Below are 115343 nucleotides of genomic sequence, written 5' to 3'. Positions count from 1 at the left end.
GCGCGTTCGACGGGCAGCAGGCGCAGCTTGTAGTCGACCACGAGGATGTCGCTGCCGCGTTCGATCAGGCGATCGATGCGCAACAGCGCGCCGTCGGGGCCGAAGAGTTCGATCTCGTTATGCGCGGCGTCGAAGTGCGCGGGGTCGAAGACATGCGCCAACGCTTGGGCGGAAAGCATCCGGCGCACGGCATCGGCGGCGCGTGTGGCATCGGCTTGCGTGATGCCGGTCGCGGCGAACCAGCGCGCGATCGTCTCGGCGTCGGGCGCCTGCTCGGGCAATCCCCGGCGCGTCAAGCGTTCGAGCACCGCATGCAGCAGTTCGCCCTGCGCCACGGCCCCTTGGTCGAAGACGATATCGGCGGGACCTTCGGCGGATGCGCCCGCCGCACCGACACGCACCGTCACCGTCAGCGGCGCGCGGAAGTCGTGGTAAGAAACAGCCTCCGCCGCGGCAGCATTGACGGCCGAATCGGTTGCGCCATCAAGCCTCGGCGCGGGTGACGCAACCCCGGCCGTAGCGAGCAGCGTGTACCAACTGGCCGTGCCGTCCACTTCGGGCGCATCGCCCTCATCGACAGATTGGGCCGCCGTGGCATCACGCTTGTTGGCGACGCCGGAAACGATCAGCGCTTGCCGCGCGCGCGTCATCGCCACGTAGAGCAGGTTCCAGTTCTCGCGCTCCGCAAGCTCGTTTTCCTGCTTGAAGAGAGGCCCGCGCGCCAAGCCACGCTCGGATGTCTTGCCAAACGCCGAGAAATGCGCGGGTGCCGGCGCGCCGGGCGGCCAGTCGATCAAGATCCCGGCGGTGTCGACGCGCGCGTCGCTGTGGTGGCTGTCGAGCAGCACGACGAACGGCGCTTCGAGCCCCTTCGACGCATGTACGGTCAATATCTGTACAGCGTCGAGCCCTTCGCTGGCGACTTCGGCGTCGATGGCATCCGGCGCTTCCGTGTCGCCCTGCATGCCTTCGTCGGGGCTTTCGTCCTCGTCGCCTTGGCGGATGGCGCGCAGCTCCGCCATGAATTTCGGCAGGCTCGGATACCGGCCACCGTCCAGGTCAAGCGCAAGCTTCAGAAACGCATCCACGTTGGCGAGCACCTGGTCGCGATTGGCGGCGGGTGCGCGCTCAGCGTAGCGGCGCTTGAGTTCGCCGGTGTAGACGATGTGATCCAGCAGATCGTGCACCGGCAGTGTGGGCGCCACCGCCAGCCAACGCGACAGCATGCGATGCGCGTGGCGAAACGTGGGCGGCGCGTCGGTCTGTCCGGCCAACGCGGTCAGCCGCTCCCACCATGTCAGTGCGACCGCGCCTTCGCCAAACTGCGCCAGCGCGATGAGATCATCGTCCGAGGCGGCAAAGACCGGGCTGCGCAGCACATGCGCGAGCGACAAATCGGCCTGCGGCGTCATGAGGAAATCGAGCAACGCGCACAAATCGAGCGCTTCGAGCGTCGCCAGCAGACCGCCGCGGCGCGGGCTCAAATACGGCACACCCGCGTCGCGCAGCGCGCGTTCGTAATCGGCGAGATAGCGCTTGCGGCGGACGAGCAGCTGGAAATCGCTCCAGCGCACAGGGCGCTCGACACCGCCTTCGCGAATGCGCTCGCTGACGTGCAACGCGCGCAGGCAGGCGGCCACTTGGCGGCCCTCTGCATATCGCTGCGAATCGCCGGCCTCTTCGCGCGGTTCGGTCAGCGTATCGCGGGGTGCAGCTTCGTCGGCCTGCTCGACTTCAGGCACGGGCACCAGCGGCAACAGCAGCGCTTGGCCCACAGGCGCATCCACGGCGGTGCTTTGCTCAGCGTAGATGGGATAGTCGCCGCGCGCCCGCGCCTGCAGGAATACGGCGTTGACCCACTCCAGCACGGCCGGCGCATTGCGACGCGTGCGGTTGGTGCGCAGCACGGTCGCGTTGAATTCGGCGACCAGCATTTCACGCGCAGCATCGAACAACCGCGCATCCGCGCGGCGGAAACGGTAGATCGATTGCTTCGGATCGCCCACCAGAAACACGCTCGGCTGCATGCCGGTGCCTGCATAGCCGGCCAGCCAGCCTTGCAGGATGCGCCACTGCATCGGGTTCGTATCCTGAAACTCGTCGAGCAGCAGATGCTTGTAGCGCGCGTCGAGCCGCACCTGCAGGTAGGCGGCGGTATCGTCTTGCTGCATCAGGCGCGCCGCTTCCCATTCGAGATCGGTGAAGTCCATCGCCCGCGCCTGGCGCTTATACGCCTGATAGCGATCGATGAGTGCGTCGCCCAGCGCAAACAATGCAGCGTTGACGGCGCGCACGCGGGCTTCCTGGCGGCGGGCCTGGATGGTCGTCAGCGTCTCGCAGAGCGTGGTGTGCAAGGTCACCAGCGTTTGGGCGTGCTCGTCGCCGACGGCTTTGATGAGCGCCTTGGTCGGCTTGCAAGCGCGCGCCTTGCCGGCCTGCGTGTGGAAAGCGGCAAACAGCACGTCAAAGGCCTGCGCGCGGGCGGCCTCATCCGACAGGTCCATTCCGCGCGCCGCGGTGACCGCAGATTCAATGGCCACCGCACGCTTGCCCTCGGCCGCACCGCCCTGCCCGAGCCAGCCGGATACGCGCAGCATGTCGGCGAGCAACGCCGCATCCTGCAGCGCTTCGATCAGCGGATCGACCGTCGCATCGTCGCCGAGCAGCTCATCCAGCGCATCCAGCGGACGACCGCTCGCCTGCGTCTTGTAGGCCCACCAATCGCTGCGCTGATGGAACATGGCGTCGAGCAGGCGACCGGCCTGGAAATCGCCGACCAAATCGGCAAGCGTTTCATACGCGGCGCGCAATTCAGCGTGATCTTCGGCCAGCAAGCCGCGCCAGAAAGGCGCCCAAGCTTCACGCCGCAGCCGCCCGGCGTCTTCACGCAACGACGCGCCCTGCTGCACGCCGGACGACAACGGCGCCCCCCGCAGCAGCGAACCAAACCAACCGTGGAACGTGTCGATCGCCATGCGCGACGGCGATTCCAGCACGCGCGCATACAGCCCGCGCGCGGTTTCAATCAGCGCCGGCGCATCACGCTCATCCACCGTGCGGGCGATGAGCTCTCGCACGACGCCTTCATCGTCGGCGCTGGCCAGCTGCGCGAGGATGTCGAGCAAACGCTGGCGCATCTCTTCGGCCGCCTTGCGCGTGAACGTGATGGCGAGAATGTCGGACGGTGCCGCACCTGCCAGCAGCAAACGCAACATGCGCGTGACCAGCAGCCACGTCTTGCCGCTGCCCGCACACGCTTCCACCACGACCGAGCGCTGCGGATCGCACGCCGCGCGCGAAAAAGCCTCGGGCGAGACGGCCGCGCCGTCGCGTTCGTAAGCGTGATCGCTCATGCCGCCCCCTCCGGCTCGCGGGGCGCGCCGTCGGTCCAATACCCCTTGCGGCACAAGCCACGCGCCGCGCAATAGCGGCACGCCGATTCATCACCGAACGCCGGCAGCGGCGCACCGGCTGCGAGGGCCGTCATGTCCTTTTGCATCTGTTCGATCAACCAGTCGACAACTTGCGTGAAGTCGGGCAATGCAACGTCGCGCTTGTCCCCGCGCGCCTCGCCGTCCAGCGAAACCCAGCCGCCGGAATCCGCGCGCGCGTCGAGCACGCCGTAAAACGGCAGCTGGCAATCCTCAAACGGCGTCTTGGCGCGACGCACGAGCACCATTTGCGATTGCGTCTTGTAATCGAGCACCGCCACGCCGTTTTCGTCGTGCACGTCAATGCGGTCGATGCGACCGCGCAGGCGCAGCGGGCGCTCGTCCGGCAACGTGATGGACGTATCGACATCGACCTCGCCCGCCTCAAAGCGCCAGCCATCGGCCTCGCGCGCGGCCTGCCATGCCAAGTACGAGGGCATCACGCCGAGCCAGCGCCGATAGAAGCGCAGCGCGTTGCCATCCTCGGCCAGGAGCGGGCCGAACTGCTCGTCGGTGATCGTTTGCAGCAGTGCTTGGCGATCCGCCGGATCGTGCATCGGCGCTTCCAGCAGCTGCCGGTGAAAGCGATGCAGGATCGCGTGCAAAATCTCGCCGATGTCGCGTTTCTCCAGCTCATCGGACACCTCTTCCAACTCGCCCAGGCGCAGCATGCGGCCGACGAAAAACTGGTAAGGACAGCGGCGCAGGCTGTTGTAAGCAGCCGCACTGAGCTTGGACGGCACCAGCGTCGGCGCGGAGGGCGCAGGCATGTCGGTCGGCTGGCTCGTGGTCTGCAGGCTGGGCAACGTGACCGACGTATCGATACGCACACCGCTCACCGCCAACCGGCGTTGCAGACGTTCTAGCCAGCCGGAAAGCCGATGCGGCTCGCCGCGTCCGCCGTGGCGTTGCCAAGTCAACACCACCTCGGGCTGATTGAGCAGCACTTCGGCCAGGTCCCGCGCCTGCTGCGCAAAGCGCTGGGCGCGGTCGGGCAAGCCCAATTCCCGGCGCACATCGTTGGAGAAAAACAGCCACTCCGGCTGTGCCGAGGGCAACTGCGCATCGTCGCAGCCGACCACCACCACGCCATCGAAGCGCCGCATGCGCGCGCCATTCAGGGGCAGGATGACAACGCGCCGGTCCGCCGGCGGTGAAGGCTCGCTGAAGACCGCAGATTCGAGCAGCATCGACAGCAAGGCACGCCACTCGGTGAGCGAGAATCGCGCGCCCGCATCGGTGCTGCCGTGTATCGATGTGCGCAGACGATCAATCCAGTCCAGCAACTGGCGGCCTGCATCGTCGTTCTGCAAGCCGGTGCGCATATGCAGGCGATCGAGCGTGCCTGCCAGCAGCGTTACCCAGGCGTCAAGCGTCGCGCTGCCTGCCCGGCGCCACAGCGCGGCTTCGTCGGCCAACACGCCGAGGCGATCGGCCAGGCGGCTGACCTTCGCTTCGCCATCGGCTTCATTGGCGGAGCGGTCGGCCACCAGTCGGCGCAATCGCCCCCAACCGCCCGAAACGTTGTGCCGGCGCACCCGGCGCTCCAGCTCTGCGACCCATGCGGGCGTGGCCGTACCGGCATCTGCATCGCGCAAACAGAATGGGCTTTTGACGAGATCGAGGAGCGCCGCGGTATCGCCGTCGCCCTGCACCACGTCGACCCAGCGCATGAGCGCCGCAGCGGCGCGCGTCGTCGAAAGTTTCCAGCCGGTCTCGTCGCGCACCGGCACGTTCACGCGCGCCAGCAACGCGCGAACACGCCGCGCCACGATGCGATCCTGCGCCACCAACGCCAACGAGCGGCGCCCGGCGTTCAGCCAATCGACCAGCGTATGCGCGGCGAAGGCCGCTTCGTCCTCAAAACGCGCGGCGCCGGCAATGCGCAGGATTGGCGCCGGCATCTGCGCATCGGCGCCATCGTCCGCAGCCTGTGCGGCCGTCGCGCACTCGGGCCAGGCGTGCAGCAGCAAGTCGCGAAAATCCGCATGCGTGGAAGGCGCCGCAGATGTGCCGGTCTCGGGCGCATTCCAGTCGTAGCCGATGCTCAGCACCGGCACGCGCTCGGCGGCACGCTGCAGAAAATCGAGGTCGACCGCCTCGGCGTCCGTCGGGCTCATCCAGACGATGGGGCCGTGCAGTTCGTCAAGCAGACGCCGCATAGCGCGCAACCGCATTGGAATCGGGTCCGTCGCGCCCGACAGCAAGCGCCAGAACGTCAGCACAATGCGCGATTCGGTACCAAGAAAGCGTTCAGATAATTGTGCGTAGGTGCGTTCCAACGCCTCGGCCAACGCGGACTCCAGCTCATCGGGCCGTCCATCTGCGCCGCTGTGCGCCGCGTCTAGCGTCAGCCAGCGTTGCGACAGCTCATCCGACACCGTCACGAGCACCTGCGCGACGCCCCAGAGGGCGGCATCGTCCTGTGCGCCGAGCGCTTCACGCAGCCAAGCCTGCGTCTTGAGGGCCTGCTGCACCGCAAGCAATCGGGATAGCGGCGTGCGTGCGGCGGGCAAGCCTGCTTCCGGTGGCAAATCGAGCAGCCAATGCCCCAAGGTCAGAATGCGCGGCAGCAAACGCGGCGTGCCGGCCGCCTGCGCGCTGGCATGCAGGGCACTGCGCACGCCCGGTATCTGAGCGGCGGTCGGCACGACGATCGTGGCGCTGCCGGCGGTTTGCGCGTGCGCATCCAGAAAGCGCCATGCAGCGTCGGCGGCACGGGAAAGGAATGCTGGGCCGGGCGCGAAGGCAAGCGTCTGCATGCGTGGAATATGGCGATATACCGGAAAGCGAAGACCTGCAGCTATCGATGCGATAGCCACAATCAACGGTCAAATCGGTTGAAAATGGGGGCCTCGGTACTATATCAGCAGCACCCGCGCCGACAGTGGTCCCAATACACGCTGGTTCGTGTAATCGTGTAATGTATGGGTTCGGCGCACGTCGCCAGCTTTTACGAAATAACAGAGGTTCCCGCCATGAGCGAACAGATCAAGTATGTGAGCGACGCGTCCTTCGAGGCAGACGTGCTCAAGTCCGACAAACCCGTGCTGGTCGATTTCTGGGCCGAATGGTGCGGTCCCTGCAAAATGATCGCCCCGATCCTGGACGAAGTTTCCAAGGACTACGGCGAGAAAGTGCAGATCGCCAAGATCAACGTCGATGAGAACCAGGGCGTGCCGGCCAAGTTCGGCATTCGCGGCATCCCGACGCTGATTCTGTTCAAGAATGGCGCTGTGGCCGCTCAGAAGGTCGGCGCGCTGTCCAAGTCGCAACTGACCGCATTCCTGGACAGCCACCTGTAAGCCGCTTTCGGCTGCGGGCGACCCTTCGCGTTGCCCCCCACACACGCTGGCGCACTTCCGCCTGGAAGCTCGCCAGCGTTGTGCTAAGATGGCAGCCAATCTGTTTCCCCGAGCGTTCGCTCGACCTTTCCCCCCTCCCCCGTTTCTCGTTTCGCCGCCCGTTCGGGCCCTTCCCTCATCTTTCGTCTATGCATCTGACAGAACTGAAATCCTTGCACGTGTCCCAATTGCTGGAAATGGCGGGACAGCTGGAGATCGATAACGCGCAGCGCATGCGCAAACAGGAATTGATGTTTGCCATCCTGAAAAAGAAGGCGAAACAGGGCGAAACGATTTTCGGTGATGGCACGCTTGAAGTCCTGCCCGACGGCTTCGGTTTTCTGCGCTCGCCCGAGACTTCGTATCTGGCCAGCACCGACGACATCTACATCAGCCCGTCGCAGATCCGCCGATTCAATCTGCACACCGGTGACACGATCGAAGGCGAAGTCCGCACGCCCAAGGACGGCGAACGCTACTTCGCGCTGGTGAAGGTCGACAAGGTCAACGCGCAGCCTCCCGAAGCGGTCAAGAACCGCATCATGTTCGAGAACCTGACGCCGCTGCACCCCAACAAGCCGCTCACGCTCGAACGCGACATCAAGGCCGAAGAAAACATCACCGGCCGCATCATCGACATGATTGCCCCGATCGGCCGCGGCCAACGCGCGCTGCTGGTGGCAAGCCCGAAGTCGGGCAAGACCGTGATGCTGCAGCACATTGCGCACGCCATCGCGACGAACCATCCGGAAGCCGAGCTGTTCGTGCTGCTGATCGACGAGCGCCCGGAAGAAGTGACCGAAATGCAGCGCACCGTGCGCGGCGAAGTGGTGGCATCGACGTTCGATGAGCCTGCCGTGCGTCACGTGCAAGTGGCTGAAATGGTCATCGAAAAGGCCAAGCGCCTGGTCGAGCTGAAGAAGGACGTGGTGATCGTGCTGGACTCGATCACGCGTCTGGCCCGTGCCTACAACACCGTGGTGCCGACCTCGGGCAAGGTGCTGACCGGCGGTGTCGACGCCAACGCGCTGCAGCGCCCGAAGCGTTTCTTCGGTGCGGCGCGTAACCTGGAAGAAGGCGGTTCGCTGACCATCATCGGCACGGCGCTGATCGAAACCGGCAGCCGCATGGACGACGTGATCTACGAAGAATTCAAGGGCACCGGCAACATGGAAGTGCACCTCGAACGCCGCCTGGCCGAGAAGCGCGTCTACCCGGCCATCAACCTGAACAAGTCGGGCACGCGCCGCGAAGAACTGCTGATCAAGCCGGACATCCTGCAGAAGGTGTGGATTCTGCGTAAGTTCATCCACGACATGGATGAAGTCGAGGCGATGGAATTCCTGCTCGACAAACTCAAGACGACGAAGAACAACGCCGAGTTCTTCGACATGATGCGACGCGGCGGCTAAGTCTCCTGCCTGCATAGCGAAAAGCGCACCCGTTGTGGTGCGCTTTTTTATTGCTGGGTCAACTGCCTGTTTTTACAGGGGATTCTCGCGTCAAAGTTGTGAAATTCGCTAGTTCATTTGCATTACGAAGCCGCTGCGCAAGCGTTTGCCACCATCGTCCTTAAACTTCATCGCAAAACAGAAACGCGGCAACCATACTGCAAGCCTGCCCTGGCCGAGCCGCCTCGGCAACGAACAAACCACACGAAAAATCGAACGGGGGAAACCATGCGCGAAGAGTCGCTGGAATGTACTGCTGCGTGCCGAACCGTCGTAGTGGCGTCACGCGCGGGGATGGGGGAGATCGACGAAACGATTCTGGGTGCGGACTGGCAGGTGCGACGCGTGACCTCGATGCGTGAGCTGGGCTGTGCCATTCGTGACGGCGTTCCCAAGGCGGGGTTGGTGGATTTCGGCAGTGCGTTCTCGGCTGCGGAGCTGGATCTGCTCGAGCGATGCATGCAGGTGCCGCATGTGGGCTGGGTGGCCGCGCTGCCGCCGGCCATGCTCAATCACGAACGCGTGCGCCAGCTTGTGCGCGATTACTGCGTGGACTACGTGCAGATGCCGCTGCGCACGGACGAGGCAGCGTATTCGCTGCGTCACGCCTGGGGCATGGCATCGCTCGCGCAGGAAGTCACGCCCACGCCGAAGGCCAATCATGCGCGCATGCTGGGCGAGTGCCCCGCCATGCACGGTCTGTTTCGCGCGATCCGCAAGGTCGCTCAAAACAACGCACCGGCCTTCATCGCCGGCGAATCGGGCACCGGCAAGGAGCTGACCGCGCAGGCCATTCACGAGGCGTCCTCGCGCGCAGGCGGCCCGTTCATCGCCATCAATTGCGGGGCGATTCCGCCGCATCTGATCCAGTCCGAATTGTTCGGCTATGAAAAAGGCGCCTTTACCGGCGCGCACCAGCGTCATATCGGCTGGGTGGAGCACGCCAACGGCGGCACGCTGTTCCTCGATGAAATCGGCGACCTGCCGCTGGAGAGCCAAGTCAGCCTGCTGCGCTTCCTGCAGCAAGGCACGATCACGCGTCTGGGCGGACACCAGGCGATTCCGCTGGACATCCGCATCATCTCGGCAACGCACGTGGACTTGGAAGCGGCCCAACACCACGGCGGATTCCGTACCGACCTGTTTCATCGACTGTGCGTGCTGACCTTGTCGGTGCCACCGCTTCGCGAACGCGGCAGTGACATCGTGCTGCTGGCCGAACACATCCTGGCTCAGCACGCGAGCGAAGCCTCGCACCGCATCCGCGGGTTCACGCCCTGCGCGCTCCACGCGATGATGCATTACCCCTGGCCGGGCAACGTGCGCGAGCTCATCAACCGCGTGCGTCGCGCTCTGGTGATGACCGACAACCGCAAGATCTCGGCCGCCGACCTGCATCTCGAAGGCTATGCCTCCGTGTCGGGCCAGACGCTGGAAGAAGCACGCGAAGGCGCCGAATCGGATGCCATTCGCACGGCCATCGCCCGCAACGGCTTCCATATGGGCATGACGGCGCGCGAACTGGCAGTGTCGCGCGTCACGCTGTATCGGTTGATGCAGAAGCACGGCATTCGGGCAGAGCATCCGCTGCATCCGGCCTAGGCTTGGTCGCATCGCTTTCATTCCGATCGTCGGGGCGTAGCGCTGATGCTGCGTCCCGGATGCGCTTTGGAGAAGGAGAAGCGGCGAGACCGAATTGGCCGCGCGAGCTCCTCATCCGGTCCATCCAATAGTTGGTTCAACGGACTGAATCCGGCAGCCGGCACCAGACGAAACGGAGGCCGCCAGCGCAGCAAACGCGGTCAGGTTGGCTTGCATCGGGATCCCATGCGAAGGATGACTAGTAAGAAAAGAGTGCCCGCCGGGGGACGGAGCACGAAACCGTTGAACGGGTACGATGCCACCCCGTCCGTTGCACGTTGCGAACGCGCCACATTTTGGTGCGCCTTCGCGAGCATCAACAATGACGCCCGCCGCCGAGAGACTGACGCGGCGCCTGTAATCCGGCGCGGTAGCTGCACATGCCTCGATACACCCCACTTCCGGGGGGATTGCGCAAGCCCCGTCGCCGTTGGATTGTTAAGCCACGCATGCGACGTACTCAGTTCGCCGTCCGTGAGCGCGGACACGACAGAACCGGTGGATGGATCGAATGCGCGGGTGGGAATAGGACCGAATGCGAGTCGCGCCGGCAACGTATCGGCGAGAACGCTTCGAAGGGCGACCAGCAGCGTGATGACACGCCGCATAACGAGATCGCCGTCTACTGCGAGCGCCGGCTTCATGACGACCATGGCCGCGCGATTTGCGACCACTCCGGTCTTCTCGACCATCCACCCGAACGGCAAACGTCGAGCACAGCGCTGCGCGATTGTCGGCATGGCTCGCTCCTCCCCGAAGGGTATAGAGCGACATCCATGCCATGACGGCTAACGCCTTGTTTTAACGGGATATTTTTCACACGGAGAACCACCCAACCCGGCATGGCATGCGTTTTTTGTGTCGCGACTGAAACAGCGGTCGCCATAAAAACCGCGGTAGTCAGGTGGAGGCTCTCCGGTGGCCGAATTGCGCGCCCTGGCAAACGCTGGGCTACAGTACCCAGGACGCAGCAACGAGGGTCCCGAGGCATGGCCGTGGCGCCTGTCATTTTTGACTTCCGCCACTAAAATGATTCGGAACGGGGGTCTGCTCCGGCCTGTATCTCGCCTGGGCGACAAGGATGTTCGCAAGATCGGTAACAGGTCGAGAACAACGATGAACACTGTTTTGATCGAAGCCCATCCGTTGGTGCGTACAGGCATTGCGCACCTGCTACGGACGCTCAAGGGCGTCACTGGCGTCACTGTCGTCGAACCGGACGAAGGGATGTTCGACGCCATCGAAACCAATGCCGATGCAGGTCTTCTTGTGATCGGCCTGCCGCTGCCACATCTCGACGAGTTGTCGGCCATCGGCGAGATCATGCACCGCCCGCACGCGCGCCACGTGGTCGTGCTGGCTGAATCCGAATCGCCCGACATTATCCGTACGCTCATGCAGATGGGCTTGTCGGGGTACACGCTCAAGCATTCGCCGGGCGAAGTCATCGCGGCTTCGCTTGAGCTGGTGCTCGTGGGCGGTCAATACATTCCGGCCAGCGCGCTGCTGCCGGAATCGCGTCTGGACGGCGCGCCCAACCCGGCGCTCGCAGGCGACCCGCAAACCGATCCAAAGCTGCTCGGCATTACGCCGCGGCAGTACGAGATTCTGGTGCTGCTCTCGCGCGGGCATCCGGTCAAGACGATCAGCCGCATGCTGAACATCTCCGAGGCCACAGCCAAGGCGCATATCAGCACGCTGTATCGGCGCCTGAAGGTCCGCAGCCGCACCGAGGCGGTATACGTCGCCAATCAGCGCGGGGCGCGCCTGCTCTCGGTCGCCTGACTCCATCCAAAGCGAGAGCGCACGTCGCAAAGTCGCACGCGACGGCCGATATACTGGCCGCATGCTTTCGTCCGTTTTCCGCTGGTTCTCAGGCCGCGCACGCACGCGGCGCCTGACCCGTTACGCCATCTCCGACGCGCTGTGGTCACGCGCGCTCGACGGCCTGCCCTTTCTGCTCGATTGGCCTGACGCGGACCTCGCACGCCTGCGTGAAACGGCCACGCTCTTCATCGCCGAAAAGGAGTTCACCACCGCGCACGATTTGCTGCTCACCGACGAGATGGTGGTCAGCATTGCCGTGCAGGCAAGTGTGCCGATCCTGGAATTGGGCATCTCGTGGTACGGGGGATGGCACGGTGTGGTGATCTACCCCGGCGAGTTCATCATCCGCAAGGAAGTCATGGACGAAGACGGCGTCGTGCACCACGTGCGCGAAGAAGCCGCCGGCGAAGCATGGGAGCACGGCCCGGTCATCCTGTCGTGGCAGGACATCGAACTCGGAGGCGCACTGGCCGAGCCCGGCGCGCAGCCGTACAACGTGGTCATGCATGAGTTCGCGCACAAGCTGGACATGCTCAACGGCGAATCGGACGGCATCCCGGCGTTTTCATCGCGCCTGCATGGCAGCGTCGACCGCGAGCAATGGGCCGATGACCTCTACGCCGAGTACGACGCCTTTGCCCATCGTTGCGAGCAGATTCCGGAGCGCCGGTGGAGCGACGATCCGATCCTGTCGTTGCTCGACCCTTATGGCGCAGAGCATCCGGCTGAGTTCTTTGCGGTGGCGTCGGAGGTGTTCTTCGTCGAACCGGTGGCCATGCTAGAGACGCTGCCGTCGTTGTACGCGCTCCTGCAGGCCTTCTACCTGCAGGATCCGGCACGGCGCGTGCTGGAATCTGAACAACGCCAGGAGGGCTTCCTGCCATGACGATTCGCCAAGCGCTTCGTGCAACGCTGCTCGCTAGCTGCCTCGCTGCCGGTACGGTGTTGGCACAACCCACCGTGCCCGTGGTCCTCAGCGTCACCGCGCAATTCGATGGGCAATCCGAAACCAAACGCGTCACGCTTGCGACGGACACGTCCACCACGGGGCAGCACGTTGCCTTGCTCGAACGTACGCATACGTACGACGTGGGCGGTTCGATGCCGCGCAAAGAATGGGAGACGCGCTTCGCCGCCGGCCTGCCCGACGACACGATCCCGCAGGGCTGCGACACCACCACGTGCCAATTCATACGTCACCGCTGGGCCAAGACCGGCGTCGACGTCACCCTGCGGCCGATGGTCGTGTCGGGCGAGTTTCAGACACTCTCCATCGGCGTAACGCTCCATCGGTTCCAGCCCTCCCCTGACGCGGAGGCCCCTGCCCGGGTCGATACCTGGACACGCAACCTCGACACCTCGTTGCGCATCGGCGACACCAAAACGATGGACCTGGACGGCCACGGCGTGCTGACGATCGAACGCTTGGCCGCGCCGTGATCGAAATAGGCTTGATTAGTCACTTTTCGATGCGCCGGCACGACGGATTTTGCGGCAAGCGCGTTGCTCAAGCCTTTGTTTCTCTGGCATAATTCTCGTTTCTCCACCCGGCAAGTGATTCGAGGGCTGGTCGCACGGTGGCTCCTACCCTGTGAGCACCTGAAGCGCGCCGCGAATTGGCTACCTCTACCCCAGGGCCCATCATGAAAGAAGGCATTCACCCGAATTACCGCGAAGTCGTGTTCCAGGACATGTCCAGCGACTTCAAGTTCATCACCCGCTCGACCATCCAGACCAAGGAAATGATCACGCTGGACGGCAAGGAATATCCGCTGGCCAAGATCGAAGTCTCGTCCGAATCGCACCCGTTCTACACGGGCCAGCAAAAGGTTCTGGACACGGCCGGCCGCGTCGAAAAGTTCCGCAACAAGTTCGGCAGCAAGATCGGCAAGGCTGCCAAGTAATATCGGCGCCGGAGACGGCTCAGCGCATGATCCGCTCAGTGCAGACCGTCTTAGTGGTCAGAAAAAGGCAGCTCCGGCTGCCTTTTTTGTTTCTCGGCACATGGTAGGCCGTTGATTCGGCCCCTCTTTACGATCCGCACGTCGCTGTGCAACCCCGGCTGGGCTCGCCTGGTCTGACACTCGATGAACACCACCCGCGTCTCGCGCATCCGCCTGACTGCCGCCGCCACCCGCGAGTTGCCGCGTTGGCTGCTGCTCGCCATCTGCGTCATCTACGGCCTGTCGGGGCTGTTCTCGCGCGACCCGTGGAAGAACGAAGACGCCGCCGGCTTCGGCGCGATGTGGACGCTGGCCACCGGCAACGCGCTGGACTGGCTGATGCCGAACATCGTCGGCCGCCCGGTCGTGCAATCGGGGCCGCTGGTGTTCTGGATCGGCGGGGCGTTCATTCGCCTCTTCGGACAATGGCTGGGGCCGGCAGATGCGTCGCGCCTGGCCACCGCTCTCTTCTTCTTCGTCACCTGCGCGTGCATCTGGTATGGCGCCTATCTGCTGGGGCGCCGTGCGGAGGTCCAACCGTTTGAATTCGTCTTCGGTGGCCAGCCCAACACGCGCGACTACGGCCGTACGCTTGCGGATGGTGCGCTGCTGATCTTCCTCGCCTGCGTAGGCCTGGCGCAGCGCGGTCACGAGACGACGCCGCTCGTTGGGGCGCTGTGCTTCGTTGCGGTCGCGGTATATGGCTTGATCCGCGCGCTCGACAAGCCGGTGCACGGCAGCCTCATCTACGGCGTCGGCATCGGTTGCCTGTCGCTGGCGGGCGGCCCAATCCTGCCATTGGCAATCACGGTGGCCGTATTGATCGCCGCACACGCCACGCGCGTGGTGCCGCTGCGCCCGCTGCTGACAGTGGCGCTGCCCGTGTCGCTCGTTATCGGCTGCTCATGGCCGGCGATGGCGTACTTGCTGGCAAATAATCCGACTGACGCTGTGACGTACGTTCGAGAATGGGCGCGCTTCGATCGCCATCAGTATGCTGGCCCCACGGCCCATTCGCTTGGCTTTGTCGCGCGCAACCTGCCGCTGTTCGCATGGCCGGTCTGGCCGCTGGCTGCATGGGCATGGAAGAGCTGGGGCGGCATGCGTACCGCTCCGCATATCACGCTGCCGCTGGCTGTCTTCCTGCCGCAATTTGTATTGCTGCTCATGCAGCCTCACCCGGGCGACGACGGTTTCCTCTTGCTGATTCCGCCGATGGCCGTGATGGCGACGTTCGCGCTGCCAACGCTCAAGCGCGGTGCCATCAGCGCAATCGACTGGTTTGCGCTGCTGGCCTTCACCATCCTGGGCGGCACGCTCTGGCTGCTGTGGATCGCCAAGATGACGGGTTTCCCGCCTCAGCTTGCGCGCAACGTGTACCGCATCGTGCCCGGCTATCGACCCGAGTTCAGCTGGACCGCACTGGTATGCGCGCTGCTCGTGACTGCCGCGTGGGTGCTGATCGTCGTCTGGCGCACATCGCGCGCGCCCAAGGCCATCTGGCGTGCCGTGGTGATCTCGGCCGCCGGCACCACACTGATGTGGGTGCTGATGATGACGCTGTGGCTGCCCACCATCAACTACGCCAAGACCTACCGCGATGTCGCGCAGTCAGCCGCCCTGGCGCTGCCGCGCACCTACACGTGTGTGCAGCCGATCCGCATGGGCGATGCGCAGCTCGCGTCGTTCGCGTACTTCGGCCACATCCGTTTTGGCAATGCGGAAGACAACTGCGACATCCTGCTGCGCCACGACCCATACGACTACGGCGCACCAACGAGCGTCTCCAACTTCGAGTGGCGCCTGATCTGGGAAGGCCGCCGCCCCGCCGACCGCGATGAGCACTTCCGTATGTACCGCCTGACCGAGGCCGCGGCGGCCACGCATCCGCCGCCGAACCCGGCAACCACACGCCGACGCAAACTGCGCCAGTAACGCTTCCGCAGCACCTCCATGTTTGTCGCCGACGTCCGCCGCATTACCGCACTGGCTTGGCCGGTACTGATCGGCCAGTTGGCAGTCATCGCCTTTGGCGTCCTCGATACGGCGATGGCCGGCCGCGCCTCTGCGGCAGACCTCGCTGCCATCGGGCTCGGCGGATCGATCTACGTGACGATCTACATCAGCCTGATGGGCGTACTGCAAGCGCTCTCGCCCATCGCCGGACAACTGTACGGCGCGCAACGGCACAGCGAGATCGGCCAAGAAGTGCGCCAGGCCGTTTGGCTCGGACTGGTGCTCGCGGCGATCGGCATGCTGATCCTCTGGTTCCCCGCCCCACTCCTGCAACTGGCGGACGCCACGCCGGAACTCACGGAGAAAGCCACCGCCTATCTGCGGTATGAAGCGCTCGCGTTGCCCGCAGCGCTCGGCTTCCGGATCTACTCTGCGCTGAACAACGCACTGTCGCGCCCCGTGATGGTGACGGTGCTGCAGCTGGCAGGTCTTGCCATCAAGTTGCCGCTGAACGCGCTCTTCCTGTATGGCGGCGTGGGCCTCCCGGCGATGGGCGGCCCGGGATGCGCACTCGCCTCGATGATCATCAGTTGGCTATGGTTTGCCGCAGCGATTGCCATCCTGACGCGCAATCCGGCTTACAGGCCGTTCGCGATTTTCACGCGCTACTCGCCGCCCAACCGTGCACGGCTGTGGGCGCTGGTACGCCTGGGTGTGCCGATGGGCTTCACCTATCTGATCGAGATCACGTCGTTCACATTGATGGCGATCTTCATCGCCCGCCTCGGCACGGTTGTGCTGGCCGGACACCAAATTGCAGCCAACCTGGGGGCGGTTGCCTATATGGTGCCGCTGTCACTGTCGATCGCGACGTCTACGCTGGCGGCGCAATCGATCGGCGCGCGCGATCGCGTGGCGGCCCGGCGCATCTCGTTGAACGGCATCAGGTTGGCGGTGATGTGTGCGGTCATCGTTGGCGCGGCGGTGTTGTTCCTGCGGCGGGAGTTGGTGGGCCTCTACACGCACGATGCCGCTGTCCTGGCGATTGCGGTGCCCCTGCTGCCCTTCATCGCCTTCTACCAGATGTTTGACGCGCTACAGGTCATGACGGCGTTTATCCTGCGCGCATACAAGATCGCGCTCATCCCAACCGTTATCTACGCGCTCTCACTGTGGGGCGTAGGCCTGGGCGGCGGCTATGTGCTCGGATTTGGACTGCTAGGGGACGTTGCGACGGCACTGCGTGGCGCAGCGGGCTTTTGGGCGGCCAATGCGCTCAGTTTGATGGTGGCCGGTGCATTGCTGCTCAGCTATTTCAATCGCGTCAGCCGCACCGCCGATTAAAGCAAGCCATTCGCGGCCGCTTTAAAACGACATCAATCCGGATCGACTGGAATTGAATAGAAAGCGCAAAAGAAAAAACCCGCTGCAAGCAGCGGGTTTTGATTTGGCGGAGCGGACGGGACTCGAACCCGCGACCCCCGGCGTGACAGGCCGGTATTCTAACCGACTGAACTACCGCTCCGTGTCGGTTGCAAAATCAGCTAGAGACTGATTTTGCTAATGAGCTTCTGGTTAAGCTCTTGTTTTGGCGTCCCCTAGGGGATTCGAACCCCTGTACTCACCGTGAAAGGGTGATGTCCTAGGCCTCTAGACGAAGGGGACAGAAACTGTTTTGCAACGCTTTCTGTCTTACGCAGCGAAGTCCGCTACTATAACGAACTTTTTTGCGTTTTGGAAGCCTCTTTTCAAAATTTATTTTTGAATCGAATCTTCCGGCATTTTGGTGGAGCTAAGCGGGATCGAACCGCTGACCTCTTGCATGCCATGCAAGCGCTCTCCCAGCTGAGCTATAGCCCCAAGGTACTGCCTTTTACTGCTTGCTTCTTACTGCATTTCGCTTCGTGTTGCAGCGAAAACAAGAGTATAGGGGAAGTGTTTAGCGCTTGGCAATACCCTTTCGCAAAAATTTTTGAGCCGCATTGATCACGCCGCCAAGCGACGCAGAACGACGTCGCGACCGAACAGTTCCAGCACGGCATCAATCGACGGCGTTTGCAGTTGGCCCGCCACCAACAGGCGCACCGGCATTGCCAGCTTCGGCATCTTCCAGCCCTGTGCGGCCAACACTTCCTTGAAGGCGGCGCCAATGGCCTCGCGTTTCCACTCGGGCAATGCGCCCAGCTTCTCGGCCAGCGCGGCAATGCCAGGGCGTACGTCGTCGGTGAGGTGTTGCGCAGCCAGTTCCGGCTCGACCGTGATATCCGTGCGATAGAACAGCAGCGCCGTCTGGGCGACTTCACGGAGCGTGTTGGCGCGATCCTTCACCAGCGCGATCACGTCGGCCAGCACAGGGCCGCCATCGACCTTGCCACCCAGCTCCTCAATGAACGGCTTCACCAGATCGGCCAGGCGCGCGTTATCGGCCTGCTTGATGTAGTGGTTGTTCAGCCAGGCAAGCTTTTCAGGGTTGTATTGCGCGGGCGACTTGCCCAAATGCTCAAGGTCGAACCACTCGATGAACTGCTCGCGCGAGAAGATCTCGGCATCACCGTGGGCCCAGCCCAGGCGGGCAAGGTAGTTGACGATGGCTTCGGGCAGATAGCCCGCATCACGGTAGCCGGTGACGGCCATGGCGCCGTGGCGCTTGCTCATCTTCTCGCCCTGCTCGTTGAGCACGGTCGGCAAGTGAGCATAGACCGGCGGCGTACCGCCAAGCGCGCGCAGGATGTTGATCTGGCGGGGGGTGTTGTTGACGTGGTCGTCTCCGCGGATCACATGGGTGATCTGCATATCCATGTCGTCAACGACCACGCAGAAGTTGTACGTGGGCGTACCGTCGGGGCGCGCGATCACCAGGTCGTCGAGTTCGTCGTTGGAGATTTCGATGCGGCCCTTCACTGCGTCGTCCCACACGACGCTCCCGCCAATGGGGTTCTTGAAACGGATCACAGGCTGCACGCCGGCCGGCGGCGTCGGCAACACCTTGCCAGGCATAGGGCGCCAGGTGCCGTCGTAGCGGGGCTTCTCGCCGCGCTCGCGTTGCGCCTCGCGCAGGGCATCCAGCTCTTCGGTGCTCATGTAGCACGGGTAAGCCAGATCCTGCTGAACCATCTGCGCGACCACGGCGCGGTAACGGTCCATGCGCTGCATCTGGTAGAAGGGGCCTTCGTCGATATCCATGTCCAGCCAGGCCATCGCTTCCAGGATCACGTCGACGGCTTCCTGGCTGGAGCGCTCCACATCGGTGTCTTCAATGCGCAGGATGAAATCGCCCTTCATCTTGCGTGCGAAGGCCCACGGATAAAGTGCCGAGCGGATGTTGCCCAGGTGGATGAAACCAGTGGGGCTTGGAGCGAAACGAGTGCGGACGCGCTGTGTCATAGGAATGGCTGAACGAATAAGGCCGCGCGATCGAATCCTGAGCGCGGATTCTGGGCGGCCTCTATCAAAACCGAAATTATAGCAACCGAGCTGCGCCAGTCTGACCGATCCGTCGCCGAACTTTGGCACAATGGCGGCCGGCCGCAGCGCGCTCGAGTACGACCGAACATCACTGCGCGACATACCCAACCGCCCTAACCTCCTCATGCAACGCCGCCTCTTCCTGGGCGCCGCCGGCGCCTCGATGCTCTCCGCCTGCACCGTGACGGGCTTTTCGTCCGGCAAAACTGAAACGCCCGTCACGCCCGCCACGGCTGTACTTCCGCCCACGGCCCAGCCAGCCACGCAGCCCGTCCGGATCGGATTGGCACTGGGCGGCGGCGCCGCGCGCGGTTTTGCGCACATCGGCGTCATCAAGATGCTGGAAGCCCAGGGCATTCAGATCGACTTCATCACCGGGACGAGCGCGGGCAGCGTGGTGGCGGCCATCTACGCATCGGGCATGTCGGGGTTGGAAATGAACCGCATGGCGCTCAAGATGGACGAGGCCATGATCGCCGACTGGGCATTGCCGTTCGGCACGCGCTTCGGCGGCTGGCTCAAGGGCGAGGCGCTGGAGAAATACATCAACCGGCTGGTCAAGCAAAAGAGCATCGAGCAGATGCGCATTCCGCTCGGCATCGTCGCGACGGACCTGGCGAGCGGCAAGCCGATCCTGTTCCGGCGCGGCAATACCGGTCAGGCGGTGCGTGCGTCCTGCAGTATCCCGGGCGTGTTCCAGCCGGTAACGATCAGCGGTCGCCAATATGTGGACGGCGGCTTGGTGGCGCCCGTGCCCGTTACCTACGTCAAGCAGATGGGCGCGACGTTCGTGATTGCAGTGAACATCTCAGCGGACCCCTCCAACCAGGCGGTGTCAGGACAGGCGAGCATGCTGCTTCAGACGACGGCCATCATGGGCCAGAGCATCAGCAAGACGGAGCTGGCCCAGGCCGATGTGGTGATCACGCCGTCGCTGCCGTTTGTGAAGGGCAGCGACTTTACCGCCCGCAACGAGGCGATTCTCGCAGGCGAGCAAGCCGCGCAGGCCGCCATGCCGCTGCTGCGGGAGAAGCTGCATTTGACGCAGACCATCGTGGGCACCCCACTGCCGCCGCACTGACACTCCGGTCAGCGGACAACAAAAAAGACCGCCGCAGCGGTCTTTTTTTATTGCGTGATAGCGGGCCCGAGCGAATCAACCGCCGTACATTGCCAGCGGCTTGCCGGCGGCGTTCGGATCGACTCGCTTGAGTTGCTCGACAAAGTTGTCGGCGCCATCCTTGATTGCGGCGCCCGAGTTGCCTTCGATGCGGCGGGCACCGTTGTAGCGCGTCACCCAGTACGAGGCAGTCATGTCATCCACGCGGATCTTGCTGCCGGTGGACGGTGCGTGCACAAACTTGTTGTCGCCGATGTAGATGCCGACGTGCGAGAACGTGTGGCGCATGGTGTTGAAGAACACCAAGTCGCCGGGACGCAGTTCAGCCGTGTCCACGCTGGTGCCCACACGGCTCATTTCCACGGCGCGACGCGGCAGCAGGAAACCGAACGTGTCGTTGAAAACGTAGCGGACGAAGCCGCTGCAGTCGAGGCCCGATTCCGGCGTGTTGCCGCCGAAACGGTAGCGCAGACCGATCATGCCCAGGGCGTTCATGACGACGTCGCCGGTCTTGCTCATCACGTTGGAGATGAGGCCCGGCTTGGCTTCGGGCTTGACGTCGGCGCGGACTTCCGTGTCCTTGAAGACCGTATCAGCATGCACTGCATTCGACACGATCACGCCGCAACCGATCACAACCCCTACCGCTAGGCGCGCCATGGAATGAAGTACGAAATGCTGCATTGGCTCTCCCTCGGAAACTCGTAATGATGCGGCGAACATACGCAGCCGCAAATGAGAACAGTCCGAATCTTGTTAAAACAATCTCGCAGGATGATAAAAGTGACACTTTGACTTGTCAAAGGTCGTTACAAATTCATCGGAATCCACATGCAAATCAGGCACTTAGACATGACTTTGGATGCGCATTCTTACAAAAACAGCGCATCAAAACTGCACTGATTCGGGGCAAACGCGGTGCGTTTTACGGGTTATCCCGGGCAGGGATGAGTGAGGCAGCCGCCATCAGCTTGCAGGTGTAGGGGTGAGAAGGCGATGCCAACACCGCTTCGGTATCCCCCTCTTCCACCACTTTCCCATCCTTCATCACCACCACGCGATGTGACATCGCGCGGATGACGGCAAGGTCGTGGCTGATGAATAGATACGACAGGTTGTACTTTTTCTGAAGGGCTGACAGCAGCGAAAGCACCTGCTGCTGGATTGACACATCGAGTGCCGAAGTCGGCTCATCGAGCACCAGCAGCTGCGGCTTGAGAATCAGCACACGCGCGATGGCGACGCGCTGGCGCTGTCCACCGGAGAATTCATGCGGGTAGCGGCCGAGCGCTGTGCGGTCGAGGCCAACTTCGCGCAGCGCCTCGATCACGCGGTGACGGCGCTCGGTGGCGTTGACGTGCGGTTGGTGCAGCGCCAGGCCTTCTCCGACGATTTCCTCAATCGTCATGCGCGGCGACAACGATCCATACGGGTCTTGAAACACCACCTGCATGCGCGCACGCACTGCCCGGCGCTCGTCGCGCGAAATACGCAGCAGCGAATTGCCCAGGAAACGCAGGTCGCCGCTCTTTGCCGTTTGCAGCCCCAGCAGCGTCTGCGCGAGCGTGGTTTTGCCCGACCCCGATTCGCCGACGATGCCAAGCGTCTCGCCTTCGCGCAGCTGCAGCGACACGGCATCGACCGCGGTGAACGGGTCAGTCCGGAACCAGCCGGCAAACCCTGGACGATGGCGTTCGTAGGTGACCGTCAGCTTGTCGGCCTCAAGCAGCACGGGGGCAAGCGGCACCAGCGGCAGCACGTCGCGCTGCGGACGGCTCTCGAGCAGCCGGATCGTGTACGGATGCTGGGGCGCGGCAAACACGTCGGCCGTGTTGCCGGTTTCGACCAAGACGCCGCGCTCCATCACGCCGACGCGCTCGGCAAACGCGCGCACCATGTTCAAGTCGTGCGTGATCAGCATGATGGCCATGCCGAATTCGGCCTGCAGTTCGCGCAGCAATTGCAGGATCTGCATGCGCACCGTCACATCGAGCGCGGTGGTCGGCTCGTCGGCCAGCAACAGCTTCGGCGAGCACGCCAGCGCCATGGCGATCATTGCGCGCTGGCGCTGGCCACCCGAAAGCTGGTGGGGGAAGGCGTCAAACCGGCGCGGCGCCTCGGCAATGCCGGTGCGTTCCAGCAGCGCAATCGCACGTGCCTTGGCGGCGCGCTTGTCCAGGCCCTCGTGCAATTCCAGCGTTTCGACGATCTGGTTGCCGATCGTGTACAGCGGGTTGAGCGCAGTCATCGGCTCCTGGAACACCATGGCGACGTCGGCGCCGCGCAGGCCGCGCATCTCGCGCTCGCTGGCGGCCAGGAGGTCGCGGCCTTCGAGCAGGATGCGGCCGCTGTATTGCGCGTCGGCCAGTAATCGCATGATCGATAGCGCAGTCACGGACTTGCCCGAGCCGGATTCGCCCACCAACGCGAAGCGCTCGCCGGCGTGCAAGTCGAGCGAGACATGCTTGACGGCTTCCGTCACCTCGCCGTGTTCAGATTCGAAATGCACGCACAGGTCATCCAAGCGCAACAGTGGACCGTCGTACTTCGGCGTGGAGGAACGCAGATCGACGCGGGTCATTTCACCCCCGCCGGTTTCTGGCGCGTACGCAGTTGGGCGAATGACAGGCGCGTGTCGAAGGCATCGCGCAGCGCGTCGCCCATGAAGGTCAGCAGGACGAGCGTCAGCACGAGCACCACGAACGTCGACAGCGAGATCCACCAGGCATCCAGGTTGGCCTTGCCTTGCGCAAGCAGCTCGCCCAGGCTCGGGGTGGATGGCGGTACGCCGAGGCCAAGAAAATCCAGGCTCGTGAGCGCAAGAATGGCCGCGCTCATGCGAAATGGCAGGAAGGTAATCACGGGCGTCAGGCTGTTGGGCATGATGTGGCGCCACATGATCTGCCAACTGGACAGACCCATCGCCCGCGCGGCCTTCACATAATCGAGCGAGCGGTTGCGGTAGAACTCGGCGCGCACGTAATCCGACAGACTCATCCAGCCGAACAGCGACAACAGGATGATGAGCAGCCCAAGACTGGGCGTGAAGATCGACGCGAAGATGATCAGCAGATACAGCTCCGGCATCGAACTCCAGATTTCAATCAGCCGCTGCGACACCATGTCGAAACGTCCGCCGAAGAAGCCCATCAGCGCCCCGGTCAGTGTGCCGACCAGCACGCCGAGCACCGTCAGCGCCAGGCCGAACAGCACCGACACACGGAAGCCATACAGCAGCCGCGCAAACACGTCGCGGCCACGATCGTCTGTGCCGAGCCAGTTTTCCGCAGAAGGCGGCGCCGGATTGGGCTCTTTCGAAAAGTAGTTCAGCGTCTCGTACGAATACGGATTGGGCGGGTAAATCGCAAAGCTGCCCGGCTCCTTGAACTTGTCTCGAATGAACGGATCGAGGTAGTCCGTCGGAGTTGGAAAATCCCCGCCGAATGTCGTCTCGGGGTAGGCCTTCACGATCGGGAAATACCAGTTGCCGTGATACTTGACCACCAGCGGTCGGTCATTGGAGATGCACTCGGCACCCAGGCTGAGTACGAACAGCACCACGAAGATGAGCAGGCTCCAATAGCCCAGCCGATGCTGCTTGAAGCGGCGCCACGCGCGCTTGAGCGGCGACGGCGAGTGGCGCACCGGATGTGGTGCGGCCGTGTTGGATGCATGCGTGGATGTGCGCGAATACTGAGTCATGGTCGCCGGCCCGCCTATCGCCCAACCGAGCCGAAATGGATCCGCGGATCGACCAGCACGTAGCACACGTCGGAAATCAACCGCGCCGCCAGGCCTATCAGCGTGAACAAGTACAGCGTGCCGAGCACGACGGGATAATCGCGTCGCATCACGGCCTCATACGACAGCAGGCCCATGCCGTCGAGCGAGAACAGTTGCTCGATCAGCAGCGACCCCGTGAAGAACGCGCCAATGAAGGCCGAAGGAAACCCCGTCACCAGCGGCAGCAGCGCGTTGCGGAAGATGTGCTTCCACAGCACGCGCCGCTCCGACAGGCCCTTGCTACGCGCAGTCAGAACGTACTGCTTGCGGATTTCCTCCAGGAACGCGTTCTTCGTCAGCATGGTGATGACGGCAAAGCTGCCGACCACCGACGCCATGACGGGGAGCGTGATGTGCCAGAGGTAATCCGTGATCTTGCCCAGCAGGCTGAGCTGATCCCAGTTGTCGGACGTGATGCCACGGATCGGGAACCACTGGAAGAAGGTACCGCCGCCAAAGAGCACCAGCAGCAGCACGCCAAGGACAAACCCCGGGATGGCATAGCCGACCAGCACGATGATGCTGGTCACCAGATCGAACCGGCTGCCCGCCCGCACCGCCTTCGCAATGCCGAGCGGCACCGCTATCAGGTACGTGAGAAAGAATGTCCACAACCCGATCGAAATCGACACCGGCAATTTCGACTTGATGAGATCCCACACGCTGCGGTGCTGGAAGTAGCTTTCACCCAGATCGAAGCGTGCAAAACGACCAAGCATCAGGAAGTAACGTTCGACGGGGCTCTTGTCGAAACCATACAAGGCGCGGATCTCCTTGATCTTCTCGGCGTCGACGCCCCGACGACCACGATAGTCGAAGGCACCGCCACCGCTGGCCTCGCCGCCGGCGCCCCGCCCCTTCATCTCCATCATCATCTGTTCGACCGGGCCACCGGGTACGAACTGGATCACGACAAACGTGAGCGTGATCACGCCGATCAGCGTCGGGATCAGGAGCAGCAACCGTTTGATCAGGTACGCGAACATGGTGTCACCGATGCGGTCATTTGGCAGCCGATTGGGCGGATTCCGGCGTCCGCCACCAGGCCGTCAGCACCCAGGCCTCGGCCGAGTAGTAATACGGCAAGCGATCCGGGTACATCAGGTTCTTGTTGTAAGCCACGCGGTGCGAGGCCGAATACCAGTGCGGAATCACATAGCAACCCTGCATCAGCACGCGGTCGAGGGCGCGCGAAGCGGTGACCAGCTCGTCGCGATTGTCGGCACGCAGCACATCGTCGATCAGCGCGTCGACGGCTGGCGATTTCAGGCCGATCACGTTGTCCGAGCCGGCCTCGTCAGCCGCCGCAGAACCGAAGCGGTCCTTCAGCTCGTTGCCCGGGCTTTGCGAATCCGGAAAGCGCAGCGAGATCATGTCGAAATCGAACTCTTCCAACCGCTTCTGGTAGAGCGCGAAATCGGTCATGCGCTGGTTGACCTGGATGCCGAGCTTTTCGAGGTTGCGCGCATACGCCGCCATGACGCGGCTCATGGCGCCGCCATCGTCGAGCATCTCGAAGACGAACGGCTCACCCTTGCTGTTGCGCAGCGCACCGTCGGCGTAGGTCCAACCCGCCTGGGCCAGAAGGCGACGTGCCTGCCGCAGGTTGTCACGCAGTGAGCTCGGCGGATCCGTCGAGGGCGGTGCGGGCAGCACACCAAACACCTCGGGGTCGAGCTTGCTGCGCAGCGGCTCCAGCAACGCCAGCTCGCCCTTGCTGGGCATGCCCGTGAGCGAATCCGACGCGGCCAGTTCGCTATTGGCGAAGTAGCTGTCGAGCCGGCGATATGCACCGTAGAAAAGCTGTCGATTGAGCCATTCGAAATCGAGCGCCAACGCCAGCGCCTTGCGCACGCGAAGATCCTGAAACAACGGCCGCCGCAGGTTCATCACAAAGCCCTGCATGCCCGCGCCATTCCGATGCGGGAATTCGCTCTTGATCAACTCGCCGCTGCGGAACTTCACGCCGACATAGCTCTTGGCCCAGTTCTTGGCGCGGTATTCCACCATGGCGTCGTACTCGCCGGCCTTGAAGGCTTCGAGGCGGGCGGTTTCGTCCTTGTAGAGCTTGTACTGGATGCGCTCGAAATTGAACGAGCCACGGCGCACGTTCAGATCGCGTCCCCAGTAGTCGGGATTGCGACGGAAGGTAATGCCGCGCGACGGATCAAAGCGCTCGATCACATACGGCCCGCTGGCAACGGGATCCTGGAAGGTCAGCTTGTCGAACGCGACATCCTTGCCGCCATCCGGGTCGTCGGGCTTGCCGCTGCCCTGGCCCCACTTGGGCGAGAACACCGGCAGGCCGCCGACGATGAGCGGCAGCTCCTTGTTCTTGCGCTTGAAGTCGTAACGGATGGTGCTGGCGTCCACCACCGTCACCTTGGCCACGTCGGCGGTCATGCTGCGGTAAGCCGGGCTCGCGCCCTTGCCCATCAGCATGTCGTAGGAGTACTTGACGTCCGACGCGCGCACGCGATCGCCGTTGGAGAACCGCGCGCGCGGGTTGATGTGGAACGTGACCGAAAGTTCGTCGGGAGCCACCGTCACGTCGTCCGCAAGCAGGCCATAGCCGCTGGCGGTTTCATCCCAGCTCGTAATCAGGAGGCTTTCGAACACCAGTTGATTCAGGCCCGGTGCCGACGTCCCCTTGATCGTGAATGGATTGAACTTGTCGAAGCTCGTGCGGCGGTCTGGATTGCCGAGCAGCAGCATGCCGCCGATGGGCGCCTTCGGGTTCAGGTAGCCGAAATTGGAGAAACCCGTTGGATACTTGAGGTCGCCATATTCGGCGTAGCCGTGTGCCGCCCAGGCGGGTGTCGCGCAGATCGCCGCCAGCAGGCTGAACAGCGCCATGAATCGCTTGTGTGCCACAACGCGCACGCTCATTGCGCCCCTTGCCCCCAATGTCCTTGCATGCGTTGATCCGATTGATCGCTGTCTGAAAAACTGTTTTCGACGATTCTAACGCCCTCCCACGGCAATCCCACCAATTCCGGCCCGGGATCGTCCCGCATTGACAAGGCTGACAGGGATTGTGCGGCACCGCGCAAATGGGCAGGCGCCCCGCGCTTTCCGGTATGATCGCGCCCACCTAATTGCCTCGTGCCCCGGAAACCGCCGCTGCGCCGCTGCAGTGACGCGTGACCACAGCAACATACGGGCGCGACGTTGCCCCACATTTGTATGGAGAAACCATGGGATTCCTCGCTGGCAAGCGCATTCTGATTACCGGCCTTCTGTCCAACCGCTCGATCGCCTACGGCATCGCCAATGCCTGCAAGCGCGAGGGCGCGGAACTGGCCTTCACCTACGTCGGCGAACGCTTCAAGGACCGCATTACCGAATTCGCCACCGAGTTCGACAGCAAGCTGGTGTTTGATTGCGACGTCGGCAGCGATGAACAGATCGCCAAGGTGTTCGAAGACCTCGGCCAGCACTGGGGCCACTTCGACGGCCTGGTGCACTCGATCGGCTTTGCGCCGCGCGAAGCGATTGCTGGCAACTTCATGGATGGCCTGTCGCGCGAGTCGTTCCGTATCGCCCACGACATCTCGGCCTATAGCTTCCCCGCGCTGGCGAAGGCTGCGCTGCCGATGCTCTCGCCCAATGCCTCGCTGCTGGCCCTGACCTACCTGGGCGCTGAGCGCGTGGTCCCGAACTACAACACGATGGGCCTGGCCAAGGCGTCGCTCGAAGCGAGCGTGCGTTACCTGGCCAGCGCGCTGGGTCCGAAGGGCATCCGCGCCAACGGCATCTCGGCGGGCCCGATCAAGACGCTCGCCGCGTCCGGCATCAAGGATTTCGGCAAGCTGCTCAAGTACATGGAAGACGTGGCCCCCCTGCGCCGTAACGTCACCATCGAGGAAGTGGGCAACGTGGCGGCGTTCCTGCTGTCGGATCTGGCCAGCGGTATGACAGGCGAGATCACGTACGTGGACTGCGGCTTCAACGTGACCGCCGGTGTGCCGGACGTCGTCGGCCAAGGCTGATGCGTTAATGCACCCACGCATGCGCGCGCCATCTCCGGAAGGCGCATGCGTGGGGAGCAGACAAAGAAAAAGCCCGCATGGCGCAAACCATGCGGGCTTTTTGACGTGCAGTGCAATGCGAGCCGTCACGTCAGCTCGACTCGCATCCGCCTGTTATGCGCGCTTCCCGCGAGAAGCGCCAAACTGGCGGAGACGGAGGGATTCGAACCCTCGATCCAGGTTTTGGCCCGGATGCTCCCTTAGCAGGGGAGTGCCTTCGACCTCTCGGCCACGTCTCCCAAACTTGCGTCACACGAAGGAGCCCGTGCAACGAAGCGCGTATTCTAGCCACTTCACCCCACCCGGTCAACGACAACTGCATGACATGGGGTGAGAATCTATGGCCCCGGGTCGCCACCCGGCCATCCGGTCTCAGCTCAGCCCATTACGCCTGATCCAGCTCGAACGCCTTATGGAGCGCGCGCACGGCCAGCTCCATGTACTTCTCATCGATGAGCACCGAGATCTTGATTTCCGAAGTGGAGATCATCTGGATGTTGATGCCCTCTTCCGACAGTGTGCGGAACATCTTGCTGGCGATGCCCACGTGCGAGCGCATGCCCACACCGACCACCGACACCTTCGACACCTTCGGGTCGCCCGACACGCTGGCCGCGCCGATATGCGCTTTCACGCTGTCGTTCAGGATCGCCAGGGCGCGCTGGTATTCGCCGCGCGGCACGGTGAAGGTGAAGTCCGTCTTACCCTCCACCGACTGGTTCTGGATGATCATGTCGACGTCGATGTTGGCGTCGGCGACCGGGCCCAGGATCTGATAAGCGATGCCGGGCTTGTCCGGCACACCGATCACGGTGATCTTGGCTTCGTCGCGGGCAAAGGCGATGCCGGAAATGGCGGCGGCTTCCATGTTCGAATCTTCCTCAAAAGTAATCAGCGTGCCCGAGTTCATCTCGACGTCGAGCGGCATCAGCGGGTCGGTCAGCGACGACAGCACGCGGGTCTTCACGCGGTACTTGCCGGCAAACTCCACCGAGCGAATCTGCAGCACCTTCGAACCGAGGCTGGCCATTTCCAGCATCTCTTCGAAGGTGATTTTGTCCAGCCGGCGGGCATCGTCCACCACGCGAGGGTCGGTCGTATAGACGCCGTCCACGTCGGTGTAGATCAGACATTCGTCGGCTTCGAGCGCGGCGGCAACGGCCACGGCCGAGGTATCGGAACCACCACGGCCCAGCGTGGTGATATGACCTTCGCTGTCGATGCCCTGGAAGCCCGTGATGACGACCACGCGGCCCGCGTCAAGATCAGCGCGTACCCGCTCATCGTCGATCGACTGAATGCGCGCCTTGGTGTAGGCCGAATCGGTCTTCACTGGCACTTGCCAGCCTGTGTAGCTGCGGGCATCGATGCCCTCGGCATGCAGTGCAATGGCCAGCAGACCCACACTCACCTGCTCGCCCGTCGAGGCAATCATGTCGAGTTCACGCGGGTCGGGTTGGGCCGAAATCTCTTTGGCCATACCCAGCAGGCGGTTGGTTTCGCCGGACATGGCCGAGGGGACGACCACGATCTGGTGACCTGCACGGTGCCACTTGGCAACGCGCTTGGCGACATTCTTGATGCGTTCAACCGAACCCATCGAGGTGCCACCGTATTTGTGAACGATGAGAGCCATCTTGGAAAGATCAGGAGGAGGCGAAGCGGTGCAAAAGCTTTTGAAAATACAGCAATTTACATCGATCGGCAAGCAAATCACCGGTGACGATGTGTTTCAGAGCGCACCTTCGACGCCGGCCGACCACGTGATTTGCCAACCAGCACCGGTGTGCATGGCGGCTCGATTCATTCCCAGCCCAGCTGCGAACACGAGCATGTCGCCCGCATAAAGTAGGGGCAACCGCTCGCGCTCCCAGGCCGGAATGCCCGCCTCCTGATAGGCCTGTTTGAGCGCGCGGGACGGTGCGCCGGAGCGCAGCACGATGCGTTCACCGCCACGGCGGGGCGTCAGAAGGAGCGGCGCTTGCAACGTTTGGGCAGCAACACCGTCGCTTGCCACGGGCTCAAACAACAGCGTCCCGCCCCATGCGTCCAACGTCACGCGCTGTTCAGCCAGATGCGTCGGCTCGAACAGCGCCGCACCGATGGCAATTGCGGCCGGCTCTGGAATATCGCTGGCGCCAGCGTCGATCCATGCAACGCCACGGTAGCGCCTGACCTGCCCAGTCGGCAATTCAATGCGCAGCGCACCGTCATCTCGCGCGTCAGTCAACTGCGTACGCAGATCCTCCAGACGTCGACTTGGCAGCGCGCGCATGCCTGCCTTGGCCAGCCACGCACGCAGCACCGCACGCTGACGCGGCACGGACAGTGCATTCAGCGCGGCCACGTTCAGCTCCTTCGCCGACGCGATTTGGGTCAGGTCCGCCTGTGCAATCTCGTCGATCAACGCGGCGGCCTCCGCCAGATGCGCAGCGCTGCGCGACAGCGCTTCGCGATACGCGGGGAAATGATCCGCCATGCCTGCCAGCAGCGGGCGCAATGCATTGCGCGCGTAGCGTGCGTCGGTGTTGGACGGATCTTCGACCCAGCTGAGCGCGTGAGCATGTGCGTACAGCTCGATCTCGCTGCGCGGTGCGTCGACCCATGGACGCAGCAACGTGACCGCGCCCGCCCGCGCCATCGGCATGGCGGCCAGGCCATCGAGGCCCGCGCCGCGCATCAATTGCAGGAGTACCGTTTCAGCCTGGTCGTCCTGATGATGGGCCGTCAGCAGGATGGAGGCGCCCGTCTCCTCGCAAAGCGCTTCGAGTGCGGCGTACCGGGCTTCGCGCGCCGCCTCTTCAACGCCCTGCCCGGCATCGACCGCTACGTGGACGCGACGCGCATGAAACGCCACGCCGACCGCCTCGGCCATGCGTTGACACGCGCATTCCCAGACATCGGCGTCGGCATGCAGGCCATGGTGAATATGGAGCGCCACGAGCTGCACGCGGGCGCCCGCGTCGCGCCACGCGGCACACGCGTGCAGGAGCGCCGCGGAATCCCGCCCGCCTGACAGGGCAATCGCCACAGTCGGCGGCTCAGCGTCCCCAGAAACAACGAAGGCCGCACACGCGGCAACGCGTTGTGCGACCTTGTTGACGAGATCAGCCGACGAATCAGCGACCTTCGGTTTCCTTGAACTTGCCATAAGCCATCAGGCGCTCGTGACGGCGGGCCTGGAGTTCCGACGTCTTCATGCCCTGGAACTGGCGCAGCGACTCAGCGAGCGCGCGCTTGAGCATCGTCGCCATGCCCTTCGGATCACGGTGTGCGCCGCCCAGCGGCTCATTGACGATCTTGTCGATCAGGCCCAGCGCCTTCAGACGATGCGCCGTCAAGCCCAGCGCCTCGGCGGCTTCGGGCGCCTTCTCTGCGGTCTTCCACAGGATCGACGCGCAGCCTTCCGGCGAGATCACCGCGTACGTGGCGAACTGCAGCATGATCACGGAGTCACCCATGGCGATGGCCAGTGCGCCGCCCGAACCGCCTTCACCGATGATGGTGGCGATCAGGGGCACCTTCAGGCCGGCCATCACAAACAGGTTGTGGCCGATGGCTTCGGATTGGCCGCGCTCTTCCGCATCGATGCCCGGGAATGCGCCCGGCGTATCGACAAACGTGAAGATCGGCAGGCCGAACTTGTCCGCCAGCTCCATCAGGCGCTTGGCCTTGCGGTAGCCCTCGGGCTTGGACATGCCGAAATTGCGCAGTGCGCGCTCCTTCGTGTCGCGGCCCTTCTGGTGACCGATCACCATGCAAGCCTGGCCGTTGAAACGCGCCAGACCACCCACGATCGACAGGTCGTCCGCAAAGGTGCGGTCGCCGTGCAGTTCGTGGAAGTCGGTGAAGATCTCGCGGACGTAATCGAGCGTGTACGGACGCTGCGGGTGTCGGGCAATCTGCGCGACCTGCCATGGCGTCAGATTCGCGTACAGATCTTTGGTGAGCTGCTGGCTCTTGGATGCCAGGCGGGAAATTTCTTCAGAAATGTCGACAGCGGAATCGTCTTGTACGAAGCGAAGTTCTTCGATCTTCGCCTCAAGTTCTGCGATCGGCTGCTCGAACTCCAGGAAGGTTGTTTTCATGGATCTTCTGAAAGGCTCTTGAAGGCGCGCATTCTACCGGATTTTGACCGCCCGGCGGCGACGCGCTCCGTTTCATCGAAATGAACAGATCAATAGGTGGTCGCGGTGTCGAGACTGCGCCACATATACCAAGTGGCCACGGTGCGCCACGGTTCCCAGTTGGCGGCCACTTCGCGCGCTTCGCTGCGAGTGACGGGTTCGCCACTGAAATAATTTTGCGAAATCGCGTTGATGAGGCCGATGTCATCCAGCGGCAGCACGTTGGGCCGCATCAGGTTGAACATAAGGAACATCTCCGCGGTCCATCGGCCGATGCCACGAATCTGTGTCAGTTCGGCAATGACATCCTCGTCTTCCATCTCGGCCCACTTGGCGACGTGCACGGTACCGTTGCGAAAGTGATCGGCCAGATCGAGGATGTACTCGGCCTTGCGCTTCGAGAGACCGCAGCCGGCCAGCTTCTCTTGACCGGCACGCAGGAATTGGGCGGGCACCAGCTTCGGGCACACCGCCACGACGCGTTCCCACACCGACTGCGCGGCCTTGACCGAGATCTGCTGACCAACAACCGACCTGGCAAGCGTGACGAACGGGTCGCCGCGCGAAGCCAAGTGCGCCGGGCCATACGTCGGGATGATCTTGCGCAGGATACGGTCGCGCTTCATCAGGTCAGCGCAAGCTTCTTGCCAGTATTCGGGGGGGCCTGAAAGCACCACCTCTGCCGGCACAGGCAAGGTCTCGCCAGTCGCGAGCGTTTCGGGCAACGGCACCTTGCTCGCAGGCGCGCGTTTTGCCGGAGCCTTGGCGACTTTAGCGGCCTTGATCGGCGCGCTCGTGGCGACGACCGCCTTGCTTGCCGCGCCGTCCACCTTCTTGCCGACAGTTTTCTTGGCAGCCGGCGCCTTCACGGCCGGAGCCTTCTTGGCGGCGGTGCTGCGCACTACGTTGGCTTTCTTGGCCACCGCGTTCATGCGCGTCTCCATTCGGTCAGGCCACCCGGTTTGTCTTCCAGGACAATGCCGGCGGCGAGCAGATCGGCACGGATGGCATCAGCACGGGCGAAATCGCGAGCGGCCTTGGCGGCGCGGCGCTCCTCGATACGCGCTTCCACTTCGGCGGCGGCCAGGCCATCGGCCGACACGCCGCCCTGCAGGAACGCGTGCGGATCGCGGCCCAGCAAACCCATCACGCCGGCCAGCGCGGCCAGCTGGCTGGCCAGTTCGGGCGAGCGCGTCTTGTTCACTTCGCTCGCCAGCTCAAACAGCACCGACACGGCGACCGGCGTGTTGAAATCGTCGTTCATCGCTTCCAGGAAGCGCTTGCCGTGCGACTCGTTCCAGTCGGGCTTGGCACCCGCCGCTGCCGGCACATCCTTGAGCGCCGTGTACAAACGCGTGAGCGCATGGCGCGCATCATCGAGATGGGCGTCGCTGTAATTCAAGTCGCTGCGATAGTGCGAGCGCAGGATGAAGAAACGCACGACCTCCGCGTCGTACACCTTCAGCACATCGCGGATGGTGAAGAAGTTGCCGAGCGATTTCGACATCTTCTCGTCATTTACACGGACGAAGCCGTTGTGCATCCACGTGTTGACGAACGTCTTGCCGGTCGCGCCTTCGGACTGGGCAATTTCGTTCTCGTGATGCGGGAACTGCAAATCGGCGCCGCCGCCATGCAGGTCGAAATGCTCGCCCAGCAGCTCGCAGCTCATCGCCGAGCACTCGATATGCCAGCCCGGGCGGCCCTCGCCCCACGGCGAGGCCCAGCGCGACTCAGCCGGCTCGTCGGCCTTGGCGGATTTCCACAACACGAAGTCGAGCGGATCCTGCTTGGCATCGTTGGCAGCCACGCGCTCGCCCGCACGCAGGTCTTCGAGCGACTTGCCCGACAGCCTTCCGTAACCGGGGAACTTGCGCACCGCATAGTTCACGTCGCCGTCGGTGGCCTGATAGGCGAGACCGTTCGTCTGCAGCCTGCCGATCATGTTCAGCATCTGCGGCACGTATTCGGTGGCGCGGGGCTCGTGGTCGGGGCGCTGCACGCCAAGCGCATCGGCGTCTTCGTGCATGGCGGCGATGAAGCGGCCCGTCAGCGCGCTCATCGTCTCGCCGTTCTCGACCGCACGCTTGATGATCTTGTCGTCGATGTCGGTGATGTTGCGCACGTAGGTCACCTCGTAACCTGACGCGCGCAGCCAGCGCTGCACCATGTCGAACACCACCATGACCCGCGCATGCCCCACGTGACAGTAGTCGTACACCGTCATCCCGCACACGTACATGCGCACGCGGCCGGGCTCGATGGGGACGAACGTCTGTTTCTCACGCGCGAGCGTGTTGTAGATCTTGAGTGATTCCATGAAGCGGTGTCGGGAGACTCAGCGCGCCGCGCATGCGAGGTACAACGTTGCGGGCGGACTAAATTGGAGGCAATCGGCGCCGGCGAGGCGCCTGCAAAACTAGCGGCATATCTTACCGGAACTGCGCTGACGGGGCGGCCTGCCGGTGCGCCTGGCATGCTCCCCGTCAAGAACCTTTCCCGGTGCGCACGGCCGCTGCTGCGCACAAAGACGGTTTGTTAGAATGCGCCGGAGTATAACGGAACCGATTCTCATGAACAGACCGCTGCGTCAGACCGCTGCAACCCTGGCTTGCCTGCTCGCCATGTCGGCAGCACCGGCCTTCGCCCAGACCGCCGGCTTTGCCTTGCCGGCCGATTTGATGCCCAGCACGCAGCAAGCGCCGCAGGTCGCGCGCCAGAAGCGCATCGACGACGCGTTGGCCAAGAAGCAATACGCCGAGGCACTGGCCGAGTTGGACAAGGACGTCGCCTCCCAGCCGCGCAACGCGCAGGCACGCTTCCAGCGCGGCGTGGCGCTTGCCGGCCTGGGCCGCGCCGACGACGCGATCGTGGCCTTCAGCCAGATGACGCAGGACTTCCCGGAGCTGCCCGAGCCGTACATCAACCTGGCCGCGCTGTATGCCGAGCGCGGCGAACTCCTCCGTGCCCGCGACAGCCTGATCATGGCGAACCGCGTAGCGCCGGAAAATGCGCTGGCGCAATCCAATCTGGGCGATGTCTACGTCCGCCTGGCCGCGCAGTCGTACCAAAGCGCCATCAAGCTGAACCCGAAGAACGCCACCGCGCGTGCACGCCTGGATGCCCTGCCCGATCTGCCGGGTGTACGCCCTGCGTCGAAACCCGCGACGACCACGCTGCCCGCAGCCAGCGGCGTGAGCGCCAAGCCGGCCAAGCGTCAATAAAAAGACGCAGCCGATCCTGCTTTTCCCACCCCAAGTTCTCTCTCGCTGACCATGCTCCGTATTCGCTCTCTCTTTGCCGGACTCGTGTGTGCACTCGCCGTAACGGCCACCGCCGCCACGGCAGCCACCGCGTCTGCGCCGCGCGTGCAGTTCAAGACGTCGATGGGCAATTTCACCGTTGAGGTGTATCCGGACAAGGCGCCCAAGACGGTCGCCAATTTCCTGCAGTATGTGAAGGACGGTTTCTACAAGGGCACGATCTTTCACCGCGTGATGGACGGCTTCATGATCCAAGGCGGCGGCTTCACGCCCGACATGAAGCAGAAGGACACGCGCCCGCCGGTCGAAATCGAATCGAAGAACGGCCTGAAGAACGACAAGTACACGATCGCCATGGCGCGCACCATGGACCCGAACTCCGCCACCGCGCAGTTCTACGTGAACGTGGTCGACAACAACATGCTGAACTACCCTGGTCAGGACGGTTACGGCTATACCGTCTTCGGCAAGGTCGTCGAGGGCACCGACACCATCGACAAGATCAAGGCGGTGGAAACCACCACCAAGTTCCCGCACCAGAATGTGCCCGTGAAGCCGATCTTGATTGAATCGGCCACCGTCGTCTCCAAGTAACGCTTTTTGCCCCACCCAAGGAATTCACCATGACCCAAGTCAAGCTGCACACCAACCACGGCGACATCACCCTGGCCCTGGACGCTGAGAAGGCACCGAAGTCGGTTGCGAACTTCGTCTCCTATGTGAAGGATGGCCACTACAACGGCACGGTGTTCCACCGCGTCATCAAGGGCTTCATGATCCAGGGCGGCGGCTTCGAGCCGGGCGAGAAGATGAACCAGAAGCCCACGAAGGCTCCGATCGACAACGAAGCCAATAACGGCCTGAAGAACGAACGCGGCGCCATTGCCATGGCACGCACCAACGATCCGCACTCGGCCACGGCCCAGTTCTTCATCAACACGGTCGACAACGACTTCCTGAACCACACGTCGCCGACGCCGCAAGGCTGGGGCTACGCCGTGTTCGGCAAGGTGACCGAAGGCATGGACGTGGTCGACAAGATCCGTTCGGTGCGCACGGGCAACCGCGGCTTCCACCAAGACGTGCCGATGGAAGACGTGATCATCGAAAGCGCTGAAGTGATCGAATGATCGACGCAGCGCACGCCGCACAGGCCTCCGCGCTGAAGACACCGGTCCGGGTTTCCGGGCCGGTGTTTTTTATTTCGGATCTGCACCTGACGGCCAGCATGCCGGCCACCGCCGCCGCGTTCGAGCGCTTCCTGCGCACGCGCGCCCGCGAGGCAAGCACGCTCGTCATCCTGGGTGACTTCTTCGAATACTGGGTCGGCGATGAAGAACTGGGCGATCCGTTCCACCAGCACATCGCCAACCTGCTCGCCGAGCTTTCAGCGGCTGGCACACGTGTGTTGTTCATGCACGGCAATCGCGACTTCCTGCTCGGCAAGCATTTTCTGATGGCTGCGCAGGCGACGCTGCTACCCGACCCCACCGTGCTGGAAGCGGATGACGGCCAGCGAATCGTGCTTGCCCACGGCGACGCCCTCTGCACGCGCGACACCGCCTACATGCGCTTTCGCCACTGGACGCGCAAGCGCTGGGTGCAGCGGATATTCCTCGCGATGCCGCTGCGCTGGCGCTTGAAGGTCGCGCAGAAGATGCGCGCGGAAAGCGAAGCCGGCCGCGCCGTGTCCGCCAATGTCGCCGGCGAGCCCCGCGCCGCAGCGATGATGGGCGACGTCGCCCCCGAAGCGGTGGACGCGCTGCTCAAGGCATCGAATTCCAGCACGCTGATCCACGGCCACACGCACCGCCCGCAACTGCATCACGAGCCGAGCGGTGACCGCTGGGTTCTTTCCGACTGGGATTTCGATCAGGCACAGCCGCGCGGCAGCTTCCTCAAGCTGCAGGACGGCGCGCTGACGGTCGAGCAAGTGGCGGCATGATCTGCCGCCACCTGCCCTTGCTTACTTGAGCATCCGCTTCAGCTCGCTCGCATCGAACGGATCGTTCGGCGAGTTTTCCAGGTGCGCGCCCAGGCGATCCAGCGCGGAAAGAATCGACTCGATGCGCTCCTGCTGAAGCTCGCTGTGGTCGATCAACCGCTTGAGCGCCAGCGATACCGGGTCGTCCGCATCCGGCGTAATGCCATACGCGGAAAACTCCTGCTTGAGCGCAGACTGGGCCTCGGTCGCCACATCGCGTTCGATGATGCGCGCCGGAATGCCAACCGCCGTGGCTCCCGGTGGCACCGGCTTGAGCACGACCGCATTGGAGCCGACGCGCGCCCCGTCCCCGATGACAAAGCCGCCCAGCACCTTGGCGCCTGCACTGACCACCACGCCCTTGCCGAGCGTGGGGTGCCGCTTGGCGCCCTTGTAGAGCGACGTGCCGCCCAGCGTGACGCCCTGGTAGATCGTGCAGTCGTCACCGATCTCAGCGGTCTCGCCAATCACGACGCCCATGCCGTGGTCGATGAACACGCGCCGGCCGACCGTCGCGCCGGGGTGGATCTCGATGCCGGTAAGGAAACGCCCGAGGTGCGAGAACCACCGCCCCAGCCACCGGAAACCGCCGTGCCAACACGCATGCGCGACCCGATGGACGATGATGGCGTGCAGGCCCGGGTAGCAGGTCAGCACTTCCCAGCGGCTGCGCGCGGCCGGGTCTCGCTCCATGATGGCGCCGATATCTTCGCGAATGCGTGTGAACATCTTGAGGTGTGTGGATCGTTATATCTATATGCGCGATGCGCTGAGGGCAGTGTAAGGCATTGCCTTACCGCGCTGCGGCAAGGGTTTTAACCAGACATGCGGGGGATGCCGCCCGGTTTGATCAACAACGGGCGGCGTTCAGGGCGGTCAGCGACAGTCGTCGGCAGCGCCGGTGGGTGGCGTGGTGGCTGTGGCGCGGCGGCCCAGCATGCGCTTGGCGATCCCGCGCAGGATGTTGACCTCTTCGGTCTCCAGCTGCGTGCGGGCGAACAGACGCCGCAGGCGCGGCATCAGCTTTTTCGGCTGGGCCGGGTCAAGAAAACCGATCTCGACCAAGCCCTGCTCCAGATGTTCGAACATCCCGTCGATCTGCTCGGCGGTGGCCGGCTCGCCGACAAAGCCGACGCCGTCCATGCGGGTGTCGCCCGTGCCGGTGCCGGCCAGCAGCGCCATGCGGACCTCGTACGCAATCAACTGCACCGCCTGCGACAAGTTCAGCGAGGCATACGCCGGGTTGGCCGGAATGTGTGTAACGACGTGGCAGCGCTCCACCACCTCGTTGGGCAAGCCGAATCGCTCGTTGCCGAAGACGAAGGCGACGGTGGCGTCCGGCGCGGCCAGCAATGCAGCCACCTCTTCTGCCGCAGCGCGCGGGCCGATTCGGCGGGGCCCGAATTCGCGCGGGCGGGCAGTCAATGCAATGGTCAGCGAGGCACCGGCCAGCGCTTCCCCAATGTCGTCGACCACCCGGGCGGCGGCCAGCACGTCGTCGGCGCCGCTTGCCATGGCAACGGCATCGGCGTGGCGTTGAGCGTCGGCCTCGCGTGGGCGGACGAGCACGAAGCTGCCGGGCTCGCCAAATCCCATCGTCTTGAGCGCACGTGCCGTGGAGCCGACATTGCCGGGGTGACTGGTCTCGACCAGCACGAAACGGCACCGCGCGGCGCGCTGGCGCAGCGTTTCCGGGTCGGCAGGGTTGGTGTTTGGAGCGCTCATTGGCGCAATTCGCGGGGCGCCGGAGGCGGGGTTCATATACAATACGGCCACTCTTTTGACGGCGGGCAGGATCGCGAGATTGGCCCGCCGCTCGTTCTTCTACAATTCGTTGTGTTGTTTCGCCTGCGGCCGCTTCCGAAAAATCGGCGCGCCAGGCGCGGAGATCCCACATGCATCCGATGCTCAATATCGCCGTCCGGGCAGCTCGCAAGGCCGGCACCGTCATCAACCGCGCGTCCTTCGACGTCGATAGCCTGCGCACCGAGCGCAAACAACACAACGATTTCGTCACCGAAGTCGACCGCGCAGCTGAAGCGGCGATCATCGAAGTCATCAAGACTGCCTACCCCGATCACGCGATTCTAGCGGAAGAGTCCGGCCAATCCTGGGCCGACGGCGAAACCGCCAGCGAAAACGTCTGGGTGATCGACCCGCTCGACGGCACGACCAACTTCATCCACGGCTTCCCGCAATATGGCGTATCGATCGCGCTGATGCAGCGTGGCGTCGTCACGCAGGCCGTGGTGTACGATCCGACGCGCGACGAGCTCTTCACCGCTTCCAAGGGCGCCGGCGCGTTCCTGAACAACCGCCGCATCCGCGTCACGCGCCGCGACAAGCTGGCCGACTGCCTGATCGGCACCGGCTTCCCCTACCGCGATCTGGAAGGCCTGTACGACTACACCCGCCTGTTTGCGACCATGACGGAAAACTGCGCCGGCCTGCGTCGCCCCGGCGCCGCCGCGCTTGACCTCGCCTACGTCGCCTGCGGCCGCCTCGACGGCTTCTTCGAGCAAGGCCTGAGCAAGTGGGACATGGCCGCCGGCTCGCTGCTGGTGACGGAATCGGGCGGTCTGGTGGGCAACTACACCGGCGAATCGGGCTATCTCGACCAAGGTGAAATCCTGGCCGGCAACCCGAAGGCTTTCGTGCAGATGATCAAGATCACCTCGCCGTTTTCGCGGTCGAAGGCTGAGGCTTGATTACGGCGCTACTTGCCAGTAGCCACCAATAAAAAAAGCCCGCTTTATGCGGGCTTTTTTGTTCACCACAGCATTACTGCTGCGCAGCTGCGGTTGTTGTTGTCGCTGCTGCAGCCGATGCCACGGTCGGCGTCGTACCTTCCATGAACAGCGAGGCACGCAGCCGGTTCGCCGCATCGTCGGTGCTGCTGCTGACTGCCTTCATCAGGTTCGAATATTCCGGCGCCTCATCCCAATCGCCCGCGGCGAACTGGCTGGATTCGATCGACTGATACCAGAGCAGCTTGTTCGTCTTCAAATCGACAAGCTGGCCAACGATCGCAACATATCCGCTCGGTGCGCCCAGGGGGAGAAAGCCATGGTAAGCCCGCGTGGTGCCGAGCCACATCGGCGAGAGCACCAGCAAGCGTTGCGCATCGTACTTCTTCGCCAGCGGACGATAGTCGAGGCGAGCGATCCCCTCCCCCGAGCCTTCGGTGAACTGGCTCATCGTGGCCACATCGAGCGGCTCCTGAATCAGCACCGTTTTCATCTGCCGCGATTCCAATCCCTCGGCCATCTTCTTGGGCAGCGCTGCCACCGTAGAGAAATCCTGCTTTTGCAGGCGCTCGACGATCGGCTTGGCCAGGCCGCGATTGATGGCGATATCAAGAATGCCTTGCGCGCCGGTCATCCGCGCGGCGGGCTCCGGCATTTTTGTCATGACCACGGCGACAGTCGACTCGCGATCCGTGAATAGCGCCGGCGAAGCCGGAATCGGTTTTTGAATGACGGCACAACCCGACAGCGCGACCATGCCGATCAGCGCCAGTTTCGATAGTGAACGCATTACTCCCTTACCCCTTTTCTCATCGAATTTGTGTTTTGACTACATCGGCTCTGCGCTTCCCGCATGTATGCCGAGCGGCGATCTTAATGAACTGCTAAGGAAGGAGCATCCCCCCGCTCGGCCTTTTTCGAGGGGGTACCGATGCACGTTGTTAAGAGCAGATGTAAGCAACGCTTAGTCGGCAACTTCCGCCGCCGCACTGCGCCGGAGACGGCAAAGCAAACCCTCGTCAGCTGCACGGCTTTTTCCAGCTGCGCTCCTCATTCACAATGAGCTCCCCCCTCAACGCCACCGCCTGCCATGAAAACCGCTCTCGCCCTGCGCCACGTTCCATTCGAGCACCTCGGCCTTCTCCAGCCGGTCCTCAAGGCGCGCGGCTACACGGTGCGCACCGTTGACGTAGGCGTCCAGCCGGTGCCGACGGACGACATGGTGAATGCCGATCTGCTGATCGTGCTGGGCGGGCCGATCGGTGCGTACGACGATGCAACGTATCCGTTCGTACGCGATGAAGCAGCCGCCATTACGCAACGGCTGGCGGCCCGCAAGCCGCTGCTGGGCATCTGCCTGGGTGCGCAGCTGATGGCGCGGGCGCTGGGCGCGGCGGTCAAGCCGATGGGCGTGAAGGAGATCGGCTTTGCCCCCATCACGCTCACGGCTGCAGGCACAGACTCACCGCTCGCGCCGCTGGCCGACGGCACGCCGGTGCTGCATTGGCATGGCGATCGATACGACTTGCCGCCTGGCGCGCAACGGCTGGCGTTCACGGCAGTCTGTTCAGAACAGGCCTTCGCCATCGGCAACCACGCACTCGCGCTGCAATTCCATCTGGAGGCAAATCTGGAGGAGCTGGAAGCGTGGCTGATCGGGCATGCGGCGGAACTCGGCGCGGCGGGCATCGACCCACGTGCGTTGCGGGCGCAGGTACCGGCCGTCGCGGAACGCCTGTCGCAACGCGCGCGCGAGGTCTTTACCGCTTGGCTGGATCGCGCGGAGGCCGCATGACGCTGCCCGGCCCCATCCGCATCGACACCGTCCTCACCGGACGCGCGGTCGACTACACGCGCCCGGGCTCCCGCAGCGCCATCGACAAGCGCGCCGTGCGCGACGCGGTGGAAGTCGGCATCAACGGCATCGTGGGCGATGAGCAAGGCGATCTGCATGTGCACGGCGGCCCTGACAAGGCGATTCACCACTACCCGTTCGACCACTACGCGGCTTGGCAAGCGGATATCGGCGCACAGCCGGTGCTGGCCCAGCCCGGCGCGTTCGGCGAGAACTTGAGCACGACGGGCATCAGCGAAGCGGACATCTGTGTGGGCGACCGCCTGCGCGCGGGGAGCGTGGTGCTGGAAGTGTCGCAACTGCGCCAGCCGTGCTGGAAGCTCAACGACCGCTTCAACACGCGCGACATGGCGCGCCGCGTGCAACACACGGGCCGCACGGGCTGGTATTACCGGGTACTGGAAGGCGGCACGCTCCGCGCGGGCGATACGCTCGAATGGCTCGAGCGCCCATGGCCGCAATGGCCACTGTCGCGTGTGCTGGACGTGCTTTACCGCAACATGCTCGACCGTGCAGCACTGGCCGACATGCTGACGCTGCCGCTCACGCCGTCATGGCGCAAGCTGGTCGAGGGCCGCCTCGCGCGCGGCGAGGTGGAAAGCTGGGCCAAACGCATCGATGGCCCAGCGCTCGAAGCCTGAGTTCGCGACCGATCAGAAGGTTTCCCAATCGGCGTCGGAACCGCCGCCAGCCACAGCCAGCGGTTGCTTGCGAGCCGGGGCAGCGGCAGAAACGGCAGCGGCGGGTGCTGCCGGCACAGAAGCCGCCGGCGCAGTTGCCATCTTTGGCTCACGCTTGCGCAGCGCGGTTCGCGCGGGCTTGGCCGTGCTGGCCGGCTTTGCAGCGGCCTTGGCTTCAGGCTTTGCAACCTTCTGGGGTTTCGTCGCGGCCATGGCGGCGATCTCGGCCCCATCCAGCCGGAACTGCGACACGACCTGCGTGAGGTTCTGTGCCTGCTCTTCAAGCGACTGCGCGGCGGCAGCGGCCTGTTCGACCAGCGCTGCGTTCTGCTGCGTCACCTGCTCCATTTCTGTCACGGCCTGACCGATCTGCAGGATGCCTTGCGTCTGCTCGGCCGAGGCGGAAGCAATGTCCTCAACGATATTGGCGACGCGACGCACGGCCTCCACCGTCTCGTTGATGGTCTCGCCGGCCTGCGCGACCTGCGTGTGGCCCGCTTGCACGCGCGACACCGAATCGTCGATCAGCGTCTTGATTTCCTTGGCGGCGGCAGCACTGCGCTGCGCCAGCGCGCGCACTTCGCCAGCCACCACGGCAAAGCCGCGGCCCTGCTCACCGGCGCGGGCGGCTTCCACGGCAGCGTTGAGCGCCAGGATGTTGGTCTGGAAGGCAATGCCGTCAATCACGCCAATGATGTCGGCCATCTTGCGCGAGCCCGCGCTGATGTCGTCCATGGTGGCCACCACGCCGCGCACCACGTCGCCGCCGCGCGAAGCGAGGTCCGCCGCATTCGACGCCAGCGCGCTGGCCTGACGGGCATTCTCCGAATTGTTGGTCACGGTGGAGGTCATCTGCTCCATGCTCGCGGCGGTCTTTTCCAGCGAGGCAGACTGCTGCTCCGTACGCGTCGACAGATCGAGGTTGCCGCTGGCGATTTCGTGCGCGCCGGTGTTGACCGAATCGGAGCTGTGGCGTACCTGGCGCACGGTGTTCACCAGGCTTTCGCGCATGCGGGCCACGGCAGCCAGCAAGCGGCCGAGCTCATTGCGGCCGCCCGTTTTGACGTGCACCGCCAGATCGCCTTCAGCCACGCGGCTCAGCACGGTCACGGCTTCGTTGAGCGGCGTGATCACGAAGGCCTTGAGCCCGTAGAACACCGCCACGATCAACGCCAGCGCCATCGCAATACCAAGCGCCACGAACTTCAGAATCGTTTCATAGCGCGCGCGGCCGTTGTCGGCCTCGTCCTTGGCAAGCTTCTTCACGAGCTGCTGGAAATTCTCGATCTGCACCGACCACGCCGCACCGGTATCGGTCACATCTTTGTAATTGATCGGGGCATAGGCTGCGGCATCACCGGCGCGCAAAGCCGCCAGGGCGCGCTGCACGGCTTCGATGTGCGTCTGTGCGGCCTGGACGATCGCCTGGCGCAGCGACTCGTCTACACCTTCGATGGGTGGCGCATTCTTGAAGGCCTCCACCTGTTCGATTGCCTTCTTCAGGCCTTTGTCCGAGCTGGCGAGCGCCGCCGTCTTGGCAGCGTCATCCATGTTCTCCCGCAGGACACTGTACAGGCGCGACATGCCGGTGCGCGCCCGCTGCATGTCCTTGTACGCGTCGTTCAACAGCATGCTGCGGTCGGAAATCTCATGCACGCGCTCGGTAGCCGTGTTGGTGGTGCGAAGGGCCAGCACACCCACCACCGCCCCGACGACGATCATCGATGCAAAGGTGATCAGAATCGCAAGCAGGCCAGCGCGCACGCTGGTGTTCTTCAAAATGCGGTCCATCTTTTCTCCGGGATCCGGGCAGGCACGCGATTGCGTGCGCGAGGTCAACGAGGGAAGGTCAATTGCAGGTCAGAAGGTTTCCCAGTCACCGTCGTCTCCGGCGGCCACCAGGGGCTTCGCTTTGGCGAGGCTCGCAGGGATGGCAGCAGGTGCAGACGGGCTCTTCTCGACTTTTTCGATTCGGTCAGCCGGCGTTGCAGCAGCCTTGCGCAGTACAGGCGGCTTGCGCGACGTCAACCGGGGCTTGGTGGCCTCGGTGCTCGGCTTGGCGGCCGCGCGGCGCGGCGCTTCAACCTTGGCGGCTGCCGGGGCGGACGGAGCAGCCGGCGTTGCAACCGCGACAGGCTTGGCCGGCGCAACCACCGCTTCAACCTTGGCCACCATGGCGGGAGCACGCAGCGCATGCGCATCGAGGCGGAACTGCGCCACCACCTGCGTGAGACTCACCGCCTGCTCTTCGAGCGATTGCGCGGCCGCGGCGGCCTGCTCCACCAGCGCGGCGTTCTGCTGCGTAGCGTCGTCAAGCTGCGTGACGGCGTGGCTCACTTCTTCAATGCCCGAGCGCTGTTCCTGGCTCGCCGACGAAATCTCGCCGACGATGTCGGTCACGCGCTTCACGCTCGCGACGATTTCGCGCATCGTCGTGCCGGCCTCTTCCACCAGCGCGCTGCCCGCATCCACGTTGACGACGGAATCGTCAATAAGCGCCTTGATTTCCTTGGCGGCCGCGGCACTGCGCTGCGCGAGGCTGCGCACCTCACCGGCCACCACGGCAAAGCCGCGGCCCTGCTCACCGGCGCGGGCAGCTTCCACGGCGGCATTCAGCGCGAGGATGTTGGTCTGGAAGGCAATGCCGTCAATCACGCCGATGATGTCGACGATCTTGCGTGACGACGCGTTGATCGAGCCCATCGTCTCCACCACGCGCGTCACCACATCGCCGCCGCGTACGGCCACATCCGAGGCGGACGCCGCCAGTTGGTTGGCCTGCTGGGCGTTGTCGGCATTCTGCTGCACCGTCGACATCAGCTGCTCCATGGCCGAAGCCGTTTCCTCGAGCGAGCTGGCCTGCTGCTCGGTGCGCGACGACAGGTCGAGGTTGCCGCTGGCGATCTCGCGCGTGGCGGTGCCAATGGTTTCCGAAGCGCCCTTGATGCGGCCGATGGTCTGCACCAGCGCGCCGCGCATGCGGCTCATGGCGTAGAGCAGGCTATGGTTGTCATCGGCACGGGTGGCGATCTCGACCGTCAGGTCGCCGCCGGCGATGCGATTGGCCACATCGGCTGCGTAGGCAGGGTCCCCGCCGAGCGTGCGCTGCAGGCCGCGGTTCGCGATGCCGCCCAGCAACACAAGCAAACCGCCCACCAGCACCAGCAGGCCGCCCGTCTGGTACAGCGAAGTCATGAATGCGGCATTGATGTCGTCCATGTAGACGCCGGTCGAGAAGACCCAGTCCCACGGCTCATAGCGCATTGCAAAAGCCGTCTTGGGCACCGGTTCCGTGCCACCGACCTTCGGCCAAACGTAGCTGGTGAATCCGCCCTTGGGATCTTTGGCCGCGTTGGTCAGGCCCATGTAGACCGCATTGCCCTGCGCATCCTTGAAGCCGGATTGGTCCTTGCCGATGAACTCGGGCTTGATCGGGTGCATCACCACCACGTTGTTGGAGCTCGTGATGGTGAAGTAACCATCCTTGTCGTAGCGCAGCGCCTTGAAGCGGTCGAGCGCCTCCTTCTGCGCGGCGTCTTTGGTCAACGTACCGTTCTTGGTCAGGTCGTCGTACTGCTTGGCCAGGTTCATGGCCATGGTCGTCACGCTGACGAGGTTGTTCTTGCGCTCCTCCACGCGGATCTCGCGCGCCTGATACGCGTTGAATACCGAGATCAAGGTCAGCGCGACAAGGCTGATGACCAACGGCAGCCAAAGCTTTTGGCGAAAGCTGAGCTTGCTCATTCCAGAGTCTCCGGATGCGGAGCCGCGAGGCGCCGTTTGCGCAAACGCGGTTCCACTATGGTTTTAGGGGTCCGGATGGTCTATCGGCAGGCAGAGCGCCAACCTTGAGGGCGCCTACCCGCGCGGGGAGCGGCTGCGCGGCATTTCGACGCTCCCACGGCGACGCCCGCGCCCGCCGATCTTTGCAAATCGCGCCACATTGGGCAGAATTCTTTTGATCTTAAATTGATAATCAGCGATGAAAACCACGCTCGAAGAACTGCTCGCGTTCCGCACGGTGGTCGATACGGGCTCCGTCACGGCCGCTGCGGAGCAACTCGGCCAGACCGTGTCGGGTGTAAGCCGGGCGCTGCGCCGCCTGGAAGAGAAGCTGGACACCACCCTGCTCTCGCGCACCACGCGCCGCCTGTCGCTCACCGACGAGGGTGCCACGTTCCTGGCGCAAGCGCGCAGCATCCTCGCCGCCGTCGACGAGGCCGAGGAGCAGATGGCACTGCGCCGCCAGCAGCCTGCCGGCCGCCTGCGCATCAACGCCGCCATGCCGTTCATGCTGCACGTGGTGGCGCCGCTGGTGCCGGACTTCCGCGCACAGTATCCGCAGATCGAGCTGGAACTGAACACCAACGACCTGATCATCGACCTGCTGGAAGAAGACACCGACGTGGCGATCCGCATCGGCACGCTGCGCGACTCCACCCTGCGCGCGCGTCTGCTCGGCACGCGGCGACTACGGGTGCTGGCAAGCCCCGCCTATCTGAAAGCACACGGCCGGCCGCGTCATCTGGATGACCTGCAGAAGCACGCCCTGCTCGGCTTCGTGCAGCCGGAATCGCTGAATCTCTGGCCTCTGCGCGGCCCGCACGGCGACCGCCTGCGCATCGAGCCCACGCTCAAGGCATCAAGCGGTGAAACCCTGCGCCAACTCGCACTGCAAGGCGCGGGCATCGTCTGCCTGGCCGACTTCATGACCGCCGAAGACCGCCGCGCCGGCGATCTTGTGCAGGTGCTGCCGGATGCCACCGTCGAGGTACTGCAGTCAATTCACGCGGTGTACTACCGCAACACGCAGCTGGCGTCGCGGATTGCGTGCTTTCTCGACTTTCTGGAAGCCCGGCTCGCCGACGATAAGCAGTGAAGCAGCATCGCGGGTATGCAACAATTGCGCGATTCAACACCTTCCGCGCGCGGCCTGATCGCATGACATCGGACCGCGCGCTGCGCATTGGTACTCATGGCTGAACACTCCGCTCCGGTTCTGGAGATCGACCCGAAATACGGCCCCTTCGACAAGCACACTCCAATGATGCAACAGTACCTTCGCTTGAAGGCTGGGCATCCAAACACGCTTGTCTTCTATCGCATGGGCGACTTCTACGAGCTCTTCTTTGAAGACGCCGAAAAAGCCTCGCGCCTGCTCGACATCACGCTCACCGCACGCGGCAGTTCCAACGGACATCCGATCCGCATGGCGGGCATCCCGTTCCACGCTGCGGAGCAGTACCTCGCCAAGCTGGTCAAGCTGGGCGAATCCGTCGCCATCTGCGAGCAGATCGGAGACCCGGCGACGACCAAGGGACCGGTCGAGCGCAAGGTCGTGCGCGTCGTCACGCCGGGCACGTTGACGGACGCCGCGCTGCTCTCCGACAAGGTCAACAACCATCTGCTGGCCATCGCGCACCTGCCCGGCAAGCGCGGCACGGCGCCGCTGATGGGCCTGGCGTGGCTCAACCTCGTCGGCGGCGAATTGCGCGTGATGGAATGCAGCCCCGACCAGCTCGACCGCGAACTCGAACGCATCCGCCCCGCGGAAGTGCTGGCCGACGATGCGACGCTCAACACAATCCAGCTTGATGTCGCCCGCACGCGCCTGCCCGATTGGCATTTCGACGTGGAAGCCGGCACGCGCCGCCTGCGTGAACAACTCGGCGTAGCGAGCCTCGTCGCGTTTGGCGCCGAAACGTTGACGGCCGCACTGGCGGCCGCCGGCGCACTGTTGAACTACGCGGCAGCCACGCAAGGGCAATCGCTGCGTCACGTGATCGGCCTGACCGTCGAGCACGAAAGCGAATTCATCGGCCTGGACACCGCCACGCGCCGCAACCTGGAGCTGACCGAGACGCTGCGTGGGCAGGAATCGCCGACGCTGTTCTCGCTGCTCGACACCTGCGCGACCAGCATGGGCAGCCGCCTGCTGCGCCACTGGCTGCATCATCCGCTGCGGGATCGCGCCGTGCCTCAAGCGCGGCAGCAGGCGATTGAAGTGCTGCTAGGCAGCGATTGGCAAACGTTGCGTGCGACGCTGCGCACGCTGTCGGATGTGGAGCGCATTACCGGGCGGCTGGCGCTGCTGTCGGCGCGGCCGCGCGATCTGTCGTCGTTGCGTGACACGCTGGCGCGCCTGCCCGAGATTCGCGAAGGACTGCCGCAGAGTGACGCGGCTCCGCTGCTGACCGAGCTGTACGCCGCGCTCAGCTTGCCCGAAGACGCCCACGCCCTGCTGCAGCGCGCCGTAATGGCTGAGCCGGCGGCCATGGTGCGCGACGGCGGCGTCATCGCTCGCGGCTACGATGCCGACCTCGACGAGCTGCGCGACATCTCGGAAAACTGCGGCCAGTTCCTCGTCGATCTGGAAACCCGGGAGCGCGAGCGCACCGGTATCGCCAATCTGCGCGTCGAATACAACCGCGTGCACGGCTTCTACATTGAAGTCACCAACGGCCAGGCCGCCAAGGTGCCGGACGATTACCGGCGCCGCCAGACGCTGAAGAACGCCGAACGCTACATCACGCCCGAGCTGAAGGCGTTCGAAGACAAAGCGTTGTCCGCGCAGGACCGTGCCCTGTCGCGCGAGAAAGTCCTCTACGAAGAGTTGCTGCAGAAACTGCTGCCACATCTGGCCGAGTTCAAGCGCATCGCCGCCGCGCTGGCGCAGGCCGATGTGCTGGCAACGCTCGCCGAGCGCGCGCATGCGCTGTCGTGGTCGCGCCCCACGCTGACCGATGCCCCGGGCATTGAGCTGACGCGCGCACGCCATCCCGTGGTCGAACAGCAAGTCGAACAGTTCGTCGCCAACGACTGCATGCTGCAGGAAGCGCGCAAGCTGCTGCTGATCACCGGCCCGAACATGGGTGGTAAATCGACCTTCATGCGGCAAACCGCGCTGGTCGTGCTGCTCGCCTACGTAGGCGCATTTGTGCCGGCGGAAGCGGCCGTCATCGGCCCGATCGACCGCATCTTCACCCGTATCGGCGCCGCCGATGATCTGGCGGGCGGTCGTTCGACCTTCATGGTCGAAATGACGGAGGCCGCCGCCATCCTGCACCGCGCCACACCCAACAGCCTCGTGCTGATGGACGAGATCGGCCGCGGTACGAGCACGTTCGACGGCCTTGCGCTCGCCTGGGCGATCGCGCGTCACTTGTTGTCGCACAACCGCAGCCACACGCTGTTCGCCACGCACTATTTTGAGCTGACGCAACTGCCGCAGGAGTTTGCTCAGGCCGCCAACGTGCATCTCTCCGCCGTCGAACATGGTGACGGCATCGTTTTCCTGCATGCCGTGCAGGAGGGCCCGGCCAGCCAGAGTTACGGGCTGCAGGTCGCGCAGCTGGCGGGCGTGCCGCAGCCGGTCATTCGCGCCGCGCGCAAGCGGCTCGCGTGGCTGGAGCAGCATTCCGCCGACACCGGCGCCACGCCTCAGCTCGACCTGTTTGCTCTCGCCGCAGACACGCCCGCCGACGACGAAGACGATGCCGACGCCGAAGCACCCGACAGCGCGCTGACGGAAGCACTCGCCGGAATCGACCCCGACGACATGACGCCGCGTGAAGCGCTCGATGCGCTGTACCGGCTCAAGGCGCTGGCGAACCCGTCCGCGTGACTCCATGACTCGCGCCGGCACAGCTTCCCGCACGCTTCAATGCATCGCCATGACCTTGGCGATGCTGCTGCCGGCGGCATCCAAGGGCGCAAAGCCTGCAATTGACACGCCGGCTGCATTCACCTTCACCGTGATCGGCAACGTGCCCGAGCGCGCTGAAGACGTCGCCCCGGCGCGCGCACTGCTGGACGCCATCGACGCCGAACACCCGGCCTTCGTCGTTCATCTGGGTAACCTCAAGGGCCGCGATGAGTCGTGCTCCGACGCCCTGCTCGAAGCGCGCCACCATCTGCTCGACAGCCTGATCGCGCCCGTCATCTACATCCCGGGCGACCACGACTGGAGCGATTGCCAGCGCCCCGCGGCCGGCAGCTTCGACCCGGTGGAACGCCTCCTGCGCCTGCGAGAGCTGTTCTACCCCGACGACAACACCCTCGGCCAGCGGACCATGACGGTCATGCGCCAGTCCGATCAGGCCAAGTTCCGCAGCTACCGCGAGAACACGCGCTGGACGATGAACGACGTGCTGTTCGTCACGCTCAACGTGCCCGGCGACAACAACAACTACAAGACGGCGGGCGGGCGCAACGGCGAATACGAAGACCGTCTCGAAGCCAACCGCCAATGGCTCGCCCGCGCCTTTGCCGTCGCACGCCAGCGCAGGATGGCGGGCGTGGTCGTCATGATGCAGGCCGATCCGCTCTTTGAAGACGGGTGGGAACGGCGCCGCGCACCGACCCTGCTCGACGGTTTGTTGCGCCGCCGCTCGCATGACGGCTACCTGGCACTCAAGCGTCAGCTGCGAGCGCTCACGCGCGATTACGACGGTGCCGTTCTCCTCATCCACGGGGCCAGCCAGACCTTCATGCTGGATCGTCCGCTCAAGGACGAAGACGGCCGCCCGGATCCGCACGTCATGCGCGCGCGCACCTATGGGTCGCCGGTGCTCGATCGCTGGCTGGAGGTGTCTGTCACGCCGGGCCGCACGCCGCTCTTCCATATCCGTAGCCGCCGCCTCGACAACACGCCCGCCCCGGCGCCGGAGATCGTGCCAGCGTCGGCGCAATAAAAAACGGGAGCCGAAGCTCCCGTTTTCGTATCTCGATGGACGCGCCGATCAGTGCAGCGTGTGCGGCTTGTCGTCGTCTTCGTCCTCGTCCACCACTTCAAGGCCGTTCTCACCGTGCACGTGGCCGTGCTCGATTTCCTCCGCCGTGGCTTCACGCACTTCAGTGACCTTCAGTTCGAAGCGCAGCGCCATGCCGGCCAGCGGGTGGTTGCCGTCCAGCACCACCTTGTCTTCCGCCACGTCGGTGACCGTGTAGACAATGGCGTCTTCTTCGTCGCCATCTTCGGGCACGCCTTCGAACTGCATCCCAACTTCGAGCGGTTCCGGAAAGCGATCGCGCGGCTCGATCTTGATCAGCTCCTGATCGTAGTCACCGAACGCATCGTCCGGTTCGAGCTGCAGTTTGGTCTCGAAGCCTTGCTCCTGGCCGTCCAGCGCTTCCTCGATCTTGGGGAACGTGCCATCATAGCCGCCGTGCAAATACACCATCGGCTCATCGGATTCCTCGATGACGTTGCCCTGCGCGTCGGACAGTTTGTAAGCCACCGACACCACCGTATTCTTCGCGATTTTCAATTGCGCACTCCATGAACGAAGTCCCATTATACGCTGCCGATGGCGGCGTCCAACCCGCTCTTCCGGCGGAGCGTCCCGCGCAACTCCTCGGCGGGCTGTCACCGCGCGATTTCATGCGCACGCACTGGCAAAAAAAACCTTTGCTGATCCGGCAGGCGCTGTCGCCCGAAGAGATGCGCGCGCTGCACTTTCCGCTATCGCCGGAGCGGCTCCTTGCCCTGGCCGAGCGCGCCGATGTCGAGTCCCGCCTGATCGCGCAATCGCGCGGGCGCTGGTCGTTCAACCACGGCCCCTTCGACGAACGCCCGTTGCCCTCGCGCAAGACGCGCAACTGGTCGGTACTCGTTCAAGGCGTGAACCTCGTCGAGCCGGCGGTCGAGGCGCTCATGCAGCGCTTCCGGTTCATTCCGGACGCGCGGCTCGACGACGTGATGATCAGCTTCGCAACCGACGGCGGCGGCGTCGGCCCGCACTTCGATTCGTACGACGTGTTCCTGCTGCAGGCCCACGGCAAGCGCCGCTGGCGCATCTCCGCACAGGATGACCTCACGCTCATCCCCGATCTGCCCCTCAAAATCCTCGCCAATTTCCAGCCCGAAGAAGAATTTGTGCTCGAGCCTGGCGACATGCTGTATCTGCCGCCCCACTACGCGCACGACGGCGTGGCCGAAGGCGATTGCATGACGTACTCGATTGGTTTCCGCTCACCGTCGTACCGGGAACTGGCTGGTCACTTCCTGGGCTTCCTGTCCCAAACGCTGGAAGACGACCCGAACTTCGAGGGCCGTTACGCCGACCCCGAGCAAAAACCTACCGCCCGCCCCGCCGAGCTGCCGGCAGCCATGGTCAAGGCACTTGCCCAGAAGCTCAACGCGTTGCGCTGGACGCCCGAACTTGTTGGGGAGTTCCTCGGCGCGTACCTTTCCGAACCAAAGGATCACGTCGACTTTGTCACGCAACCCCGCCTGCCCCTTGCCCGTTTCACGGCTCGTGCGCGCAAGGAAGGCATCGTGCTAGACGCGCGCACGCAAGCGCTGTATGACGCGCAACGCTTCTGGATCAACGGCGATACGTTTGAACCTTCGGGAACGCTGCTTGCGTGGCTTTCCGCGTTGGCCGACGCGCGTTGTGCGACCGCAGCTTCCGTGGATGCCGCAGCCGGCTTGCCAGATCTGATGGATACGTTGCACGCCTGGTACGAAGAGGGCTGGCTAAGGCTCGCTGGTCCCGCGCGGCGATGATTCCGCATTGAAACAGATCGTTACAAAACGGTGTGAATCGCACGTGCGTCAGCCCCGACTCGGCTACACATGGTAGGTAAAGGTCGCTATAATCCGACGCTAGCTTGCAGGTCGAGCAGCCCTCGTGCGGCTTGGCTGCCAGCAGAGAAGAAGGTGTAGTACCTGAGCGATAATTACCGGTAATTATTCATCGCCCTTTTTGTTGTCCGCTTTCCATATTCAGTTTAAGGATCGAAAAAATGAAAAAGTCTCTCCTGATCGCCTCGCTGATGGCTGCTGTGGCTCTGGCTGCTTGCGGTAAGAAGGAAGAAGCTGCTGCTCCGGCCGCCGCTCCTGAAGCTTCGGCTCCGGCTGCTGCCGCTCCGGCTGCTCCGGCTGCTTCGGACGCCGCTGCATCGGCTCCGGCTGCCCCGGCCGCTTCGGACGCCGCTGCTGCTCCGGCTGCTTCGGACGCTGCTGCATCGGCTCCGGCTGCTAAGCAGTAATCGCGTTTCTCGCGAGACGAAAAAGCCGACCTTCGGGTCGGCTTTTTTCATGGGCGAGTGGGCTGCGACATCCGGACAGCAACGACAACGCCCATCCGCCATTCAAAGTTGTTTCTGAATCTTACAAGCAGCCTCCGGCGAAGGCTATCGCACTCAAACGGTGCGCCAAAGCAGGCCCTCTTCCTGATCCGCGATCGGCACGTCGTCTACGCGAGCACCCAGCGGCATGGCGATGGCCTCGGCTGCCAATTGCGGCGTGTTGTTCTGCTTGGATAGATGCGCAGCCACAACCGTATGCAGCCCATCGTGGCGCACACGCGCGAGGATCGCAGCTGCTATGTCGTTGGCCAAGTGGCCAAAATCCCCGCCGATGCGACGTTTCAATGACCACGGATAGGCTGAATTGGCCAGCATCTCGCGGTCGTGATTGCATTCGAGCACGAGGGCGTGCATGCCCGCCAGATGCGTGCAAAGGTATTCCGTCGACATCCCGGCATCGGTCAGCACACCCAGGCGTCGCGCACCGTCGTTGAAGACGAACTGCAGCGGCTCGCGCGCGTCGTGCGGCACGGTGTAAGGCAAGATTTGCAGATCGCCGACGGAGAACACATCGTCGGCGCGGCAGAAACGCACGGCTGCACGGTCGGCGCCGCGTAGGTTTTCGGTCGCGCGATATGTGCCGTGGCTGGTCCAGACGGGGATATTGAATTTGGCGGCAACCGCATAGGCGCTGCCAACGTGATCGCTATGCTCGTGCGTGACGAGGATGGCGTTCAGGGATTCCGGCGTACAGCCCAGGCGTTCAAGCCGCCGAACGGTCTCCCGGATACCGAAGCCGCAATCCAGCAGGATGCGCGTGCATGTCGCGCCGCTCGCGGATTCGACGAGCAGCGCATTCCCTTCACTGCCGCTGCCAAGGCTGGCGAATCTCAGTGTCATCGCCCACCTAGGCAGCTGTACTGCATGATGCCGATTACCGAAGTTGCTCGTCGAGCAGCGACAGGATGCGCTTGCCGATGTCGCCGGTCTGCGCGGAGCCATCGTCGTTCTGGACCAGCACGGTCGACGACGTGCCGGCATCCTTCACCACCACGCGGTAACGCTTGGCGCGCTTGAGATCTTCGATCTTCGTGCCCGAGAACAGGCGCGAGAAGAAGCCCGGTGCGTTCGCTTCGGCGCGCGTATCAGCGTAACGGACGAAGTACACGCCCTGCGAACGGTCACGGTCATCCACGGTAAAGTTCACGCGGTCCAGTGCCAGACCCACGGTACGCCAAGCACGATCAAAGGGCTCCGGTACCTGCAGGACCGGCTGGCCATTCGACTGCGTCAGCAAAGACGGGCCGGTACGCGGGGCCGGCTCGGCTTTCGTGCCGTCTTGCACGGGGTGCGCAGCCTGCGTTTGCGCGAGCTTCTGCTGTGCGGCCTCCTTGCTGGCGCCTAGGCGCTGCATCAGGCGCGAGAGGAATTCGGCTTCGAGCTCCGGATCGGCCGGACGCGGCGTCCACACGGTTTGGTCCTTGGACGAACCGACCAGTTGTTCCTGCGCGCCGCGGTGCGAGATGTAGACCTCGACCGTGCCATTCGGGCCCTTCTCGATGCGGGTGCGGAACTTGTCGCGCTCAGACGTCGAGTACAGACCGTCGAACACCTTGCCGACGGTGCGGCGAATGATGTCCTGCGGAATCTTCGCGCGGTTCTCGGCCCAGTCGGTTTCCATGATGCCGGTCTCGGGCGAGTCGATCACCAGCAGGAAGCCAAGTTCCTGCCAGAAGGTGCGCAATTGCGGCCACAGGGCATCCGGCGTGGTCTTCACGACCAGCCAGCGCTGATTGCCATCACGCTCGATGCGCATGTCGGACACGGCAGGCAGCACGTTGTCGGTACCCGAGCCCGGCGTCGTGACCTTGGGCGCCGTCGACGTGTACGCCGACAGCGTCGTCGTGCCCGTGTCCGGTGCGGCATAGCGACGATCAGCCTGGATGCCGGTCAAGTCGGGCGGGATCTCAAGCGTCGGGCCCTTCTTGGCCTGCGATTTGTAATCGATGCGGTCCGGCTGCATCACCTCATTGACGGTATCGCAACCGGAAATCAGGGCAACCGACAGCGCGGCCAGCAACAGTTGAGCGGACGTCGCCACAGCCCCGCGACGGGTTTGGTGCAGTTTCATTGACTTGCGATCCTTCAGATGAGAACGATGGCTTAAGGGCCTGAGAAGCGCCTTGAAACAATCAGGAGAGCAGCCCGGCATCCTTCAAGGATGCGCGCACAACCTCGTGATACTGGGGTGCCAGCGGCGTCAACGGCAGGCGGATGCCGCCTTCCATCTTGCCCATGGCCTGGAGAGCCCACTTGACGGGGATCGGATTCGATTCGACGAACAGGTTCTTGTGCACCGACAGCAGTTGCATGTGGATGCGGCGAGCCGTTTCCACGTCGCCGCGCATGGCAGCGGCGCACAGCTCGTGCATGGCACGCGGCGCCACGTTGGCCGTCACGGAAATGTTGCCGTGGCCACCCAGCAGCATCAGCGCGATGGCCGTCGGATCGTCACCGCTGTAAATCTTGAATGAGGCCGGTGCGCCCTTGATGAGGTGTGCCGCGCGGTCGATGTTGCCGGTAGCTTCCTTCACGCCGATGATGCCCGGCACTTCAGCCAGACGCAGCATCGTTTCGACTGTCATATCGGCCACGGTGCGGCCCGGCACGTTGTACAGAATGACCGGCAGATCCACCGACTCGGCCACCTTGCGGAAGTGCAGATACATGCCTTCCTGCGTCGGCTTGTTGTAGTACGGCACGACCTGCAGCGAGGCATCGGCGCCCACTTGCTTGGCGTAGGCCGTCAGCTCGACCGCCTCGGTGGTGGAGTTGCCGCCGGTGCCGGCAATGATGGGAACGCGCTTGTTGGCCTGCTCGACCGCCACGCGGATCAGCTCACGGTGCTCTTCCACCGACACGGTCGGCGATTCACCGCTGGTGCCGACGATCACGATGCCGTCGGTGCCTTCGGCGATGTGCCAGTCGATGAGCTTGCGCAGGGACGGGAAATCAAGGCTGCCGTCCTCGTGCATGGGCGTGACGATGGCGACGAGACTGCCGGAAATCTGGATCATGGTTTCGAAAGCAGACAAAAGCGTGAACGTAAACAGTCGGATTGTACCGGATCGTCAGAACCGATTCGCCACATCTGACACCCGCCAAGAGACGGGTAAGACGTCGTCCTCAGCAACTTCAAAGTGCGTAGCGCGGCGCAACCACTCCAGCAGGCTGGCGGACGGCGCAAACCCGCTGCACGTAAGCCTCCCGGGGCGATGCGAGAAAACCGTCTTCGTAGCCGATCACCCGCAACTGGCCTCGCACCGCGTCAAGCAATTCACCCGGCGCCAGCAGGAATGCCGGGTTCGACGGCTTCCCGACGGTTTCGTTTCCCGCGGCAAAGGTTTCGTAGATCAGCCGGCCACCCGGCGCGACGGCTGCCAGCAAGCGCGGCCAAAGCGGTCGGTGGAGGTAATTCGTGACGACGACGGCATCGAAAGTGGCTCCGGCAGGCAACGGCCACGGGTTCTCTTCGATGTCGGCGACGATGGTTTGTGCGACGCTGGCGAGGCCCGAAAGCGCAGCCGCGTCACGGTCGATGCCCGTCACGCGCAGGCCGCGCGCCGCGAGCCAGCGCACGTGGCGGCCACTGCCGCAAGCCACGTCCAGCACGGAAGCGCCCGCCGGCAGTTCAGCCGCCCAGCGCACCACCCAGGGCGACGGCGCAGCAAGCGTATGCGGTTCCGATGCGGCAGCAGACATCAACGGCCCATCAGCTGTACGTCAGACCCATCGCCTCGCGCACCTCGCGCATGGTCTCTTGCGTGACCTTGCGAGCGTTGTCGCAACCATCGGCGATGATGGCGCGCAGCAACGACGGATCGTCCATGTATTTCTGGGCGCGCTCAAGCATCGGCTGCTGTTCACGCAGGATGCCCTCGATCACCGGCTGCTTGCATTCCAGGCAGCCAATGCCTGCGCTGCGGCAGCCCTTCTGCACCCATTCCTTCGTGTCGGCATCTGAGTAGACCTGGTGCAGCTGCCAGACCGGGCACTTGTCCGGATCGCCCGGATCGGTACGGCGCACGCGGGCCGGGTCGGTCGGCATGGTGCGGACCTTTTTCTCGACGGTTTCCTTGTCCTCGCGCATGCGGATCGTGTTGCCGTACGACTTGGACATCTTCTGGCCATCAAGACCGGGCATGCGCGATGCCTCGGTCAGCAGCACCTGCGGCTCGGGCAGGATGATCTTGCGAGCACCTTCCAAGTAGCCGAACAGGCGTTCGCGGTCGCCCATCGAGAGGCTCTGCGACTCGGCCAGCAGTGCGCGCGCCTGCTCCAGCGCTTCGTCTTCGCCGCGCTCCTGGTAGGCCGTGCGGAGCTCCAGATACAGCTTGGCGCGCTTGCCACCGAGCTTCTTGGCCGCTTCAAGCGCCTTCTCTTCGAAGCCCGGTTCGCGGCCGTACAGGTAGTTGAAGCGGCGGGCAACTTCGCGGGTCATCTCGACGTGCGGCACCTGGTCTTCGCCCACGGGGACAAAGCCAGCCCGGTAGATGAGGATGTCAGCGGCCTGCAGCAGCGGGTAGCCGAGGAAGCCGTAGGTGGAGAGATCCTTCTCCTTGAGCTTCTCGATCTGATCCTTGTACGTCGGCACGCGTTCGAGCCAGCCCAGCGGCGTGCCCATCGAGAGCAGCAGGAACAGTTCGGCATGCTCGGGCACGCGGCTTTGGATGAACAGCGTGGATTGGGTCGGATCGACACCGGCGGCCAGCCAGTCGATCAGCATCTCCCACACAGACTCCTCGATCACCTCGGGCGACTCGTAGTGCGTGGTCAGCGCATGCCAGTCGGCGACGAAGAAGAAGCACGGGTATTCGGCTTGCAGCCGGACCCAGTTTTTCAGGACGCCGTGGTAATGCCCCAGGTGCAGCGCACCGGTCGGACGCATGCCAGAGAGAACGCGGTCAGGAAACATGTGGGAAATGGAGTTGAAGACTCAGGAAAACAGCATCTGCAGCGGACTCAGAATCCACTGCAGCAGTTGAAACAGCAGCGCCATGATGGGGCGCATCCAGACATTGGTAATGACGTTGGAAATGATCAACGCCATCACGATGAAGAAGCCGAACGGCTCGATGCGCGACAGGCCCAGCGCCATACGGGGCGGCAAGAGCGCAGCCAGCACGCGTCCGCCATCGAGCGGTGGCAGCGGAAACATGTTGAACGCCGCCATCACCATATTGACGAGAATGCCCGCGCGCGCCATGCCGATCAGGAACGGCTCGTTCACGCCGCCCACCGCGAACACAACTGCCAGCACGCCCCAAAAGATCGCCTGGACAAAGTTGGTGGCGGGCCCGGCCAGCGCCACCCACATGCCATGCCAGCGCGGATCACGCAGATGGCCAAAGCGCACCGGCACCGGTTTGGCATAACCGAACACGAACGCGCCCTTGGTGGCGAAATACAGGAGCAGCGGCATCGCGATCGTGCCGATGGGATCGATGTGCCGCAGCGGATTGATGCTGATGCGGCCCATGACATAGGCCGTATCGTCGCCGAAATGCTTCGCAACATAGCCGTGCGCCGCCTCATGCAGCGTGATGGCAAACAGGACGGGAATCGCGTAAACCGCGATGTTCTGGATCAGTGTGGGGTCCATAGGCGGGCTATTGTAGCAAGCGCGCGCCGCACGACGGCGCTACCGAAGCACGCGCCAAGGCGTCGCCTATAAGCCCACGCGGGCAGGATCGCCCCGGCCCTGGCGCACGAGTTCGGGCTCGCCGCTCGTCAGGTCGATGACGGTGGTAGGTTCGGCCGGGGCTGGGCCGCCGTCGATAACGAGTTCGAGCTGCTTTTCGAGCCGATCGCGAATGGTCTCGGCCTCGTTGAGCGGCTCGTCGTCGCCGGGCAGCTGCAGCGTGGCGGAAAGCAGCGGCTCACCGAGTTCAGCCATCAGCGCCAGGGGGATCGCGTGTTCCGGTACGCGCAGGCCGATCGTCTTGCGCGACGGATGCGAAAGCCGGCGCGGCACCTCCTTGGTCGCCTCCAGCAGGAAGACGAACGGCCCCGGCGTGGCCGCCTTCAGCACGCGGTACTGCTTGTTGTCGACGCGCGCAAACGTGGCCAGCTCGGAAAGGTCACGGCACATCAGCGTGAGGTGATGCTTTTCGTCGATGCCGCGCACGCGCCGCAGGCGCTCGACGGCAGATTTGTCGTCCAGATGGCAGGCGAGCGCGTAGCAGGAATCGGTAGGCAGCGCGACTAGGCCTCCGGCGCGGATGATCTCCGCCGCCTGGCGAATCAAACGCCCTTGCGGCGTGGTCGGATGAATCTGGAAGAACTGGGACATGGCAGGTCGCGCGCTCAGGCCATCCACCGGCTCCAGACCGGCGTCAGGTTGTCGGGCAGCGGCGGCAGCGTGCCAAGCTCGACGCGGCCCTCACCCGGGCCGTGGAAATCTGAACCGCGCGACGCCAGCAGGCCGTAGCGGCGGGCAACGTCGGCGTACAGCGCGTATTGGTCGGGTGTATGGCTGCCGGTGATGACCTCGACGCCCTCGCCGCCCAGCGCCTTGAATTCATCAAACAGGGCGCCGTGCTCGACCAGCGACAGCGTGTAGCGCCCCGGATGCGCCATCACTGCGACGCCACCCGCGCCTTTGATCCAGTTGATCGCATCGGCCAGGCGTGCCCAGCGATGCGGCACGTAGCCCGGCTTGCCGTCGCCGAGGTAGCGGTCGAACACCTCGTGGATATCCCGGCAGTGGCCGTGCTCGACGAGGAAGCGCGCGAAGTGCGTGCGGGAGACCATGTCCGGATTACCGGCATAGCGCAACGCGCCTTCATAGGCGCCTTCGATGCCCAGCTTGGCCAGCGCGGCGCTGATGTCTTCGGCACGCGCGCAGCGACCGGAGCGTGTGCGCTCCAGGCCCACCACCAGATCCGCGTTTTCCGGATCGATACCCAGGCCGACGATGTGCAGCGTGCGCCCTGCCCACGTGACCGAAATCTCCACACCAGAGAGGTAATCCATGCCCAGCGCCGTCGCGGCTTCGCGTGCTGCGGCCTGCCCGCTCACTTCGTCGTGGTCGGTCAATGCCCAAAGTGTCACGCCGTGGGCAGCAGCGCGGGCGGCCACTTCGTGCGGCGCGAGCATGCCGTCCGACACCGTGGAATGGCAGTGCAGATCAGCATTTCGGGCGGAGGCAGCGGAGAGATTTGGCATTCCGCCATTTTACTGCTGCGGCGCGCAACCGGGGGACCATCCCGCCGCGGTTTGGCATCCGGAAGACCCGACTGCCCGTGACGGTGTTCGCGGCGCGCCGCTTGCTGCGGGCTATAGTGGCCGCATTGTTTCGTTCTCGACGCTTTGCCATGACTTCCGCCGCCACCCTCAACGCAGATTCCCCCCAGCCCTTGGAGCAACGCATCGACGTGCTCGTCGTGGGGGCCGGGCCGGTGGGCCTGTTCGCGGCGTTCCAGGCGGGCGTGCTCGGCATGTCGTGTGTGCTCGTGGATGCATTGGACCGGCCGGGCGGCCAATGCACGGAGCTGTACCCGGAAAAACCCATCTACGACATCCCGGCGCTGGTGTCATGCACTGCGCAGGAACTTGTCGACCGACTGATGGCCCAGTGCGCGCCATTCAACTACCCCATTCTTTGCAACCGACGCGCTGAGACCGTCGAAACGCTGGAAACCGAGCACGGTCAGCGCTTTCGCGTCACGACAAGCGCCGGGGACGTGTTCGACTGCGCCGCCGTCCTGATCACGGCGGGCAACGGCGCTTTCACGCCACAACGCGTGGCCCTGCCTGAAGCGGCCGCGCTGGAAGGCCGCCATCTCCATTACGCCGTGCGCGACACCGCGCGCTTTGCGGGCAAGCGCGTCGTCATTGCCGGCGGCGGGGATTCCGCGCTCGACTGGGCACTCGCGTTGCGCAAGGTCGCCGCACGCGTGACGCTGGTCCATCGGCGAGAAGGCTTCCGCGCGGCCGACGCGAGCGTCGCTGAAATGCGCGCCGCCGTCGCCGCCGGCGAAATGGACTTCGTGCTCGGCATGCTTTCGCGCCTGGACAGCACGCCCGACGGCACACTCACCAGCGCAGCCATCCGCGGGCGCGACGGCGAAACCGTGCTGCCCTGCGATGAACTGATCGCGCTATATGGGCTGGTCTCCGAGCCGGGCCCTATTGCCAACTGGGGCGTGGAAATGCGCGCGGGCCGGATCACGGTGGAAACAACGGCGTACGAGACCTCGCGCCCAGGCGTGTTTGCCGCCGGCGATATCGCGCTGTATCCGAACAAGCAGAAGCTGATTCTGTCGGGCTTCCACGAGGTGGCGATGGCGCTGCGGCGTGCTTATCGCTACGCGAACCCCGACAAAACGCTCGTGCATACGCACTCGAGCAACGATGCGGGGCTGCAGACAAAGCTGCATGTCACGGCGGAATAAGTTATCGCATGCGCGCACCGTCGCTCTACGAAACTGTGCTGGGCGCGCGATATGCGGAACTGGCGCCGGCCGTGCAGACATTCCACCGAATGACCGGCGCGGTGACCCTGCACGGCGAGGTCGAAACGGAACCGCCCGCATCGCGCCTCGCACGCGTGCTTGCATGGTGCATTCGCACGCCGCGGACACCGACGCGTGGCCCGATCCGCATCTCGCTCAACGCTGGCGCCACGGAAGAAGCCTGGACGCGCCATTTCCCCCGCCACACGATGCGCTCGACGCTATCCCTGCACAAGGGGCGCCTCACAGAGCGGCTCGGCGCGGTGCGTCTGTTCTTTGCGCTGGAGGCGAATCACGGTGTGTTGCAGATGCGCCTGAAAGGCTTGCGCTTTCTCGGCATCCCGTGCCCTGCTTGGCTGCGGCCTGCCGTGTTGGCCGAAGAGTCCGGTGACGGTGACCGCTTCCATTTCAACGTCCACGCCAGCGTACCGTTGCTCGGCGTGGTGGCGGCGTATCGAGGTTATCTCGATCTGGCGACGGCGGAGCGCGCATGATCGTCGTCTACGATGCGCACTGCCTGCTGTGCAGCGGCTCGATCCAATTTCTGCTGCGACATGATCGACAAGGCATGCTGCGTTTTGCCTCCATGCAAGGCGAGACCGGGCGACGATTGCTTGCGCAGGCTGGCGTGAATCCGGATGACGTCGATACCGTCCTGTTCGTGCGTGACGGCCAGGCATGGCGGGAAAGCGCCGCCGTCCTGCGCATCCTGCATGTGCTCGGCTGGCCGTGGCGGTTGGCATGGATCGGTTGGTTGATCCCGGCAAGACTGCGCGACGCCGTTTACCGCCGCATCGCACGCAACCGCTATCGATGGTTTGGGCGGTCAGACACCTGCATCCTGCCGCCGCCGGGCACGGCACAGCGGTTTCTTGATTGAGCTTCCGCTCAACGCTGCATGCAGAACTCTTCGATGAGCGCGGCCACCTGCTCCGGCTGGTCGTGATGCAGCATGTGGCCCGCATCCGCAATGAGCACCTCACGGAAATCAGGAAACGCCGCAAAGCGCGTCTTGAATTCGGCCAGCGGCACGTCGCCTGCAATGGCTTTTAGTGTGGGCGAATCGACTGCCTCAACGTGCAGCACGGGCGCGGTAACACGGCGCCAGATTTCCATCACCTCATCCAACCGATACAGCTGCGGATTGATGATCTTGTGCGCCGGGTCGCCAAGGATTTCCCAGCGGCCTTCGGCATTCCGGCTCGACCAGTGCTGCGCCAGGAATGCCGCCTTGTCGGCCGGCAGACGCGGATTCGTTTTCTGGAGGCGCGCGGCGACGTCTTCGACGGTGGCGTAAGTGTTGAGACGCGGCTTGTCCTTCAGTTCATCGAGCCAGCGCGCATAGCGGCGCGGCGCCTGCGACGCCTTCGACGCCGACATGCCGAAGCCTTCCAAGTCGACCACACGCCGAACGCGCTCGGGCCGGATGCCCGCGTACAGGCACACCACGTTGGCGCCCAAGCTGTGCCCGACCAGCGTCACCTGCCCCTCCGGCTGATAGTGATCGATGATGGCTTCAAGGTCGGCCACGTAGTCGGCAAACCAGTAGCTCTCGACGCCGGGGGCATCGGTGGGCCGGGCAGACTGGCCATAGCCGCGCCAATCCGGTGCCACGATATGCCAGCGCTCGCGCAGCGCATCGACCAGAAACTGGAACGATGCCGACACATCCATCCACCCATGAAACAGGAAGAGGATGGGCGCCCCCGACTCGCCCCATTCGCGGATGTGGTAGCGCAGGCCGCGCACGGGCAGAAAGGTCGAGCGGGAGGCCTGACGTGCGGCAGGCTGTGTGGTGGAGTCCATGGTTTCCGTCACCGAATAGAAATCGAACGATCGTTCTTTTTCTGGCGATTATAGCGGTGGATGGACAACCCTGTAGCGCTTAGAACGAGGCTTCCAGCGCGGCAATTTCGTCGTCGTCGAAACCGGCCTGACGCCGGGCTTCGAGGTTGAAGGGCCCGCGCAAACGCGGCGCACCGTACTGCTCGGCCAGCTTGCGATACGTCGGCACGGGGTCCAGCCCCGCGCGCTCGCAGAGCCAGCGGTACCAGCGGTTGCCGACCGCTACGTGCCCAATCTCGTCCCGCAGGATGATGTCGAGGATGCCTGCAGCCGCCATGTCGCCAGCCTGCGCGAGCTTGGCCCGGATCGGCGGTGAAGCATCGAGCCCCCGCGCCTCCAGCGTGCGTGGCACGAGCGCCATGCGCGCGAGCGGATCGGCGGCGGTTTTCTCCGTCATCTGCCACAGGCCGTCGTGGGCGGGATGATCGCCGTAGCGGCAATCGAGCGTGGCCAGATGGGCGGAAAGCAGCGAAAAGTGCGTCGCCTCTTCTGCCGCCACGCGCGTCCAGTCTTCGTAGAAAGCCACCGGCATGCCAGCAAAACGCCACACGGCGTCGAGCGCAAGATTGATGGCGTTGAATTCAATATGCGCGAGCGCGTGGAGCAAAGCGCCGCGACCGCGTGGCGTATCGATCGCACGGCGACGCGGAACCTCAGCAGGCGGCACGAGCACCGGAGCGTCGGGCCGCCCGGGCACACCGCTTTCCGGAGCCGCAATGGCTTCATCAATGCCCCAGCGCGCGGCGTCGACGCTCTTGGCGCGCTCGCCCAGACGCAGCGTGGCGTCCACCTTGCTGGCCGGATCGGTGAGACAGAGCGCGGCAAGGGCAGCATGACGGAGCGTGTCAGCGGGCGTTTGGTGGCGAGGTTGCGGAGCGGTCATCAGCGTACAATTTGGACTTTCCGCCATTTTAGTTCGACGCATCGGCCTGCCTTGCCCGGCAAGCTTGAAGACGCGCCCTTTTCCCCCCACCTACGCAGATTCTGGAGACCGATCGCATGGCCCTCTACCAACTCGGCGATGTTGCCCCGACCATTGACGCCAACGCCTATGTGGCCCCGGAAGCGACCGTCATCGGGCGCGTGGAGCTGAAAGCACGCGCAAGCGTGTGGCCCGGCGCCGTCATCCGCGGCGACAACGAGCCGATTACCGTGGGCGAGGCCAGCAACGTGCAGGAAGGCTCGGTGCTGCACACCGATCCGGGCTGCCCGCTGAACATCGGCGACCGCGTAACGATCGGCCACCAGGCCATGCTGCATGGGTGCACGATTGGCGAGGGCTCGCTGATCGGCATCCAGGCGGTGGTGCTCAATCGCGCGGTGATCGGGAAGAACTGTCTGGTGGGCGCGGGCGCGATCGTCACCGAAGGCAAGGTCTTCGAAGACGGCACACTCATTCTGGGCGCGCCTGCAAAGGCCGTGCGCAAACTGACGGAAGACGACATCGCCAAGATGCACCTGAACACCGAAACGTATGCGGTGCGCCAGGCGATGTACAAGCAGCAACTGAAACGGATCGATGGATGACTGACGAGCTGAAGAAATTTGTATTCGACGCCGCGCCCGTGCGCGGTGAACTGGTGCGCCTGGAAGGGACGTGGCAAGAGGTGCTGGGCCGCCGCCGCTACCCTGCCCCGGTCAGTACGCTGTTGGGCGAGATGATGGCCGCCGCCGCGTTGCTGTCGGCCAACTTGAAGTTCAACGGCGCGCTCGTCATGCAGCTGCATGGCGACGGCCCGGTGCACATGCTGGTCGTCGAGTGCAACTCCGACCTGTCGATGCGCGCCACGGCCAAGATTGCCGAAGGCGCCGAGATTGCCGACGACGCCACGCTGGCCGCCATGGTCAATGTGCACGGCAACGGACGCTTCGCCATCACGCTGGATCCGCAAGACAAGCTGCCGGGCCAGCAGCCGTATCAGGGCATCGTGCCGCTGTCGGACGAAAACGGGCCACTCGCGAGCATCACCGAGGTGCTTGAGCACTACATGCAAAGCTCTGAGCAGCTTGACACGCGCCTGTGGCTGGCGGCTGACAACAAGGTCGCGTCGGGCATGCTGCTGCAGCGCTTGCCTTCGTATGGCGGTGCGATGGAAGGCCGCACGGGCCACGCGCCTGCGCAGGTCGGCGAGACCGGTCAGCCGCTGCACCAGGACGTGCAGGAGCAAGACCTCGACACGTGGGAACGCGTCTGCCAGCTCGGCGAGACGCTGCGCCGTGACGAATTGCTCGAGCAGCCCATCGACACGCTGATCAAGCGGCTGTACTGGGAAGAAATGGAAGCCGCCGGCATCCGCATGTTCGAGCCGCAGAGCCCGCGTTTTCGCTGCTCGTGCTCTCGGCTGCGCGTGGGCTCCATGCTGCGCACGCTGGGTCAACCCGAGGTCGACAGCATTCTGGAAGAGCGTGGCAAGGTGGAAATCGACTGCGAATTCTGCGGCCAGCACTACAGCTTTGACGCCGTCGACTGTGCTCAGCTCTTCGCTCAGGAGACCGTCGCACAAGGTATCCAAAGCGCATCCGACCAGCGCCACTGAGCACGGCGACATAGTATGAAGTGCGCGTGGCGCGCGGCACTTATCGGTGCCGCCCACGCTCTAAATCGCCGGATCCGTCATCTGCCGCTTGCTGCGGAACGCACCATGCTCAAGCTCACTTCCTCGTCCTTGCCATCCCTGAATTTCGCTCGCGCGTTGGCACTGCCGATTGGTGCGGCACTGCTGGCTTCGGCCTGCGTCGCCGTGCCGCGTGGCCCGGGCGGCACACCTTACACCGCCCGGCTGCAGGACGATACGCAGGCTGCGCCACCGGTGGCGTTATCGGCGGAAGACCGCAAGAAGCTGGACGCGCTGAATGCGAAGGCGCTACGCGAATCCGATCAAGCCATCCGACGCGATGCCGAAGCGCGCGCCTATGCGACGACGCCGTACTACGCGCCGTATCCATACTACGGAGGCTATTCGGTGTACTACGGCAGCGGATGGCGCCACCGTGGCGGCTGGGGCGTCAGCTACGGCGCCCCCGTGTGGGGCTATCCGTACTACTGGTAAATCCGGGAATTTGTCTTCAAGACGAACGCGCATGCAGGGCGCGTGGCCCAGCGGACTCAGTGATGCAGCTGCTGTCCTGCCGGAGGAGGAGGCGGCGGCGGGGTTTCGCTGGTTTTCGGGGCCGGCGCGACGAACTGCACGAAGCCTTCGTCGTCCTTCACCATGCCCAGCTCATAGCGCGCGCGCTCTTCAATGGCGCCCGTGCCTTCCTTCAGATCCTTCACTTCGCCTTCGAGCTTGGCGTTGCGCTGCTTCAGTTCAGCGTTGCGCTGATTCTGCGCCGTCACCTGCTTCTGCATGTCCCACACACGCAGCCAGCCGCCCTTGCCCAGCCAAAGCGGGTACTGGATGGCAAGCAGCAACAGCAGCAGGAACAGCGTAATCAGGCGCATAGAGGCAAGCGTTGGCGGTACTCGGGCCCCAAATACCATGCGACCGCCAGAGCGGCGGTCGCACAGTCATGCGGGGCAAAACTGCGAAGGATTATCGCAGGTTATAGAACGCCGACTTGCCCGGGTAGCTGGCGATATCACCGAGGTCTTCTTCGATGCGCAGCAGCTGGTTGTACTTGGCCATGCGATCCGAGCGCGACAGCGAACCGGTCTTGATCTGGCCGGCGTTCGTGCCAACAGCGATGTCGGCGATCGTGCTGTCTTCGGTTTCGCCCGAGCGGTGCGAGATCACGGCGGTGTAGCCGGCGCGCTTGGCCATCTCGATGGCGGCGAACGTCTCGGTCAGCGTGCCGATCTGGTTGATCTTGATGAGGATCGAGTTGGCGATGCCCTTCTCGATACCTTCCTTCAGGATCTTGGTGTTGGTCACGAACAGATCGTCGCCCACCAGCTGCACCTTCTTGCCGAGCTTCTCGGTCAGGGCCTTCCAGCCTGCCCAGTCGCTCTCGTGCATGCCGTCTTCGATCGACACGATCGGGAACTTGTCAGCCAGGTTCGCCAGGTAGTTGGCAAAGTCTTCCGACGACAGCTGCAGGCCCTCGCCTTCCAGGTGGTACTTGCCATCCTTGTAGAACTCGGACGCGGCGCAATCCAGCGCCAGCAGCACGTCTTCGCCAGCCTTGTAGCCGGCCTGCTCGATGGCCGACAGGATGGTGTTCAGGCACTCTTCGTTGCTGGCGAAGTTCGGTGCGAAACCGCCTTCGTCACCCACGGCCGTGCTCATGCCCTTATCAGCCAGGATCTTCTTCAGCGCGTGGAAGATCTCTGCGCCGCAGCGCAGGGCTTCACGGAAGCTCGACTGGCCGACCGGCATCACCATGAATTCCTGGATGTCCAGGCTGTTGTTGGCGTGCGCGCCGCCGTTGACGATGTTCATCATCGGAACCGGCATCTGCATCGCGCCCGAGCCGCCGAAGTAGCGGTACAGCGGCAGGCCGGCTTCCTCAGCAGCGGCCTTGGCGACGGCCATCGACACGGCCAGCATGGCGTTTGCGCCCAGGCGGCTCTTGTTCTCGGTGCCGTCCAGGTCGATCAGGGTGCGGTCCAGGAACGCCTGTTCCGATGCGTCCAGGCCCATGATGGCCTCGGAGATCTCGGTGTTGATGTGCTCGACGGCCTTGAGCACGCCCTTGCCCAGGTAGCGCGACTTGTCACCGTCACGCAGTTCGATGGCTTCGCGCGAGCCGGTGGATGCACCCGACGGCACCGCTGCACGGCCCATCACGCCCGATTCCAGCAGCACGTCGCATTCGACGGTGGGGTTGCCGCGCGAGTCCAGCACTTCGCGACCGATGATATCTACGATGGCACTCATGAAAATCCCTCTTGGTGTCTTAAAGCAGGTAATGCTACGAGGTCGACGGGCGGCTTAAACGCCTTCGACCACGATCATGTTCATGTGGGCAGCCTTGGCGCGCGCATTGCGGGCAGCGAGATATTCCTCGCTGTCGTAGAACGCCTTGGCAGCGTCGTAGCTCGGGAACTTGAGCACGACGATGCGGGTGGGGTTCCACTCGCCTTCCAGTTGCTCGGTCTTGCCGCCGCGCACCAGCGGCTCGGCGCCATGCGCTTGCATGGCCTTGGTCGACAGCGTCTTGTATTGCTCGTACTGCACGGGGTCTGTCACGTCCACGTACGCGAGGATGTAGCCAGCGGCCATGTGTCTCTCTCCGGAAGCCAAAACGAAAGCTGAACTGAGCGGAACCGAAAACGACAGCGGCGGCTGGTGTGGGCCGCCGATGGTCGGAAGAATCAGTCGAACTGATTTTCCAGGAAACCGCTGCGCTTGGTGAGCGCATCCAGTTCTTTCAGTACTGACAGCAAGTCTTTCATGCGGCGCAGCGGCACGGCATTCGGGCCATCTGATTTGGCGCATGCCGGATCAGGGTGCGTTTCCATGAAGACACCCGAAACCCCCACGGCGATGGCGGCACGGGCCAGCACCGGCACGAACTCGCGCTGGCCGCCCGAGCTGGTGCCCTGGCCGCCCGGCAGCTGCACCGAATGCGTAGCGTCGAACACCACCGGCGCCCCCGTCTCGCGCATGATCGCCAGCGAGCGCATGTCCGACACGAGATTGTTGTAACCGAACGAAGCGCCACGCTCGCAGGCCATGAAGTTGTCTTCCGGCAGGCCGGCATCGCGAGCCGCGTGACGCGCCTTGTCGATGACGTTCTTCATGTCGTGCGGCGCGAGAAACTGGCCCTTCTTGATGTTGACGGGCTTGCCGCTCTGCGCGCAAGCACGGATGAAATCGGTCTGGCGGCACAGGAACGCCGGCGTCTGCAGGACGTCCACGACCTCCGCTACCGGCTTAATCTCGTCGATCTCGTGGATGTCGGTCAGCACCGGCACGCCCACCTGGCGGCGCACTTCCGCCAGGATGCGCAGGCCCTCTTCCATGCCCAAGCCGCGGAACGAAGCGTCCGACGAGCGGTTGGCCTTGTCGAACGACGACTTGTAGATGAACGGAATGCCCAGCGCCCCGGTGATTTCCTTGAGCGTGCCGGCGGTGTCGATCGCCATCTGCTCGGATTCGATCACGCAAGTGCCGGCAATCAGGAAGAACGGTTTGTCGAGGCCGACTTCGAAATCGCAGAGTTTCATCGTATTTCCCGTGCGCCAGCGCGTTAGGCGACAGCGCGTTGCGCGGTCTGGTTGTGATGCGCCAGCGCGGCTTCCACGTAGGCCTTGAACAGCGGGTGGCCGTCACGCGGCGTCGAGGTGAATTCCGGATGGAACTGCACGCCGACGAACCACGGGTGCATCGACGCCGGCAGTTCCATCATTTCCGGCAGGTTTTCCGACGGCGTACGGGCGGAGATGATCATCCCGGCCTTTTCCAGCTGCGGCACGTAGTGGTTGTTCACCTCGTAGCGATGGCGATGGCGTTCGTTGACTTCCGCACCGTAGATCGCTGCCGCCTTGGTGCCCGGCTGAACCGGCACGCGCTGCGAGCCCAGGCGCATGGTGCCGCCCATGTCGGAGTCGGCCGAGCGCTTTTCAACGCGGCCATCGCGGTCCAGCCATTCGGTGATGAGCGCGACCACCGGGTGTTCGGTCTCGTCGTTGAATTCCGTGCTGTTGGCGTCCTTCATGCCGGCCAGATGGCGCGCAAATTCAATCACGGCCAACTGCATCCCCAGGCAGATGCCAAGGTACGGCACGCCTTTTTCGCGCGCATATTGAATTGCGCGGATCTTGCCTTCCGTACCGCGCTTGCCAAAGCCGCCCGGCACCAGCACCGCGTCGAGCGTGTCCAGCACCTGCGTATGGCCCGATTCGAGCTCTTCCGAATCGATGTACTCGATATTGACGCGCGTCGAAGTGTGCAGGCCGGCGTGGCGCAGCGCTTCGATCAGCGACTTGTACGACTCGGTCAGGTCAACGTACTTGCCGACCATGCCGATGGTGATCTCGTGCTGCGGATTTTCCAGCGTGTGCACCATGTGCGCCCACACGGACAGGTCCGCCGGCGGCGCTTCGATGCGCAGCTCTTCGCAGATGATGCGATCCAGCCCCTGCTCGTTGAGCATCTGCGGGATCTTGTAGATGGTGTCGACATCCCACACCGAGATGACCGCGTCTTGCGGCATGTTGGCGAAGAGCGAAATCTTCGCGCGTTCATCGTCGGGAATCGGGCGGTCGGCGCGGCACAGCAGCGCGGTCGGCTGCACGCCGATTTCGCGCAGCTTCTGCACCGAGTGCTGGGTCGGCTTGGTCTTCAGCTCGCCGGCGCTGGCAATGAACGGCACCAGCGTCAGGTGCGCAAACGCCACCTGGTTGCGGCCCAGGCGCAGGCTCATCTGGCGAGCGGCCTCCAGGAACGGCAGCGATTCGATATCGCCCACCGTACCGCCGATTTCCACGATCGCCACATCGGCCTTGCCGTCGTGCGATGCAGCGGCGCCGCGCTCGATGAACGCCTGGATTTCGTTGGTGATATGCGGAATGACCTGCACCGTCTTGCCGAGATACTCGCCGCGACGCTCCTTGCGGATCACGGATTCGTAAATCTGGCCGGTGGTGAAGTTGTTCGCCTTGCGCATCTTGGCCGAGACGAAACGCTCGTAGTGGCCAAGATCGAGGTCGGTTTCTGCGCCGTCCTCGGTCACAAACACTTCGCCGTGCTGGAACGGGCTCATCGTGCCCGGGTCGACGTTGATGTAAGGATCGAGTTTGAGGAGGGTGACTTTGAGGCCGCGCGACTCAAGAATGGCCGCGAGCGAGGCGGCGGCGATGCCCTTGCCGAGTGAGGACACTACGCCACCGGTAACGAATACGAACTTGGTCATGACCTAGCTTGCCGGGGAAAGCCGGATTATAGCAAAGGTCCCCCCTTCGATCCGTGACAGATCGGTGGAATTTGCCTTGAGGCCGCTTCACCTACGCGGCGTGCCGCATGGCGCCTGCGTTGGCGCGCATTTCGTTGATCAGCTCACGGATCAACCCGGCCGTTTCCAGTGGTTTTTCCATCGGATAGAGATGGCTGCCCTCGATCCAGCGCAGCCTGCTGCCGACGATGCGCCGCGTGGCACCCAGTCCGACCTGCCGGATCTCACGCGAACGCGTGCCCGCCACAAAACTGACCGGGAACGCCGTACCGCCGGCCACCTTGCGCCCCATGTTGGTCGGCAACGTCCGATAGATCTGGTATTCGATTTCGCGTGAGAAACGCAGTGTGCGTTCGTGGTCACGGCCGGTGGGCTCGGTACCGTGCTCAACGTAGTCGCGCAGCACGTCTTCATCCCAACGATCGAACTTCCGCTTGGCTTTGAAGTGGCTCCAGACGGCATCGCGATCGGGCCAGAGGTGACGCCGGTTCTTCGTCGCGGCGGCTGGCGACTGGCTTTCATCGATGTCCAGCCATTGCGCGACGCGCAGCAGCTTGGCCCGCCATCCCGCGATGATCGGCGAATCGAGCATCACGACGCCGCGCACGCGCTCGGGCCTGCGCAGCGCCGCCATCAGGCTCAGGAAACCACCGAGCGAATGCCCCACCAGCCAGACCGGCTCGGCCTGCCCATCGATTTCGGCGAGCAGCTCTTTCACCAGCCCCGGCCAGGAACGCGTGACCGGAAAACGCGGGTCATGCCCGAAGCGTTCCACGGCACGGATGTCGAATTCGTCACTCAGCACGCCCAGCATCTTGCGATACGTCCCCACGGGGAAGCCGTTGGCATGCGAAAAAAGCATCACATCGCGCATCGCAAGTCCCTCTTCCGTTCAACGCGACTTTTGCGTTCCGCCGGCCACGCGCTGCATCGTGGAGACCTGCTCCAGCACAGGGGCGGGCGCGCGTTCCGGCGCGGCGGGCGTGTCGGGCGCGGGCGGTGCAATGCGCACGGGGCCCACTTCTGCAGAAGGATGCCCCTCCCGGCGCAGCGGGTGCGACGGCGAAGTGCCGGTTTCCCAATCGGGATCGTCGATTTCGGCAAACACCTGGCGCAGACGCTTGCCCCAGGTGCCGCGAATCATCGCGAAATAGGGGTTCTCTTCATCGATGGCGACAAAGCGCGTCACGCGCAGGGAGTCAGCCTCGTAGACCAGCAGATCCAGCGGCAAACCCACGGAAATATTCGACTTCAGCGTCGAATCCATCGAGATCAGCGCGCATTTTGCGGCTTCATCCAACGGCAGCCCCGGACTGACGACGCGGTCGATGATGGGCTTGCCGTACTTCGCTTCGCCGATCTGGAAATAGCAGTTCTCGGGCGTGGCCTCAATGAAGTTTCCAGCCGCGTAGACGTTGAACAGGCGCGGCCGTTCTGCGCCGATTTGTCCGCCAAAGATGATGCTGACGTTGAAGTCGATCTTGGCCTTGGCCAGTGCCGCGGCATCGCGGTCGTAGACATCGCGCACGGCCTCGCCAACGATCGTGGCTGCCTCGAACATGTCACGCGCCGTCCAGAGCGAGCGGGGCTTGCCGCGCGCTTCGGTCAGCACCTGACGCACCGCCTGGCTGATGGCGAGATTGCCCGCCGTCAGCAGCACCATGACGCGATCGCCTTCGCGTTCGAAGACGGTCATCTTGCGAAACGTGGAAATCGCGTCCACGCCCGCATTGGTACGGGAGTCGGACAGGAACACAAGGCCTGCGTCCAGGCGCATGGCGACGCAATAAGTCATGGGCGAAGCAACAAACGGAAAAATCGGTCGGATGAGGGCATTCTAGCGCGCCGACCGGAACCCAACCGCGCGCTTGGAAGGGAAGCTCAGCTCACTCCGGCGTCGGCGGGCAGCGGTTCAATGGAGATGCTGACGTCGAGTGTCTCGGCACCTCCGCCCTGCCGCACGCCGCGAACCGGTGCGGCGGACTGATAGTCGCGGCCAACCGCCAAGCGGATGTGGCGCGCATCGGTAAAGCATTGGTGGGTGACGTCGATGCTGCACCACGTGTGCGATTCGGCATCGAGGCAGACGTCTGCCCAGGCGTGGCTGGCGAGGTCTTCTTCCCCCACCGCATGGAAATAGCCGCTGACATAGCGTGCCGGCACGCCCAGGGCCCGGCAGCATGCGACCATCACTTGCGCCTGGTCCTGGCATACGCCGGTGCCCAGGCCAAACGCCTCCGCAGCCGTCGTGCCGACATGGGTGGTGTTCGGTTTGTAACGCACGCGGGTGGCAATGGCATGCGCCAGGCGCACTGCAGATTCTGCGTCGCCGGGCACCAGTGCGTGCTCGCGCGCAAAGGCGATCATCTCAGGCGGCGCGGAAGTCAGCGGCGTGGCGCTCAGGAAATACAGCGGCGAAACGCGATAGCGCCCTTCCCCGGGCGCATCGACAAACCGCTGGCTGCCCGGCGAGCCCGAAGGAAACGCCTCGACAATGCCGCGCGCGTCGATGATCACGTCTTCCGTACGGTTGCCCAGCGTGAAGTGATGGACGACGTTGCCGAAACCGTCGGTGGCGCGCGTGAGGTTGCCGGGGGCGTGGATCTGCCAGCTGTCTACCTGCTGCAGCTCGCCGCTGCGAGGCGTCAGCCGCAACTCGTGCACGCTGTGGCGCAGCGGCTCGGCATAACGGTAGACCGTCGTATGTCGAATTTGGTATTTCACGATGACACGGGCGCCACCCGAAAGCGGCGCCCCGATGTATGCACAATGTCCTGCACGTCACGCCACCTCGAGCGGCACCAGGAAATCCTGGCTGATGCCGTTGCCCAGGTCGCCGATCCGCTCCAGGAAGTTGGTCAGCCAGGCATGGAGGCCGACCGCAAAAATATCTTCGATGCGGGCGTACCGCAGGTCGGCGTGCAGTTTACCAGCGCGGCGCTCGGTCTCCGCCGATTGGCTGTTGCGCACGGTCGAAAGAATCGCAACCACCTCGTCCATGCTGGCCAGCAGCGAACGCGGCATGTCGCTGCGCAGAATCAGCAGCTCCGCCACGCGCGTCGGCGTGATGACGTTTCGATAGATCTTGCGGTAGACCTCGAAGCCCGACACGGAGCGCAGCGTGGCCGCCCAGTGATAGAAGTCGCCCTGCTCTGCAGCGGCTTCATCGCGCGTGGGCGTGGACTGGAATTTCACGTCAAGTAGCCGCGCCGTGTTATCGGCGCGCTCCAGAAACGTGCCCAGGCGCATGAAGTGGAACGCATCGTCGGTCAACATGGTGCCGACCTGCACGCCGCGCGACAGATGCGAGCGGAACTTCACCCACTCGAAGAATTGCGACGGATCCTCGCGCAGCATGCCTTCGGCAATCAGGCGCTGCACGTCGAGCCACGTGGTGTTGATGGTTTCCCACACCTCGGTTGTGAGCGAGCCACGTACGGCTCGGGCGTTCTCGCGGGCGCCGCGCAGGCAGCTCATGATCGACGACGGGTTGGTCATGTCGCGCACCATGAAGTCAATCACGTCGTCGCGCGAAAGCAAGCCGTAGCGGTCGGCAAAAACTCGCGTGAGCTCGGAAATATCGAGCATCGCCCACCAGCCCTGCTCTGCCACTTCGGCCGATTGCGGCATCAGCGACGTCTGGTAGTTCACGTCGAGCATGCGGGCGGTGTTCTCGGCGCGTTCGGTGTAGCGTGCCATCCAGAAAAGGTGGTCTGCGGTGCGGCTGAGCATGGCGTTCCCTTCTACGTATTCGATATGCGATTGATCGACTGCCAGTTGCGACACAGCGCGAGCGCTCAGCGCTCCAGCACCCAGGTGTCCTTCGTACCACCGCCCTGCGATGAGTTGACCACCAGCGAGCCGGCCCGCAACGCCACGCGCGTGAGGCCGCCGGGCACCATGCGCACGTCCTTGCCGGACAGCACGAACGGCCGCAGATCGATGTGGCGCGGCGCGATACCGGCTTCCACATACGTCGGGCACGTCGACAGCGCCAAGGTTGGCTGGGCGATGTACTGATCGGGGCGGGCTTTCACCACCTCGCGGAAAGCCGCGATCTCCTCTTGCGTGGCAGCCGGGCCGACCAGCATGCCGTAGCCGCCCGCGCCGTGCGTCTCCTTGACCACCAGCTCGCCCATGTGGTCGAGCACGTATTGCAGGTCATCCGGCCGGCGGCACATGTACGTCGGCACGTTATTGAGGACCGGTTCCTCGCCGAGGTAGAAGCGGATCATGTCCGGCACATACGGATAGATCGACTTGTCGTCTGCCACGCCGGTGCCGATGGCATTGCAGATGGTCACGTTGCCCGCGCGATAAACGGACAGCAGCCCCGCGGCGCCCAACGAAGAATCCGGACGGAACACAAGCGGATCGAGGAAGTCGTCGTCCACACGGCGGTAGATGACGTCGATGCGCTGCGGACCCTGCGTCGTGCGCATGTAGAGATGGTCGTCCTGCACGAACAGATCGTGCCCCTCCACCAGCTCGACGCCCATCTGCTGCGCCAGGAACGCATGTTCGAAATACGCGGAGTTGTACATGCCGGGCGTGAGCACCACCACCGTCGGGTCGGCAATGTTCTGCGGCGAGACGCTGCGCAGCATGTCGAGCAGCATGTCGGGGTAATGCGCGACGGGCGCCACACGATTGCGTGCGAACAACTCCGGAAACAGCCGCATCATCATCTTGCGGTTTTCCAGCATGTACGACACACCGGAAGGCACGCGCAGGTTGTCTTCCAGCACGTAGAACTCGCCCTCGCCGGCGCGCACGATGTCAATGCCGGCCACGTGCGCATAGATGTCGCGCGGCACGTCCACGCCAAGCATGTCCGGGCGGTATTGGGCGTTGTTGTAGATCTGGTCGGGCGGGATGACACCGGCGCGAAGGATGTTCTGCTCGTGATAGATATCGTGCAGGAAGCGGTTCAGTGCATCGACGCGCTGCCGCAACCCGCGCTCGAGCTTCGCCCATTCGCTCGCCGGGAAGATGCGCGGAATGATGTCGAACGGGATCGTACGTTCGGTGCCGCTGTTCGATTCGTCCTTGTCGCCGTAGACGGCAAAGGTGATGCCGACGCGGCGGAAGATCAGGTCTGCCTCGGCGCGCTTGTTCTGCAGCGTTGTGGCGGATTGCGCGCCCAGCCATTCGGCGAAACGTCCGTAGTGGCTGCGAACCTCGCCCTGCTGGACGAGCGCTGCCGGGGCCGGTTCGGCGGCATGGGGGCTGCGGTCCCCGTCATGCCAGTTGAGCATTTCATCGTAGAACCGGACTGCCATGCTTTTCTCCCCTGACGGCGCCGCGCGATGTACGCGGCACGTGGTTTTTATAGCACAGCGGTTTTGCCCCCCACAATGGGGCCAACCCGTTGTGCCACCAAGTTTTCACGGCTGGGCGTCGAGGTCGCCAGTGGCCGTTGCCAGGGGTTCCACTTCCTGTGCGGAAGACCAGTACCGCGGACGCATGGTGCGCGCGGTCTGGATGTCCAGCACATCGCCGTCGGTCTGAATGACGACGGCACCGGTCTTGTCCGTGCGCAAACCGTCGATGTCGCGCGCTACGTAGCGCTGCCAAACCTGCGGATGCGGATGTCCGTACCGATTGCGGTAGCCGACCTGGAAAACCGCCACCTGCGGAGAAACCGCGTTCAGGAACGCGCCGCTGGAGCTTGTCTTGCTGCCGTGATGGGGCACAAGCAAGATGTCTGCCATCAGGGGCTCGGGCGCTTCGGCAGCGATGAGGGCGTTTTCCTGCGCGGCTTCGATATCACCGGTCAGCAAAGCGGCGTGGCGGCCATTGGCAATACGCAGTACGCAACTGCGGGCGTTGCTGGACACGCGCTCGCGTTGCGCCGGCAGGCGGCGGGGGTGCAGCACCTCAAAGACAACACCGTCCCAAGTCCATGCTTGCCCGGCCAAACAGTCGGCAAAGCGAATCCCGTTCTCGTCGGCCACGCCGCGCAAAGCATGCCCTGGAGGTAAAGACGCCAACATGGTGCGCACCGGCACCGCACCGATCACCGTTTCGGTGCCACCAGCGTGGTCGCTGTCTTCATGGCTGACAACAAGCGCGTCAAGCGCATCCACCCCATGGGCGCGCAGATAGGGCGTGATGACGCGCCCTGCGGCATCCGCGTGGTCGCTGTAGCGCGGGCCGGTATCGAACAGGAGGCGATGGTTAGCCGTTTCGACCAACGCCGCAGCGCCCTGACCGATGTCGAACGCGACGAGCCGGAATTCGCCAGGCGATGGCAACGGCACGCGCGCCAGCACCAGGGGCAAGAGGAGCAAGGCACCCTGGGCGCGCCATGCCCAGGCGCGCATGCCGCCCGGCACCAGCAAAAGCGCCGCGCCGGCCATCGACAGCAGCAACGCCCACATGGGCGCAATCGGCGCAACCCAGACTGACCAGCGCGGCGTCGCCAGCCATTCAAGCCAAACGACGAGCCAGCGGAAGGTCGCTTCGGCCAACATCAGCACGGGCTGCGCAAGTGGCTCCGGGAGCGCCGCGCCGATCAGCGCCAACGGTGTCGTCACAAAACTCACCGAGGGAATCGCAAGCCCATTGGCCGCCGTGGAAACCACCGAGGTCTGCTGGAACAAGAGCAAGGTCAACGGCAACAGGCCGAACGTGACGGCAAACTGGATCCGCGTAGCGCCCGCCATTGCCCTCCGGCTGCGCTCGATCCAGCCATCTGTTTTGCCATCATTGGCCCGACCATCGAGCGCCATCTGCGCGGCGATGAAGATGATCGCCACCGCTCCGAACGACAGCCAGAACCCCGCCGACATGACCGCCCACGGGTCCACCACCGCCACCACGGCCGCCGCCCAGCACAGCGAGAGGCTGGCCGGCACATTGCGATCCGTCAGCCGGGCGATGGCCACGGTAGACAACATCAGGAGCGTGCGCTGTGCCGGCACGCCCATCCCAGCGAGCAGGCAGTAGCCGAACGCTGCAAGCATGGCCGCGATGGCGCCCGCACGGGGGGCCGGCATGCGCAGCGGCAATGGTGTGCGCAGCCAGCGCGCCAGCCCGAAAGACCGACGCCACAGCGCCATCCACAGCGCTGCGAACAACCCGGCAATCATCGTGATGTGCAACCCGGAAATACTGACGAGGTGGCTGATGCCGGTGCGGCGGAACAGCTCCCAGTCGTCGCGGGCGATGCCGCTCTGGTCGCCCACCACCAGGGCGACGATGACCGCCGCGTAGCGCGCATCGGGCAAGGCATCGAGGATGTGGCGTCGCACGCTGGCCCGCCAGCGCTCCACGCCAATCCCGAAACCAGTGCCCGCCCCATCCACCGCGATGTTCTGTGCGCGCTTGCCTGTCCGCACATAGCCGACCGCACGGATGTTGTCGGCGAGCATCGCGTATTCGCCGTCGAAGCCGCCCGGGTTGATCAGGCTGTGCGGGCGCTTCAGGCGCAGCGTCAGTTGCCAGCGTTGGCCGGGCTGCAGATCGGGGATGCCGGCACGTCGGTCTGGCTTTGCATCTTCCTCCCCCACATTGCCCCACGTCCGTGCGCCATACCAGGACAGGCGCACGCGGGGCGGCACGGCATCACCCGCATTGCTGGATTCGATGTGGAAGAGAAAGCGCGTGGCGTCATCACCGGTCTGCGGCAGCTCGGCCACCACGCCGGTCGCGATGATGTCCTTGCCTTCCCACGCAGGACTGAGCGCGACGGCCAAGCGCTGCTGCGCGCGCCAATCGCTCCAACCAAAGCCCGCGGCAATGGTGCTGGCGACGAGCAACACAGGAAACAGCATCGGCAAACGCCGCGTGACACCGGCCAGCGACAGACAGAGCACCAGCACGCCAAGCGGCAGCCACACCGGCGGCAGCGTCGCCTGCATCTGCAATGCAACACAGCCGGCAACAAAGCCGATCAACCCGAGACGCATGTGCGGGCGTCAGGCTTGCAGGAGCGCTGCCAGGCGGGGAATGGCGTCGATGCTGTTGCGGCGCGCCTGGTCGGCCAGCGCGTCGATAGAGATGCCGCGCAGTTGCGCCATTGCGTCGGCAATGCGGGCGACTTCCGTGGGCGCATTGCGCACGGCGCCCTGCTCGCCAAACTGGTCGTCGGCAAGCCAGGCGGGGGCCAGGTCGGGCGCGTCGGTTTCCAGCACGATCGACTCGATCGGCATTTCCTGCGCCAGCCGGCGCACTCGGTGGGCGCGGGAGAAGGTGAAGACGCCGCCAAACCCGAGCTTGAAGCCGGAATCGACAAAGCGACGCGCCTGTTCCGAGCTGCCGTTGAACGCATGCGCAATGCCGCGCACGCCCGCCTTGGCGGCGGCGCTCCACACCTGATCCTGCGACTTGCGCACGTGCATCAGCACAGGCAGATCGAATTCGCGTGCGATACGCAATTGCGCGCGGAACACGGCGCTCTGCCGTTCAACGTCGTAATCGGGAATGAAGAAATCGAGACCGATTTCGCCCACGGCCACGAAACGCGGGTCGTCCATTGACGCAGCAACCTGGCGGCGCAGTTCCAGCAGGTCGTCGTCGCTGGCCTGCGCAGCGTAGATCGGATGGATGCCCAGCGCATAAGTGCAGCCGGCATGCCGATGTGCCAGCGCCCGCACCGTGTCGAAATTCCAGCGCGCCACCGCCGGCACGACGATGTGATTGACGCCCGTCGCACGCGCCTGTGCGACGACCGCATCACGGTCGGCATCAAAGTCGCTGGCATCGAGGTGGCAATGGGTGTCGATCCACATGGTCAGTTCGGCGTTGGGAAAGGCGGCAACGTACCGGAAAGCGAAGCGTTCTGGAATCCGCCTTTTCCGATCATGCCGCCCGGCTCAGCGCTCCTGGTGCAGATGGCCGTCGCGCAGGCGGAAGATGCGGTCGCAACGGCCGGCCAGTTCAATATCGTGCGTGACGATGACAAAGCTCGTGCCCAGCGTGCGTGTGAGTTCCAGCATCAGGTCAAACACTTCACCGGCGGTGTGATCGTCGAGATTGCCGGTGGGCTCATCCGCCAGCACGCAAGCCGGAGACCCGACGAGCGCGCGCGCAATCGCCACGCGCTGGCGCTCGCCGCCGGACAGCTCGCCCGGACGGTGTGCCGTGCGCGGGCCCAAACCCACACGTTCGAGCATCGCCTGTGCGGTGTGGCGCGCTTGCGCCTCTTCCACGCCCCGGATGCGCAGCGGCATCGCGACGTTGTCCAGCGCCGTGAATTCGGGCAGCAGATGGTGGAACTGATAGACGAAGCCGAGCGCCTGGTTGCGCAGCGTATTGCGCTCGCGCTCCTTCATGGCCGTGAACGGCTTGCCGAGCAGCGAAACGCGACCCGACGTCGGTTCATCCAGCCCGCCCAGCACATGCAGCAGCGTGCTTTTGCCCGAGCCCGACGCGCCGACGATGGCGACCTTCTCGCCCACGCCGATGCGGATGTCCACACCCTTGAGCACATCGACGTTCAGGCCGCCCTGGCGGAACGACTTGGACAGCCCTTCGGCTTGCACCACCACACCCTGCGGCGCCGCGGCCGGCGCTTCCATGGAAGTCATGACAGCCTCACTCATAGCGCAGTGCCTCCGCCGGATTCACGCGCGAGGCGTGCCAGCTTGGATACAGCGTCGCCACCGACGCGAGGATGAAGGAAATGACGCCGATGGTCGCAATGTCGTTCACGCGGGGGTCCGAGGGCAGTTCGCTGATGAAATAGATGTCACGCGGCAGGAATTGCACGTGGAAGAGACGCTCGATGAACGGCACGATCACGTCGATGTTGTAAGCGATGAGCGTGCCGAAGCCCACGCCCAGCAACGTGCCGATAAACCCGATCGCCACACCCTGCACGATGAAGATCTTCATGATCGACGCCGGCTGTGCGCCCATGGTGCGCAGGATGGCGATGTCGGCCTGCTTGTCCGTCACCGTCATCACGAGTGTCGACACCAGGTTGAACGCCGCCACGGCGATGATCAGCGTGAGGATGATGAACATCATCTTCTTTTCGGTCTTCACGGCGGCGAACCAGTTGCGGTTCTGGCGTGACCAATCGCGAATGTACAGCTCGCCGGACAACGTGCGCGACAGGGCTTCGGCCACCTGCGGGGCGCGGTCCATGTCGACCAGCTTCAGACGCACGCCGGTCGGGCCATCGAGGCGGAACAGCCGTTCGGCGTCTTCCATGTTGACCAGCGCCAGCGAGCTGTCGAACTCGTAGTGGCCCGATTCGAAGATGCCCATCACCGTGAACTGCTTCAGGCGCGGCAACACGCCCGCCGGCGTGATGGTGCCCTGCGGCGCCACCAGCGTGACCTTGTCCCCCTGATGCACGCCCAGGCCGTTGGCCAACTGGCTGCCCAGGGCGATGCCGAATTCGCCGGGTTTCAGGTCCTCGATCGTGCCCGATTTGAAATCCTTGGCAATGTCGGACACCTTCGGCTCGTCCGCCGGCGACACCCCGCGCAGCAGCACGCCGCGCACCGCCTCGTCGCGCGTGATCATGGCCTGCGCGCCCACGTAGGGCGCCGCGCCGATGACTTCCTTGTTCTGCATCGCCTCATTGGCGGTACGCTGCCAGTCCGGCAGACTGTTCGGCGCCATCACTTCGATATGCGCCAGCACCGACAGCATGCGGTCCCGCACTTCCTTCTGGAAGCCGTTCATGACCGAGAGCACGATGATCAGCGCCGCCACCCCCAGCGCAATGCCGAGCATGGAGATGAGCGAAATGAAAGAGATGAAGCTGTTGCGGCTGGCGCGCTTGCTTGCGCGCGTATACCGCCAGCCGATCTGCCATTCGTATGGAAGTTTCAAAGGGGGTTCCCCGTGGGTGTGATTTGTCCGGCTCACTGGCCAACGAGCCGGAAGTTTACAATCTCGGAGCCATGATTCCTGAACTCACCCTGATTGTCCCGTTTTGCGCGCCCGCTGCCGAGGTGGCCGACGACGCTTACCGTCAATTGACCTTGCCGGGCCTGGAAAGGTTGCTCGCACGTGCGCGCGAGGCCGAGCGCGAGCGCCACGACGACGCCTACCTGCCCACGCTGCCGCACGAGCGCTGGCTGGCCAAGCACGCCGGGCTGCCCATTTCCCCGTTGCCCTCGGCGCCGTACATGCGCCTGGCAGACGGCGGCACCGCCGACACGCGTACCTGGGCCTGCCTGCAGCCGGTCCACATCCACGCCGCCCGGGACCATCTGGTGATGCTCGACCCAGCGCAGCTCCGCCTGGAAGCCGCCGACGCCGACGCCCTGCGCGCCGCCATCGCCCCCCTGGTCGACGAGATGGGTATCACGCTCGATGCCACGCACGCCGCGCGCTGGTACGTTGCCGATTCGCCCTTTGGCGACCTCATTGCCGCCGCGCCGCAGCGCGCCACCGGCCACAACATCGACATCTGGATGCACAAGGGCGAGCGGGAGCGCGCCTGGCGCAAGTTCCAGAACGAGATCCAGATGACGTGGTACGACCACCCCGTCAATCAGGCACGCGAGGCGCGTGGCCTGCTGCTAGTGAATTCGGTCTGGCTATTCGGCCAGGGCGCGCTGGTCGATACCCGCCCCATTGCCGAGCGCATGATCGGCGCTGATCCGTTCTTCGCAGGCTTATGCCACGCCGGCAACGCCACCGAGCTGTGCGCCGAAACCTTGGCCGCGGTGCCGTTCGACGACACGAGCGCCGCCGTGCTGCTGGGCGACGCCGGCAAGCCCTATCTTTCCGCCGACTGGTACGACTGGATCGAAACGCTGCGCGCCTACGATCGCGACTGGTTTACCCCCGCCGCCGATGCGCTGGCCGACGGCCGCATCGACGCCGTCTCGCTCGTGCTGACCGGCGACTCGCATTACGCCCACTACCGCGTCACGCGCCGCGAACTGGCCAATGGCCCGTTCGGTTGGCTGCGCCGCTTGAGCCACCCGCTGAGTCGCCCCCGCACCTTGCGCGACGCGCTGTCCCCGCTTTCCATGGCCGCTTGAGCCTGCCTGAGCCCGCCTGAGCCCGATTCCGCATGACCCGCATCGCTGTCCGTTCACATTCTCCTGACGCCGCCACCACGTTGGCCGGCCACGGCATCCATCCCGTGCTCGCGCGCATCCTCGCCGCCCGGGGTGTCGCGCGGCCCGACGAACTGTCGACCGAGCTGACCGACCTGCTGCCGCCCGCGCAACTCAAGGGCATTGACGACGCGGCGTGCTACCTGGCCGACGCCATCGCCGCCAAGAAGCGCCTGCTGATCATTGCGGACTACGACTGCGACGGCGCCACTGCCTGCGCCGTGGGCGTACGCGGCTTGCGCATGCTGGGCGCGCAGGTCAGCTACATCGTCCCCAACCGCTTCGAGTACGGCTACGGCCTGTCGCCGGAAATCGTGGCACTCGCCGCGCGCGAGAAGCCAGACGTGCTGGTCACGGTCGACAACGGCATCGCCGACGTGGCGGGCGTGGCGGCCGCCAACGCGCTGGGTATCGACGTGGTCGTGACGGACCACCACATGCCCGGCGCGCAGTTGCCCGAGGCGCGCGTGATCGTCAACCCGAACCAGCCGGGCTGCGGCTTCCCGAGCAAGAATCTGGCGGGTGTCGGCGTGATGTTCTACGTACTGCTGGCGCTGCGGGCGGAGCTGCGCAAGCGCGGTGTGTTCACGCCGCAGGATCAGCCGCGCCTTGACACGCTGCTCGACCTGGTGGCACTCGGCACCGTGGCCGACGTGGTCAAGCTCGACGCCAACAACCGTCTGCTCGTCGCGCAGGGCCTCAAGCGCATGCGCGCCGGGCGGATGTGCCCGGGCATCGCCGCGCTGTTCCGCGTGGCCGGCCGCGAAGCAAGCCGCGCGTCGACGTTCGACCTCGGCTTCGGCCTTGGCCCGCGCCTGAACGCCGCTGGGCGCCTGGCCGACATGTCGCTCGGCATCGAATGCCTGCTCACCGACGACTACGACCGCGCCATGTCCATCGCCGCCGAACTCGACGGCATGAACCGCGAGCGCCGGGAGATCGAAGCCGGCATGCAGCAGGAGGCCCTCGCCATCCTCGACAGCATGAACGCCCTCGATGGCTCGGGCCGCCACACGATCGCGGTCTACAACGAGACGTGGCACCAGGGCGTGATCGGCATCGTCGCGTCGCGTATCAAGGACAAGTTTCACCGCCCGGTCTTCACCTTCGCGCCCGGCGACGATGGCGTCATCAAGGGCTCGGGCCGCTCGATTCCCGGCTTCCACCTGCGCGATGCGCTGGACGCCGTTCACAAGCGCAGCCCAGGGCTGATCGTCAAGTTTGGCGGCCACGCCATGGCGGCAGGGCTCACGCTGCGCGAAGACGGCTTCGATACATTCGTCGCCACCTTCGAAGCCGTCGGCCGCGAATGGCTGACCGAAGCCCTGCTCTCGCGCGTGCTCGAAACCGATGGCGAAGCCGACCCCGAATGCTTCACGCCGCAGTTCGTCGAGCTGCTCGAAACCCAGGTCTGGGGTCAGGGCTTTCCGGCGCCGAGCTTCTGCGGGGAGTTCGATGTGCTGTCGCAGGCCGTGCTGAAAGACAAGCACCTCAAGCTCAAGCTTGGCCGCGGCAAGCAGCATTTCGATGCGATCTGGTTCAATCACGCGGAGCCGCTGGGCGCCTCGGCCTATGTGGCCTACCGGCTCGACAACAACACCTTCAACGGCATCACGCGCGTGCAGATGGTGATCGAGCATGCGCAATAGCGGATTGGACAAACCTTGCGCCAGCGCATAAACACATGCCAAAACTGTCTGACAGCACACCCATGGCGCAGCAGCCGGGGGCGGCCGGTGCGTTACAATGCGGGATTGCCGGCAAGGAAACGCACAAGCATCCGTGACCGCGCCCCCACGAATTCCTAGCATCAACTTCCAAGCGAAATGACTCACGTCGTTACCGAAAGCTGTGTCCGCTGCAAGTACACCGACTGCGTGGACGTCTGCCCCGTCGACTGCTTCCGTGAAGGCCCGAACTTCCTGACGATTGATCCGGATGAATGCATCGACTGCGCCGTCTGCGTGGCCGAATGCCCGGTCAACGCCATCTACGCCGAAGAAGACGTGCCCGCCGATCAGCAGAAGTGGATCGCCATCAATGCAGAGCTGGCGCAAGCCGGCTGGCCGTCCATCACCAAGACCAAGCAACCCTTGCCCGACGCGGACGATTGGAAGGACGTGAAGGACAAGGAACAGTACCTCGACCGCGGCTGAACGCGTTGAGCGAACTTGCCCGACACACTTTTTGTCGTGCATCGCAAAAAAGGTGTTGACGGGCAGATCGGAAACTAGCTAGAATTCATTTCTTCGCTGCTACAGCGATTCCCCGATAGCTCAGTCGGTAGAGCGCCGGACTGTTAATCCGTAGGTCCCTGGTTCGAGCCCAGGTCGGGGAGCCAAAATAACAAAACGCCTCGCTTCGTGCGGGGCGTTTTCATTTGTGGCATCGGTGTCGTGTATTGTTTCGCACCCGCCCCAAGCCCGAGTGGTGAAATTGGTAGACACCGCGGACTTAAAATCCGCTGCGCCCTAATCGGCGCGTGCCGGTTCGATCCCGGCCTCGGGCACCAAATCCTCTCTTCGCCTCTTCCCCTCTTCCGCTTGAGCGCCTTACGTCGCGCAGCACCCGTGCGTCTTCGGTGCGTCTTCATATTCGTCGTGACGGCGCACCCATGACATCGGGCCGGTCTCGTTGCGGCCGAGCGGCGCGCGATCGAGCAGGAGCAGCGCACCCACCATGTCTTCCAAGCCGCGCGCATACGTCGAATACGTGTGGAAGACGTTGCCGTCCGCGTCCTTGTAGAACGCGCTCATCCCAGGCAGTTCGTCGTGGGCTTGTTCACGGGGCGTGGCCGTGTAGTTGTAGTCGACCGAGCCGCTGGCGAGTTCGTCTTGCGAGAAGCTCACGCGATAGTCGTGGTTGAACGTCGTGCCGAACGACGACACCCACGGGAATTGCCAGCCCATGCGCTTCTTGTACGCCGCGATTTTGTCCATCGGCGCGCGCGACACGGCGACGAATGTCACGTCATGGTGGTTCAGATGCGGCAGCATCCCGCTGACATGGTCGGAGAAGAAGGAGCATCCGGGGCAGCCCGCATCCCAGTCGGGGCCGAACATGAAGTGGTAGATCATCAACTGGCTGCGGCCGTCGAACAGCTCGCCAAGCGTCTTCCTACCTTCCGGCGACGCGAACACGTATTCCGTATCGACCTTGACCCACGGCAGCGCCTGACGCTCGGCATTGATGGCGTCGCGCAGATGGATGGCCTCTTTCTCGCGGGCCAGCAGCGCCCGGCGTTGGATGAGCCATTCATCTCTTGAGACTACGGGATGCGCTTGCATGGTCGCCCCTTTGTCGAAGACACAGGACTTCATACTAGGCGGCGGCGCACGAATGAAAAGCCGCGGCGCACAAGTCGGCAATCGGATGCGACTTGCACGCCATGGAGGCGAACTTGCCGCCCCCGCTCACCGCTTCGGAGGCCTGATCAACCTACCAGCCAACGCACGCCCACATTGATGAGCGCGCCGCCGCCCACCAGACCGATCCACAACACCGCAGCGCACAGCAGCGGACGCACACCGGACTTCAGCAGCATCGGCACATGCGTTTGCGTGCCGATGGCAAACATGGCGCAGGCCAGCATGGCGGTGTCGATGGCGTCGATGGGCGCATGCCATGCAGCGGGGATCGCACCGGCGGAATTCAGCAGCGTCACGATCAGCAGGCCCACCGCAAACCAGGGCATCGCCTTCCAGGCGTGGCCGGCGGCTTTACGAAGCGCATTCTCCGAAGACGCCGAAGCTGAGGTGTGCCCTTCCGCAGGCGTCGTGCACGCCAGTACCACCAGCAGCGGAGCCAGCGCCAGCACACGCACCATCTTGCTGACGACGGCTGCGTTGGTGGCGTCGTCGCCCAACGGACGCGCAGCGGCAATCACCTGCGCGACCTCGTGCATTGTCGAACCGATGTAGACGCCAAAATGCTCGGGCGTGATGGCCACGCCGGCATGCGCAACCAGCGCGTACAGCCACGGATACAGAAAGATGCCGATCGTGCCGAACAGCACCACGCTGGCAATCGCCACAGCCGTCTCGCGCGGCGACGCCTTCACCGCTGGGGCAACGGCCAGCACGGCCGCCGCTCCGCACACCGCACTGCCCGCCGCCACCAACACCGCCTGCGAACGCGTGAGGCGAAACCAGCGCGTGCCGATCCACGTACCGGCCAGCATCGTCGCCGCCAATACCACCAGGGGAATCACCACGCCTGACGTACCCAGATCCTGGATCTGCGCCAGCGTCAGCCGGGCGCCGTAGAGAATCACGCCGGCACGCAGCAGCGTATGGCGAGCAAACTGGATCGCACCGGGCGTCAGCCAGCGCTGGTGCCCGGGCACGTGGCCCACAGCCATGCCGAGCAGGATAGCGAGCGTCAGCGCGCTCAAGCCGAGATGCCCCGCCCACGGCATTGCACCAAGCGCCACCGCCGCCCCCGCAAACCCGAACAACACCGCCACGCTGGCGAGCGTCCGCCCATCGAAGCCCGCTGCCATGCCCTGGGGCGCCAGCTGTTTCTGTGCAATCGTCATCACATGTGCCTTGCTTATTCGCTATGCGCATAACGATATGCAGTCCGTGATAACATGTAAAACAGGTAATTTTTGTAATTTCAACCAGTTTCATGGATAACAAAGCGCCTCGCGTGACCTTGCGGCAGTGGGCCGTCTTCGCCGCCATCGCCCAGAGTGAGACGACCACCGCTGCCGGGGAAGTTCTTGGCCTGTCGCAATCAGCCATTAGCGCAGCGCTGGCCGAACTGGAATCCACGCTCGGGCATCCGCTGTTTGACCGGCATGCGCGGCGCCTGCACCTGAATGCGCTGGGCCGGCAGCTTCTGCCGCAAGCGCAAGCGCTGCTCGATCACGCCGATGCACTGGAACACGCGACCGCCCAGCCGAACGTGCGCCTGAAGCTCGCGGCCAGCAGCACGATCGGCAACTATGTGTTGCCTGCCCTGCTCGCTGGCTTTCGGCACGAGATCGCGCCCGACAGCCAGCTCGACGTGCTGATCGGCAATACGCAGGACGTGGTCGACGCTGTGCAGCGTTTCGAGGTGGACATCGGCCTGATCGAAGGCACGTGCCGCGGAGAGGCGTTGGAAATCGAAACATGGATCGACGACGAGATGGTGATCGTGGCGGCGCCGGGGCACCCGCTCGCCCAAGGGACGGAGCCGGCCTCGCACGCAGCGCTGCGCGAAGCCGGCTGGCTGATGCGCGAACCCGGTTCCGGCACGCGCGAACTGGTCGACAGCCGCATCGCTTCGGTGGTCGGCCCGCTGCATGTGGCGCTCGAACTCGGGCACTCCGAAGCCATCCAGCGCACGGTGGCTGCCGGCTACGGCATTAGCTGCCTGTCGCGCCACGTGGTGGCCGACGCGTTGCGTGACGGCCGCCTGGTCGAGGTGAACAGCGGCCTGCCGCGCATCGCCCGGCCGCTGCTGATCGTGCGCCATCGGGACAAGCATCCGACGCACGGGCTCACGCAATTCATCGACGTGCTACGCAGTCACAGCGCCGATTCGAAAAAAATTCGCGCAAAGGACTAGCGCGATCCAAAAAAGGTTGATATAGTCTCGTTTCTTCGCGGGGCGTTAGCTCAGTTGGTAGAGCAGCGGACTCTTAATCCGTAGGTCGAGTGTTCGAGTCACTCACGCCCCACCAGAATATGGAAGGCCCGACAGGCAACTGTCGGGCCTTTTTCATTTGCGCAATTTGCGATGCGCTCTGGCCTCGGTGCTCGGAAAACAAAACGGCCGACGCTCTGCGCGCCGGCCGCTTGTTGTGCAGACTTACCGTCGCCCGGTTGCTCAGTGCAACAGCTTTAGCAAGATCGTCGCGGCCACCACCATCGCAGCCCCGCCAATGCGCGTCGAGATCTGCGCGAACGGCATCAGCCCCATGCGATTCGACGCCGACAGAATCGCCACATCGCCCGTGCCGCCCAGCCCGCTGTGGCACGCCGTCACGATGCCCGACTCCACCGGATACATCCCCAGCCATTTGCCGACGAAGAAGCCTGACGCCACCAGCGCCAGCACCGTCGCCGCGCAGATCGCGAAATAGCCGGGCGTGAACGCGGCCAGCAGCTCTTTCCACGAGACGAACAACGCGCCAAGGCCGACGAGGATCGCGAACGTCAGATTGGTCGAGACGAACTTGTACATCTGGTAAGCGCCCAGTTCCATGCTCTGCGGCAGCACCTTCGACACCTTCAGCAGCGCGGCACTGACGATCATGAGAATCGGGCCGGGAATGCCGGTGAAGCGCGACAGCAGCGCGCCGAAGATGAAGAACGCGCAGCTGATCAGCAAGCCGGCGCCCATCAGGCCCAGATTGAGCGGCGCGTCGGTGCGATCGTTGGCCAGCAGATCGGCATCGTTGCCGGATTTGACGAGATCGCCATGGCCGGTCAGGTGCGGGCGCTTCTCACCCAGCGATTTCAGCACGCCGCTCGACAAGATGGCGACAACGTTACCGAGCAGCGCCGCCGGTACCAGCATCGCAATCAGCTCCGCCTGCGGCCGGCCGAGAATCTCGGAATACCCGATCGACAGCGGCAAGATGCCTTCGCCAATGCCGCCCCCGACGATCGGGATGACGATGAAGAAGAACGTGTGCTTGGGGTCATAGCCGAAGAACAGCCCGACCGTCACACCCGCCACGATGGCCGCCGCCGTGCCGATCAAGAGCGGAATGAACATCCGCATGAAGCCCTGCACCAGCACGCGATGGCTCATCCCCAGGATGCTGCCCGCCACCAGGCACGCGATGTACAGATATTGCAGGTTGGCCGTCTTCATCGTCGTCGTGAGCGCCTTCAACATCTCGGGGTCGATCACCTTGTAGCCGACCAGCGCCGACGGCACAAATAGACAAAGAATGGCCGCGCCCCCAATGTGCTTGAACACCGGCAGCCGCGCACCGATTTCGCCCAGCAGAAAGCCGAGCAGCATCAGCACGGCCAAACCACCGATCATGTCGTCGGGCAGCTTCTTGTTGAGCGCCGCGAGCAGCGTGATGGCGGCAATCGTGGCGTATACGGGAAGAGGCAGCGGCCCGATCCTGTAGCCGCTGAGCGTGCGCCAAAGGCCCGCGCGCGCGTCTTCCTGCGCCCGAATGGATGCTTCCATGATGTCTCCTGATCAGCCGCGCGGCGCGCCTCGTCTTCACGCGAGGTGGACTAGCGCCGGCGTCGCTGTGTGGGGTTGCGAAAACGTGTTGGGAAAATTCAGAGGCTGCCGCTCGGCGCCATGGCAGCCAGACGTGCGCGAGTGGTGGCCGCGATGTCGCGCAGCCACGGGCGCGTCTTCCAATGCGCCTGCTGGAAGGCGTCGATGTCGCTCCAGCGTGCGAGCGTCGCGCCGATCATGTCGAGCCCGTGCAGGAACATGTGGCGGTGGCGTTCGGACAGCGTGAACGACACCTCCACGCTATGGCTGCGCACGGTCATCGATCCAACGTCGATGGCGATGTGGCTCGTGGCCGCGTCCGACACGTCGGCCAGGATGCGTTCCACCGTCGCCTCGTCGAGCATCACGAGCAGCAGGCGGTTGTTCATGGCGTTGCTGAAGAAGATCTCGCCAAAGCTGGGCGCGATCACGGCGCGGATGCCGAATTGCTGCAGCCCCCACACCGCGTGCTCGCGACTGGAACCACACCCGAAGTTGCTGCCGCCCACGAGGATGGACGTGCCCTGATACGCCGGCTGGTTGAGCACGCAATCGCTGCGCAACTGGTGATCGGCGTCGTAGCGCAGGTCGTAGAGCAGGCCCTTGTCGAGTCCCGATTTGTCGATGCCGCGCAGGAACTGCTTGGGCATGATCTGGTCGGTGTCGAGGTTGGGCGTGGGCAGCGGCGCGGCCGTGCCTTCGATGCGTTTGGTGTCAGACATGGGCAGCCTCCGCTTGCGCCGGTTGCGATTGCAGTTGGCGGACGTCGGTGATGCGACCGGTAATGGCAGCGGCCGCGGCCATGGCCGGGCTCATCAGATGCGTGATGCCGCCCCGCCCCTGACGCCCTTCAAAGTTGCGATTCGTGGTCGAGGCGCAGCGCTCACCGGGGGCGAGAACGTCGTCGTTCATGGCAAGGCACATCGAGCAGCCCGGCTGGCGCCATTCAAAGCCGCTGGCGATGAGGATGTCGGCAATGCCCTCCTGCTCCGCCTGCACACGCACGGCGCCGGAACCCGGCACGACCATGGCGCGCACGCCCTGCGCCACCTGGCGGCCCTTGACGAGGCTGGCCACGGCGCGCAGGTCTTCAATCCGGGCGTTCGTGCACGAGCCGATGAACACGCGCTGCACAGGCACACCCTCGATGGCGGCGCCGGCCTGCAGGCCCGTATAGCGCAATGCCCGGGCCGACGCGTCCTCGGCGGCTTCGGGGTGCGGAATCTTGCCGGTGATGGGAATCGCCTGATCAGGGCTGGTGCCCCATGTCACGTACGGGGCAACGTCGCGCGCGTCAAAGGCGTGCTCGACGTCGAAATGCGCATCCGCGTCGCTGAACAACTGGCGCCAATCCGCCAGCGCGGCGCTTACATGGGTATGCGCCACGTCGCGCGCATGTTCGAGCACGTAGCGTGTGGCCTTGGCATCGGGCGCGATCAGTGCGCCGCGCGCGCCGGCTTCGACAGCCATGTTGCAGAGGGTCATGCGCGCCTCCATCGAAAGCGCGGCAATGGCACTGCCCGTGAACTCGACTACATAGCCGCGTGCACCCTGCGCGCCGATGCGGCTGATGATGTGCAGGATCAGGTCTTTTGCCGTGGTGCCGACGGGCAGTTCGCCTTCTACACGGATACGCATGTCCTGCGCCAGCCGGTAGACCAGCGTCTGTGTGGCCAGCACATGCTCGACCTCCGACGTGCCGATGCCAAAGCCGAGCGCACCGAACGCGCCGTAGGTCGTTGTGTGGCTGTCTCCGCAAAGCACCACCATGCCCGGGCGGATCATGCCCAACTCGGGCGCAATCACATGCTCGATGCCCTGCAGCGCATCGTTGGTGTCGAACAGGACGACGCCGTGTTCGCGGCAGTTCTTTGCCAAGTTGGACGCCTGCAGTGCCGACGCCGGGTCCTGAATGACCCGCACGCGCACCGGGTGCGTGGGGATGATGTGGTCCACCACGGCCATGTGCTGGCCCGGCACGGCCACCGTGCGGCCCGCTTCCGCCAAGCCGGCGAAGGCCTGCGGGCTGGTGTACTCGTTCATGATGTGCAGGTCTGCGTAGAGCAGCACGTTCTGCGCATCGAGCTGGGCAACGGTGTGCGATTCGACCAGCTTCTGATACAGCGTCTTCGCCATGCTTCCTCCCATTCGCGTGGCCGGCCCACCCGCCTGACTGAAGGCGACCCGGGCCACTGGCGAGACGAAGTGTAGACATGCAAAACGGTTTTATAATTGGCGCGAAAATTTATCTATTCTTCATTTCATCTGAATAATGGATCGCGTATCGGATCTGGAATTTTTCACGCAGCTCGTCAAGCAAGGCTCGCTGGCGGCGCTCGCACGCGAACTTGGCGTGACGCCGCCGGCCATCACCGCGCGCCTGGCGCAGCTGGAAAAGCGGCTCGGCGTGCGGTTACTGAACCGCACCACCCGGCGGCTGAGCGTCACGCACGAAGGTGAAATCTATCTGGCGACCGGCGCACGCCTGCTCGAAGAGCTGCAGGAGCTGGAGCAGGTGGTCTCCAGCAGCCGGGGCACGCCCAAGGGTCTGCTGCGCATCAACGCCACGTTCGGCTTTGGGCGGCGGCATGTGGCGCCCGCCATTGTGGAATTCGCGCGGCGGTATCCGGAGGTGGAAGTGCAGCTCGAACTGACCGACCGCTCCGTCAACCTGACCGACAAGGCGTTCGACATCGGCATCTGGTTCGGCACGGTGCCGGATTCACGCATGGTCGCGCGCAAGATCGTGAGCAACAAACGCGTGCTGTGCGCCTCGCCCGATTACCTGAAGCGTGCCGGCATGCCGCAGGTGCCGCGCGATCTGCAGTCACATCAGTGCATCGTGCTGCGCGAGAGCGACGCGGCTTACGGCACGTGGTACCTCACGCGCGGCACTCGACAGGAAACCATCAAGGTGCGCGGCGTGCTCAGCACGAACGACGGCGAAACCGGCGTGCTCTGGGCGCTGGCCGGTTACGGCATCCTGATGCGATCGGAATGGGACATCCACGAGCACGTGCGCGCCGGCCGGCTCGTGCCGGTGCTGACGGACTGGGCGCTGCCCGTGGCGGACATCTTTGCGGTGTATCCGGAGCGCGCCAACCTGTCGGCCAAGGTCACCGCGTTTATCGATTTCCTGACGGACTGGTTCGGCAAGGAAGCCGCGTGGGCGGACGCACGCCGGTAGCGCGCCGAGGCATTTCAGGCCGTTGTTTCGATGCGCACTTGCATGCGCATGTGCAACGTCTCGCCGGGTGCCAGAGCGCGCAGGCCGGTGCCTTTCCACCCCCGCGCCGCCAGATTGATCGCATCGGCCACGTGTGAAATGGGCTCCAGGCAGAAATACGGCTGCCCGTGCGGCGCGTGGAGGATGAAGTGGTCGAGCGGATCATCGGCGCTCAGCGTGAGCACGCCGCCCGCGCGGGACACCACGGCGCGTCGCTGCCATTCGCTGTAGTAGACGCTGAGCGCCGCATCGGGCAACGCGCGCGCCTGGTGGAAATCTTCCCGCGCCGTGACCGGCTCGCGGCGGACGGCGACCTCGCCCGCATCGGTCGGCCACATCGTCGCAGCATCGAACTGCAAGCGCGTATCGGCCGCGCGTGCGAAATATGGATGGAAGCCGCCGCCGGCCGGCATGCTGCTGTCGCCATCGTTGCGCAGCGTCATGACGGCATCCAGCCCGGATTCAGTCAGCACCAGCGTTTGCGTGGCGGTGAACGGCCAGGGCCAGTTGTCTGCCTCTGGCACATAGCGCAAGCCGAGTTCGATCGACGACGCTGTCACCTGCTCGACCGTCCAGGCACGCGCATGCGCCAGTCCGTGCATGGCATGTGCCTGGCCGGGATGCGGCGCGAGACGGATCGCGCGGCCGCCCCATTCAAAGCGCCCATCGCGGATGCGGTTGGAGAACGGCAGCAGCGGATAGCAACCGGCCTTGGGCCATGCCAGCCCGTCGAAACCGTCGCGCAGGGACTCCGCCGACATCGGCGCCAGCCAGTCGACACGCTGGCCGCCTTCGCCGGCCGACGCCAGCGAAGCAATGCGGCCACCGGCTGCCGGCGCGACGATCATCGTCAACGCGCCGGCCTGCAGCGTGTGCACTGGCCCGGGCGCAAGCCAGGTCTGGTTATGCATCAGAACGAATGCCGAATGCCGACCATGCCCACAAACTGGCTGCGTCCATTCGACGGCGTACCGTTCTGCGAGTCGCCCACCGACGCCACCGCATCCACGATGGAGGTGCTCGTCCCTGAAGCGCGCAGCGTCTGGCCATTGGCGCGCTGATACGCCTGGATCGCATAGAACGCGGTGCGCTTGGACAGCGAATACAGCTGCTCCATCGAGAACTGGTTGTACTTGGCCGGCGAGCTGATGCCGTTGCGCGCCTTCTCGGCCGTATAGCTGTAGCCGAACGCGAGCCGCAATGCCGGCGTCAGATCGTAGGTGGCAATCGCGCCCACCGTATTGAACGTGGCCGATTGCGTGAACAGCGACAGCGCGCCCGGCTTGTACTGAACATTCGAATAGTTCAGGCCGACCATCAGCTTGCCGAACGTGTAGCGCGCGGCCGTGGCAATGAGCTGAGCAGAGTCGGCCGTGGCATAGCCGGCGTTGACCGGCGAGTTGTTGGCGAACGTCCCGACGTTGCTGAAGTTGCCGGCCGTCGTGCCGCTCGACACGTTCTTCAGGCGCGTATAGCCGACGCCCCACGAGAAGGCCTGGTAGTCATAGCGCAGCGCGGTGCTCACGCTGCTGCCGTTCGAAACGCTGCCGGCTTGCTCGCCAAAGCCGTATTGCACGCCAGCCTGCAGACCGCCCCACACCGGCGTGCTGTAGGTGATGGAATTGTTGAAGCGCAGCGTGGTGTCCAACGCGTCCACGTCGCCCGGGTGTGCGCCGGTGGCACCCGTCAGCACGTTGGTCGGCCCCAGCGATGCGACGTACTGGAAGTACGGCGTGTACGCACGACCCAGCGTGACCTGGCCATAGTTCGTGTTGCTCAGGCCGACGTAGGCCTGACGGTTGAAGATGACCCCGGCTTGGGCTTGTTGCCCCGTGTCGGCGTTGAAGCCGCTCTCCAGCCGGAACAGCGCCGTGTTGCCACCGCCCAGATCTTCCGTGCCGTACAGGCCGAACTTGCTGGCCAGCAAGGCGCCCGAATTGATGTAGACGTTGGAATGCCCGCCCTGGTTGCTCGAATACGCAAAGGCGTTATCGACCACGCCATACAGCGTGACTGACGTTTGCGCTGCGGCATGCATCGACACGCCCGCGCAGAGCAGCGCTGCCGAGGCGTAGACCGGGCGGATCGAAAGGGAACGTTTGGCTCGTGTGGTTTTCATCGTTGTTATCTCGGAAATCTCCTGCACCAAGGGAACACTGCGCATCACCGTGTCTCTGCGGACCCGATCGTAATGCGCAGCGAGAATGCGGCACTAGGCCGGCAATTGCAACGTCAGGCGGCGCCAGCCACCCACGACAACGGTTTCGAGCACGCGGGCATGCGGCGTCTGCACCGGCCGCGCATCGCCGGCGGGCAGGTAAATCTCCACCGTGTCGTCCAGCGTCGGCATCTTGCCTTCGCGCGATACGTGCAGCGTGATGGCTTGCGCATCCGACACCGCACGCACGCTCCAGCGGCCCTGCTCGCCGTTGCGCCACGCTTCGGTTTCGCCATCGTCTTCAACACTGCCTCCAGCGGCCTCCCCAACGCCCCGCACGGGCACGACAAGGAAGCCGCGTTGATCGGCGCGCTGGTCGAAATGCTGCTCCGCCACGTTCAGCGCGATCACGCCGCCTTCGCGAATCAGCATGACGGGTTGGTCCCACGGCGAAGGCAGCGTGACGGTCTGTCCGCCTTCGAACGCCTCGCCGCTCCAGTACGAGACCCATCGCGCGCCGGCCGGCAGATAGACGGTGCGCTCGGTCTGCCCTTCGTCCACCGTCGGCGCCACCAGCAGCGACGAGCCGATCATCATGTCGTCGCACTCGGCGTAGCACCGGCGGTCGTGCGGGAACTCGGCAAACGTGGGGCGCAGCACCGGCTCGTAGGCCTGCGTGGACTGCCACAGCAGTTCGTACAGATACGGAATCAGCCGATAGCGGAGCTTGATCAGCGAGGCAATCTGTGAGGTGACCTGCGGATACATCCACGGCTCGTTGACGGTCTTGTCGTCGTTCCACGAGTGGATGGAGAAGCGTGGCAGGAACACGCCAAAGGCCACCCAGCGCACCAGCAGTTCAGGAGACGGCGCCGGGCCGGCAAACCCGCCGATGTCGTGCCCGATGTTCGAGACGCCGGAGAGCGCCAACCCCAAGCCCATCTTCAGGTTGTAGCGCAGCGTTTCCCATGAGGTGTAGTTGTCGCCGGACCATGTCTGCACATAGCGCTGCATGCCGACACCGCCCGAGCGCGACACCAGGAACGGCCGACGCTGCGGTGCAAATTCGAGCTGCGCTTCGCGCGAGGCGCGCATCATCAGCATGGTGTGCAGCACCTTGGCTTCGCGGATGGGCGCTTTCTTGCCGAACCCGTGAGCGAAAGCGTCGGGCGTCCAGACTTCGAACTCGTTGTTGTCGTTCCAGGTCGACGCCATGCCGTATTCGAGCAGCGCGCTCTTGACATTGGCCTTCCACCAGTCGAGCGTTTTCGGGTTGGTGAAGTCGAGATACGCGCCGACCTCATCCCAGAATTGCACCCAGGCCGGCTCGCCGTTTGCGTCGCAAATCAGCAGGCCAGCTTCTCTCGCTTCTTCAAACTTCGGGTGATCGCGCAGCAGGCACGGCTTGATGTTCGGGCACAGGCGAATGCCCGCGTCCAGATAGCTCTGGACGAAGCCGCGCGCATCCGGGAATTTGTCGGTGTTCCAGTTGAAGACGTAGCGCTTCGGCCCAATCGACGTATAGCCCGACGACAGATGGAACGAATCGCACAGGATGTCGTGCTCACGGCATCCCTTGATGAACTCGGCCATCTGTTCCTGCGCGTTGGGCGCGTCGGTGTACGTCATGGTCGAGCCGGAATAACCGAGGCCCCATTTCGGCATCCACGCGGGGCGGCCGGTCATCCACGTAAAGCGGCGCGTGGCGTCGAGCGGCGTGTCGGGCGAGGCGATGAAGTAGTAGTCGAGATCGCCGTGCGGCGCGACAAAGTAGCGGTAGAGGCCGTGGTAGTTATCCAGCTCGCGGCCCATGTCGAAGCTGCAATCGGACAGCGTGTCGTAGAACAGCCCGAAGCCGGTGCGGTTTTCCGGTTGCCACGTCACGTAGAACGGGATGTGCTTGTACAGCGGATCGGTCGTGCGCGCGCTGTAGCCCATCGCGTCGATGTTGCGCATCTCATAACGCTGGTGCGCACGGTTCATGTCGCCGGCGCGCTCGCCCAGGCCGAAGTACATCTCGCCCGGTTCGCGGCGCACGTAGTGGTAGACCTGCTCGTCCCAATAGCCGAAGTTGTAGGCCTGCGTGGGGCGATCGTTCAGCACGGTCTGCCACCCGCCCGCGCCGCGGATCTGCCATGTGCAGAAGCCACCTGCCAGGGCGACGCTCAGGCGAATCTTGCTGGTTTCCACGCGCAGCGTGTCGGCATCGGTGTGCAACGCAAACGCAGGCAACGAGAAGCCGCTCAGGTCGCGGCGGTCACGCCCTTCGAGCGGCGTGTCGTCGCTGCCGGGGGCGATCGACCACGTGGCCGGGCCGCGAAGGTCGCCCTGCGGCAGCACGAGCACGCGGATGATGTCTTCTTCCAGCACGAAGAGTTCAATCGCGGCGCCGGCGCTGCTGGCCAGCCGCAGCCGGCTGCCTTCATGCGCCTGCACTTCGAATCGGGGGGGGTTCAACATCGACATCGGTTTCAACCTAATTTGAAGCAGAGAGTTTCATTTCGCGGGCGGCACGTTCTTCATGCGACTGGCCGCGAATCAGCACAATCAGCAACGCCGCGCCAATCAGATCGAATGCGCCGAGCAGGCCGAACAGCGGACCATAACCGACCTTGTCAGCCAGCGCGCCCACCAACAGCGAGAAGCCCAGGCCGCCGATCCACGCCGCCATGCCGGCAAAGCCGCTGGCGGTACCGACCTCTTCCGGATCGAATACATCCGCAGACAGCGTGTTGACGAGGCCGGAGATCATCTGGTGCGCAAAGCCGCCCACGCAGAACAACGCAATCGCCGTGTAGGGAGACGCCACGAGCCCGACGCACGCCGGACCGATCATCATGAACGCACCCAGCACGACGCCGCACACACGCGACCACACCAGCGGAATGCGGAAACGCTTGATCAGGAACGGCGACAGGTAACCACCCACCAGGCCGCCCAGGTCCGCCGCCAGGAACGGCAGCCACGCGAACATGGCGATCGCTTTCAGATCGAGATGGCGTTCGTTCACGAAGTACAGCGGAATCCAGAAGCTGAACGTCTGCCAGGCCGGCTCGGCGAAGAAGCGCGCCAGCGCAATCGCCCAGAAACGGCGGGACGTCACGACATCCTTGACCGGGCGCTTGCCGCGCTCGGCGCTCACCGGGCGGAGCTGTCCGCCGATGATCTTTTCGCGCTCGGCGTCGGACAGCGCGGCGTGGTCTTTCGGCGAACGGTAAAACGCGAACCACAGCGCGGCCCACAGGAAGCCGATGGCGCCGGTCACCACAAACGCCGACTGCCAGCCGTAACGCAGATGCAGGAAGACCACCAGCGGCGGCGCCAACATCGCACCCAGCGAAGTGCCCGAATTGAACCAGCCGACGGCGACGGATTTCTCCTTGTCCGGGAACCATTCGGCCACGGCCTTCATGCCGGACGGAATGGCAGCGGCTTCCGTCAGCCCCATCAAGGCGCGAAACCCCGCCAGCGACAGCCAGCCGGTGGCGCCCGCGTGCAGCACGCCGGCAAACGACCACAACACACCAAACAGCGCAAAGCCGATCCGCAAGCCGACCAGATCCACGATAAAGCCGCAGACCGGCTGCATGATCGTGTAGCCGACCTGGAAGGCCGCCACCACGTAGGAATATTGCTGGGTGCTCATCCCCAGCTCGTTCTTGAGCGTGGGCGCCAGCACACCCAGCGAGTTACGCGCCAGATAGTTGACGATCGTGCCCAGGCACACCAGCACGATGATCCACCAGCGCAAGCCCTTGATGGTCTTCACGGTGTTGTCTCCGATATTTTTTTATTGGTTACCGATCTACGAGGCGGCGTGCCACGACGTGCGCCGCCTCGGGTTCCGCCGTAGCGGTCAACGGTCAACGGTCAACAGTCAACGCACCATGCAGGGGCGCTTGTTGTCGAACTGCCAGTTGGGAATCAGTTGGCGCATGGCGATCGCGTCGTCGCGTGCGCCCAGGCCGTGCTGCTTGTACAGCGCGTGGGCCTTCTCCAGTTGCTCCATGTCGACCGTGACGCCCAGGCCTGGGGCGGTCGGAACGGCAATCTCGCCGCCGACGATCTGGAACGGCTCGCGCGTCAGGCGCTGTCCGTCTTGCCAGATCCAGTGCGTGTCGATGGCGGTGATGTTGCCCGGCGCGGCCGCGGCCACGTGCGTGAACATCGCCAGCGAAATATCGAAGTGATTGTTGGAGTGCGAACCCCAGGTCAGGCCCCAGTCGTCGCACATCTGCGCCACACGCACCGAGCCCTGCATCGTCCAGAAATGCGGATCGGCCAGCGGAATGTCGACCGAGTGCAGCTGAATGGCGTGACCCATCTGGCGCCAGTCCGTGGCGATCATGTTGGTGGCCGTGGGCAGGCCCGTGGCACGGCGGAATTCGGCCATCACTTCGCGGCCCGAGTAACCGCCCTCGGCGCCGCACGGGTCTTCTGCGTAGGCCAGCACGTCGTGCTTGTCGCGGCACAGGCGAATGGCCTCCGCCAGCGACCACGCGCCGTTCGGGTCCAGCGTGACGCGCGCCTCGGGAAAGGCCTCGGCCAATGCGGTCGTGACGACCATTTCGTCATCGCCGCTCAGCACGCCGCCCTTGAGCTTGAAATCCTTGAAGCCATAGCGCGCATGGGCCGCCTTGGCGAGGCGCACGACGGCCTCCGGCGTGAGCGCTTCTTCGTGGCGCACACGGGTCCAGTCGTCCGTCGCATCGCTGCCGTCGGCGTAGTCCAGGTCGGTGCGTTTGCGGTCGCCCACGAAGAACAGGTAGCCGAGCACCGGCACCTTGTCGCGCTGTTGCCCCTGCCCCAGCAGCGCCGCCACAGGCACGCCAAGGTGTTGGCCGAGCAAGTCGAGCAATGCGCTTTCCAGGGCCGTCACCGCATGCACGGTGGTGCGCAGGTCGAAGGTCTGCAACCCGCGGCCGGCAGCGTCGCGATCGGCAAATTGGCGTCGCACGCTGTTCAGCACATTGTTGTACGCACCGATCGGTTGTCCGACAACCAGCGGCGTCGCATCCTCGATGGTCTTGCGGATGGACTCGCCGCCCGGCACTTCGCCCACGCCGGTATGCCCTTCCGAGTCCTCCAGGAGGACGATATTGCGGGTAAAGAACGGGCCGTGTGCGCCGCTGAGATTCAGCAACATGCTGTCGCGGCCCGCCACGGGAATGACCTGGAGGCGGGTCACGCGCGGTGTGTGAACGGGAGTCTCGGTGGCTTGGTGATTCATAGTCATCACGTGTGTCATCAGTCGTCGTACAACATGGAAGGCGACTATAATGGACACATTCCTACCGAACCACCCCTGGTAAACCCGCGCCCATCCGGAGACCGCATGCCCGCCCCCAAGTCGCCCGCAACGCTTGTGCGCCGCACCCAAAGCCTGGCGGACGTCGTGGTGGACCACATCAAGGGGCGTATCGCTAACGAGTCACTGCGCGTTGGCGACAAGCTGCCGACGGAATCCGCATTGATGGAAGCACTCGGTGTGAGCCGCACGGTGATACGCGAAGCCATTTCGCGCCTGCAAGCCAAGGGACTGATTGAAACGCGCCACGGCATCGGCAGCTTTGTCCTGCCGCCGCGCGCAGACAACAGCATCCCGCTGGGCGATGCCTCAACGATGCACGACATCCTGAGCATGCTGGAATTGCGCGTCGCCATTGAAACGGAGTGCGCGGGGCTGGCCGCACAGCGCATTTCTCCGGCCGAGATCGACGCCCTGCGCATGGCTCTTGAAGCCATCGAGCAGGACCAGGCGGACGGCAACGACAGTGCCACCTCCGACCTGCAATTTCACCTCAGCATCGCGCGTGCGACCGGCAATGAGCACTTCGTCGGCGCCCTCGCCCAGCTCGGCAAGACGCTGATCCCTCGCACGCGGATGGGGTTGGCGCAGGTCGGTTACCTGAACGCTCCGGAGTTGCGTGCCACGGTCAACCGCGAGCACCACAGCGTCTTTGAAGCCATCGCCCGCAAAGACCCTGAAGCCGCGCGGGCCGCGATGCGCATGCACCTGTCCAACAGCCGCGAACGCCTGCGTCGTGCGCATGAAGCAGCCAGCGCGCAAACCCCGGCACAGGTGGGCTGAGTCATTCGCTGCACGGCACAGTTGTACGACGTCCCACCACTGTACCTTGGATCGTCCCATTCGCCGCCGGGGCGCTGTTGATAAACATTTGCATTCCCTCGCTCTCGGCCACGTAACCTGAGCTTGCACCGACCCCTCGTGGGTGCGCTCCGGTCGCGGAAGAGAGAGCCGCGGCCTTCTTGGCCCTGATGCTGCTGTCCCGAGTATCAGGGCGTTTCTTTTGGCAGCGATCGCTGATCGCGCCCTTCCGCTCCAAAACAAAAGAGCCCCGACTCGCGGGGCTTTTTTGCTTTGAAACGACGGTATTCAGCGATCGCGTGCCATCAGGTGATAGCCGGCCAGCAGGATGACGGCTCCCGCCAGCGAACCGACAAACCCAGCCGACTGGCCCGGCTCATACCAGCGCATCAACTGGCCCAGAAATGCGGCCGTCAGCGCGCCGGCAATGCCGACCATGATCGTGAGGAGGAAGCCTCCCACGCCCCGCCCTGGCGTTGTCCAGCGGGCGACAAGCCCAGCCAGGAACCCGATGAGGATGGTGATACCGAGCAGTTGCATGGCGTGGCTCCGCAAATCGAGAGTGTTCAGTGCGTCGCTGCCGCATCCATCACGCGTTCCAGGCAGAAGCCCTGCCCGTAGATGGCGCGCAGGCGCAGGCCGTTCTCCGTGCCAAGTAGAAGCTTTTTGCGCAGGCGCGAGACATGCGTATCGAGCGTGCGTGAATATGGGCTCAGCTCGCGCCCCCATAGCGCCAGCTCGATGTCGGCGCGCGAGAGTACGCGCCCCGCATTCGCGAACAACAGCAGCGCCAGCTCAAACTCACGCGCATGCACCGACACCAAAGCATCGTGCAGGCGAATGGAACGATTCTGCCGATCGAGCGTGTACGGCCCCAGGCGAATCTCCGACGCACGCACGGCCCGGCTCACGGCAAAGCGGCGTATCAACGCGTCGAGCCGCGCCAGCAATTCTGGCGGACGGATATCGCCTTGGAAGCACAGATCTGCGCCGTGATTGAGCGCCTCTGCGGTTTCGGTATCGGCCTGGCCGTCGGCGAGGTAGACGATCGCCATACCGGGGCCTGCGCGCTCGCGCACCGTGCGCACCAGCGATAGCCCGGGCATGTCGTGCGCATGCGCGCCGACCATCAGCAGGTTGATACCGTGCAGCTCGATGGCTTCAAAAACCTGGCGGGAGAGAAACAGCGGCACACATTCAAAGCGCGTGGGCTGCAGCGCGGAGTGGATCGCCTGCTGACGGGCGAGATGCGTGTCGATCAGACCGATTTTCATGGCTCGGTTTCGTGGTTGACTGCGTGCGGCGCGGTCAAGCGGTGGTGCGACGAAGGTGTTGTGCATTGCCGTCGTCGCGGCCACCGCCGCGCCACATGGATACGTGCCGACCAGCCAGCCAGAAGCGTTCGTCCTGCGACGGGCTCCCGTCACCTCGCAGGGCTTGATGCAGTTGCGCGCGAACGCGTTCGTAATCGCATTCGTTCAAAACATCGGTTGCAGTCTGGCTCAACATGCGTGGCGCCTCGGGCGTGTCTGTGCTCGGTTTTCCAAGGTGCCGCCGTCTCTCGACCGGTGTGTCACCGGTGCATGCTGTGCGGGTCGGCCAATGAACTGTAGGGCCGCCACAGTGCCGAATTGCAAATGATTGAAAAGGACAACATGTGGCAAAGGCCACACGAGGCCGCGATGGCCTCAGGCGTCGTGGCGATGCGCCGTGCGCGGCAGCCACAGCGTGAAGGTGGAACCCAGCCCCGGTGCGCTCTGCACCGCAATCCGGCCGCCGTGCCGGTCGACCACCGTCTTGACGAAGACAAGACCCAGTCCACTGCCGGACGGCGCATTGGCCGCGCCCTCATGCAAGCGGTGGAACGGCTGGAACAACCGCGGCTGGTCCTCCAGTGCAATGCCGGCGCCGTGGTCGGCCACGGCCACCGAGAACATCGCCTCGTCCTGTTCCACGGACACCGTCACCATGGAGCCCGCCGCGCTGAACTTGATGGCGTTGTTGAGCAGATTCACCAGCGCGCGCACCAGCAAGCGTGGCTCGCCCCGCACCGCCGCTTCGATGTCGGCCACCACGCGCACTTCTACCTGGTGACGATTCGCAAGCGGCCAGACTTCATCGGCGGCATCGAGCACGAGGCCGACCAGATCCACGTCCACCAGCTTGAGTGTTTGCGATTCGGCACGCGCCAGATCGATGAAGGCATCGGCCAGTTCCAGCGTGCGCGACGACAGCTGCGCGATGCGCGCGAGCAGCGCTTCGCGATCCAACGCGCGCGACGCATCGCGCTGCAACTCGATCAGCGCGAGGATGGCGCTCTGCGGCGACCGCATGTCGTGCGAGATGAACTGCAGCGCTTCTTCGCGATGGCGCTCGGCCTGGCGCACCGGTGTGATGTCGGCAAAGCTGACGATGATGTCGACCGGGCGGCCGGCTTCGTCCCGTAACGCGGCGGCGTGCATCAACATCGAGCGACCGTCGTGCGTTTTCAACTCGACAGGTTCGAGTCCGGTGGGATTGGCCAGCCAGCGTGCCCAGTAGTGCTCTCCGGCCGCGGGGTCGGGGAACGCGCGCGCCAGCAGCGTCGGCAGGTCGCGCAGCGCGGCCGCGCGGTTCTGGCCGGGCGTCTGCGACTGGCGGGCCAAGTCGGCGCTGCGGCCATTCGCCAGGCGGATCGTGCCATCGTGCGTGCAGACGACGGTGGCATCGGGCAGGCTCTCGAGCGCATCCGCCAGAAAGCGGCGCAGCGCGCGCAGCTTGTCGGTGAGCGAGGCGACGGCATCCATGTGCGCACCCAGGGTGCGGCCGGTGCGGGCGAGCGGCGCGGCATCCGCCAGCAGACCGGGCTCGCGCGCCAGACGCTGCATCTCGTCGCGCAGAAAACGCAACGCGGCTTCCTGTTGGCGCCAGCTCCACAGCGGATACAACACCAGCGGGCCGACCAACGCGGCAAACGGCGGCAACCAGCGATTGCCGAACACCAGCACGCCGATTGCGCTCAACACCAGTACGGCAGTGCTCGCCACCGCCACGGCAAGCGCCATGCGCGGCGTAAGCCAACGCACCGCAAACGCCGTCGTCAGCAAGGGAAGCAGCGTCATCGCCCAGAACACGCCCGGTGGCACCGGCAGGATGGCGCTGCCATCGAGTACCGTCTGCGTGGCATTGGCCAGCACCTCCACGCCGCTCATCGTGCGCGACGGGGGCGTCGCAAAAATATCGGACACGCCCGATGCCGTCGCCCCGATCAGCACCAGCTTGCCGGCAAGCGCATCGGGCGCCACGCGGCCGTTGAGCACATCCACCGCCGGCACATGCCGATACGTACCGGCCGGCCCTGAAAAATTCAGGCGGATATTCGCCCGGCGCGTCCAGCCGCCAGCGTCGGTCTCCACATCAGACGGCGCCGGTGTGGATGGTGGGGGGCGCAGCGCCTGCCGCGCAAGCTGCACGGCAAGATGGTCAAGGACATGCGCACGCGGTCCCTCCCCCAGGTACATGCCGCGCACAACGCTGTCCGCATCGGGGGCGGCATTGATATGTGCGACGGACGCGTTGATACCGAGGAACGGATAGTGATACACGCGCCCCTGTTCGGTGCGCTCCGGCAACGCCGGCAGGATAACGTGTCCGGCCTGCTCGATGGCGGCGGCCAAGGCGCGGTCACCTTCGGGCTGCGCAAGGTCGGGCTCGATCAGCAGAATATCGATGCCGATGGCGCGCGGCTGTGCCCGTCCAACGCGGGCAATCAGGTCGGCCAGCCGGCTGCGCGGCCACGGCCAGCGCCCAACCGCGTCAAGACTTTGGTCATCAATGGCAACGATGACGATATCGTCGCGCGGCGCATGCCCATGCAGCGTAACGACGGTGTCGTACAGCGCCGCATCGAGCCGCGCGACGACGCTCCAGCGCACCGCGCCCAAGGTCAGCAGCGCAGCCAGCGCCACCAGCACGACCCACTCCACCAACGCGCGCCGCCCAAGGCTGCGCACGGCTGATCTGGCGGGCACGGGATCAGTCATTGAGAAGGAGACTGCCGCCGCCGCTCTGCACGGGGCTACGGACGGAATCGCCGACAAACGTGCCGACGTCAATGCGCTGCGGCTTGGCGTAGACCACCGATGCTGAATCGCCCAGGTCGACGCCGGTGCGGATGTAATACACGCCGGACGGCGGCCGGGGAATGGTGGCCTCGTTGCCGTCGCTCACGATGTCGGCGATGGGCTTGGCGAAGCTTGTGTCGCTTGCCAGCTGCACCCGCGTGCGAGCGCCCGATGCCGCCAGTTCGGGCGACAACGCCGGCCAGTGGGCGTGCAGCTTGCCATCATTGCCGCCTTCCACGGCGGCCGTCGGCACGGCATCCGGCGGGATGTCCAGCACGCGAAAACGGAGCGCATCGCTCCACGGGCCGGTTTTGCCGTCCGCAGCCACCGAGCGCACGCGCCACCACCATGTGCCGGCCGTCAACGGCTTGGTCAGATGCACGTCGACGCCATGCTGCTGAACGGTGGGCGTGGCGAACGACTCAGCGTCTGCGACTTCCATGTCGTAGCTGGCAGCGTCGGACACAACAGCCCAGGCGAATGCCACGTCGCCGCTGCGATAGGTCCGGCCGCCGGCGGGCTGAATGGTGTATGGCGCCTCCGGGTGCAGGCGCACCGTGAACGGCCGCGTGGCCGATTCGCTTGTCAGCCCGAGCGCGTCGATGCTTTGGACGACGAGCGTGTAGTCGCCGTCCTCATCCCCGCAGAGTGTTGCCGCAGGCGTTTTGCTCGATTGATAAGCGCTGAGTTCGGTCAAGGCGGCATCCCGCGCCACGGCAGCGCGATACCCGACAGCGCCCTTGACGGGCTGCCACGTCGCGCGCAGGCACGGCGTCTGCACAAGCTCCGGAATGGCATCGAGCCTCGGCGCCGGTGGCAGCGCCGCACGCTTGAGGTGCCCCGCCGATGCCTGCACGCCAAAGCCGGCCTTGACCGCCTGCTTCTGTCGACCGGCACTCGTCGCCACCTCGCCTTCGAGCACGGAACTCGTCGATACGGCGTCGCTCGCCTGCACGCGGAAACGCGTACCGCGCACGCCCGTCACCAGCGCAGGCGTCGATATCTCGTACCGGCCCACGCCGCTCTTCCTGGGCGAGACGTTCGATTCCGCTTCGCCCTGCTTCACGTGGACGCGCACATCGATCAGGCCGGCACGCGCAAACGCTCGTACACGCGACAGCGCCACGTGGCTGCCCGGCGGCACCGTCACGCGCGTGCCGTCATCAAAAGCCAGCGTCACGGCACCTTTGTCGCCGGTGTCGATTTGCGCTTCTTCTGCGAGCTTCGTACCGGCTTGCAATGGCTTGCCGCCGATGGTTGCGTCGCGGGCAAACACGACCTGCGCCGTCGCCGGGACGACCGGAATGCGATCGAACGGAATGCGCAGCAGCGAACCGGGCTTCAGCCGGTACGGATCGGCTACGTGGTTGCGCTGCTGCAGCAGACGCCAGCCCTCGACGCTGTCCATGTAACGTTCGGCGAGGTTGATCAGCGTGTCGCCCTGCTGCACGCGATAGACGAAATCGGTGCCGTCCGCGCCTGAAGGCTGCGCCATCGCAGCCTGCCACACGCCGCCAAAAAGAACGAACGCGCCGACAAACGCGGCGCGCCCAATCAAACCACCCCAGATTGCGTCAGGTTGCTTCACCATCTTCCTGCGTGGTTTCGAGCCGATAGCCATGCGAATACACCGAGACCAGCCGCACGCCATTCTTCTGATTGAGATCGAGCTTGAGCCGCAGCTTGGAGATATGCGTGGCCAGCGTGCGCGAATCCGGGCCAATGCTGCGCCCCCAGACCGCCTGCTCGATCAGCTCGCGCGGCACCAGCTTGCCGACATTACGGAACAGGTACAGCGCAAGATCAAACTCGCGCGGCGACAGCTCGACCTGCGAGCCGTTCAACGTCAGCACACGCCCGACCGGGTCCACCGCATACGGGCCGACACGAATGCGTTCGAGCGATTCGCTCGTGCGCGGCGCCGCACGACGCAGCAGCGCACCGACGCGCGCCACCAGCTCGGCACGGCGCACGGGCTTGACGACGTAATCGTCGGCGCCGGCCGCCAGACCGCGCACGACGTCGTCTTCGAGCGAACGATTGGTCAGAAACAGCACCGGCAGCGCCGGGCCGACTGTCTGCCGCACCCAGCTCACAAGCTGGATGCCGCTGATATCGGGCAACTGCCAGTCGAGCAGCAGCAGGTCGAACGTGCGATCCCGCAGCGCCTTGACGAAGGCATCCCCGTTATTGAAGCTCTCGCATTCGTATCCGGACGAAATCAGGATCTCGCGAATCAAATCCGATTGCGCCTGGTTGTCTTCGACCGAGGCAATTCGTATCGCCATCTGGATTGCCCTTTCCCCGTTTCGGGTCCGGCATCGCTATGCAAAATGCCGGCTCACTCCGTGCGTCGATGTGGTTGGAGTCCCGGGCTGGCGCATCGCAGTTCGATCCGCCAGCCCGCACCGGCGCGGCAGCCGCGTCCCGTGCAAGACCGTTTACCTACGCCCAACCGGCAGGTGTCGCACGCCGGCTTGAGCCCGACTCATCCTAAAAGGCCGCCCCTTTGATATTGCAAACAATTGTGAAAAGCTAATCGCAGAGCCGGGTTTTGTGGCGTTCTATCATTTTTTGTCACGCCATTACAAGGTGTGAGTTCTCAGCAAGTATAGGAGCGGGCCCGCGCGCGGGTGAGTCTTCCGGGTATACGCTGCCTCGGATTTGCTGGCGAGCCTCGCGCTAGCGCCCTTTGCCGCGCATCCAAGCCGCGGTCGCCGCCCAGAACATCAGCGCCGCCACGCTGAGAGCCGCTCCCAGAAGACACACCCCTGACCACCCTGCCGACGCATACACCTGCGTCGAAAGCATCGCCCCCAGTCCACTGCCCGCCGCATAGAACAGCATGTAGGCGCCGACCAGCCGGCTGTGCGCGTCCGGCCGCAAGCGAAAGATCAGACTCTGGTTGAGCACGTGCACCGCTTGCCCACCCAGGTCCAACAGAACCACGCCGACGATGAGCCCTGCCAAATGCTGCGAACCCAAACCGAGCGGTAGCCAGGCGACCAGTAGCAAACCCAACGCGACGCCAGTGGCCGCCTGTGCCCAACCTCGATCCGCAAAGTGCCCCGCTCGCGCAGCCGCCAGCGCGCCGATCACGCCGACCAAACCGAATGCACCAATGCCTGCGGGGGAGAACCCATAGGGCGGCGCACTCAGAGCCAGCGCCATCGCGCTCCAGAATACGTTGAACGCCGCGAACATCAGCAAACCGATCAGGCCGCGTATCTGCAATACGCGTTCGCTCGTCAGGAGCTGCCACATCGAGCGCAGCAGCGCTACGTATTTCATGGGCGAAAGTCCACTCGGCGGCGCCGGCAACGCGCGCCAGAGCATGCACAGCATCGCCACCGAGAAGCCCGCTGACACCATATAGACCGCCCGCCAGCCAGCAACGTCCGCAATCCAGCCCGCAACGGCGCGAGCCAGCAAAAGACCGATCACGACTCCACCCTGTACCGCCCCAACGACGCGCCCGCGTTCCGCCGGCGGCGCCAGTGCGGCCGCGCAGGCGATCAGTCCTTGCGTCATCGCTGTGCCCAGCAAGCCGATCGCGAGCATGCCGATGAGCAACGACCAGCGCGCCTGGGCCAGACCTACCGCGAGCAGCGCCAGCGTCAGCAAGACCAACTGCACCAGCAGCACGGGCTTACGCGGCCAACGATCCCCCAGCGGAACGACCAACGCCAGAGCGAGCGCGCAACCGCCTTGTGTCGCACCGATGATGCCGCCCGCCCATGCGTCGCTGAGCGCAAAGTCACGGGCCAGTGCTCCGAGCAACGGCTGGGCGAAATAAACGTTGGAAACACTGGCCGCTGCGCAGAATGCCAGCATGGCGACCCATGCATGTGGCAACCCGGGAGAGGAAATGGCGCACTCGTTAGACGAACCGTCGACAACGCAATCACGGGACATCCTTCACCTCATTCGGTTTCAAAATAGAACCGCTTGAGTCTAGTCAGCCCAGTTTTCTCATGCAACCACTTGGTTGGAGCGGGATTGAGCTCGGATGCCGTCAGCACTCTGTGCCAACGCAGCGCCGACGCATTGTTCGAACAGGAGAGAGTCAAGGCAGGAGATGCCCAGACCCGAGCCAGTGCATTGCGACGATGCAAAAGAAAAGCCCCGAACCAGTCGGGGCTTTTTCGCATTCTGGAGGCGGAGGCCGGAATCGAACCGGCGTACACGGCTTTGCAGGCCGCTGCATAACCACTTTGCTACCCCGCCAGGGGCTCAGCACCGCATTGTAGCAATTCGTGAAGAACCGCGTGTTTGCCGTGCCGATAAAGAAAAAGGGAAGCAAGGCTTCCCTTCGGGATTGGAGCGGGAAACGAGGCTCGAACTCGCGACCTCAACCTTGGCAAGGTTGCGCTCTACCAACTGAGCTATTCCCGCGTAACCGGTTATGCCGCTGCGCCATCACATCAACACAGCCACATATTTAAAACTGGAGCGGGAAACGAGGCTCGAACTCGCGACCTCAACCTTGGCAAGGTTGCGCTCTACCAACTGAGCTATTCCCGCATTTTTGGCTACCAGCACTGCCGTACAACCTTTGTGCTGCCAGACCGTTTGCGTCACATCACTGCAACGCGAGAACGAGATTATGGCAAAGAAGAATCGTCCTCGTCAACACTTTTGCGCAAGAGTTTTTACAGGCTCATTTTGCGCGCTCACGAATCTGCGGCCACGCGAGCTTCATGTAGTACGCCATCGACCACAGCGTGAGCACCGCCGCCACGTAGATCAGCCATGTCCCCCACATCTGCGCGTCGATCACGTCGAACAGGCGGCCCTCGAACAGCAGCAACGGAATGGCGATCATCTGGAAGGTCGTCTTCAACTTGCCGAGGAAGTTGACGGCCACGCTCTTCGACGCGCCAATCTGTGCCATCCATTCACGCAGGGCAGAGATGGTGATCTCGCGGCCGATGATGATGAGCGCGATGACGTCGGACACGCGCCCCAACGACAGCAGCACCAGCAGCGCGGCGGCCACCATCAGTTTGTCGGCGACCGGATCGAGGAAGGCGCCAAACGCGGACGTCTGGTTCCAGCGGCGCGCAAGAAAGCCGTCGAACCAATCGGTGAGGCTTGCGACGATGAAGAACACCGCGGCCGTCAGGTTCTTGGCGGGTAGCGCCATCCAGGTGTCCGGCACGTAGAACACGCCCACCACCAGCGGGATCATGGCCACACGCAGCCAGGTCAGGAGGATCGGGAAGTTGAAAGGCATGGCAAATCGAGAGGACAACCGCCGCGCAAGCTCCAACCTACGCGGCAAGATGGGGCATTGTCGCCGATCAATGCAGCTGACGGTAGATTTCTTCGGCCAGGGTCTGCGAGATGCCTTCGACCGTGGCCAGTTCGTCGACGCTCGCGGCCATCACGCCACGCAGGCCGCCGAAGCGCGCCAGCAACCGCTGCCGACGCTTGGCGCCGATGCCTTCGATCTCCTCCAGCCGCGACGTGTTGCGCGCCTTGGCCCGCTTGGCGCGCATGCCGGTGATGGCAAAGCGGTGCGCTTCATCGCGAATCTGCGCAACGAGCATCAACGCAGCGCTGCCTTGTCCCAACTCCAATGACGGACGGCCATCGGCAAAGATCAGCGTTTCGAGGCCGACCTTGCGCCCCTCCCCCTTTGCCACGCCGACGAGCAATCCAATATCCAGCCCCAGCTCTTCAAAGACCTGGCGCGCAACTTCCACCTGCCCCTTGCCGCCGTCGATCAGCACGATGCTCGGCATGTTCGGCGCGTCTTCGCCGGCCTGTTCGACGATCTTCTGGTAGCGGCGCGTGAGGACTTGCCGCATGGCCGCGTAGTCGTCGCCGGGGGTGATGTCCTGGATGTTGTAGCGGCGGTATTCGCTGTTTTGCATGGCGTGGCTGTGAAAGACCACGCACGAGGCTTGCGTGGCCTCGCCGGCGGTGTGGCTGATGTCGAAGCACTCGACGCGCAGCGCGGCAAGGTCTTCTAGATCGATGCCGATGGTCTCGGCCAGTGCGCGCGTGCGGGCCTGCTGGCTGCCCTGCTCGGAAAGCTGGCGCATCAGCGACAGCTCGGCGCCCTTCTCCGCCATCTCCAGCCAGGCGCGGCGCCCGCCCTGAGGCTGGCGCACAACCGAAATGCGACGCCCGGCCTGCTCGGCCAGCGCATCGATCAACTCGGTTGCATGAATCTGATGGCTGACCACCAGCACTGGCGGCACGAACTGATCGAGATAGTGCTGCGCAACGAACGCTTCCAGGATGTCGCTGGCCATGCGTTCGGCATCGCGTGACGTTTCTACCGCAGCATCGCCGCCGGCCTCGACATCCACGCCAACGATGGCCGCGCCCTCCTCAACGTGCGTGGGAAAGTAAGCCTTGTCACCCAGATGCCGCCCCCCGCGCACCATCGCGAGGTTCACGCAGGCGTGGCCGCCCTTGATGGCAACGGCCAGGATGTCGATGTCGCTGGCGTGGCCGACCTCTTCCACCGACTGCTGCTTGAGCACCGTCGACAATGCGCCGATCTGGTCGCGCACGATGGCGGCCTGCTCGAACGCCAGCGATTCGGAATAGCGCTGCATCTTGTCCTGCAGCGTCTGCATGACCTCGTCCTGTCGACCCTGCAGGAAACCGGCGGCGTTGGCGACGTCGCGCGCGTAATCCTCCGGGCTGATCGCCTGGACGCATGGGCCGCTGCAGCGATGGATCTGATGCAGCAGACACGGTCGTGTGCGGTTGTTGAAGACGGTGTCTTCGCACGTGCGGAGCTGGAACACCTTCTGCAGGATCTGCATGCTTTCACGCACCGCATGCGCGCTCGGAAACGGGCCGAAGTATTGGTGCTTGCGATCGGTCGCGCCGCGGTAATACGCCATGCGCGGATAGGCGTGATGCGTGAGCTTGAGATACGGATACGACTTGTCGTCGCGAAACAGGATGTTGTAGCGCGGCGCCAGCGCCTTGATGAGGTTGTTCTCAAGCAGCAGCGCTTCGGCCTCGCTGCGCACGACGGTGGTGTCGATGCGCGCGATCTTCGCCACCATCATCGCGATGCGCGGCGAAAGCAGCGTTTTGTTGAAATAGCTCGACACGCGCTTCTTGAGGTCGCGCGCCTTGCCCACGTAGAGCACGTTGCCCTGCGCATCGAAGTAGCGATACACGCCCGGCAGGTTCGGCAGGCGCGCGATGTGCGCTTTCGCGTCGAATTCGGGCACGTTCACGGGCGCGCTGGGCTCGACGCTCTCGGGCGTCTCGGGGGGCTGGGGTTGCGTGGGGTCGGACGACATGGCGTTCGCTGGATCAGAGGCCGTCAGTGTAGAACAAGCTGCCGACTACAATGTCGGCCCGCCCTTCTTCGCTGCCCGACTCGCCTTCCTGCATGCGCACCATCACATCCTGGGATCTCTTCTGCCGCGTCGTCGACAATTACGGCGACATCGGCGTCTGCTGGCGCCTGGCCCGCCAGCTTGTACAGGAGCACGGCCACACCGTCCGTCTGTGGGTCGACGATCTCCGTTCGTTTGAAAAGATCTGCCCCACCGTCGACCCAAAAGCCGACGCGCAACGCGTCTCGGGCGTCGATATCCGGCAGTGGACTGACGATGCGCAGGTGGCGGCCCTTCTGGCCGCTGATGCACAGCCCACCTTGCATGACGTGGTGATTGGCGCATTCGCATGCGCCGTTCCGGAGCCCGTGCTGGCGCTCATGGCCGAGCGGGCATCCCAAGGATCGGCGCCGGTCTGGATCAACCTGGAATACCTGAGCGCCGAGAACTGGGTGGCCGAGCATCACGCGATGCAGTCGCCACACCTGCGGCTGCCGCTCGTCAAACACTTCTTCTTTCCGGGCTTTGCACGCAACACCGGAGGCGTCCTGCGGGAATCGCATCTTGGCGCGCAACGCCAGACGTTCGAGGCGAGCCCCGCCGCGCGCCAGGCGTTGTGGCACCGCCTCGGGGTCGACGACCTGATGCGCAACAACCCCGACGCCGTGCGCGTAAGCCTGTTCGCTTATGCCAACCCAGCCCTGGCGACGCTGGTCGCTCAATGGGAAGCAGCGCCACAGCCCGTGATCTGCCTGGTGCCCGAAGGGCTGGCCGCCCAGCAGATCGCCGAGCTAATGGGCGATGCCGGCTCTGCCAAGACGGGCGCGCGCTGGACGCGTGGCAACCTCACGGTGGCAGTCGTGCCGTTCGTGCCACAGGAGCACTATGACCCACTGCTGTGGGCATGCGACATCAATTTCGTACGCGGGGAAGACTCCTTCGTGCGCGCCCAGTGGGCGCTGAAGCCGTTTGTCTGGCACATCTATCCCCAAAGCGACGACGTACATCTCATCAAGCTCGACGCATTTCTGGCGCGCTATACGACAGCCCTGACAGAGGCCGATGCCAAAGCGCTGATCTCGTTCTGGCACGCGTGGAATGGTGCGCCGGCATCACTCAATTGGACGGACTTTGCAGCCGTTGCGCCTCGCCTGCGCGTACGGGCCGTCACCTGGGAGCAAAGCTTGATGCAACTGGGCGATCTCGCCGCGAATTTGGTGGCATTTTGCGAAAAACAGGTAAAATAGCGGGCTGATCTGTATGCGACCCCCGGCTCTGACCTGGTTCGCGCGGCCCGGAGGGTATCGCGCGGTGCTTCGTTGCTTGGCGCGCATCGAACCC

98 protein-coding genes and 10 tRNA genes (1 of these 108 only partly in view) are annotated in these 115343 nt (G+C 64.3%); 39 read left to right on the top strand and 69 right to left on the bottom strand.

The genetic code is table 11. The features are described 5' to 3' along the window. Together R2669_RS18590 and R2669_RS18585 are read right to left on the bottom strand one after the other, a co-directional pair. Nucleotides 1-3353, bottom strand: the 5' portion of a protein-coding gene (locus tag R2669_RS18590) for a UvrD-helicase domain-containing protein (protein ID WP_316901669.1). Its footprint begins 169 nt before the window's first position; only the first 3353 of its 3522 coding nucleotides appear in the window; it begins with the start codon at nt 3351-3353; the stop codon falls past the left edge of the window. Next, nucleotides 3350-6193, bottom strand: a complete 2844-nt coding sequence (locus tag R2669_RS18585; RefSeq protein ID WP_316901667.1) for a PD-(D/E)XK nuclease family protein — start codon at nt 6191-6193, stop codon at nt 3350-3352. Before R2669_RS18585 ends, R2669_RS18590 begins: the two co-directional genes overlap by 4 nt. Nucleotides 6194-6409: 216 nt before the next feature. Here R2669_RS18585 and trxA point away from each other — a divergent pair, with 216 nt between their 5' ends. The 9 genes from trxA to R2669_RS18540 all read left to right on the top strand — a co-directional run bounded on the left by trxA (nt 6410) and on the right by R2669_RS18540 (nt 16937). After that, on the top strand, nt 6410-6736 hold the full coding sequence (trxA, locus tag R2669_RS18580; RefSeq protein WP_004626253.1) for a thioredoxin TrxA: 327 nt from the start codon (nt 6410-6412) through the stop codon (nt 6734-6736). A gap of 188 nt (nt 6737-6924) precedes the next feature. Next, nucleotides 6925-8187, top strand: coding sequence for a transcription termination factor Rho (gene rho / locus R2669_RS18575; protein ID WP_027677655.1), 1263 nt, complete (start codon nt 6925-6927; stop codon nt 8185-8187). 267 nt (nt 8188-8454) lie between these two features. After that, nucleotides 8455-9828, top strand: coding sequence for a sigma-54 dependent transcriptional regulator (locus R2669_RS18570; RefSeq protein WP_316887968.1), 1374 nt, complete (start codon nt 8455-8457; stop codon nt 9826-9828). Nucleotides 9829-10983: 1155 nt separating this feature from the next. After that, complete coding sequence (locus R2669_RS18565) at nt 10984-11652, top strand: LuxR C-terminal-related transcriptional regulator (RefSeq protein ID WP_009238433.1); 669 nt, start codon at nt 10984-10986, stop codon at nt 11650-11652. 61 nt (nt 11653-11713) lie between these two features. Beyond that, the gene (locus R2669_RS18560) at nt 11714-12580 is read left to right on the top strand and encodes a M90 family metallopeptidase (RefSeq protein ID WP_316901666.1); all 867 of its coding nucleotides are present in this window, start codon (nt 11714-11716) and stop codon (nt 12578-12580) included. Further along, complete coding sequence (locus tag R2669_RS18555) at nt 12577-13134, top strand: hypothetical protein (RefSeq protein WP_316901664.1); 558 nt, start codon at nt 12577-12579, stop codon at nt 13132-13134. The genes R2669_RS18560 and R2669_RS18555 overlap by 4 nt, the downstream gene beginning before the upstream one ends. A gap of 203 nt (nt 13135-13337) precedes the next feature. Beyond that, entirely contained in the window at nt 13338-13598 is a 261-nt protein-coding gene (locus R2669_RS18550; RefSeq protein WP_004626237.1) for a type B 50S ribosomal protein L31, read from the top strand. Between the two features lie 183 nt (nt 13599-13781). Further along, on the top strand, nt 13782-15572 hold the full coding sequence (locus R2669_RS18545) for an ArnT family glycosyltransferase (RefSeq protein WP_316901662.1): 1791 nt from the start codon (nt 13782-13784) through the stop codon (nt 15570-15572). 18 nt (nt 15573-15590) lie between these two features. Beyond that, nucleotides 15591-16937: an MATE family efflux transporter gene (locus R2669_RS18540; protein ID WP_316901660.1), complete on the top strand. Its 1347-nt coding sequence runs from the start codon at nt 15591-15593 to the stop codon at nt 16935-16937. 104 nt (nt 16938-17041) lie between these two features. Here the strand turns inward: R2669_RS18540 and R2669_RS18535 are convergent. The 4 genes from R2669_RS18535 to gltX form a co-directional block, all read right to left on the bottom strand. Continuing rightward, a tRNA-Asp gene (locus R2669_RS18535) sits at nt 17042-17118 on the bottom strand. Nucleotides 17119-17182: 64 nt separating this feature from the next. Beyond that, nucleotides 17183-17258 (bottom strand) — tRNA-Glu (locus tag R2669_RS18530). Between the two features lie 119 nt (nt 17259-17377). Beyond that, a tRNA-Ala gene (locus R2669_RS18525) sits at nt 17378-17453 on the bottom strand. Between the two features lie 126 nt (nt 17454-17579). Beyond that, nucleotides 17580-18977, bottom strand: a complete 1398-nt coding sequence (gene gltX, locus R2669_RS18520) for a glutamate--tRNA ligase (protein WP_316875864.1) — start codon at nt 18975-18977, stop codon at nt 17580-17582. 205 nt (nt 18978-19182) lie between these two features. Between gltX and R2669_RS18515 the strand changes: the two genes are divergently transcribed. Then, a complete protein-coding gene (locus tag R2669_RS18515; RefSeq protein WP_316887978.1) occupies nt 19183-20139 on the top strand; it encodes a patatin-like phospholipase family protein in 957 nt (318 codons plus the stop codon). Nucleotides 20140-20214: 75 nt separating this feature from the next. On the opposite strand, the gene R2669_RS18510 is transcribed toward R2669_RS18515, so the two are convergent. From R2669_RS18510 to R2669_RS18490, 5 genes are all read right to left on the bottom strand, one after another. Next, nucleotides 20215-20862 (bottom strand): C40 family peptidase, encoded by a 648-nt coding sequence (locus tag R2669_RS18510; RefSeq protein WP_027677664.1) that lies wholly within the window; start codon nt 20860-20862, stop codon nt 20215-20217. A gap of 241 nt (nt 20863-21103) precedes the next feature. Next, nucleotides 21104-22759 (bottom strand): ABC transporter ATP-binding protein, encoded by a 1656-nt coding sequence (locus R2669_RS18505; RefSeq protein WP_147213693.1) that lies wholly within the window; start codon nt 22757-22759, stop codon nt 21104-21106. Then, nucleotides 22756-23880 (bottom strand): ABC transporter permease, encoded by a 1125-nt coding sequence (locus R2669_RS18500; protein ID WP_316901658.1) that lies wholly within the window; start codon nt 23878-23880, stop codon nt 22756-22758. Before R2669_RS18500 ends, R2669_RS18505 begins: the two co-directional genes overlap by 4 nt. A gap of 14 nt (nt 23881-23894) precedes the next feature. Further along, nucleotides 23895-24947: a microcin C ABC transporter permease YejB gene (locus R2669_RS18495; protein ID WP_027677667.1), complete on the bottom strand. Its 1053-nt coding sequence runs from the start codon at nt 24945-24947 to the stop codon at nt 23895-23897. Between the two features lie 16 nt (nt 24948-24963). Next, nucleotides 24964-26850 carry an extracellular solute-binding protein gene (locus R2669_RS18490; protein WP_316901656.1) on the bottom strand — a complete coding sequence of 629 codons (1887 nt, stop codon included), beginning with the start codon at nt 26848-26850 and terminating at the stop codon, nt 24964-24966. Between the two features lie 308 nt (nt 26851-27158). Between R2669_RS18490 and fabI the strand changes: the two genes are divergently transcribed. Beyond that, entirely contained in the window at nt 27159-27953 is a 795-nt protein-coding gene (fabI, locus tag R2669_RS18485) for an enoyl-ACP reductase FabI (RefSeq protein ID WP_147213690.1), read from the top strand. A 184-nt stretch (nt 27954-28137) separates the two neighbouring features. On the opposite strand, the gene R2669_RS18480 is transcribed toward fabI, so the two are convergent. The 6 genes from R2669_RS18480 to cysS form a co-directional block, all read right to left on the bottom strand. After that, nucleotides 28138-28231, bottom strand: a tRNA-Ser gene (locus R2669_RS18480). A 146-nt stretch (nt 28232-28377) separates the two neighbouring features. Then, a complete protein-coding gene (locus tag R2669_RS18475; protein ID WP_045204290.1) occupies nt 28378-29628 on the bottom strand; it encodes an aspartate kinase in 1251 nt (416 codons plus the stop codon). Nucleotides 29629-29724: 96 nt separating this feature from the next. Next, complete coding sequence (tilS, locus tag R2669_RS18470) at nt 29725-31143, bottom strand: tRNA lysidine(34) synthetase TilS (RefSeq protein WP_316901654.1); 1419 nt, start codon at nt 31141-31143, stop codon at nt 29725-29727. Then, the gene (locus tag R2669_RS18465) at nt 31112-32080 is read right to left on the bottom strand and encodes an acetyl-CoA carboxylase carboxyltransferase subunit alpha (protein ID WP_009238448.1); all 969 of its coding nucleotides are present in this window, start codon (nt 32078-32080) and stop codon (nt 31112-31114) included. The genes tilS and R2669_RS18465 overlap by 32 nt, the downstream gene beginning before the upstream one ends. A gap of 89 nt (nt 32081-32169) precedes the next feature. Next, on the bottom strand, nt 32170-33063 hold the full coding sequence (locus tag R2669_RS18460) for a DNA-3-methyladenine glycosylase family protein (RefSeq protein ID WP_316901652.1): 894 nt from the start codon (nt 33061-33063) through the stop codon (nt 32170-32172). Beyond that, the gene (cysS, locus tag R2669_RS18455) at nt 33048-34439 is read right to left on the bottom strand and encodes a cysteine--tRNA ligase (protein ID WP_316901650.1); all 1392 of its coding nucleotides are present in this window, start codon (nt 34437-34439) and stop codon (nt 33048-33050) included. The genes R2669_RS18460 and cysS overlap by 16 nt, the downstream gene beginning before the upstream one ends. Nucleotides 34440-34692: 253 nt before the next feature. On the opposite strand from cysS, the gene R2669_RS18450 reads away from it, so the two are divergent. The 4 genes from R2669_RS18450 to R2669_RS18435 are packed head-to-tail and all read left to right on the top strand — an operon-like array spanning nt 34693 to nt 37327. Next, nucleotides 34693-35343 (top strand): tetratricopeptide repeat protein, encoded by a 651-nt coding sequence (locus tag R2669_RS18450; protein WP_316875854.1) that lies wholly within the window; start codon nt 34693-34695, stop codon nt 35341-35343. 51 nt (nt 35344-35394) lie between these two features. Then, a complete protein-coding gene (locus R2669_RS18445; protein WP_102066974.1) occupies nt 35395-35976 on the top strand; it encodes a peptidylprolyl isomerase in 582 nt (193 codons plus the stop codon). A 29-nt stretch (nt 35977-36005) separates the two neighbouring features. Next, the gene (locus R2669_RS18440) at nt 36006-36512 is read left to right on the top strand and encodes a peptidylprolyl isomerase (RefSeq protein ID WP_027677677.1); all 507 of its coding nucleotides are present in this window, start codon (nt 36006-36008) and stop codon (nt 36510-36512) included. Continuing rightward, on the top strand, nt 36509-37327 hold the full coding sequence (locus R2669_RS18435; protein WP_316887988.1) for a UDP-2,3-diacylglucosamine diphosphatase: 819 nt from the start codon (nt 36509-36511) through the stop codon (nt 37325-37327). The genes R2669_RS18440 and R2669_RS18435 overlap by 4 nt, the downstream gene beginning before the upstream one ends. Before the next feature lie 21 nt (nt 37328-37348). Here R2669_RS18435 and cysE read toward each other — a convergent pair whose 3' ends face one another. Together cysE and R2669_RS18425 are read right to left on the bottom strand one after the other, a co-directional pair. Further along, nucleotides 37349-38095, bottom strand: coding sequence for a serine O-acetyltransferase (gene cysE / locus R2669_RS18430; RefSeq protein ID WP_012435287.1), 747 nt, complete (start codon nt 38093-38095; stop codon nt 37349-37351). 147 nt (nt 38096-38242) lie between these two features. Then, on the bottom strand, nt 38243-39127 hold the full coding sequence (locus R2669_RS18425) for an RNA methyltransferase (protein ID WP_430708817.1): 885 nt from the start codon (nt 39125-39127) through the stop codon (nt 38243-38245). 134 nt (nt 39128-39261) lie between these two features. Here R2669_RS18425 and R2669_RS18420 point away from each other — a divergent pair, with 134 nt between their 5' ends. Beyond that, nucleotides 39262-40074: an inositol monophosphatase family protein gene (locus R2669_RS18420; RefSeq protein ID WP_012435285.1), complete on the top strand. Its 813-nt coding sequence runs from the start codon at nt 39262-39264 to the stop codon at nt 40072-40074. 73 nt (nt 40075-40147) lie between these two features. On the opposite strand, the gene R2669_RS18415 is transcribed toward R2669_RS18420, so the two are convergent. Next, complete coding sequence (locus R2669_RS18415) at nt 40148-40870, bottom strand: hypothetical protein (protein WP_316901647.1); 723 nt, start codon at nt 40868-40870, stop codon at nt 40148-40150. Nucleotides 40871-41203: 333 nt separating this feature from the next. Between R2669_RS18415 and R2669_RS18410 the strand changes: the two genes are divergently transcribed. Both R2669_RS18410 and R2669_RS18405 read left to right on the top strand, forming a co-directional pair. After that, entirely contained in the window at nt 41204-41908 is a 705-nt protein-coding gene (locus R2669_RS18410; RefSeq protein WP_316901645.1) for a glutamine amidotransferase, read from the top strand. Further along, nucleotides 41905-42609: an MOSC domain-containing protein gene (locus R2669_RS18405; RefSeq protein WP_316887994.1), complete on the top strand. Its 705-nt coding sequence runs from the start codon at nt 41905-41907 to the stop codon at nt 42607-42609. The genes R2669_RS18410 and R2669_RS18405 overlap by 4 nt, the downstream gene beginning before the upstream one ends. Nucleotides 42610-42621: 12 nt before the next feature. On the opposite strand, the gene R2669_RS18400 is transcribed toward R2669_RS18405, so the two are convergent. Next, complete coding sequence (locus R2669_RS18400) at nt 42622-44439, bottom strand: methyl-accepting chemotaxis protein (RefSeq protein WP_316901643.1); 1818 nt, start codon at nt 44437-44439, stop codon at nt 42622-42624. A gap of 69 nt (nt 44440-44508) precedes the next feature. Beyond that, nucleotides 44509-46392 carry a methyl-accepting chemotaxis protein gene (locus tag R2669_RS18395; RefSeq protein WP_147213677.1) on the bottom strand — a complete coding sequence of 628 codons (1884 nt, stop codon included), beginning with the start codon at nt 46390-46392 and terminating at the stop codon, nt 44509-44511. A 238-nt stretch (nt 46393-46630) separates the two neighbouring features. Here R2669_RS18395 and R2669_RS18390 point away from each other — a divergent pair, with 238 nt between their 5' ends. The 3 genes from R2669_RS18390 to R2669_RS18380 all read left to right on the top strand — a co-directional run bounded on the left by R2669_RS18390 (nt 46631) and on the right by R2669_RS18380 (nt 51341). Further along, complete coding sequence (locus R2669_RS18390) at nt 46631-47527, top strand: LysR substrate-binding domain-containing protein (RefSeq protein WP_316901641.1); 897 nt, start codon at nt 46631-46633, stop codon at nt 47525-47527. Between the two features lie 96 nt (nt 47528-47623). Next, nucleotides 47624-50272 (top strand): DNA mismatch repair protein MutS, encoded by a 2649-nt coding sequence (gene mutS, locus R2669_RS18385; RefSeq protein WP_316901639.1) that lies wholly within the window; start codon nt 47624-47626, stop codon nt 50270-50272. Nucleotides 50273-50276: 4 nt separating this feature from the next. Beyond that, on the top strand, nt 50277-51341 hold the full coding sequence (locus tag R2669_RS18380) for a hypothetical protein (protein WP_316888003.1): 1065 nt from the start codon (nt 50277-50279) through the stop codon (nt 51339-51341). Between the two features lie 48 nt (nt 51342-51389). Here the strand turns inward: R2669_RS18380 and R2669_RS18375 are convergent, their stop codons facing one another. Beyond that, nucleotides 51390-51917 (bottom strand): FKBP-type peptidyl-prolyl cis-trans isomerase, encoded by a 528-nt coding sequence (locus tag R2669_RS18375; protein ID WP_147213627.1) that lies wholly within the window; start codon nt 51915-51917, stop codon nt 51390-51392. A gap of 11 nt (nt 51918-51928) precedes the next feature. On the opposite strand from R2669_RS18375, the gene R2669_RS18370 reads away from it, so the two are divergent. After that, nucleotides 51929-53158, top strand: coding sequence for a ribosomal protein uL16 3-hydroxylase (locus R2669_RS18370; protein WP_316875836.1), 1230 nt, complete (start codon nt 51929-51931; stop codon nt 53156-53158). Between the two features lie 239 nt (nt 53159-53397). Further along, complete coding sequence (locus tag R2669_RS18365; protein ID WP_316875834.1) at nt 53398-53643, top strand: hypothetical protein; 246 nt, start codon at nt 53398-53400, stop codon at nt 53641-53643. 153 nt (nt 53644-53796) lie between these two features. Here R2669_RS18365 and R2669_RS18360 read toward each other — a convergent pair whose 3' ends face one another. The 8 genes from R2669_RS18360 to R2669_RS18325 form a co-directional block, all read right to left on the bottom strand. Beyond that, nucleotides 53797-54582, bottom strand: a complete 786-nt coding sequence (locus R2669_RS18360) for an MBL fold metallo-hydrolase (protein ID WP_147213625.1) — start codon at nt 54580-54582, stop codon at nt 53797-53799. 34 nt (nt 54583-54616) lie between these two features. Then, a complete protein-coding gene (bamC, locus tag R2669_RS18355) occupies nt 54617-55813 on the bottom strand; it encodes an NlpB/DapX family lipoprotein (RefSeq protein WP_147213624.1) in 1197 nt (398 codons plus the stop codon). Between the two features lie 61 nt (nt 55814-55874). Next, entirely contained in the window at nt 55875-56759 is an 885-nt protein-coding gene (gene dapA / locus R2669_RS18350; RefSeq protein ID WP_147213623.1) for a 4-hydroxy-tetrahydrodipicolinate synthase, read from the bottom strand. Nucleotides 56760-56877: 118 nt separating this feature from the next. After that, the gene (locus tag R2669_RS18345; RefSeq protein WP_316901637.1) at nt 56878-57444 is read right to left on the bottom strand and encodes a class I SAM-dependent methyltransferase; all 567 of its coding nucleotides are present in this window, start codon (nt 57442-57444) and stop codon (nt 56878-56880) included. A gap of 10 nt (nt 57445-57454) precedes the next feature. Then, complete coding sequence (locus tag R2669_RS18340) at nt 57455-58657, bottom strand: tryptophan--tRNA ligase (RefSeq protein WP_027677694.1); 1203 nt, start codon at nt 58655-58657, stop codon at nt 57455-57457. Between the two features lie 21 nt (nt 58658-58678). Further along, nucleotides 58679-59344, bottom strand: a complete 666-nt coding sequence (locus R2669_RS18335; RefSeq protein ID WP_027677695.1) for a site-2 protease family protein — start codon at nt 59342-59344, stop codon at nt 58679-58681. Nucleotides 59345-59410: 66 nt separating this feature from the next. Further along, nucleotides 59411-60034, bottom strand: coding sequence for an L-threonylcarbamoyladenylate synthase (locus R2669_RS18330; protein WP_004626152.1), 624 nt, complete (start codon nt 60032-60034; stop codon nt 59411-59413). 14 nt (nt 60035-60048) lie between these two features. Further along, on the bottom strand, nt 60049-60909 hold the full coding sequence (locus tag R2669_RS18325; protein WP_316901635.1) for a 3',5'-nucleoside bisphosphate phosphatase: 861 nt from the start codon (nt 60907-60909) through the stop codon (nt 60049-60051). A gap of 149 nt (nt 60910-61058) precedes the next feature. On the opposite strand from R2669_RS18325, the gene R2669_RS18320 reads away from it, so the two are divergent. Genes R2669_RS18320 through R2669_RS18310 form a run of 3 tightly spaced genes read left to right on the top strand, consistent with a single transcriptional unit; the run spans nt 61059 to nt 63078 of the window. Then, nucleotides 61059-62138 carry an NAD(P)/FAD-dependent oxidoreductase gene (locus R2669_RS18320; RefSeq protein ID WP_316888007.1) on the top strand — a complete coding sequence of 360 codons (1080 nt, stop codon included), beginning with the start codon at nt 61059-61061 and terminating at the stop codon, nt 62136-62138. Between the two features lie 8 nt (nt 62139-62146). Continuing rightward, nucleotides 62147-62692, top strand: coding sequence for a DUF4166 domain-containing protein (locus tag R2669_RS18315; protein WP_316888009.1), 546 nt, complete (start codon nt 62147-62149; stop codon nt 62690-62692). Further along, nucleotides 62689-63078, top strand: coding sequence for a thiol-disulfide oxidoreductase DCC family protein (locus R2669_RS18310; RefSeq protein ID WP_316901633.1), 390 nt, complete (start codon nt 62689-62691; stop codon nt 63076-63078). Before R2669_RS18315 ends, R2669_RS18310 begins: the two co-directional genes overlap by 4 nt. Before the next feature lie 8 nt (nt 63079-63086). Here R2669_RS18310 and R2669_RS18305 read toward each other — a convergent pair whose 3' ends face one another. Beyond that, nucleotides 63087-64004, bottom strand: coding sequence for an alpha/beta fold hydrolase (locus tag R2669_RS18305; RefSeq protein WP_147213614.1), 918 nt, complete (start codon nt 64002-64004; stop codon nt 63087-63089). 79 nt (nt 64005-64083) lie between these two features. Continuing rightward, complete coding sequence (locus R2669_RS18300; RefSeq protein WP_430708814.1) at nt 64084-64953, bottom strand: ferritin-like domain-containing protein; 870 nt, start codon at nt 64951-64953, stop codon at nt 64084-64086. An 89-nt stretch (nt 64954-65042) separates the two neighbouring features. Here R2669_RS18300 and R2669_RS18295 point away from each other — a divergent pair, with 89 nt between their 5' ends. The 3 genes from R2669_RS18295 (at nt 65043) to R2669_RS18285 (ending at nt 67093) form a co-directional block, all read left to right on the top strand. After that, nucleotides 65043-65570, top strand: a complete 528-nt coding sequence (locus R2669_RS18295; RefSeq protein WP_004626140.1) for a gamma carbonic anhydrase family protein — start codon at nt 65043-65045, stop codon at nt 65568-65570. Beyond that, nucleotides 65567-66580: an Hsp33 family molecular chaperone HslO gene (gene hslO / locus R2669_RS18290; RefSeq protein ID WP_316901629.1), complete on the top strand. Its 1014-nt coding sequence runs from the start codon at nt 65567-65569 to the stop codon at nt 66578-66580. The genes R2669_RS18295 and hslO overlap by 4 nt, the downstream gene beginning before the upstream one ends. 105 nt (nt 66581-66685) lie before the next feature. Continuing rightward, the gene (locus tag R2669_RS18285; protein WP_316901627.1) at nt 66686-67093 is read left to right on the top strand and encodes a hypothetical protein; all 408 of its coding nucleotides are present in this window, start codon (nt 66686-66688) and stop codon (nt 67091-67093) included. A 56-nt stretch (nt 67094-67149) separates the two neighbouring features. On the opposite strand, the gene ftsB is transcribed toward R2669_RS18285, so the two are convergent. From ftsB to R2669_RS18215, 14 genes are all read right to left on the bottom strand, one after another. Continuing rightward, nucleotides 67150-67485: a cell division protein FtsB gene (gene ftsB, locus R2669_RS18280; RefSeq protein ID WP_147213609.1), complete on the bottom strand. Its 336-nt coding sequence runs from the start codon at nt 67483-67485 to the stop codon at nt 67150-67152. A gap of 91 nt (nt 67486-67576) precedes the next feature. Further along, on the bottom strand, nt 67577-68860 hold the full coding sequence (gene eno / locus R2669_RS18275) for a phosphopyruvate hydratase (protein ID WP_009238483.1): 1284 nt from the start codon (nt 68858-68860) through the stop codon (nt 67577-67579). Nucleotides 68861-68914: 54 nt separating this feature from the next. Then, nucleotides 68915-69205 (bottom strand): DUF1330 domain-containing protein, encoded by a 291-nt coding sequence (locus R2669_RS18270; protein WP_027677706.1) that lies wholly within the window; start codon nt 69203-69205, stop codon nt 68915-68917. A 92-nt stretch (nt 69206-69297) separates the two neighbouring features. Next, nucleotides 69298-70152, bottom strand: a complete 855-nt coding sequence (gene kdsA / locus R2669_RS18265; protein ID WP_316875820.1) for a 3-deoxy-8-phosphooctulonate synthase — start codon at nt 70150-70152, stop codon at nt 69298-69300. Between the two features lie 23 nt (nt 70153-70175). Further along, nucleotides 70176-71840 carry a CTP synthase gene (gene pyrG, locus R2669_RS18260; protein WP_316875819.1) on the bottom strand — a complete coding sequence of 555 codons (1665 nt, stop codon included), beginning with the start codon at nt 71838-71840 and terminating at the stop codon, nt 70176-70178. Between the two features lie 91 nt (nt 71841-71931). Beyond that, on the bottom strand, nt 71932-72753 hold the full coding sequence (locus tag R2669_RS18255; protein WP_147213606.1) for an alpha/beta fold hydrolase: 822 nt from the start codon (nt 72751-72753) through the stop codon (nt 71932-71934). A gap of 18 nt (nt 72754-72771) precedes the next feature. Further along, nucleotides 72772-73674 carry a proteasome-type protease gene (locus R2669_RS18250; RefSeq protein ID WP_316888013.1) on the bottom strand — a complete coding sequence of 301 codons (903 nt, stop codon included), beginning with the start codon at nt 73672-73674 and terminating at the stop codon, nt 72772-72774. Nucleotides 73675-73760: 86 nt separating this feature from the next. Next, nucleotides 73761-74603: a transglutaminase family protein gene (locus tag R2669_RS18245; RefSeq protein ID WP_147213604.1), complete on the bottom strand. Its 843-nt coding sequence runs from the start codon at nt 74601-74603 to the stop codon at nt 73761-73763. Nucleotides 74604-74660: 57 nt separating this feature from the next. Further along, nucleotides 74661-75611: an alpha-E domain-containing protein gene (locus R2669_RS18240; RefSeq protein ID WP_147213603.1), complete on the bottom strand. Its 951-nt coding sequence runs from the start codon at nt 75609-75611 to the stop codon at nt 74661-74663. Nucleotides 75612-75676: 65 nt separating this feature from the next. Further along, on the bottom strand, nt 75677-77161 hold the full coding sequence (locus R2669_RS18235) for a circularly permuted type 2 ATP-grasp protein (protein WP_316901625.1): 1485 nt from the start codon (nt 77159-77161) through the stop codon (nt 75677-75679). 105 nt (nt 77162-77266) lie between these two features. Then, the gene (locus tag R2669_RS18230; protein ID WP_316901623.1) at nt 77267-79792 is read right to left on the bottom strand and encodes a DNA internalization-related competence protein ComEC/Rec2; all 2526 of its coding nucleotides are present in this window, start codon (nt 79790-79792) and stop codon (nt 77267-77269) included. A gap of 9 nt (nt 79793-79801) precedes the next feature. Further along, complete coding sequence (locus tag R2669_RS18225) at nt 79802-80614, bottom strand: TatD family hydrolase (protein ID WP_316901621.1); 813 nt, start codon at nt 80612-80614, stop codon at nt 79802-79804. An 84-nt stretch (nt 80615-80698) separates the two neighbouring features. Then, nucleotides 80699-81427: a lipoprotein-releasing ABC transporter ATP-binding protein LolD gene (lolD, locus tag R2669_RS18220; RefSeq protein WP_009238494.1), complete on the bottom strand. Its 729-nt coding sequence runs from the start codon at nt 81425-81427 to the stop codon at nt 80699-80701. After that, complete coding sequence (locus R2669_RS18215; protein WP_316888026.1) at nt 81420-82670, bottom strand: lipoprotein-releasing ABC transporter permease subunit; 1251 nt, start codon at nt 82668-82670, stop codon at nt 81420-81422. Before R2669_RS18215 ends, lolD begins: the two co-directional genes overlap by 8 nt. A gap of 71 nt (nt 82671-82741) precedes the next feature. Between R2669_RS18215 and R2669_RS18210 the strand changes: the two genes are divergently transcribed. The 5 genes from R2669_RS18210 to R2669_RS18190 all read left to right on the top strand — a co-directional run bounded on the left by R2669_RS18210 (nt 82742) and on the right by R2669_RS18190 (nt 86423). Continuing rightward, a complete protein-coding gene (locus R2669_RS18210) occupies nt 82742-83833 on the top strand; it encodes a hypothetical protein (RefSeq protein ID WP_147213599.1) in 1092 nt (363 codons plus the stop codon). Between the two features lie 32 nt (nt 83834-83865). Continuing rightward, a complete protein-coding gene (gene recJ, locus R2669_RS18205) occupies nt 83866-85560 on the top strand; it encodes a single-stranded-DNA-specific exonuclease RecJ (RefSeq protein ID WP_316888029.1) in 1695 nt (564 codons plus the stop codon). Nucleotides 85561-85737: 177 nt separating this feature from the next. Continuing rightward, nucleotides 85738-86067, top strand: coding sequence for a ferredoxin FdxA (gene fdxA / locus R2669_RS18200; RefSeq protein WP_009238498.1), 330 nt, complete (start codon nt 85738-85740; stop codon nt 86065-86067). 109 nt (nt 86068-86176) lie between these two features. Continuing rightward, nucleotides 86177-86252 (top strand) — tRNA-Asn (locus R2669_RS18195). 80 nt (nt 86253-86332) lie between these two features. Then, nucleotides 86333-86423: transfer RNA gene (locus R2669_RS18190), tRNA-Leu, on the top strand. 40 nt (nt 86424-86463) lie between these two features. Here the strand turns inward: R2669_RS18190 and R2669_RS18185 are convergent. Both R2669_RS18185 and R2669_RS18180 read right to left on the bottom strand, forming a co-directional pair. Further along, nucleotides 86464-87198 (bottom strand): DUF899 domain-containing protein, encoded by a 735-nt coding sequence (locus R2669_RS18185; RefSeq protein WP_316901619.1) that lies wholly within the window; start codon nt 87196-87198, stop codon nt 86464-86466. A 146-nt stretch (nt 87199-87344) separates the two neighbouring features. After that, nucleotides 87345-88448: a YeiH family protein gene (locus tag R2669_RS18180; RefSeq protein ID WP_316901617.1), complete on the bottom strand. Its 1104-nt coding sequence runs from the start codon at nt 88446-88448 to the stop codon at nt 87345-87347. Nucleotides 88449-88540: 92 nt separating this feature from the next. On the opposite strand from R2669_RS18180, the gene R2669_RS18175 reads away from it, so the two are divergent. Continuing rightward, nucleotides 88541-89467 carry a LysR family transcriptional regulator gene (locus R2669_RS18175; protein WP_316901615.1) on the top strand — a complete coding sequence of 309 codons (927 nt, stop codon included), beginning with the start codon at nt 88541-88543 and terminating at the stop codon, nt 89465-89467. A 39-nt stretch (nt 89468-89506) separates the two neighbouring features. Continuing rightward, a tRNA-Lys gene (locus R2669_RS18170) sits at nt 89507-89582 on the top strand. 146 nt (nt 89583-89728) lie between these two features. On the opposite strand, the gene R2669_RS18165 is transcribed toward R2669_RS18170, so the two are convergent. From R2669_RS18165 to leuC, 3 genes are all read right to left on the bottom strand, one after another. Continuing rightward, nucleotides 89729-91051: a 2-hydroxycarboxylate transporter family protein gene (locus tag R2669_RS18165; protein WP_147213594.1), complete on the bottom strand. Its 1323-nt coding sequence runs from the start codon at nt 91049-91051 to the stop codon at nt 89729-89731. A 98-nt stretch (nt 91052-91149) separates the two neighbouring features. Continuing rightward, on the bottom strand, nt 91150-91812 hold the full coding sequence (leuD, locus tag R2669_RS18160; protein WP_147213593.1) for a 3-isopropylmalate dehydratase small subunit: 663 nt from the start codon (nt 91810-91812) through the stop codon (nt 91150-91152). Next, the gene (leuC, locus tag R2669_RS18155; RefSeq protein ID WP_316901612.1) at nt 91805-93226 is read right to left on the bottom strand and encodes a 3-isopropylmalate dehydratase large subunit; all 1422 of its coding nucleotides are present in this window, start codon (nt 93224-93226) and stop codon (nt 91805-91807) included. Before leuC ends, leuD begins: the two co-directional genes overlap by 8 nt. A 136-nt stretch (nt 93227-93362) precedes the next feature. Here leuC and R2669_RS18150 point away from each other — a divergent pair, with 136 nt between their 5' ends. Beyond that, entirely contained in the window at nt 93363-94277 is a 915-nt protein-coding gene (locus tag R2669_RS18150) for a LysR family transcriptional regulator (protein ID WP_147213592.1), read from the top strand. A gap of 14 nt (nt 94278-94291) precedes the next feature. Here R2669_RS18150 and R2669_RS18145 read toward each other — a convergent pair whose 3' ends face one another. The 5 genes from R2669_RS18145 to gudD all read right to left on the bottom strand — a co-directional run bounded on the left by R2669_RS18145 (nt 94292) and on the right by gudD (nt 101722). Next, nucleotides 94292-95227, bottom strand: coding sequence for an aldose 1-epimerase (locus tag R2669_RS18145; protein ID WP_316901609.1), 936 nt, complete (start codon nt 95225-95227; stop codon nt 94292-94294). Then, on the bottom strand, nt 95227-96435 hold the full coding sequence (locus R2669_RS18140; protein WP_147213590.1) for a porin: 1209 nt from the start codon (nt 96433-96435) through the stop codon (nt 95227-95229). Before R2669_RS18140 ends, R2669_RS18145 begins: the two co-directional genes overlap by 1 nt. A 93-nt stretch (nt 96436-96528) precedes the next feature. Then, complete coding sequence (locus R2669_RS18135) at nt 96529-98940, bottom strand: glycoside hydrolase family 31 protein (protein WP_316901608.1); 2412 nt, start codon at nt 98938-98940, stop codon at nt 96529-96531. A 10-nt stretch (nt 98941-98950) separates the two neighbouring features. Further along, nucleotides 98951-100243: an MFS transporter gene (locus tag R2669_RS18130; protein WP_147213589.1), complete on the bottom strand. Its 1293-nt coding sequence runs from the start codon at nt 100241-100243 to the stop codon at nt 98951-98953. A gap of 108 nt (nt 100244-100351) precedes the next feature. Then, a complete protein-coding gene (gene gudD / locus R2669_RS18125) occupies nt 100352-101722 on the bottom strand; it encodes a glucarate dehydratase (RefSeq protein ID WP_316901605.1) in 1371 nt (456 codons plus the stop codon). Nucleotides 101723-101809: 87 nt separating this feature from the next. Here gudD and R2669_RS18120 point away from each other — a divergent pair, with 87 nt between their 5' ends. After that, nucleotides 101810-102565 (top strand): FadR/GntR family transcriptional regulator, encoded by a 756-nt coding sequence (locus tag R2669_RS18120; protein ID WP_316901603.1) that lies wholly within the window; start codon nt 101810-101812, stop codon nt 102563-102565. A gap of 306 nt (nt 102566-102871) precedes the next feature. Here the strand turns inward: R2669_RS18120 and R2669_RS18115 are convergent, their stop codons facing one another. The 12 genes from R2669_RS18115 to uvrC all read right to left on the bottom strand — a co-directional run bounded on the left by R2669_RS18115 (nt 102872) and on the right by uvrC (nt 113963). Next, nucleotides 102872-103123, bottom strand: coding sequence for a GlsB/YeaQ/YmgE family stress response membrane protein (locus R2669_RS18115; protein WP_316875792.1), 252 nt, complete (start codon nt 103121-103123; stop codon nt 102872-102874). A gap of 26 nt (nt 103124-103149) precedes the next feature. After that, the gene (locus R2669_RS18110) at nt 103150-103857 is read right to left on the bottom strand and encodes a response regulator transcription factor (RefSeq protein ID WP_147213585.1); all 708 of its coding nucleotides are present in this window, start codon (nt 103855-103857) and stop codon (nt 103150-103152) included. 34 nt (nt 103858-103891) lie between these two features. After that, on the bottom strand, nt 103892-104092 hold the full coding sequence (locus R2669_RS18105; protein ID WP_316901601.1) for a hypothetical protein: 201 nt from the start codon (nt 104090-104092) through the stop codon (nt 103892-103894). A gap of 179 nt (nt 104093-104271) precedes the next feature. Beyond that, on the bottom strand, nt 104272-106605 hold the full coding sequence (locus tag R2669_RS18100) for a CHASE2 domain-containing protein (protein WP_316901599.1): 2334 nt from the start codon (nt 106603-106605) through the stop codon (nt 104272-104274). Next, nucleotides 106598-108277 carry a FecR domain-containing protein gene (locus R2669_RS18095; protein WP_316901597.1) on the bottom strand — a complete coding sequence of 560 codons (1680 nt, stop codon included), beginning with the start codon at nt 108275-108277 and terminating at the stop codon, nt 106598-106600. Before R2669_RS18095 ends, R2669_RS18100 begins: the two co-directional genes overlap by 8 nt. Beyond that, a complete protein-coding gene (locus R2669_RS18090) occupies nt 108261-108974 on the bottom strand; it encodes a response regulator transcription factor (RefSeq protein ID WP_147213583.1) in 714 nt (237 codons plus the stop codon). Before R2669_RS18090 ends, R2669_RS18095 begins: the two co-directional genes overlap by 17 nt. Before the next feature lie 394 nt (nt 108975-109368). Next, a complete protein-coding gene (locus R2669_RS18085; protein WP_430708810.1) occupies nt 109369-110601 on the bottom strand; it encodes an MFS transporter in 1233 nt (410 codons plus the stop codon). Nucleotides 110602-110839: 238 nt separating this feature from the next. Further along, a tRNA-Cys gene (locus tag R2669_RS18080) sits at nt 110840-110913 on the bottom strand. A gap of 92 nt (nt 110914-111005) precedes the next feature. Further along, nucleotides 111006-111081 (bottom strand) — tRNA-Gly (locus R2669_RS18075). Between the two features lie 53 nt (nt 111082-111134). After that, nucleotides 111135-111210, bottom strand: a tRNA-Gly gene (locus R2669_RS18070). A 136-nt stretch (nt 111211-111346) separates the two neighbouring features. Then, nucleotides 111347-111922: a CDP-diacylglycerol--glycerol-3-phosphate 3-phosphatidyltransferase gene (pgsA, locus tag R2669_RS18065; protein WP_147213581.1), complete on the bottom strand. Its 576-nt coding sequence runs from the start codon at nt 111920-111922 to the stop codon at nt 111347-111349. Nucleotides 111923-111989: 67 nt separating this feature from the next. Next, nucleotides 111990-113963 carry an excinuclease ABC subunit UvrC gene (gene uvrC / locus R2669_RS18060; RefSeq protein WP_316901594.1) on the bottom strand — a complete coding sequence of 658 codons (1974 nt, stop codon included), beginning with the start codon at nt 113961-113963 and terminating at the stop codon, nt 111990-111992. A gap of 92 nt (nt 113964-114055) precedes the next feature. Between uvrC and earP the strand changes: the two genes are divergently transcribed. Further along, a complete protein-coding gene (earP, locus tag R2669_RS18055) occupies nt 114056-115249 on the top strand; it encodes an elongation factor P maturation arginine rhamnosyltransferase EarP (RefSeq protein WP_316901592.1) in 1194 nt (397 codons plus the stop codon). Nucleotides 115250-115343: the final 94 nt, after the last annotated feature.

The sequence above is a fragment of the Ralstonia edaphi genome, from assembly GCF_958350185.1.
In the GTDB taxonomy this organism is placed as follows: Bacteria; Pseudomonadota; Gammaproteobacteria; order Burkholderiales; family Burkholderiaceae; genus Ralstonia; species Ralstonia edaphi.
This window is presented reverse-complemented; position numbering and strand designations above follow the sequence as displayed.

Excerpts from the sequence above, each read along its gene's own strand:
- R2669_RS18225 (WP_316901621.1), bottom strand. The coding sequence starts at position 80,614 with ATGTGGATCGACACCCATTGCCACCTCGATGCCAGCGACTTTGATGCC.
- earP (WP_316901592.1), top strand. The coding sequence starts at position 114,056 with ATGCGCACCATCACATCCTGGGATCTCTTCTGCCGCGTCGTCGACAAT.
- hslO (WP_316901629.1), top strand. The coding sequence starts at position 65,567 with ATGACTGACGAGCTGAAGAAATTTGTATTCGACGCCGCGCCCGTGCGC.
- leuD (WP_147213593.1), bottom strand. The coding sequence starts at position 91,812 with ATGTCTGACACCAAACGCATCGAAGGCACGGCCGCGCCGCTGCCCACG.
- R2669_RS18120 (WP_316901603.1), top strand. The coding sequence starts at position 101,810 with ATGCCCGCCCCCAAGTCGCCCGCAACGCTTGTGCGCCGCACCCAAAGC.
- R2669_RS18185 (WP_316901619.1), bottom strand. The coding sequence starts at position 87,198 with ATGCAAGCGCATCCCGTAGTCTCAAGAGATGAATGGCTCATCCAACGC.
- R2669_RS18405 (WP_316887994.1), top strand. The coding sequence starts at position 41,905 with ATGACGCTGCCCGGCCCCATCCGCATCGACACCGTCCTCACCGGACGC.
- R2669_RS18515 (WP_316887978.1), top strand. The coding sequence starts at position 19,183 with ATGCAACGCCGCCTCTTCCTGGGCGCCGCCGGCGCCTCGATGCTCTCC.
- R2669_RS18445 (WP_102066974.1), top strand. The coding sequence starts at position 35,395 with ATGCTCCGTATTCGCTCTCTCTTTGCCGGACTCGTGTGTGCACTCGCC.
- R2669_RS18500 (WP_316901658.1), bottom strand. The coding sequence starts at position 23,880 with ATGACTCAGTATTCGCGCACATCCACGCATGCATCCAACACGGCCGCA.
- R2669_RS18440 (WP_027677677.1), top strand. The coding sequence starts at position 36,006 with ATGACCCAAGTCAAGCTGCACACCAACCACGGCGACATCACCCTGGCC.
- R2669_RS18425 (WP_430708817.1), bottom strand. The coding sequence starts at position 39,127 with ATGAACCCCGCCTCCGGCGCCCCGCGAATTGCGCCAATGAGCGCTCCA.
- R2669_RS18330 (WP_004626152.1), bottom strand. The coding sequence starts at position 60,034 with ATGTCCCAGTTCTTCCAGATTCATCCGACCACGCCGCAAGGGCGTTTG.
- ftsB (WP_147213609.1), bottom strand. The coding sequence starts at position 67,485 with ATGCGCCTGATTACGCTGTTCCTGCTGCTGTTGCTGCTTGCCATCCAG.
- R2669_RS18305 (WP_147213614.1), bottom strand. The coding sequence starts at position 64,004 with ATGGACTCCACCACACAGCCTGCCGCACGTCAGGCCTCCCGCTCGACC.
- R2669_RS18105 (WP_316901601.1), bottom strand. The coding sequence starts at position 104,092 with ATGTTGAGCCAGACTGCAACCGATGTTTTGAACGAATGCGATTACGAA.
- R2669_RS18255 (WP_147213606.1), bottom strand. The coding sequence starts at position 72,753 with ATGCGCGATGTGATGCTTTTTTCGCATGCCAACGGCTTCCCCGTGGGG.
- kdsA (WP_316875820.1), bottom strand. The coding sequence starts at position 70,152 with ATGAAACTCTGCGATTTCGAAGTCGGCCTCGACAAACCGTTCTTCCTG.
- R2669_RS18110 (WP_147213585.1), bottom strand. The coding sequence starts at position 103,857 with ATGAAAATCGGTCTGATCGACACGCATCTCGCCCGTCAGCAGGCGATC.
- R2669_RS18540 (WP_316901660.1), top strand. The coding sequence starts at position 15,591 with ATGTTTGTCGCCGACGTCCGCCGCATTACCGCACTGGCTTGGCCGGTA.
- fabI (WP_147213690.1), top strand. The coding sequence starts at position 27,159 with ATGGGATTCCTCGCTGGCAAGCGCATTCTGATTACCGGCCTTCTGTCC.
- R2669_RS18135 (WP_316901608.1), bottom strand. The coding sequence starts at position 98,940 with ATGTCGATGTTGAACCCCCCCCGATTCGAAGTGCAGGCGCATGAAGGC.
- R2669_RS18345 (WP_316901637.1), bottom strand. The coding sequence starts at position 57,444 with ATGTCTGCTGCCGCATCGGAACCGCATACGCTTGCTGCGCCGTCGCCC.
- R2669_RS18115 (WP_316875792.1), bottom strand. The coding sequence starts at position 103,123 with ATGCAACTGCTCGGTATCACCATCCTCATCGGGTTCCTGGCTGGGCTT.
- dapA (WP_147213623.1), bottom strand. The coding sequence starts at position 56,759 with ATGATCCAGATTTCCGGCAGTCTCGTCGCCATCGTCACGCCCATGCAC.
- R2669_RS18090 (WP_147213583.1), bottom strand. The coding sequence starts at position 108,974 with ATGGCGATACGAATTGCCTCGGTCGAAGACAACCAGGCGCAATCGGAT.
- recJ (WP_316888029.1), top strand. The coding sequence starts at position 83,866 with ATGACCCGCATCGCTGTCCGTTCACATTCTCCTGACGCCGCCACCACG.
- eno (WP_009238483.1), bottom strand. The coding sequence starts at position 68,860 with ATGAGTGCCATCGTAGATATCATCGGTCGCGAAGTGCTGGACTCGCGC.
- R2669_RS18420 (WP_012435285.1), top strand. The coding sequence starts at position 39,262 with ATGCATCCGATGCTCAATATCGCCGTCCGGGCAGCTCGCAAGGCCGGC.
- gudD (WP_316901605.1), bottom strand. The coding sequence starts at position 101,722 with ATGACACACGTGATGACTATGAATCACCAAGCCACCGAGACTCCCGTT.
- R2669_RS18365 (WP_316875834.1), top strand. The coding sequence starts at position 53,398 with ATGAAAAAGTCTCTCCTGATCGCCTCGCTGATGGCTGCTGTGGCTCTG.
- bamC (WP_147213624.1), bottom strand. The coding sequence starts at position 55,813 with ATGAAACTGCACCAAACCCGTCGCGGGGCTGTGGCGACGTCCGCTCAA.
- tilS (WP_316901654.1), bottom strand. The coding sequence starts at position 31,143 with ATGGCAAGTTCAAGGAAACCGAAGGTCGCTGATTCGTCGGCTGATCTC.
- R2669_RS18380 (WP_316888003.1), top strand. The coding sequence starts at position 50,277 with ATGACTCGCGCCGGCACAGCTTCCCGCACGCTTCAATGCATCGCCATG.
- R2669_RS18390 (WP_316901641.1), top strand. The coding sequence starts at position 46,631 with ATGAAAACCACGCTCGAAGAACTGCTCGCGTTCCGCACGGTGGTCGAT.
- R2669_RS18315 (WP_316888009.1), top strand. The coding sequence starts at position 62,147 with ATGCGCGCACCGTCGCTCTACGAAACTGTGCTGGGCGCGCGATATGCG.
- R2669_RS18410 (WP_316901645.1), top strand. The coding sequence starts at position 41,204 with ATGAAAACCGCTCTCGCCCTGCGCCACGTTCCATTCGAGCACCTCGGC.
- R2669_RS18545 (WP_316901662.1), top strand. The coding sequence starts at position 13,782 with ATGAACACCACCCGCGTCTCGCGCATCCGCCTGACTGCCGCCGCCACC.
- pyrG (WP_316875819.1), bottom strand. The coding sequence starts at position 71,840 with ATGACCAAGTTCGTATTCGTTACCGGTGGCGTAGTGTCCTCACTCGGC.
- R2669_RS18150 (WP_147213592.1), top strand. The coding sequence starts at position 93,363 with ATGGATCGCGTATCGGATCTGGAATTTTTCACGCAGCTCGTCAAGCAA.
- R2669_RS18095 (WP_316901597.1), bottom strand. The coding sequence starts at position 108,277 with ATGGTGAAGCAACCTGACGCAATCTGGGGTGGTTTGATTGGGCGCGCC.
- R2669_RS18415 (WP_316901647.1), bottom strand. The coding sequence starts at position 40,870 with ATGGTCGCGCTGTCGGGTTGTGCCGTCATTCAAAAACCGATTCCGGCT.
- leuC (WP_316901612.1), bottom strand. The coding sequence starts at position 93,226 with ATGGCGAAGACGCTGTATCAGAAGCTGGTCGAATCGCACACCGTTGCC.
- R2669_RS18335 (WP_027677695.1), bottom strand. The coding sequence starts at position 59,344 with ATGGACCCCACACTGATCCAGAACATCGCGGTTTACGCGATTCCCGTC.
- R2669_RS18320 (WP_316888007.1), top strand. The coding sequence starts at position 61,059 with ATGACTTCCGCCGCCACCCTCAACGCAGATTCCCCCCAGCCCTTGGAG.
- R2669_RS18165 (WP_147213594.1), bottom strand. The coding sequence starts at position 91,051 with ATGGAAGCATCCATTCGGGCGCAGGAAGACGCGCGCGCGGGCCTTTGG.
- lolD (WP_009238494.1), bottom strand. The coding sequence starts at position 81,427 with ATGAGTGAGGCTGTCATGACTTCCATGGAAGCGCCGGCCGCGGCGCCG.
- R2669_RS18340 (WP_027677694.1), bottom strand. The coding sequence starts at position 58,657 with ATGTTTCCTGACCGCGTTCTCTCTGGCATGCGTCCGACCGGTGCGCTG.
- R2669_RS18510 (WP_027677664.1), bottom strand. The coding sequence starts at position 20,862 with ATGCAGCATTTCGTACTTCATTCCATGGCGCGCCTAGCGGTAGGGGTT.
- trxA (WP_004626253.1), top strand. The coding sequence starts at position 6,410 with ATGAGCGAACAGATCAAGTATGTGAGCGACGCGTCCTTCGAGGCAGAC.
- R2669_RS18555 (WP_316901664.1), top strand. The coding sequence starts at position 12,577 with ATGACGATTCGCCAAGCGCTTCGTGCAACGCTGCTCGCTAGCTGCCTC.
- fdxA (WP_009238498.1), top strand. The coding sequence starts at position 85,738 with ATGACTCACGTCGTTACCGAAAGCTGTGTCCGCTGCAAGTACACCGAC.
- R2669_RS18395 (WP_147213677.1), bottom strand. The coding sequence starts at position 46,392 with ATGAGCAAGCTCAGCTTTCGCCAAAAGCTTTGGCTGCCGTTGGTCATC.
- cysS (WP_316901650.1), bottom strand. The coding sequence starts at position 34,439 with ATGGAATCACTCAAGATCTACAACACGCTCGCGCGTGAGAAACAGACG.
- R2669_RS18270 (WP_027677706.1), bottom strand. The coding sequence starts at position 69,205 with ATGGCCGCTGGCTACATCCTCGCGTACGTGGACGTGACAGACCCCGTG.
- gltX (WP_316875864.1), bottom strand. The coding sequence starts at position 18,977 with ATGACACAGCGCGTCCGCACTCGTTTCGCTCCAAGCCCCACTGGTTTC.
- R2669_RS18495 (WP_027677667.1), bottom strand. The coding sequence starts at position 24,947 with ATGTTCGCGTACCTGATCAAACGGTTGCTGCTCCTGATCCCGACGCTG.
- R2669_RS18370 (WP_316875836.1), top strand. The coding sequence starts at position 51,929 with ATGAACGAAGTCCCATTATACGCTGCCGATGGCGGCGTCCAACCCGCT.
- R2669_RS18450 (WP_316875854.1), top strand. The coding sequence starts at position 34,693 with ATGAACAGACCGCTGCGTCAGACCGCTGCAACCCTGGCTTGCCTGCTC.
- R2669_RS18550 (WP_004626237.1), top strand. The coding sequence starts at position 13,338 with ATGAAAGAAGGCATTCACCCGAATTACCGCGAAGTCGTGTTCCAGGAC.
- R2669_RS18505 (WP_147213693.1), bottom strand. The coding sequence starts at position 22,759 with ATGACCCGCGTCGATCTGCGTTCCTCCACGCCGAAGTACGACGGTCCA.
- R2669_RS18240 (WP_147213603.1), bottom strand. The coding sequence starts at position 75,611 with ATGCTCAGCCGCACCGCAGACCACCTTTTCTGGATGGCACGCTACACC.
- R2669_RS18085 (WP_430708810.1), bottom strand. The coding sequence starts at position 110,601 with ATGTCCCGTGATTGCGTTGTCGACGGTTCGTCTAACGAGTGCGCCATT.
- R2669_RS18325 (WP_316901635.1), bottom strand. The coding sequence starts at position 60,909 with ATGCCAAATCTCTCCGCTGCCTCCGCCCGAAATGCTGATCTGCACTGC.
- R2669_RS18230 (WP_316901623.1), bottom strand. The coding sequence starts at position 79,792 with ATGCGTCTCGGGTTGATCGGCTTTGTTGCCGGCTGTGTTGCATTGCAG.
- R2669_RS18435 (WP_316887988.1), top strand. The coding sequence starts at position 36,509 with ATGATCGACGCAGCGCACGCCGCACAGGCCTCCGCGCTGAAGACACCG.
- R2669_RS18100 (WP_316901599.1), bottom strand. The coding sequence starts at position 106,605 with ATGACTGATCCCGTGCCCGCCAGATCAGCCGTGCGCAGCCTTGGGCGG.
- R2669_RS18560 (WP_316901666.1), top strand. The coding sequence starts at position 11,714 with ATGCTTTCGTCCGTTTTCCGCTGGTTCTCAGGCCGCGCACGCACGCGG.
- R2669_RS18250 (WP_316888013.1), bottom strand. The coding sequence starts at position 73,674 with ATGACTTATTGCGTCGCCATGCGCCTGGACGCAGGCCTTGTGTTCCTG.
- R2669_RS18180 (WP_316901617.1), bottom strand. The coding sequence starts at position 88,448 with ATGACGATTGCACAGAAACAGCTGGCGCCCCAGGGCATGGCAGCGGGC.
- R2669_RS18490 (WP_316901656.1), bottom strand. The coding sequence starts at position 26,850 with ATGAGCGTGCGCGTTGTGGCACACAAGCGATTCATGGCGCTGTTCAGC.
- pgsA (WP_147213581.1), bottom strand. The coding sequence starts at position 111,922 with ATGCCTTTCAACTTCCCGATCCTCCTGACCTGGCTGCGTGTGGCCATG.
- R2669_RS18175 (WP_316901615.1), top strand. The coding sequence starts at position 88,541 with ATGGATAACAAAGCGCCTCGCGTGACCTTGCGGCAGTGGGCCGTCTTC.
- R2669_RS18465 (WP_009238448.1), bottom strand. The coding sequence starts at position 32,080 with ATGAAAACAACCTTCCTGGAGTTCGAGCAGCCGATCGCAGAACTTGAG.
- R2669_RS18210 (WP_147213599.1), top strand. The coding sequence starts at position 82,742 with ATGATTCCTGAACTCACCCTGATTGTCCCGTTTTGCGCGCCCGCTGCC.
- R2669_RS18565 (WP_009238433.1), top strand. The coding sequence starts at position 10,984 with ATGAACACTGTTTTGATCGAAGCCCATCCGTTGGTGCGTACAGGCATT.
- R2669_RS18295 (WP_004626140.1), top strand. The coding sequence starts at position 65,043 with ATGGCCCTCTACCAACTCGGCGATGTTGCCCCGACCATTGACGCCAAC.
- R2669_RS18570 (WP_316887968.1), top strand. The coding sequence starts at position 8,455 with ATGCGCGAAGAGTCGCTGGAATGTACTGCTGCGTGCCGAACCGTCGTA.
- R2669_RS18360 (WP_147213625.1), bottom strand. The coding sequence starts at position 54,582 with ATGACACTGAGATTCGCCAGCCTTGGCAGCGGCAGTGAAGGGAATGCG.
- R2669_RS18145 (WP_316901609.1), bottom strand. The coding sequence starts at position 95,227 with ATGCATAACCAGACCTGGCTTGCGCCCGGGCCAGTGCACACGCTGCAG.
- R2669_RS18285 (WP_316901627.1), top strand. The coding sequence starts at position 66,686 with ATGCTCAAGCTCACTTCCTCGTCCTTGCCATCCCTGAATTTCGCTCGC.
- R2669_RS18460 (WP_316901652.1), bottom strand. The coding sequence starts at position 33,063 with ATGGAGACGCGCATGAACGCGGTGGCCAAGAAAGCCAACGTAGTGCGC.
- R2669_RS18400 (WP_316901643.1), bottom strand. The coding sequence starts at position 44,439 with ATGGACCGCATTTTGAAGAACACCAGCGTGCGCGCTGGCCTGCTTGCG.
- R2669_RS18310 (WP_316901633.1), top strand. The coding sequence starts at position 62,689 with ATGATCGTCGTCTACGATGCGCACTGCCTGCTGTGCAGCGGCTCGATC.
- R2669_RS18475 (WP_045204290.1), bottom strand. The coding sequence starts at position 29,628 with ATGGCTCTCATCGTTCACAAATACGGTGGCACCTCGATGGGTTCGGTT.
- R2669_RS18140 (WP_147213590.1), bottom strand. The coding sequence starts at position 96,435 with ATGAAAACCACACGAGCCAAACGTTCCCTTTCGATCCGCCCGGTCTAC.
- R2669_RS18585 (WP_316901667.1), bottom strand. The coding sequence starts at position 6,193 with ATGCAGACGCTTGCCTTCGCGCCCGGCCCAGCATTCCTTTCCCGTGCC.
- rho (WP_027677655.1), top strand. The coding sequence starts at position 6,925 with ATGCATCTGACAGAACTGAAATCCTTGCACGTGTCCCAATTGCTGGAA.
- mutS (WP_316901639.1), top strand. The coding sequence starts at position 47,624 with ATGGCTGAACACTCCGCTCCGGTTCTGGAGATCGACCCGAAATACGGC.
- R2669_RS18300 (WP_430708814.1), bottom strand. The coding sequence starts at position 64,953 with ATGGCGGAAAGTCCAAATTGTACGCTGATGACCGCTCCGCAACCTCGC.
- R2669_RS18235 (WP_316901625.1), bottom strand. The coding sequence starts at position 77,161 with ATGGCAGTCCGGTTCTACGATGAAATGCTCAACTGGCATGACGGGGAC.
- cysE (WP_012435287.1), bottom strand. The coding sequence starts at position 38,095 with ATGTTCACACGCATTCGCGAAGATATCGGCGCCATCATGGAGCGAGAC.
- uvrC (WP_316901594.1), bottom strand. The coding sequence starts at position 113,963 with ATGTCGTCCGACCCCACGCAACCCCAGCCCCCCGAGACGCCCGAGAGC.